Here is a 111,081-nt window from a genome sequence, read left to right on the forward strand (position 1 = left end):
CGCACAGCCCGAAGGCTCGGGCACAGCCCGAAGGCTCGGGCACAGCCCGAAGGCTCGGGCACAGCCCGAAGGCTCGGGCACAGCCCGAAGGCTCGGGCACAGCCCGAAGGCTCGGGTAAGGGTCGGAAGGACGGTTTGGGGCGGGGTGACGCGGGGGCTCGGCCGGATGCGATCCGGATCCCCCGCACCTCGAACGCCTCCGTACCCGGAGGGAGCCGAAGGAGCTGGGAGGGCCCGGCAGAGCCGGAGGCCCCGGCGGAGCCAGAAGACCCGGCGAGGCAGAACGGTCGGCGGAGCCGGAACGGGCCGACGCAGCCCGAAAGGGCCAGCGGAGCCAGAGCGGTCGGCACAGCCGGAAGGCCCGGCAGGGCCAGTGCCGTCGGCGCAGCCGGAAGGCCCGGCAGGGCCAGAGCGGGCGGCGCAGCCGGGGAGCCGGCAGAGCCGGAGCCGTCGGCGAAGCCGGGAGGGGCGGCAGGGCCGGAGCGGGCGGCGCAGCCGGGAGGGGCGGCAGGGCCGGAGCGGGCGGCGCAGCCGGGAGGCCGGCAGGACCGGAGCGGGCGGCGAAGCCGAGAAGCCCGACAGAGCCAGAGCGGGCGGCGCAGCCGGGAGGCCCGGCAGGATCGGAGCCGTCGGCGAAGCCGAGAAGCCTGACAGAGCCAGAGCGGTCGGCGCGGCCGGGAGGCTCGGCAGGGCCGAAGCGGGCGGCGCGGCAGGGCCAGAGCCGTCGGCGAAGCCGAGAGGGGCGTCAGAGCCAGAGCCGTCGGCGAAGCCGGGGAGCCCGACAGAGCCAGAGCGGTCGGCGAAGCCGGGAGACCGGCAGGGCCAGAGCCGGCGGCGCAGCCGGGAGGGCGGAAGAGCCGAAGCGGGCGGCGGAGCCGGGAGGGGCGGCAGAGGTAGGGCGGGTGGGGTGGCCGGGAGGGGCCGGGGGGGAGTGCTGCGGCCCCGCTTCCCAGGGAGAGGGGGGAAGCGGGGCCGGGGTGGGGCGGGGCGGGTCAGGCGTTCACGCCGGTGTTGCCCCAGGCGCCGTTCAGCAGGCCGATCACGTTGACCGTGTTGCCGACCACGTTCACGGGGACGTTTACGGGGACCTGGAGCAGGTTCCCGGAGGCCACGCCGGGCGAGTGCAGGGCCTCGCCCTCCGCGGACGCACCGCCGTGCGCCGAGGAGACACCGGCGCCGGCGGCGACGAGCCCGCCCGCGATCATGGTGACGGCTGCGGCCTTCTTGAAGTTCTTCACGTTCTCGTCCTCCAGTACGTCTGCCGCGACCAGCCGTCGCGGCACGCCATGGAGAACGCCCGCCCGACGGCGGGGATACGCCATGTGGGCGACATACACCCGACCGTATGAATCTCTGTTGAATCAGAGTCCGTAAAGAAGACGGTCCGATTACTCCGCCATACCGTGCCTGACCGCCCACAACGCCGCCTGGGTCCGGTCCGAGAGGTCCAGTTTCATCAGGATGTTCGAGACGTGGGTCTTGACCGTCTTCTCCGACAGCACGAGGGCCCGGGCGATCTCCCGGTTGGACCGGCCGTCGGCGATCAGCCCGAGGACCTCCCGTTCGCGGTCGGTCAGCGAGCCCGGCCGGCCGGCGCCGGCCGGCTGGTCCTCCTGTGCGAGGAGGACCTCCGCGACTTCCGGCTGGAGCAGGACGTGGCCCGCGTGGACGGAGCGGATGGCCCCGGCCAGGGCGTCGGGGTCGATGTCCTTGTAGACGTATCCGGCGGCGCCGGCCCGCAGGGCGGGGACCACCGTGCGCTGCTCGGTGAAGCTGGTGACGATCAGGACCCGGGCCGGGTTGCCCAGGGCGCGCAGCCGCCGCAGGGCCTCGACGCCGTCGGTGCCGGGCATCTTGACGTCCATGAGGATGACGTCGGGCCGCAGCTCCTCGGCGCGGGCGATGCCCTCCTCGCCGTCACCGGCCTCGCCGACCACCTCTATGTCGTCCTGGACCTCCAGGAACGTGCGCAGGCCGCGCCGGACCACCTGGTGGTCGTCGACGAGCAGGACGCGGATGCGGGCGGGGCCGCCGCCCGGGGTGCCGGTCTCAGCCACCGGGGACCTCCATCTCGATCGTGGTGCCCTCGCCGGGCTCCGAGTGGACCTCCAGCCGGCCGCCGGCCCCGCTCGCCCGGTCCCGCATGGACACCAGGCCGAGGTGGCGGCCCGCCTTGCGGACCGTGGAAGGGGAGAAGCCGCGGCCCCAGTCCCGCACGCGCAGGACCGCTCCGCCGGCCGGGGTCCGCACGAGGGCGACCTCGACGCGGTCGGCGCCGGAGTGCCGCAGGGCGTTGTGGAGGGCTTCCTGGGCGACGCGCAGGACGGCTTCCTCCTGGGTCGCGGGCAGGGCCCGTACGCCGTCACAGGTGAAGGTGACGCTCGCGGTGTGGGCGCGGTCCAGGACGCGGACGTGGTTGCGCAGGGTCGCGACGAGCCCGTCCTCGTCCAGCGCGGCGGGGCGGAGCTCGGTCACGGCGGCGCGCAGTTCGTCGGCGGCCTCGGCGGCCAGGACGGCGACCTGGTGGAGCTCCCCCTTGGCCCGGGCGGGGTCGCGGTCCACGAGGGCTGCGGCGGCCTGGGCGGTGAGGCGCAGGGAGAACAGCTTCTGGCTGACGGCGTCGTGCAGCTCGTGGGCGAGGCGGGAGCGTTCCTCGGCGATGGTGAGCTCGCGGCTGCGCTCGTAGAGGCGGGCGTTGGTGAGGGCGATGGCCGCGTGCTGGGCGAGGAGGGAGAGGAGTTCCTCGTCCTCGTCGGTGAAGCCCTCGCCTCCGGATCCGCAGCGCCCGCCGTCGCCACGCCCGTCCTCGCCACGCCCGTCCTCGCCATGCCCGTCGCCGCCGCGCCCGTCGCCGCGCTCGCCGCCGCGCTTGTTGGCGAGGAAGAGGGCGCCGAGGGTCTCCTCGCCGTCCCGGATGGGCATCCCGAGGAAGTCGGACATGTCGGGGTGGGCGGCGGGCCAGCCCCCGAAGCGCGGGTCCTCGCGTACGTCGGCCAGGCGCTCGGGGGTGTCCTCGTGGAGCATCGCGGCGAGGACGCCGTGCTGGCGGGGCAGCGGGCCGATGGCCCGCCACTGCTCCTCGCTGATGCCGTCCACGACGAACTGGGCGAAGCCCCCGTGGTCGTCGGGGACGCCGAGGGCGGCGTACTCGGCGCCGAGCAGCTCGCGGGCCGAGGCGACGATCGTGCGCAGGACGTCCTGGACCTCCAGCCGGCGGCTCATGGCGAGCAGCGCGGTACTGACGGCCGCGAGCCCGGTGCAGGGTCCGTAGTACATGGGGTCACCGTACCGGCGGCCCTGACCTGCGGGATCGGTCCTCGGGCCTAGGCCCGGGGACCGGGGGCGTACGGCGGAGGGAGGGGGCCGGGGGCGCCGGGGTCTGCCTGGGGGACGAGGGTGGCGGGGGGCGGATCATCCTCAGGGAGGAGTTTCGTCACCCTTTGCATTGCTGGTGCAACTCTGGGCGAGACCGTTACGTGGCCGATGTGAGCCCGGGCATAGGACGCACATCACTTACGAAGCCCGATAGTGGACGCATAAAGACGGCATCAGCTCGGTCGCGCCTAGCGGCATGTCCGTCATTGCCGGTTCTGTCGGGCGCCCTGATCCACTAAGCGGGATCGTACGTCACACCTTTGCCATGCGTTTTTGCCACCGCTAAGAATGTCGACGTCGCACAGCGCCGCGGATCCCGGATCCACGCGGCGCTTTCCTGCGGCTCCCGCTATTCGAAGAGGTTGCCCCGCCATGTCTGCTTCCAGCACTCCCGGTCACAGTCGTCTGACGAAGGCACACAAGCTGTCCGTTGCCGGTGTCGCCACGCTCGGTGCCGCCGCGCTCGCCTTCTCCCTCGTCCCGGCCGGTGCCGCGGAGACGGAGGCGGTGACGATCAACGCCGCCCCCGTGGCGTGGACCCCGTCGGTACAGCAGCACCTCGGCGCGCAGCAGGCGGTCGCGAGCAAGGTGGCGAAGGACGCGGCGGCCGCGAAGGCCAAGGCCGAGGCCGACGCCAAGAAGGAGCGCGAGAAGAAGGCGGCCGCGAGCCGGTCCGCCACCCGCACCCCGGTCTTCGCGAACAACCTGGACGGCTGGATCAAGGAAGCGCTCTTCATCATGAAGCGCGAGGGCATCCCCGGCACCTACCAGGGGATCCACAAGAACATCATGCGTGAGTCGAGCGGCAACCCGCTGGCGATCAACAACTGGGACATCAACGCCCAGAACGGCATCCCCAGCAAGGGTCTGCTCCAGGTCATCCTCCCGACCTTCAAGGCGTACCACGTCAAGGGCACCAAGTTCGACCAGTACGACCCGGTCGCGAACATCGTCGCCGCCTGCAACTACGCGGCCGACCGCTACGGCTCGATGGACAACGTCAACAGCGCCTACTGAGAGCGCGGACGTCGGCAGGACCCCCATGCGCCTCGGGGCGGCACCCGGTACTCCGGATGCCGCCCCGAGGCGTTTTCGCGCGTGCGCGGGGTTCCCGCCGCGTGGCGTTCCCGCTACTTGCCGGCCCGCATGACCTCGGGCTCGTGGCGGCGCAGCAGGCGCTGGACCAGGAAGCCGCAGGCGATGCCGAGGAGCAGCAGGACGGTGATGTTCAGGCTCCACTGGCCGACCGTGGCGTCCCAGAGCGGGTCGGTGTTGGTCGGGTTGTCGCGGTCCCACGGCGGCATGAGCTTGCCGAGGTTCAGCGTGGTGCCGGCGGCGGCGACCGCCCAGCGGGACGGCATCAGCCAGGCGAACTGCTCCAGGCCCGGGGAGTCGTAGACCTGGAAGAGGATGCCGGTGAAGACGACCTGGACGATCGCGAACATGACGAGCAGGGGCATGGTCTTCTCGGCGGTCTTCACCAGCGAGGAGATCACCAGGCCGAACATCATCGAGGTGAAGCCCAGCGCGATGACCGACAGGCACAGCTCGACGGCCGGCGGCATCAGCAGGCCCTCGGTGGGCAGGTCGCGCGGGAAGAAGCCGATCGCGCAGATGACGACGCCCTGGATGGCCGTGATGACGCCGAGGACGATCACCTTCGACATGAGGTACGCGGACCGGGACAGGCCAGTCGCGCGTTCACGCTCGTAGATGACGCGTTCCTTGATCAGTTCTCGGACCGAGTTCGCGGCGCCCGAGAAGCACATGCCGACCGCGAGGATCAGCATGATCGTGCCGGCGTCGCCGTTGAACTGGGACGGCGGCTTCGGGGGCGCGAGGCCGAAGGTCGCGGGGATGACCGTGGAGACCACGCCCAGGACCGCGGGCAGGATCAGCATCAGGCCGATGAAGCCCTTGTCGGAGGCGATCACCGAGACGTAGCGGCGGATCAGCGTCCAGAGCTGCGAGCCCCAGCCCTGGGGCTTGGGCGGGCGCATCTGCTGCGGCGACGGCATGGCGACCGACTGCGGGGCGACCGCGTCGATGTCGGCGGCGTAGAGCTGGTAGTGCTGCGAGCCCTTCCAGCGGCCGGCCCAGTCGTAGTCGCGGTAGTTCTCGAAGGCGGAGAACACGTCGGCCCAGGTGGTGTAGCCGAAGAAGTTCAGCGCCTCGTCCGGCGGGCCGAAGTAGGCGACGGAACCGCCGGGGGCCATGACCAGCAGCTTGTCGCAGATGGCCAGCTCGGCGACGGAGTGGGTGACGACCAGGACGGTGCGGCCGTCGTCGGCGAGGCCGCGGAGCAGCTGCATGACGTCGCGGTCCATGCCCGGGTCGAGGCCGGAGGTCGGCTCGTCCAGGAAGATCAGCGAGGGCTTGGTGAGCAGCTCCAGGGCCACGGACACGCGCTTGCGCTGACCACCGGAGAGCGAGGTGATCTTCTTGTCCTTGTGGATGTCGAGCTTGAGCTCGCGCAGCACCTCGTTGATGCGGGCGGCGCGCTCGGACTCGGCGGTGTCGCCGGGGAAGCGGAGCTTGGCCGCGTACTTGAGGGCGGTGCTGACCTTCAGTTCCTTGTGCAGGATGTCGTCCTGCGGGACGAGGCCGATGCGCTGGCGGAGTTCCGCGAACTGCTTGTACAGGTTGCGGTTGTCGTAGAGGACGTCACCCTGGTCGGCGGGCCGGTAGCCGGTGAGCGCCTTGAGGAGGGTCGACTTGCCCGAGCCGGAGGGGCCGATGACGCCGATGAGGGACTTCTCCGGGACGCCGAAGGTGACGTCCTTGAGGATCTGCTTGCCGCCGTCGACGGTCACCGTGAGGTGGCGGGCCGAGAAGGAGACCTCGCCGGTGTCGACGAACTCCTCCAGCCGGTCGCCGACGATGCGGAAGGTCGAGTGGCCGACGCCGACGATGTCGTTGGGGCCGAGCAGCGCGGTACCGGACTTGGCGAGCGGCTGACCGTTGACGTAGGTGCCGTTGTGGCTGCCGAGGTCGTGGATCTCGAAGCGGCCGCCGGGCATCGCGCGGAACTCGGCGTGGTGGCGGGAGACCTGGAGGTCGGAGACGACCAGCTCGTTCTCCAGCGCGCGGCCGATGCGCATGACGTGGCCCAGCGAGAGCTGGTGGAACGTCGTCGGGCTGCGGTGGTCGCTGTAGCCGGGGTTCGGTGCGGCCTGCGCCGGGCCGCCCTGCTGCTGCGGCACGTGCGGCTGCTGGTGCTGCGGCTGCTGGTGCTGCGGCTGGGCCTGGTGCTGCTGTTCCCACTGCTGCTGGACCGGGGCCTGGTACGCCGGGGCCTGCTGGTGCGCCTGTCCCTGCGCGGCCGGGACCTGGTACGCCGGGGCCTGCTGGGCGGCGGCGGCCGGGGCGGCGGCGCTGAGATCCAGCCGCGGACCGTCGGTCGCGTTGCCCAGGTGGACCGGCGTGCCGGGTACGAGTTCCGTCTGCTGGACCCGCGCACCGTGCACGTACGTGCCGTTGGTGCTGCCGTGGTCCTCGATGCCCCAACCGCGGCCGTTCCAGCTGATGGTGGCGTGCCTCCAGGACACCCGGGCGTCGTCGATCACCACGTCTCCCTGGGGATCGCGCCCCAGCGAGTACGACCTGGACGGATCGAGCGTCCAGGTCCTTCCATTCAATTCCAGTACGAGTTCCGGCACTCCAGCCCCACTTAAGTCCCCCGAGAATCCCCCTGACGTCAGGGAGTCTAGGGATGGCGAACATCCGGGGGAACTATTTCAGGCCTGCGGCCACATGTGGAATCGGGGCCTCGCCGGGGTGTCGACGGCTGTCCGCCGACGGGGTCGAAAGTCACCCGGAGAGTGAAATAGGGGACTTCTCGCCCGGGCGTCGCGCCGCCTACCGCTCGGTAGTGACGGGGGACCGGACGCGGGAGCAGACGTGCCGCCGCCCCGCGTCCGGCGTCGCCGCCGCGGGTCGGGCCCCGCCGCCCGGCCGGAGCCCCTGGGGGCGGCGGGGCCGGTTCAGGGAGTGGGACGGATGTCCGCCCCTCGGAGCCGGGAAGATACGGTGAGGACACCATGAGCGCTTCGCAGACCTCCGACGTCCCCACCCTCCTCGTCAAGATCTTCGGCAAGGACCGTCCCGGGATCACCGCCGGGCTGTTCGACACCCTCGCCGCCTACTCCGTCGACGTCGTCGACATCGAGCAGGTCGTCACCCGTGGCCGCATCGTCCTGTGCGCCCTCGTCACCCAACCCGCCGGCGGCGCCGAAGGCGAGCTGCGGGCCACCGTCCACAGCTGGGCCGAGTCGCTCAGGCTGCAGGCCGAGATCCTCTCCGGGACCGGCGACAACCGGCCGCGCGGCAGCGGCCGCTCGCACGTCACGGTCCTCGGACACCCGCTCACCGCCGAGTCCACGGCGGCCATAGCGGCTCGGATCACCGGGACCGGCGGCAACATCGACCGCATCTTCCGCCTCGCGAAGTATCCGGTGACCGCGGTCGAGTTCGCCGTGTCGGGCGTGGAGACGGAGCCGCTGCGCACCGCACTGGCCACGGCTTCCGCGCAGATCGGCGTCGACGTGGCCGTGGTGTCCGCGGGGCTGCACCGCCGGGCCCAGCGGCTGGTCGTCATGGACGTGGACTCGACCCTGATCCAGGACGAGGTCATCGAGCTCTTCGCGGCGCACGCGGGCTGCGAGGCGGAGGTCGCCGAGGTGACCGAGCGGGCGATGCGCGGGGAGCTGGACTTCGAGCAGTCCCTGCACGCCCGGGTCGCGCTGCTGGCGGGGCTGGACGCGTCCGTGGTGGACAAGGTCCGCTCCGAGGTGCGGCTGACCCCGGGCGCCCGGACCCTCATCCGCACGCTGAAGACCCTCGGCTACCAGGTGGGCGTGGTCTCGGGCGGCTTCACCCAGGTGACGGACGACTTGCGGGAGCGGCTGGGGCTGGACTTCGCCTCGGCGAACACTCTCGAAATCCTCGAGGGCAAGCTGACCGGCCGGGTCACGGGCGAGATCGTCGACCGTGCGGGCAAGGCCCGGCTGCTGCGGCGCTTCGCCGCCGAGGCGGGGGTGCCGCTGGCCCAGACGGTGGCGATCGGCGACGGCGCCAACGACCTCGACATGCTGAACGCGGCGGGTCTGGGCGTGGCGTTCAACGCCAAGCCGGTGGTGCGCGAGGCCGCGCACACGGCGGTGAACGTGCCCTTCCTGGACGCGGTCCTGTACCTGCTCGGCATCACCCGCGAGGAAGTCGAGGCCGCTGACCTGGCCTGACGGGTCCGGAGCACACCCACAGCCTTTCCATACCGCCCGGCCGGGTTCTTCCCGGCCGGGCGTTCCTCTATATCCGGCCACTCGAAGGGCGCGCACGATGCGCTCGAACCGGCCATCGGCCCCTCCGGGCGGGGCGCGAACCCTGCGGCGCATCGAAGACATCCGCGCCCGCACAAGAGGCATCTCGGACAACCAGTGCCCGAAGTCGCCCTATTCGCACTCCAGTTGCGAGAAATACTGTGGCCGCGCTGTCGTGAACGCGACAGCAGCCATCGGTCAGTATTGATCGTTCAAGGGGTAACAATGGTGACTCGAAGTGTCCTCATCACGGGAGGCTCGGGCGGTATCGGCCGGGCCTGCGTGGAGAGGTTCGCTCAGGAAGAGGACTGGACGGTCTGGTTCACGTATCGCAACGGCCGGGCCCGGGCCGAGGAGCTGGTGCACGAGCTGGCCCTGACCGGCCACGCCAAGGTGGAGGCCTTCCCCTTCGACCAGGGCAACTGGGACGACCACGAACGGCTCCTGGAATCCCTTCCCGGCCCGGTCGAGATCCTGGTGAACAACGCCGCCGTGGGGTCCAAGACCATCGACCGGTACTCCGACGGCCCCCGGCACGACAAGGCCTCGGAGTTCTTCCGGATCAACGCGGTCGGCCCGCTGTGGCTCACCGAGCAGGTGCTTCCCGGCATGCTGGACAACGGCTACGGCAAGATCATCAACATCTCCAGCGTGGGCGGCGGGATCTTCCAGTTCCCCGGCTTCCATCCCGCCGACGGCATGAGCAAGGCCGCGCTCACCTACCTCACCCGCCATCTCGCCGCCGACCTGGTGCACACCCCGGTGGACGTCTTCGCCGTCTGCCCCGGCGCCGTCGAGACCGCGATGTTCCAGGCCAGCACCCTCGACAAGCTCTCCCCCGAGGAGCTCGCGGCCCTGACCGCCCGGCTGCCCAAGAGCCGCCTGATCCGCTCCGAGGAGATCGCGGAACTGGTCTGGTGGCTGGCGGGCGAGCACTCCACCTCGCTCCACGGCGCCGTCATCGACGCCTCCATGGGCCTCGGGGTCAACCCCGGCCTGCTCACCTCCGCCGGCGTCGACAGCGGGGGGCACTGATGGTCTCCCGCCAGGCCGCCCGGCTCCTCGCCGACACCCCGGCCATCGCCGAGGCCCACTTCCGCGCGGAGGCACAGCCGTACGACGCGCACCTGCGCCCCGACGGCTACATCAACCTCGGCACCGCCGAGAACCGCCTGCTCTGGGACCTCCTCGAAGACCGGCTGGCCGCCCTGCCCCCCATGGCCGAGGCCACCGCCCGCTACGCGCCGCTGCACGGCACCGCGGTACTGCGCGAGCGGATCGCGGCACTGCTCTCCGCGACCTGCCGGACCCCGCTGGACGCCGACGACCTGGTGGTGATCAGCGGGGCGACCGGGGCACTCGACGCGATCGCCTCCGTCCTGTGCGACCCGGGCGAGGCCATCGTGGTGCCCGCCCCCTACTACGGGGCCTTCGACACCGACCTCGGCGGCCGCTCCGGCGCCCGGATCCGGCCGGCGCCGCTGTCCCCCGACGACGGCTTCCGGCTGACGGCCGACGCCGTCGACCGGGCTCTGAAGGAGGCCCGCTCCGAGGGGACGACCGTGCGCGCCGTCGCCCTCTCCTCCCCCTCCAACCCGATCGGCGAGGTGCACCCGCCGGAGGTCCTCGCCGCTGTGCTGCGCGTGGCCCGCGAGCACGACGTGGACCTGATCTCCGACGAGATCTACGCCCACGCCGTCTTCGGCGAGCACGCCTTCACCAGCGCCGCCGACCCGGCCGTCAATCCGCACTGGGCCGGGCGCACCCACGTGGTGTGGGGCTTCGCGAAGGACTTCGGGCTGCCCGGGCTGAAGACCGGCGTCCTGCACACCCGCGATCCCCGCGTCCGGGACGCCGCACGGGCGATGGCCTACTTCGCCCCCGTCTCCACCGCCACCCAGGACACCCTCGCCGGGCTCCTGGCGGACCCTGCGTGGGTGGCGTCCTTCCTCGCGGCGGGCCGCCGCCGCCTGGGTTCCTCGTACGGGCACCTCGTCGCGCTCCTGGACGCGCACGGCATCCCGTACGCCCCGGCCGAGGCGGGCTTCTCTGTGTGGCTGGACCTGCGCCGGTGGCTGCCCGGCACCGGATTCGAGGCCGAACGGCGGCTGTGGCGCGAGCTGTTCGACACCGCGAAGGTCAGCGTCCTGCCCGGCGGGGCCTTCCGCTCCCCGCAGCCGGGCTGGTTCCGGCTGTGCCACACCGTCGACGCGCCCCTGGTGGCCGAGGCGGTCCGGCGGATCGCCGCCCACCTCGACCCGGCCGCCGGTCCGGCCGCAGACCCCGCCCCGCTCCCCCTCCCACTCCCCCTCCCCTCCTCACCGAACGGAAGACGCCCATGACCACGGCCCCAGGTCCCCTCGACCGCTGGTACGAGACCGCGGGCGTACGCGGCGGAGTCCGGCGGATCTTCCACGCCGAGGCCGAGCAGGGCCGGGTGTTCTTCCCCGACGCCCTGGTGCCGCACCTGTCCCATCCCGAGGTGAAGGCCCTGGAGCCGGAGCGGATCCGCGAGGTCTCCGTACGGCACCTCTACCAGTTCCTGCACTCGACCACCCACCTGGAGACCCGCGTGGTCAACGGGGCCGCCGAGCCCGTCGCCAACGGCACCTCCGGACTGCACTTCCCCACCGCGCTGCGGATGGACGCCTTCAAGGTGTACTGCGACGAGGGCTACCACGCCCTGTACAGCCTGGACCTGGCCGACCAGGTGGCCGCCGTCACCGGCATTCCCGTGCCCGACGTGGACTACGGCGGTTTCGTCACGGCCCTCCAGGACACCGGGCGCCGGCTGCTGCCCGACGACCCGGTCCTCGCCGGCCAGTTGCAGGCGGTCGTCTTCGAGACGCTCATCACCGCGGTGCTCAACGAGGTGCCCCAGGACCCGACCGTGGTGAGCACGGTCCGCGAGCTGATGCGCGACCACGCCAAGGACGAGGGACGCCACCACCGCTTCTTCTCCGCCTTCTTCCTCGAACTGTGGGCCCGGCTCGACGAGCGGCGCCGGGTCCTGGCCGCCCGGGCCCTGCCCGCGATGATCCGCGCCGCGCTCGACTGGGACCTGGAGCCGGTGTACGACTCGCTGCGCCGCGCCGGTCTGGACGAGGACCGGACGGAGGCCGTCCTGACGGACGTCTACGGCGGCGACGCGGGCATCGACCGCATCCAGACCATCTCCCGCTCCACGCTGCGGCTGTGCGCCCAGGTCGACGCCTTCGACCTGCCCGGCGTCACCGACGCGTTCGCCCTGTACGGACTGCACGCACCGGAGGACTCCGATGTCTGACACCGTCACCTACGCCGGCTACCTGCGACTGCCCGAGCTGCTGGCGCTCCAGGTCCCCCTGGCGGACGGGGTGCGCGACGAGCGGCTGTTCATCACCGTCCACCAGGTGCAGGAACTGTGGTTCGCGCAGCTGCTCGGTGAGCTGTCCGACGCCCGGGAGCGGATCCTCGACGGCGACCCGCGCACGGCCCGGGCCCGGCTCGTGCGGAGCACGGTGATCACCCGGGCGCTCATCGCCGGGATGCGTCCGCTGCGCGGGATGCCGCCGCGGGAGTTCCACGCGTTCCGCGGGGCGCTGGGCAGCAGCAGCGGCGCCCAGTCGGCGCAGTACGTGGAGATCGCGGCGCTGTCGGGGGCCGACTGGGTGCACGGGGAGTACGGCGCCCGGGTCGTGGCCGGGCTGGGCGCCGCGGAGCGGGAGCGGCTGCGGGCGCGGCTCGCTGAGCCCACGCTGTGGGAGGCCTTCCTCGGGCTGCTGGGCAAGGCCGGTTTCGAGGTGGCGACGGAGGCCGGCCGGCGGGCGGCGTACGGGCGGCTCGGGGACCTTCCCCGGGACGGGGACGCGGCCGAGCTCGCCGAGCTGGCCGAGCTGGCGGAGGCCCTCGTCGACCACGACGAGATCTGGACGGAGTGGCGAGCCTGCCACGCGCTGCTCGTGGAGCGGCAGATCGGCGGGCGTCCGGGCACCGGGGGCAGCAGCGGGGTCGCGCACCTGCGGGCGGCGGTCCACCGGCGGTTCTACCCGGAGCTGTGGGAGGCGCGGGGCGGCGAGGCGGCGGCCCTGCCCGGCCGGTGACACCCCCGGGCCCGGGCCGCTCGCGAGGGCGGCCCGGGTGCCGGTGCGCTCGGTGTTCCGGTGCGCTCAGTGTTCCTTCGGGGTCCAGAAGTCCAGCAGCGTGCCCACCCCGTGCTCCAGGGACTTCCACGAGCCGGTGAAGGAGACGACGGCGAGGGCGGCGGTCGGGAAGCCGGTACGGGTCATCCGGGCCAGGGCGTCGCCCTCGGCGCGCCCGGAGAGGGCGTCGGCCAGGGCGTGCATGCCGGGGTTGTGGCCGATGACGAGCAGGTCCCGGACCTCGTCGGAGGTCTCGTTCAGCAGGGCGATGAGCTCGCCCAGCGAGGCGTCGTAGAGGCGCTCCTCGTACGAGGTCCTCGGCCGGTGCGGAAGCTCCTGGACGGCGAGCTTCCAGGTCTCCCGGGTGCGGGCGGCGGTGGAGCAGAGGGCCAGGTCGAAGGCGATTCCGGTCTCGGCCAGCTTCAGTCCGACGGCCGGCGCGTCCTTGCGGCCGCGTTCCGCCAGCGGGCGTTCGTGGTCGGCCACCTGGGGCCAGTCGGCCTTGGCGTGCCGGAGGAGGGCGATCCTGCGGGGTGTGTCGGCGCTCATGGCTCCCAGCTTCGCACGAAACGGGCCACGGGGCGCAGGGTGTTGGGCGGCCGCCGCAGGGGGGTGGCGCACGTCCCGGCGCCCGGAGTCAGCCGACGGCGCGCAGCAGCTGCTGGGTCACCTGGATCAGTCCGGAGGGCTCCGCGGGGGCCGCGTGGGCCTGGCCGGATCCGGCGAGGAGCAGCAGGAGCAGCCCGAAGGCGAGGGCGGGCAGGGCCAGCGCCCACCAGTGCAGGCGGGCGTTCGCGCCGGCGTGGACGGCGGGGCGTCGGCGCGCGGGGCGCGCGGTGCGGGACGGGGCGTGCGTGGGGGCCGACATGGCCGCCTCCGGGGGTGCTGGGCCGGGACTGGATCGCTGCTTCGAATCTATGGATCCGAGGCGGCGGTTCCCATCCGGGGCACACCCCAGTGGACCCTGAACCTGGCCCCCTAGGGGATGGTGGGGATATCCCCACCGTCCCGGGAGCGGGCCGGGGTTCAGGGGGAGGCGATCGTCGCGATGACGCCGATGATCACGGTGATGGCGAGCATCGCGCCGAGGACGAGGCCGAGCTTCTTGTGGCCGTTCTGGGGGTTCGGTTCGAGTACGGGCGACATGCCGTTCAGTTTCGCATGCCGCATTCGTCCTCGATCGTGCGGTCCCGTCCCGCGAGGACGCCGAGGGCGATCTGCGGGACGAGGAGGCCCGCCATGAGGGCGAGGGGCAGGTCCCAGCCGCCGCTGTGCTGGTAGAGGGTGCCGATGACGAGCGGTCCGGGGATGGAGATGAGGTAGCCGGTGCTCTGGGCGAAGGCGGAGAGCTTGACGACTCCGGCCGGGGACTTGGCGCGCAGCCCGATCATCGTGATGACGAGCGGGAACGCGCAGTTGGAGATGCCGAGGAGCAGGGCCCAGGCCCAGGCTCCGGCGGCGGGGGCGAGGTAGAGCCCGAGGTAGCCGGCGAGGCCGAAGAGGCCGAGGACGACGGCGATGGGGCCCTGGTGGCGCATCCGTCCGGCGAGGCCGGGGATGACGAAGGCGAGGGGGACGCCCATGACCATGGTGACGGCGAGCAGCACGCCGGCGGTGGACGCGGAGACCCCGGCGTCGCGGAAGATCTGCGGGAGCCAGCCCATGGTGACGTAGGCGCCGGTGGCCTGGAGGCCGAAGTAGCAGGCCAGCGCCCAGGCGGTGCGGCTGCGGATCACGGAGGGGCCGGTGTCCTCGCGTACGGCGGCGGGTGCGGCGGCCTTCTCGCGGCGGCCGGCGGCGGCGATGGGCAGCCAGGGCAGTACGGCGGCCGCGGCGAGGACGGCCCAGACGAGCAGGCCGGTGCGCCAGCTGCCGCCGAGGGCGGAGGTCAGCGGGACGGTCGCGGCGGCGGCGAGGGAGGTGCCGGCGGCCAGGGCCATGGAGTACAGGCCCGTCATCGTACCGACGCGGTCGGGGAACCAGCGCTTGACGATCACCGGCAGGAGGACGTTGGTCAGGGCTATGCCGGCCAGGGACAGGGCGCTGGCGGCGAGGAAGCCCGCGGCGTTGGTCGCGAAGGGCCGGATCAGCAGGCCCGTGGCGACGGCGGCCATGCCGGCGCAGACGACGGCGGCCGGGCCGAAGCGGCGGGAGAGCCGGGGCGCGGTGACGCCGAAGACGGCGAAGCAGAGGGCGGGGACGGAGGTGATGAGGCCGGCGACGGTGCCGCTCATGTGGAGGCCGGTGCGGGTCTCCTCGAAGAGGGCGCCGAGGCTGGTGATGGCGGGGCGCAGGTTCAGGGCGGCCAGCACGATTCCGACGATGAGCACCGGACCGAGCCACTTGGGGGCGGCGTGGGGGGCGGCGGGGTGGGTCCGGACGGCGGAGCTCGTGGCGGCCGGCGGGCGGTTCAGGGTCTGGATTTCTTCGTCGGACATTCAACCATCATAGAATCATGGGATGATTCGTTGTCCAGTCGCGCTAGAGAGGACCCCATGCCGCTGACCTCGCCCCGGCGCTCCGCGCTCGTCGACCAGGTGATCACCCAGCTGAGGAACCAGATCACCTCCGGCGAGTGGCCGGTCGGTTCCCGCATCCCCACCGAGCCGGAGCTGGTGGAACTGCTGGGCGTCGCCCGCAACACCGTGCGCGAGGCCGTGCGCGCCCTCGCGCACAACGGGCTGCTGGACATCCGGCAGGGCTCGGGCACGTACGTGATCGCCACCAGCGAGCTCGCGGGGGTGATGCACCGGCGCTTCGCGGGCGCCGACCCGCGGCACGTCGCGGAGCTCCGCTCGACGCTGGAGTCCTCGGCGGCCCGGCTGGCGGCCGAGCGGCGGACCGCGCGGGACCTCGTCCAGCTGGACGCGCTGCTGGCGCGGCGCGAGGAGGCGTGGGAGAGCGGGAACGCGGAACTGTTCGTGGCGGCGGACGTGAGTCTGCACATGGCGGTGGTGACGGCCTCGCACAACGACGTGCTGATCGAGCTGTACGCGGACCTCGGCGACCTGGTGGCCGACTGGCTGCGCACGGACGTCGGCACGGTGCTGGACCCGGCGTCCCACCTGGACCACGCCCGGCTGATCGAGGCGATCCGCCGCGGGGACGGGGACGCGGCCGCTTCGGAGGCGGCGGGCTACCCGTTCGTCTGCCTGGGCCGCGAGTAGCGGCGCCGGAGCCTCAGGCCGCGGGCCGCTGGTGGCTCACCCAGGCGGAGCGGACCTCTTTCCAGCAGCGGCCGGCGAGCTGGACGCGGCCGGCCGGGCCCAGTGGCACGGCCGCGCCGTCGCCGTCCACGTCCCACCAGCGGTCGCACTCCACGTGCAGCCGGATCAGGTCGGTCTCGGGGTAGGCGTTGTGGCAGTTGGCCGTCACCCGCGAGCCGTCGATCTCGGTGTCGCAGTCGGCGCCGAAGAGTTCCCGTCCGGTGGGCGCGGCGGGCTGTGCGGGGGGTTCCACGGGCATCTCGACGAGGTCGACGGCCGCCGGGGCCGCCGCCTCGGGGCCGGGGGCGGGGTCGCGGTCGGCGGGCTGCGCGAAGGCCCCCGGGATCAGGAGTCCGGTGAGTACCACCGAGGTGACCAGCAGGGATACCGCTCGGTTCGGCCTCGTGCGCACGCCGTACCTCCGCCCCGACCACGCCGGGAAGATCCCGACGTGGCCAGTTTGCAGGCATCTGTCCTGGTTTTCGACTCGGAAAGATCCGGTCAGACGACGAACATCCGATCGAACGCGGCCCGTACACCCCGCCCGTACACCCCGCCCGGACGCGAAAACGGCGGTGGCCGCGCCTCCCCCGGGGGGAAGCGCGGCCACCGCCGTACGGACGCGAGGACGCCGGGATCCGGGGATCAGGCACCCATCGCGTGCAGACCGCCGTCCACGTGGACGATCTCGCCCGTGGTCTTCGGGAACCAGTCCGACAGCAGGGCGACGACGCCCTTGCCGGCCGGCTCCGGGTCGCTCATGTCCCACTCCAGCATGGAGCGGGAGTTCCAGACGTCGGCCAGCTCGGAGAAGCCCGGGATGGACTTCGCGGCCATGGAGCCGATCGGACCGGCCGAGACCAGGTTGCAGCGGATGTTCTCCTTGCCCAGGTCGCGGGCGAGGTAACGGCTGGTGGCCTCCAGCGCCGCCTTGGCCGGGCCCATCCAGTCGTACTGCGGCCAGGCGTACTGCGCGTCGAAGGTGAGGCCGACGACGGCCGCGCCCTCCGCCGGGAACAGCGGCTTGCAGGCCATGGTCAGCGACTTCAGCGAGAACGCCGAGACGTGCATGGCGGTGGCGACCGACTCGAACGGGGTGTTCAGGAAGTTGCCGCCGAGGGCGTCCTGCGGCGCGAAGCCGATCGAGTGGACGACACCGTCGAGGCCGCCCAGCTCGTCGCGGACGAGGCCCTCCAGGCGGGCCAGGTGCTCGTCGTTGGTGACGTCGAGCTCCAGCACCTTGACCGGCTTGGGCAGCTTCTTCGCGATGCGCTCGGTCAGCGTCGGGCGCGGGAACGCCGTGAGGATGACCTCGGCGCCCTGCTCCTGGGCCAGCTTGGCGGTGTGGAAGGCGATGGACGACTCCATCAGCACCCCGGTGATGAGGATGCGCTTGCCGTCGAGGATTCCACTCATGTGATCAGTGACCCATGCCCAATCCGCCGTCAACGGGAATGACGGCTCCTGTGATGTACGCGGCGTCGTCGGACGCCAGGAAGCTCACGGCTGCCGCGATCTCCTCGGGCTGCGCGTAGCGGGCCAGCGGCACCTGCGCCACGATGCCCGCGCGCTGCTCGTCGGTGAGCACCTTCGTCATGTCGGTGTCCACGAAGCCCGGGGCGACGACGTTGAAGGTGATGTTGCGGGAGCCGAGCTCTCGGGCGAGCGAGCGGGCGAAGCCCACCAGCGCCGCCTTCGAGGCAGCGTAGTTGGCCTGGCCCGCGGATCCCATCAGCCCCACGACCGAGGAGATCAGGACCACGCGGCCCTTCTTGGCGCGGAGCATGCCGCGGTTGGCCCGCTTGACCACCCGGAAGGTGCCGGTGAGGTTGGTGTCGACGACGGACGCGAAGTCGTCCTCGGACATCCGCATCAGCAGCGTGTCCTTGGTGATGCCGGCGTTGGCCACCAGCACCTCGACCGCGCCGTGCTTGTCCTCGATCTCCTTGTAGGCCTGCTCCACCTGCTCGGAGTCGGTGATGTCGCAACGCACCGCAAGGACACCCAGCGACACGAGCTCCTCCGGCGGCTCGCCCGACCGGTACGTGATCGCGACCTTGTCGCCGGCCTGCGCGAACGCTCGGGCGATGGCGAGGCCGATGCCCCGGTTTCCTCCGGTGACGAGAACCGAGCGGCTCAACGGATCACCCTTTCGCTAGCTGTCTTGATTAGCAAAAACCTATAGGCCCCGCGGGGCATCCGGAGAATCCGGCTCCGACAGGGCCTCGGGACGGGCTCTGTCGAGTCCCTACAGAAAGATGTAGGCACAAGAGCCCCGGGCGCGACATGATCGGGGCGACCGGCCCCGACCTCGGGAGGACTTCCGTGGCCCATTCCATCGACGCGGCTTTCACCGCGCTGCCCTTGCGGGCGCTCGCCGACGCGGCGCTCGCCCGGGCCCGCGCGCTGGGCGCCGACCACGCCGACTTCCGGCTGGAGCGGATCCGCAGCGCCTCCTGGCGGCTGCGCGACGCCAAGCCCTCCGGCGGCTCCGACACCACCGACCTCGGATACGCGGTGCGGGTCGTGCACGGCGGCAGCTGGGGCTTCGCCTCCGGCGTGGACCTGACCATGGACGGCGCCGCGAAGGTGGCCTCGCAGGCCGTGGCCATGGCGAAGCTGTCCGCCCAGGTGATCAAGGCCGCGGGCTCCGACGAGCGGGTCGAGCTCGCCGACGAGCCGGTGCACGCCGACAAGACCTGGATCTCCGCCTACGACGTGAACCCGTTCGAGGTGCCGGACGCCGAGAAGGCGGCCCTCCTCGCCGACTGGAGCACGCGGCTGCTGGCCGCCGACGGGGTCGCGCACGTGGACGCCTCGCTGCTCGCCGTCCACGAGAACAAGTTCTACGCCGACACCGCGGGCACCTCCACCACCCAGCAGCGGGTCCGCGTCCACCCGCAGCTCACCGCCGTCGCCGTGAACGCGGTGACGGGCGAGTTCGACTCCATGCGCACCATCGCCCCGCCCGCCGGGCGCGGCTGGGAGTACCTGACGGGCACCGGCTGGGACTGGAACTCCGAGCTGGAGGAGATCCCCGGCCTGCTCGCCGAGAAGATGCGGGCCCCGAGCGTGGAGGCCGGCCGCTACGACCTCGTCGTGGACCCCTCCAACCTGTGGCTCACCATCCACGAGTCCATCGGCCACGCCACCGAGCTGGACCGGGCGCTGGGCTACGAGGCGGCGTACGCGGGGACCTCCTTCGCCACCTTCGACCAGCTCGGCAAGCTCAAGTACGGCTCCTCGATCATGAACGTGACCGGTGACCGCACGGCGGAGCACGGCCTGGCCACGATCGGCTACGACGACGAGGGCGTGGCGGCGCAGAGCTGGGACCTCGTCAAGGACGGCACCCTGGCCGGCTACCAGACGGACCGGCGGATCGCGAAGCTGACGGACCTCGGACGCTCCAACGGCTGCGCGTACGCGGACTCCCCCGGGCACGTGCCCGTCCAGCGGATGGCGAACGTCTCCCTCCAGCCGGACCCGGGCGGGCTGTCCACGGAGGACCTGATCGGCGGGGTCGAGCGCGGGATCTACGTGGTCGGCGACCGCTCCTGGTCGATCGACATGCAGCGCTACAACTTCCAGTTCACCGGGCAGCGGTTCTTCCGCATCGAGAACGGCCGGCTGGCCGGGCAGCTGCGCGACGTGGCCTACCAGGCAACGACCACCGAGTTCTGGGGATCGATGGAGAAGGTCGGCGGCCCGCAGACCTACGTCCTGGGCGGCGCCTTCAACTGCGGCAAGGCCCAGCCGGGCCAGGTCGCGGCGGTCTCGCACGGCTGCCCGTCCGCGCTGTTCCGCGACGTGAACATCCTCAACACCACGCAGGAGGCCGGACGCTGATGTCGACCCGAACCAAGCCTCACGAGATCGTCGAGCGGGCCCTGGAGCTGTCCACGGCCGACGGCTGCGTCGTCATCGCCGACGAGGAGTCCAGCGCCAACCTGCGCTGGGCCGGCAACGCGCTCACCACCAACGGTGTCACCCGCGGCCGGACCCTGACGGTCATCGCCACCGTCGACGGCAAGGAGGGGACGGCCTCGGGGGTCGTCTCGCGCTCCGCCGTCACCGCCGCCGACCTGGAGCCCCTCGTACGGGCCGCCGAGGCGGCCGCGCGCGGGGCCGGTCCCGCCGAGGACGCCCAGCCGCTGGTCGCCGGGACCCCGGCCTCGCCGGACTTCGCCGACGCCCCGGCGGAGACCTCCTCGGCGGTGTTCGCGGACTTCGCCCCGGCCCTCGGCGAGGCCTTCGCCCGGGCCCGCGCGGGCGGGCGGGAGCTGTACGGCTTCGCCAACCACGAGCTGGTCTCCACGTACGTCGGCACCTCCACGGGCCTGCGGCTGCGCCACGACCAGCCGAACGGCACCCTGGAGCTCAACGCCAAGTCCCCGGACCGGCTGCGCTCGGCCTGGGCCGGCCGCGCGACGCGGGACTTCAAGGACGTGGACCCGACCGTGCTGGACGCGGAGCTCGCCGTGCGCCTGGGCTGGGCCGAGCGGAAGATCGAGCTGCCCGCCGGACGGTACGAGACCCTGCTGCCGCCGACGGCCGTGGCCGACCTGCTGATCTACCAGATGTGGTCGGCGGCGGCCCGGGACGCGGTGGAGGGCCGTACGGTCTTCTCCCAGCCCGGCGGCGGCACCCGGATCGGCGAGCGGCTCTCCGCGCTCCCGCTGACCCTGCGCAGCGACCCGAACGCGCCGGGCCTGGAGTCCGCGCCCTTCGTGATCGCCCACAGCTCCGGCGACGACGCGTCCGTCTTCGACAACGGCCTGCCGGTCCCGCCGACCGACTGGATCAGCGGTGGCGAACTGAAGCGGCTGACGACGACCCGGCACAGCGCCGCCCTGACCGGGCTGGACCTGTCCCCCGGCTTCGGGAACCTGATCCTGGACGGCGGCGGCGAGAAGTCCCTCGACGAGATGGTCGCCGGGACCGAGCGCGGGCTGCTGCTCACCTGCCTCTGGTACATCCGCGAGGTCGACCCGGCCACGCTGCTGCTCACGGGCCTGACCCGCGACGGCGTGTACCTGGTGGAGAACGGGCAGGTCGTGGGCGAGGTGAACAACTTCCGGTTCAACGAGTCCCCCGTGGACCTGCTGTCCCGGGCCTCGGAGGCGGGCCGGACCGAGAAGACGCTGCCGCGCGAGTGGGGCGACTACTTCACCCGGGCTTCGATGCCGGCGCTGCGCATCCCGGACTTCAACATGAGCTCGGTCAGCAAGGGCGTCTGACCCACCTAGACTGACCGAGGCAATTTCAGACACCGAAGGAGTCGAGAGACCGTGACGGACATCGTCGACGAACTGAAGTGGCGCGGGCTCTTCGCCCAGTCCACCGACGAAGAAGCGCTGCGCAAGGCGTTCGCGGACGGTCCGGTCACGTTCTATTGCGGCTACGACCCGACGGCGGCCTCGCTGCACGTGGGTCACCTCGTGCAGGTCCTGACCATGCGCCGGCTCCAGCTGGCGGGCAACCGTCCGCTGGCGCTGGTCGGCGGGGCCACGGGCCAGATCGGCGACCCGCGCCCGACGGCCGAGCGCACCCTGAACGACCCCGCGGTCATCGCCGAGTGGGTGAACCGGCTGCGTTCGCAGATCGAGCCGTTCCTGTCCTTCGAGGGCGAGAACGCGGCGGTCCTGGTGAACAACCTGGACTGGACGGCGGGCATGTCCGCCATCGAGTTCCTCCGGGACATCGGCAAGCACTTCCGCGTCAACAAGATGCTGACGAAGGACTCGGTCGCCAAGCGGCTGGAGTCGGACCAGGGCATCAGCTACACGGAGTTCAGCTACCAGCTGCTCCAGGGCATGGACTTCCTGGAGCTGTACCGGCGCCACGGCTGCGTGCTCCAGCAGGGCGGCTCCGACCAGTGGGGCAACCTGACGGCCGGCCTCGACCTGATCCACCGGGTCGAGCCGGGCGCGCACGTCCACGCCATGGCGACGCCGCTGATGGTCAAGGCGGACGGCACCAAGTTCGGCAAGACCGAGGGCGGGGCCGTCTGGCTGGACCCGGAGATGACCACCCCGTACGCGTTCTACCAGTTCTGGCTGAACGTGGACGACCGGGACATCTCCACCTACATGCGGATCCTGTCGTTCCAGAGCCGTGAGGAGCTGGAGGCGCTGGAGGCGCAGACCGCCGAGCGGCCGCAGGCGCGCGCCGCGCAGCGGGCGCTGGCGCAGGAGCTGACCTCGCTGGTGCACGGCGCGGACCAGTGCGCCGCCGTGATCGCCGCGTCGAAGGCGCTGTTCGGGCAGGGCGAGCTGGCGGAACTGGACGAGGCCACGCTGGCCGCGGCCCTGTCGGAGCTGCCGCACGCGAAGGTTTCCGAGCTGGGCCAGGTCGTGGACCTGCTCGCGGAGACCGGCCTGGTGGCGAGCAAGTCGGCCGGGCGCCGGACCGTGAAGGAGGGCGGCGCCTACGTGAACAACGTGAAGGTCACCGCCGAGGACGCGGTCCCCGTCCCGGAGGACCTGCTGCACGGCCGCTGGCTGGTGCTGCGGCGCGGCAAGAAGAACCTGGCCGCCGTCGAGGTCACCGGCTGAGGCGCACCCCGCCCGTGACGAGGGGCCGGTACGGACGGTGTGTCCGTACCGGCCCCTCGTCGTGCGCTCAGGCCGTCCGCTTGTTGCCCCGCAGCGCCATGTAGGCCATGTCGCCGAGGCCGACGATCAGGACCGCGCCGACCAGTTGCAGCAGGTGGCGGATCCAGTCGATGCCCTTGGTGTCGGCGACGCCGATCCAGCCGGCGACGGCGTTGCCGAGGACGCCGCCGATGATGCCGAAGATCACGGTCAGCCAGAGGGGCTGGTGCTGCTTGCCGGGCAGGATCGCCCGGGCGATCAGGCCCAGCACGAAACCGACGATGATCGCCCACAACCAACTCATGTCCGCCTCCTCGGGCGCGATGTGCGCATGTCAGGCCAGTCTCAACCCCTGCGACGAACGGCGCATTTCGGGCAGAGCCATCCGGGGGACACCCGCTCACCACGGCGGACGGCGGGCGGCGTACCGTGGAAGGGTTCCGGGCCTGGGTGCGTCCGGCGGGTGGATCGGTGGTGGAGCGTGCAGCGGACGAAGCGGAACGGGGCCGAGGTCTTCCGGATCACCGGAGCGCGGATGGGCCTCGCCGAGGACGTGCGGGGACGGCAGCGCCGGTACGTGATCTCGATGACCGTCCGGACCCTTTCGGTCATCGCCACGGTGGTCCTGTGGAACGTGGAGCGCCATGTGGCGATCGTGACGCTCGTCGCGGGCGCCCTGCTGCCGTACGTCGCGGTGGTCATCGCCAACGCGGGCCGGGAGTCGACGCCCTCCCTTCCCTCACACTTCGTTCCCACGCCTGTGCGCCCCGCACTGGAGTCGGAGAACCTCAAGAAGAGCTCAGATCAATCATGAAGTTCCGGTGCACCCGACCGGGTCCTGCGTGACATACTGCCTACGCGCTCCGCATCCCCCGTCGGAGCGACGGACCGACGCCGGGCAGCTCCCCCCGTGGCTGCCCGGCGTCGCCCTTCCGTCGGTGGGCCCGGGGACGTTTGTAGGGTTGAGGCCGTGAACTCCCCTGATCTGAACGCACCCGGCTCCGAGACCGTACCCACCTGCTCCGCCAAGGGCTGCCGTGACGCGGCGGTCTGGGTCCTGGCGTGGAACAACCCGACGCTGCACACGCCCGCGCGGCGCAAGACCTGGCTGGCGTGCGAGGAGCACCGCGAGCACCTGTCCCAGTTCCTGGGGGTCCGGGGCTTCCTGAAGGACGTGGTGAAGCTCGACGAGTGGGTCCAGCCGGAGGGCTCGGAACGCGCCTGAGCCCCCGCGGGGGCTCAGGACGGGGTCGAGGCCGGGCCGGATCCGGGTCCGGCCCCGCTCGTCAGCCGCCGATCGCCGACATCGGGCGGTCGGGCTGGAGGAACGTCGGGTCGTCGAGGCCGGAGCCGGCCTTCTTGCCCCACATCGCCACCTTCCACAGGCGGGCGATCTCCTCGTCCGGGGCGCCCGAGCGCAGGGCGGCCCGCAGGTCGGACTCCTCCGTGGCGAACAGGCACGTACGGACCTGGCCGTCGGCCGTGAGCCGCGTACGGTCGCAGGCGCCGCAGAACGGGCGGGTGACGGAGGCGATGACGCCGACGGTGGCCGGGCCGCCGTCGACCACCCAGCGCTCGGCCGGGGCGGAGCCGCGTTCGTCGGCGCCTTCCTCGGTGAGCGTGAAGCGGGTGCGCAGGGACTGGAGGATGTCCCCGGCGGTGATCATGCCGTCGCGCTTCCAGCCGTGCTGGGCGTCGAGCGGCATCTGCTCGATGAAGCGGAGTTCGTACTCGTTCTCCACGGCCCAGGCGAGCAGGTCGGGGGCCTCGTCGTCGTTGAGCCCGGGCATCAGGACGGCGTTGACCTTGACGGGGGTCAGGCCCGCTTCGCGGGCGGCCGCCATGCCCTCGATGACGTCCTTGTGGCGGTCGCGGCGGGTGAGGGTCTTGAACACCTCGGGGCGCAGGGTGTCGAGCGAAACGTTCACTCGGTCCAGGCCGGCCGCCTTGAGGGCCTGGGCAGTGCGCTTGAGGCCGATGCCGTTGGTGGTCAGCGACATCTGGGGGCGGGGCTCCAGGGCCGCGCACTGCTCGACGATCCCGACGATGCCGGGGCGCAGCAGCGGCTCGCCGCCGGTGAAGCGGACCTCGGTGATCCCGAGCCGGGTGACGGCGATGCGGATCAGCCGGACGATCTCCTCGTCGCTCAGCAGGTCGGACTTGCCGAGCCACTGGAGTCCCTCTTCGGGCATGCAGTAGGTGCAGCGCAGGTTGCACCGGTCGGTGAGTGAGACGCGCAGGTCAGTGGCCACGCGGCCGTACGTGTCGAGAAGCACTGTGGGCCCCCTCCCCTGTCCGGTTCTGTAGAGGTCGACGCCGTCGCGGATACGCGGAAGCGCTGATTCGAGCCTACGGGACGGCAATGGCATGTAGGGATGCCCGAATGAACGAGACGCGACGCGGCCGCGTCGTAGAGAAGTACGACGCGGCCACGCTGTGTGTTCGGTGGATCTCAGTGCGCCCCTGTTCCGGTGAGGGAGCGCACCTCCAGCTCGGCGAACTTCTGGGGGTCGGCCTCCTCCTTGGACAGGACGGTTCCCAGCCACCCGAGGAAGAAGCCGAGGGGGATGGAGATGATCCCGGGGTTCTCCAGCGGGAACCAGTAGAAGTCGGCGTCCTTGAACATCGAGGTGGGCTTGCCGGAGACCACCGGGGAGAAGAGGACGAGGCCGACCGCCGAGATCAGGCCGCCGTAGATCGACCACAGGGCGCCCTGGGTGGTGAAGCGCTTCCAGAAGAGGCTGTAGAGGATCGTCGGCAGGTTGGCGGAGGCGGCCACCGCGAAGGCGAGGGCGACGAGCCCGGCCACGTTCAGGTCACGGGCCAGGGCCCCGAGGCCGATGGCGACGGCGCCGATGACCACGGTGGACCAGCGGGCCGCGCGGACCTCCTCCTTCTCCGTGGCCTTGCCCTTGCGGATGACGTTCACGTACAGGTCGTGCGCGAAGGAGGAGGACGAGGCGAGGGTGAGGCCCGCGACCACCGCGAGGATGGTGGCGAAGGCGACCGCGGAGATCACCGCGAGGAGGATCGCGCCGCCCGTGGAATCCGCGCCGCCGCCGATCTCCTGGGCGAGGAGCGGGGCGGCGGTGTTGCCGGCCTTGTTCGACGCGAGGATGTCGGCCCGCTTCAGGAGGGCCGCGGCGCCGAAGCCGAGGGCGATGGTCATCAGGTAGAAGGCGCCGATGATGCCGATGGCCCAGTTCACGGACTTGCGGGCGGCCTTGGCGGTGGGAACGGTGTAGAAGCGGATCAGGATGTGCGGCAGGCCGGCGGTGCCCAGGACCAGGGCGAGGCCGAGGGAGATGAAGTCCAGCTTGCTGAGCGAGTCCTTGCCGTACTTGAGTCCTGGCTCCAGGAACTTGGTGCCCTGGCCGCTGTTCTCGGCGGCCTGGCCCAGCAGCGTGGAGATGTTGAAGTTGAATTCGAGCAGCACCAGGAAGGTGATCAGCAGGGCGCCCGCGATCAGCAGCACCGCCTTGATCATCTGGACCCAGGTGGTGCCCTTCATCCCGCCGATGGTCACGTAGACGATCATCAGTACGCCGACCAGCGCGACCACGGCCACCTTGCCGCCGTCGCTGGTGATGCCGAGGAGCAGCGAGACGAGCACGCCCGCGCCGGCCATCTGGGCGAGCAGGTAGAAGATCGAGACCACGATGGTGGAGGTGCCGGCCGCGGTCCGCACGGGCCGCTGGCGCATCCGGTACGCGAGGACGTCGCCCATCGTGTAGCGGCCGGAGTTGCGCAGCGGCTCGGCGACGAGCAGCAGGGCCACGAGCCAGGCGACGAGGAAGCCGATGGAGTAGAGGAAGCCGTCGTAGCCGAAGAGGGCGATGGCTCCGGCGATGCCGAGGAAGGACGCGGCGGACATGTAGTCGCCGGAGATGGCCAGGCCGTTCTGGAAGCCGGTGAACTGGCGGCCGCCCGCGTAGAAGTCGGCGGCGTCCTTGGTCTGGCGGCCGGCCCAGATCGTGATGATGAGGGTGGCGACGACGAACAGGCCGAACAGGGTGATGATCAGCGGGCGGTGCTCGCTCGCCCCCGCCGCGAGGGTCAGCTGCGGAACCGTGCTCATTCTCCGGCCTCCATCCGGGCCTTGATGGCCTGGGCCTTGGGGTCGAGCTTGGCGGCGGCGTGCCGGGAGTACAGCCAGGCGATCAGGAAGGTCGTCGCGAACTGGGCGAGGCCGAGGACGAGGGCGACGTTGATGTTGCCGAAGAGCTTGGTCCCCATGAAGCCGCCCGCGTAGCTGGACAGCAGGACGTACAGCAGGTACCAGGCGATGAACGCCACGGTGAGCGGGAAGGCGAAGGAGCGGTACGAGCCGCGCAGTTCGGCGAACTCCGGGCTCTGCTGGACGCGCGTGAAGTCTTCGGCCGTGGGACTCGCAGGGGCCGGTCCCGCGCTGCCGTGGGGCGGCGCTGCTTCGGTGGTCACGGGGGGCTCTCCTTGTGACGCGGGTGCGGTGGGGACGACGGACAAAACAACCTCCGTGTGGGGGGACGGTGGTGCCGATCCCCCCTGTCAACGGCACGGCCGGCGCGTCGGGACGGTTCAACACCCTGAGTTTCTTTGAAAACTGATTCCTCGAACTGATGGCGGAGAGGGGAACACCGGCACTAGGTTCGCGTGTCATGAACCCGTCCTGCGCAAACCGCGTACGGACGGCTTTTTCACGGATGATGTGGAGAACCCATGGCGCATCTGGGGTCGCGTGCCGCCCGGAAGAACAATCGTCTCGCCGTGCCGGTCGGTCTGGCGCTCACCGCCTCCCTCGCCTTCCTGCCCTCGGTCGCCGCCTCCGCCGCGCCGCTCGGCAACACGGCGGCCACGGCGACGGCGGCGAAGCCCGCCGCGGACGGACCGAAGCTGTCGTACGTGGCGAACCTGACCGCGTACGGGACGGCCAAGCAGGCGAAGAAGGCCATCGAGCGGGCCGGCGGAACGGTGGTGAAGGCCTACGAGGAGATCGGGGTCGTCGTCGCACACTCCCAGAACCCCGAGTTCGCCAAGCAGCTGCGGACCCAGCGCAGCCTCTTCGTGTCGGTGGGCGCCACCCGGACGGCCCCCCTCTCCGCGGTGCAGACCACCGAGGAGGGCGCGACGCAGAAGCTGAGCGCGGCTGACGCCGCCAAGGCGGCGGCGCAGGCCACGCCGGGGCAGGAGCCGCTGGAGCCCAACCAGTGGGACCTGCGGACGATCAAGGCCGACCAGGCTCACAAGATCAACGATGGCAGCCAGGACGTCACCGTGGGCGTCATCGACACGGGTGTGGACGACACCCACCCGGATCTCGCCCCGAACTTCTCCAAGGGCCAGTCCGCCAACTGCGTCGGCGGCGTCGCGGACACCTCCGAGGGCGCCTGGCGCCCGTACCCGGACGGCAGCGACCACGGCACGCACGTGGCGGGCACCATCGCGGCCCCCCGCAACGGCGTGGGCGTCAGCGGTGTCGCGCCCGGCGTGAAGGTCGCCGCGATCAAGGTGAGCGAGCCCGCGACCAGCCTCTTCTACACCGAGGCAGTGGTCTGCGGCTTCATGTTCGCCGCCGAGAAGGGGATCGAGGTGACCAACAACAGCTACTACGTCGACCCGTGGAACTACACCTGCAAGAACGACGACGACCAGAAGGCGCTGGTGGAGGCCATCGGCCGGGCGACGAAGTACGCGGAGCGCAAGGGCGTCCTCAGCGTGGCCTCGGCCGGCAACTCGGACCACGACCTGGCGGGCGAGTCGATCCTCGACGACACCAGCCCGAACGACACCACCGCGGTGCCGCGCACCATCGACCCGAAGGTCTGCCTGGACCTGCCGACCCAGCTGCCGGGCGTGGTCACCGTCTCGGCCACCGGTGACCAGGGGCTGCGGTCCTACTACTCCAGCTACGGCCTCGGGGTCGTGGACGTCGCCGCCCCCGGCGGCGACAAGTGGCAGGTGCCGGCCACCCCGGACGCCAACGGCCGGGTCCTGTCGACCGTCCCGGGCGGCGGCTACGGCTACAAGCAGGGCACCTCGATGGCCGCCCCGCACGTGGCCGGCGTCGCGGCGCTGCTGAAGAGCGCGCACCCGTGGGCCTCGCCCTCGCAGCTCCAGACGATGCTGAAGGGCCAGGCGACGAAGGCCGCGTGCCCGGCCAAGATCTACGACGGCACCGGCAACCTGATCGACGCCACCACCTGCAAGACCAAGTGGGGTCAGACGGGCTACTACGGAGCCGGCGTGGTCGACGCGCTCAAGGCCGTCAAGTAGGCGGATGACGGACGGGCCGGGCGGGGGCGTTCCCCGCCCGGCCCGTTCCGCCGCCGGCTCAGGGCTTGATCAGGACCTTGAGGGCGCTGCGGTCGTCCATCGCGCGGTAGCCGTCCGGGACCTCGTCCAGGGACACGGCCCGGTCGAAGACGGGCGCCGGGTCGATCGCGCCGCTCAGCACGTCCGCCAGCAGCTCCGGGATGTACGCCCGGACCGGTGCCACACCGCCGCGCAGGGTGATGTTGCGGTCGAACATCACCCCGAGGTCGAGGCCGGTGCCGCTGCCGTGCGGGACGCCGACGTAGCCGATGGCCCCGCCGTCGCGGGTGATGTTCACGGCCGTGCGCATGGACATCTCGGTGCCGACCGCCTCGATGACGGCGTGCGCGCCCTGGCCGCCGGTGAGCTCGCGGACGGCCGCCTCGGCCGCCTCGCCCCGCTCGGCGACCACGTCGGTGGCCCCGAAGAGCTTGGCGATGTCCGTCCGGACGGAGTGCCGGCCCAGGGCGATGATCCGCTCGGCGCCGAGCCGCTTGGCGGCCAGTACGCCGCACAGGCCGACCGCGCCGTCGCCGACGACGGCGACGGTGGAACCCGCCCGCACGCCGGCGCCCAGGGCCGCGTGGTGTCCGGTGCCCATGACGTCGGAGAGCGCGAGGAGGCCGGTCAGCAGGTGGTCGTCGGAGACGGCCTCGGCCGGCAGCTTCACGAGGGTGCCGTCGGCGTGCGGGACCCGGACGGCCTCGCCCTGGCCGCCGTCGTGGCCGACCGAGCCCCAGAAGCCGCCGTGCACGCAGGACGTGTACAGGCCCTCGGAGCAGTAGTCGCAGGTGCCGTCCGACCACATGAAGGGGGCGACGACGAGGTCCCCGGCGCGCAGGCCCGAGACCGCGGAGCCGGTCTCCTCGACGATGCCGAGGAACTCGTGGCCGATCCGCTGGCCGGGCTGCCGCGCGGCCTCGCCGCGGTAGGCCCAGAGGTCGCTGCCGCAGATGCAGGCGCGCAGCACGCGGACGACGGCGTCCTCGGGACGCCGAATCGCGGCGTCGGGCACCTCCTCCACGCGGATGTCGTGCGGGGCGTGGATGACGGTGGCGCGCATGGTGGTGCAGTCCTCCGGAAGTGCGGTCTTGTATGACCGTCCTACCGTACGCCCGTCCGAGAGCCGGGGCCGCCGAGGACTCCGGTGGCCAGCAGGTACTGGGCCGCCAGGTAGGTGGCCATGATCCAGAAGTCGGGCCGGGGCAGCTGGGGCCACTCGGCGACCCCGGTCGCGATGAGCGTGTCGGAGAGCAGGAACAGCGCCCCGCCCGCGCCCGCGACCCGGCCGAGGGCGCTCGCGCGGTAGGCCATGGCGGTGAGCAGCAGGCTGTAGCCCGCGACCGGGATCCGCAGGTCGGCCGGGAGGTCGCCCCACAGCAGGGCGACGGTCCCGGTCAGGGCCACGGCGTACGCGACGCCGAGGAGGAGGCCGGTGCGGCGGCGGGCGAAGAGGACGAGGTAGCAGACGTGTCCGGCGGCGAAGGAGCCCATGCCGATCAGGAAGGCGGGCTCGGCGTCGAAGAGCAGCGCGAGGTCCCCGCCCCAGCCGAACAGCAGGGCGGCAACCAGCAGCCGGGGGGCGCGGCGGGTGATCACGTGGGCGACGAGCAGCGGCATCAGCAGCGGCTTGAACAGGACGTGCCCGAGGTGCCAGTCGGCGAGCAGGGAGACCAGGTCCGCGGCGGCCGCGGCGGCGAAGGCGGCGAGCAGGATCCGCCCGGCGCGGCCGTTACCGGCCGGGCCGGGGCGGGCAGCCCAGGAGGGCGTACGGGCTTCGGTCGCGCTCACGCGGCACGCTCCGGCTCGGGGGCGGACTGCGGGGCGGGAGCCGGGGGCGCGGACTGCGCCGCGGCGGGCTCCGGCGCTTCCGGCGCGCCGTCCCCGGCGGGGCGGGCGGGCTGCCAGCCGGGGCCGGCGAAGACGCGTCCGGCGCGCTCGCGCCAGCTGCCGGCGGCCCGTACGTCGCGGGCGATGGCGGCGTACTCGTGGGTGGCCACGCGCAGCGGGTTGTGGGTGCCGATGTTCTTGGTGAGCCCGTAGACGGGCCGTTCGGTCTCCCCCACCCAGGAGCCGAACATCCGGTCCCAGACGATCAGGATGCCGCCGAAGTTCCGGTCCAGGTACCCGCCCTGGGAGGCGTGGTGGACGCGGTGGTGGGAGGGCGTGTTGAAGACGTACTCGTAGGCGCGGGGCAGCTTGCCGATGCGCTCGGTGTGGACCCAGAACTGGTAGAGCAGGTTGATCCCGTAGCAGAACGGGATCGCCGCCGGGTGCACGCCGACGGCCACCATCGGCAGGTAGAACCACCAGGTGGTGGCGCTGGTCCAGGGCTGGCGCAGGGCGGTGGTGAGGTTGAACCGCCGACTGCTGTGGTGGACCACGTGGCAGGCCCACAGGATGCGGATGACGTGGTGGAGCCGGTGTTGCCAGTAGTAGAGGAAGTCCTGGACGAGCAGCATCAGCAGGGCGGTCCACCACAGGAACGGCACCCGCAGCGGGGTGAGTTCGTAGACCGCGGTGAACACCGCGACGACCGGGATCTTCCACAGCAGGTCGAAGCCGATGCTGCCGAGTCCCATGGTGACGCTCGTGACGGCGTCCTTGGTGTCGTACCCGGCCGCGTCCTCGTCGGGATGGAGCCGGTAGCTCACCACCTCGATGACGGTGAGCAGCACGAAGGCGGGTATGGACCACAGCACGACATCGGGCAGGTTCGGCATGCCCGCACCATAAAGGCGCCCTCGGGGGCACCGCTAGGGGTTGTTACCGATCGGTATCCGACTGGGTTACCGCGGGTACCCGCAAGCGGATCCCGCCGGGGCGGCCCGGGTTCCCCCAGGGCCCGGGCCGCCCCGGCGGGCGGGGTGTCACCAGACGCGGACCGAGGCGCCGCGGGCGAAGGCGGGGCTGGTGGCGGCCGGGGGGATTTCGGTGAGGGGCTCGGCGATCTCCGAGACCAGGGGGCCGCACTTCGCGGCGACCGCGTCCAGGAGGGCGAGGTCGAAGCCGTAGACGCGGGCCGCGTTGCCGCCCACCATGGCGGCGACCTCCTCGCGGGGCAGGCCCGCGTAGGCGATGCGCAGGCCCTCGCGGGAGTAGGGGGTGGTGCCCTCGTCGTGGGGGAAGTCGCTGCCCCACATGATCTTGTCGAGGCCGATCCGGTCCCGCAGCGGCACCTCGTGGGGGCGCATGAAGCTCGCTCCGACGAAGCAGTTGTCCCGCCAGACCTCGCTCGGGCCCTTGCCCATGGACTCCGCCAGCCCCGCGCCGAACTTGGCCTCGGCGGTGGCGGAGGCGGCCACCAGGCGGCCGTGGTAGTAGTCCAGCATCTCCAGCACGCCCGGGATCCAGCCGGATCCCTGCTCCGTCAGGACCAGTTTCAGGCCCGGGTGGCGGTGGAAGGCACCGCCGAAGATCAGGTGCCACAGAGCGCGGTGCGAGAACCAAGTGGTCTCCACCATGAAGACGGCGCGGGCCGCGGGTTCGTCCCCGAGCGGGGGCGAGGCCGAGCCGCCGTGGTGGTTGACCGGGACGTCCAGTTCCGCGCACACCGCCCAGATCGGGTCGTACGCCGAGGAGTACAGCTCGGGGACGGGCGAGCCCGGCGGGACGCCGGGCAGCAGGATGCCGCCGGTCAGGCCGGCCTCCCGGGTGCGGCGGATCTCCGCGACCGCCGCGTCCACGTCGTTGAGCAGGATCTGGACGACACCCGCCCGCCGGCCCGGCGCGTCGGCGCAGAAGTCCGCGAGCCAGCGGTTGTGGGCCTGGAGGCCGGCCCAGCGCAGTTCGTACTCGGCCGCGGTGGGCGGCTGGGCCATCAGGGAGGCCTTGGGGAAGAACGGGGGGATCGTGTTCGGGAAGAGGACCTCGGCGACGATCCCGTCCGCTTCGAGCTCCGACAGCCGCCGGGCCGAGTTCCAGTTGCGGTCGGCGGTGTCGGCGAGGAGGTCCTCGTACGGGTTGACGTACGCGGCCGCCCAGGCGTCGAAGGCCTCGTGGTGGCGCGCGGCCAGGTACGGCCTGTAGTCGAGGAGGTCGGCGCCGGCGTGGCAGTCCGCCGAGATGACCGTGTAGCGGTCCCCCGTCATGACGAGACCCCCAGGACCGGGAAGTCGCCGCCGGTGAGCCAGTGCCGTCCCGTCTCCCGGGAACGGGCCCAGGACGCCTCGACCGAGGCCTGGTCCGGGGACTGGCCGAGCTCGGCCGGGGTGGGCCCGATACGGCGGGCGAGCGGGGCGAGCTTCGCGGTGTCGAAGCCGAAGACCTCCGCCGCCGCCAGCCCGAGCATCCGGCGGGTCTCGGCGACGGGGATGTCGTGGAAGGTGTTCCGCAGCCAGTTGCGGGTGTCGGGCCAGGTGCCCTCCGGGTGCGGGAAGTCCGAGCCCCAGAGGATGTTGTCCACGCCGATCTCGTAGCGCTGGGCCAGTTCGCGCCGCTTGGTGTTCGTCGCGCAGACGAACACCTGGCGGTCCAGGTACTCGCTCGGCGGGCGCTTCAGCTCCTCGAACGGGGACAGCTTCTTCCCGCCGTGCGCGCCGAGGTAGAGGCGGTCCATGAACCAGAGCTGGTTGGGCAGCCACCAGCAGCCCGACTCCGCGACGCCGAACCGCAGGCCGGGGTGCCGCTCGAAGACCCCCGACCAGAGCAGGAACCACAGCGGGCGGGCCGGCCACCAGGTGACCTCGGAGACGAAGATGCCCAGGTGGTCGCCGTACTCGTGGCGCGGCGAGGACCCGGAGTGGGTCACGATCGGCATGCGCGTCTCGGCCGCCGCCGCCCAGACGGGGTCGTAACGGCGGTCGTGGTAGGGCGCCTTGTCCACCCACATGGCCGGGATCATCAGCGCGCCCAGCCCGGACTCCTTGGCCCGGTATATCTCGGCGACGACCTTGTCCGGTTCGCCGGTGATGGGGAGCAGGGCGACGCCGCAGTGGCGTTCGGGGTGCTGGGACACGAACTCGGCCAGCCAGCGGTTGTGCGCCTGCGCGCCCGCCATGCCCAGTTCGGGGTCCTGGTCGCCGGACAGGCCGAGACCCACCCCGAAGGGGGCCGCGGTCTGGCTGTCGACGGCGTCCGCGTCGGGGAAGACGACCTCGCCGGCCACCCCGTCGCCGTCGAGTTCCTTCAGCCGCTGTCCGGTGTCCCAGCCTCCTCTGAGGCCTTCCTCGTGGTCGTGGAACCACTTCTCGGCGAACGCCTCGTTGCGGACGCCGAGGCGGGTGGCCTCCGCCCGGCGGGCGTCGCGCTGGCCGAGGAACTCGTCGAACTGCGGGTGGAAGCGGGAATCGAGGTAGGGGCGGTACTGCTCGGTCGGCAGCCCCGCGTGGCAGTCGGAGGAGATGATCAGGTACGGGTCTTCGAACGTCTCGTCAGGCACGGCGGGCCCCTCAGTCGAGGATGAAGCTTTCCAGGTAGGCGGGGTTGGCGCGGTCGAGCATCGACCGCGACCGGGCGCGGATCTGCCGGTCGCTGTGCTCGCCGGGCGGGAGCATCCAGAAGCGGTCGGCGCGGATGCCGTCCACGACGTGCCCGGCGACCTCCTCGACGGGGGTGAACCGCACCTCGTGCCCGGCCTGCTTCATCGCGGCCTCGTACTGGTCGAGGCTGCGGTATGGGGATCTGCGCGGCCGCTCCTTCGCGTAGCGGTCGGGCCGGTTGCGGTGCGACTCCCACAGCCCGGTGCGCAGCATGTGCGGTCCGGGGAAGAGGACGGAGGCGCCGACGGCGGCGCCCTCCGCCTTGAGGTGGGCGTACAGCGACTCGGTCATGGTGACGACGGCGGCCTTGGTGACGGCGTAGACGGAGGCGGTGGGCAGCGGGGCGATGCCGCCGTCGCCGGAGGAGGTGTTGACGACGTGCCCGGGGGCGCCGCCCTCGATCATGCGGGGGACGAAGGCCTGGATGCCGTGGAAGACGCCCCAGACGTTGACGGAGAAGGCCCACTTCCAGTCGTTGGGCTCGTGTTCCCACATCCGGCCCTCGGCGCCGGAGCCCACGCCGGCGTTGTTGCAGAGGACGTGCACGGCGCCGAAGGTCTCGTAGACGGCGTCGGCGAGGGAGGTCACGGAGTCGCGGTCGCTGACGTCGACGAGCCGTGCGAGCACCTCGGCGCCCTCCGCCGCGAGTTCCCCGGCGGCCTTGCGCAGGGCGGCCTCCTCCACGTCGGCGAGGACCACCTTCAAGCCCTCGGCGGCGAAGCGGCGGGCCATGGCCAGGCCGATGCCGCCGGCGGCGCCGGTGACGACGGCCACCTGTCCCGGTTCGAGCCGCATGTCACACCGTCCCTTCGGGCGGTCCGTCCAGGATCTGCAGGGGGTCGTCGTAGCGCTGGTGGATGTACGGGAGGAGGGCCTGGGCGCTGACCCGTTCGACGACCCTGCCCTTCTGGTCGGTGGTCTTCTCGCCGATGGTGATCTCCACCAGCCGGCGGACGGGGAGGTCGGCCACCGGGTCGAACATGGACTCGCGCAGGACGACGTCCCCGGTGATGTGCTCCAGCTTGCGGACCTTCTCGTTGCGCGTGCAGTGGACGAGCACCGGGTCGACGTCGAAGCCCGAACCGTCCACCGCCGGCAGGAACTTGAAGTAGAAGTCGGTCTTCCGGGTGGGCTCGGGCAGCGGCAGCGCCCGGTCCACGGCCCCGCGCACCTCCACGAAGGCGATCCCGTGGCGGGCCAGGGCGGCCCGGACGACGAGCCCGTCGCGTTCGACGGTCACCTCGCCCAGCTTCTTCGGTTCGCCGAACACCTCGCGGCCCCCGACGAGGGCGCGCTCGTGGGTCATCGGCATGACCAGCGGATACCAGCCCTCGACCCCGCCGTGTTCGGCGGCGACGGCCACCGATCCGGCGCCGAGCGGGTAGCCGGGCAGGTCGACCTTGCTGATGTTGGCCCGTACGAGGGGCCGTGCGGCGGGCTTGAGCGGCGGGGGCAGGACCGCCGCGATCACGTCCGGGTCGCTCTCCCAGACGGCCACCACCCCGGTGGACCAGATGTCGGGGAGTTTGGAACTCTTCTCGCGCGACGCCGCGATCTCGGCCTCGGTGCGCGCTCCGTACCGTACGCGTGCCATGTCTCGCACCACCCTTCGGTCGGTTCTGTAACACAGTTACACCGCCACCGATGAAGGGTAAAGACCCCTGCACACACGAGAACTGACGGATCGACAGATGGGTGGCCGGCCGATGACGAGGAGCGCGCTGACCCGCGAGGCGGTGCTGGAGACCGCCGCGTCCCTGGTCATGCGGCACGGCCCGGCGGCCCTCACCATGCGGGGGCTCGCCGCCGCCCTGGGCACGGCGGTGACGTCCATCTACTGGCACGTCGGCAACCGCGAGTCCCTCCTCGACGCGCTCGTGGAGCGGACCGTGGAGGAGATGGGCGCCATCGGGCCGGTCGGCCGCACGCCCGCCGAGCGGATCCTGTCGGTGGCCCGGATCCTGCGCCGCGAGCTGCGGACGCGCCCGCACCTGGTCGCGATGGTCCACGAACGCGGTCTCACCGACCGCATGTTCCTGCCCGCCCAGCAGGCCCTGGTCCACGAGGTGCACGCCGCCGGACTGCGCGGCGCGCGGGCCGCCGACGCCGTACGCGCCATCCAGTTCCAGATCGTCGGCTTCCTGCTGGTCGAGCGCAACCGCGAGCGCTCCCCCGCGCAGTCACCCGCCGAGGGCGAGCTGTGGGACCCGGCCGCCGCCCCCGACGACCCGGCCCTGGCCCGCGCCCTGGCCCGCCCGGCCGACCCGGAGCGGCTGTTCCTGCTGTCCGTACGGGCGCTGACCGAGGCCCTGCTCAGACCGCCCGGGTAGTCGACGACCTCGTACCGGACCTTCCCGGGACCGGCCGAAGTACCGGTTGCCCCCGACCGGGTGAGCGCCGGGGACCTGGTCGCGGAGGCGGGCTGAAGGGGCATCGGGCCACGGCTGTCGGTCGGGCCCGATATCCTCTGTGACCATGCTCGCCGACCGTACGACCGCAGAGACGACCTGGCCGACCGCGTACCCACAGGGGTACGCGGTCGTCGACGTGGAGACCACCGGGCTCGCTCGCGACGACCGGATAGTGTCCGCGGCCGTCTACCGGCTCGACGCGCAGGGCAACGTGGAGGACCACTGGTACACGCTCGTCAACCCGCGCCGGGATCCGGGCCCGGTCTGGATCCACGGGCTGACGAGCGACGTGCTCCAGGACGCGCCGCTCTTCGAGGACATCGCCGAGGAGTTCGCCGGCCGGCTCGACGGCCGGGTGCTGGTCGCGCACAACGCCATCTTCGACTGGCAGATGATCGCCCGGGAGTATGCGCGGGCGTCGGCGACCGCGCCGGTCCGTCAGCGGCTGTGCACCATCGCCCTGTCGAAGGAACTGAACCTTCCGCTGCCCAACCACAAGCTGGAGTCCCTCGCCGCGCACTTCGGGGTGGTGCAGCAGCGTGCCCACCACGCGCTGGACGACGCCCGGGTACTGGCCGAGGCCTTCCGCCCGTCGCTGCACGCGGCCGCGCGGGACGGCGTGCGCCTGCCCCTGCTGGAGTGCCGTCCGCTGACGGAGTGGTCGGACTCGCCCGCCGCGCCCCGGGTCGGCTACCAGGCCTCGTACAGCGGGGGCAGCTGGCGCGCCTCCCGCAAGCGGCCGCCGTGCCCGCACCCGAACCCGGGACGCTTCGAGGACGGCAAGCCGCTCAAGCAGGGCATGCGGATCGCCTTCTCGGGTGACACCTCGGTGGACCGGGAGCTGCTGGAGGACCGCGCGGTGGAGGCCGGGCTGCACATCGCGACGAGTGTGTCGCGGCTCACGAGCCTGCTCGTGACGAACGACCCCGACTCGGCGACCTCGAAGACGGTCAAGGCGCGGTCGTTCGGCACCCCGGTCGTGGACGAGGCCGCCTTCACCCAGCTCCTGCGGGACGTGGCGCCGGCCGACTGAGACCGCGGCCGGACGCCCCCGCCCCGCCGGCCCGGGCCCGCTACGCCAGCCGGGTAGAACTTCTCCGACAACACGAGGACCTCCGACCGCCGCGCCGGTCCGAAGCTCCACCATGCCGCCATGGCACGTTGCGAAGTATGCGGAAATGACTACGACCTGGCGTTCTACGTGGAGACCCAGGACGGTGCGCGGCACGTCTTCGACTCGTTCTCCTGCGCGATCCACCGGATGGCGCCGATCTGCGAGCACTGCCGGGTGCAGATCATCGGCCAGGGCGTCGAGGCCGACGGCCACTGGTACTGCGGGGCGCACTGCGCCCGCGCCGAGGGCAAGGCCGGGATCATCGACCGGGTGGGCAGTCCCGCCGGCGCCATGGGGTGACCCGCGGCGCCGTCCCGCGGCCCTCACGACCCGCTCCCCCGCCCCGCTCCTCGCCACGACCCCGGAGGGCCACCCGGCCGCCGGGGTCGTCGCCGCTGGGGGTACCGTCGTGGACGTGTACCGCTTTGTGCTGACCCGGCAGTGGGTGTGCCTCACCCTCGTCGCCCTCGCCCTCATCCCCGCGATGATCAAGCTGGGCTTCTGGCAGTTCCACCGCCATGAGCACCGGGTCGCCCAGAACGAGCTCATCGCGCGGAACCTGTACGGGAAGCCCGTGCCGATGACCGGGATCACCTCGCCGGGCCACACCGTTCCGCGGTCCGACTACTGGCGTGCCGTCACCGTCACCGGCACCTACGACCCCGCGCACGAGGTGGTCGTCCGGATGCGGACCTCGAACGACGACAAGGTCGGCTTCCACGTCGTGACCCCGCTGCTGCTGGGCGACGGCCGAGCCGTCCTGGTCAACCGGGGCTGGGTCGCCGGCGGCGACGACGTACGGGCCTACCCGCCGGTGCCGGCCGCACCCTCGGGCGAGGTCACGGTCACCGGCCGGCTGAAGGCCGACGAGACGAGCGGCGGCAGCGGCATCAAGGAGCGCAAGGGCCTGCCCGACCGCCAGGTGATGCTGATCAACAGCGAGCAGCAGGCCGCGGCCCTGGGCCGGCCCGTCCTCGGCGGCTACCTGGAACTGACCGCGCCGGCGCCCGCCGACGGCAGCCCGGAGCCGGTGGGCGAGCCCGACCACGACTCGATCGGCGCGCACATGGCGTACGCCGTGCAGTGGTGGCTGTTCGCGGCGGCCGTGCCGGTGGGGTGGGTGGTGCTGGTCCGCCGGGAGCGGCGCGACCGCGAACAGGCCGCGGCCGCGGCCGCGGCGAAGACCGTGTCCCCGGAGCCCGCTTCGGCGTAGCGTGGCCCGCATGGATCTTGGACTGAAGGACCGCGTCTACGTCGTCACCGGAGCCACCCGCGGCCTCGGCTTCGCCTCAGCGAGGGAACTGACCGCCGACGGGGCGAAGGTCGTGGTGACGGGCCGCGACGCGAAGCGGGCGGCGGACGCGGCGGCCGAGCTCGGCCCGAACGCGGTGGGCGTGGCGGCGGACAATGCCGACCCGGCGGTGGCGGCACGGCTGGTGGCCACCGCGAAGGAACGCTTCGGCCGCTTCGACGGCGTCCTCATCAGCGTGGGCGGCCCGGCGCCGGGCCTCGCGGCGGACAACACCGACGAGCAGTGGGCGACGGCCTTCGAGTCGGTGTTCCTGGGCGCGGTGCGGCTGGCCCGGGCGGCCGCCGCCGAGCTGGGCGAGGGCGGGGTCATCGGCTTCGTGCTGTCAGGTTCGGTCCACGAACCGATTCCCGGCCTGACCATCTCCAACGGCCTGCGGCCGGGCCTGGCCGGATTCGCCAAGTCCCTGTCGGTGGACCTGGGCCCGCGCGGGATCCGCGTGGTCGGGCTGCTGCCGGCCCGCATCGACACGGACCGGGTGCGGGAGCTGGACGCAATGTCCGGCGACGCGGAGGCCGCCCGGGCGGGCAACGAGTCCCGCATCCCGCTGCGGCGTTACGGCACCCCGGAGGAGTTCGGCCGCACGGCCGCGTTCCTGCTCTCCCCGGCGGCGTCCTACCTGACCGGCGTGATGGTCCCGGTCGACGGCGGCTACCGCCACGGTTTCTGACCCCGGGGCCGCCCTCCCGAGCGGCCGGCGGGCCCGTCCCGGACCCCGGGCCATCCGTGGCCGTCCGGGCGGGCCCCGGTTCCGCGCGGGGTCACGTCACGCGCTGGGCGTGGTGGGAGGCGACGCGGAGGCGGGCTTCGGCGGGGAGTTCGGGGAGTCCCGCCGACGCGCGGGCGTGGGTCAGGACCGGTCCCTCCAGCGCGGCCAGCGCATCGGCCGGGACGGCGTGCGGCTCCAGGTCCAGCGCGATCCGCAGCCCCGGGGCGTCGCGGCGGCCGCGCAGGGCGACCCTGGCCCGGGCGACGCCGTCCAGCGCCTGTGCCTCGGCCGCGACCGCCGATTCCAGTGCCCGGCCCCGCAGCCGCGCGAAGGCCCCGTCGCCGGTGTCCACCTCCAGCGCCGCGAGCCGGGGCCGCCGCAGCTGCGCCAGCAGCCACCACAGCGCCAGCAGCACGCACAGCCCCAGTCCGGCGGCCACCGCCCACCACCACCAGCCGTCGGCGTGCCAGTAGCGGACCCTGCTCCGCGCCGCGAGCAGCGGCGCGTGCCGGCCGCCGAGCGGCCGTGACGCGCTCAGCAGTGCGGCCCCGGCGGCCAGCAGCACGAGGCCGATGACCGCCAGCAGCGTCCGGTTCACCTTCCCGAGCACCGCGCTCACCTCCTCACCCTGATCCTCGGGCGCGGCGGACGCGCCAGGCCCAGTTCCTCGATGCCGACGGCGAGCACCTCGTCCAGGTCGGCCCGTACGTCGTCCAGTTCGCGGAAGTGCGAGGTGGCCCGTACCCCGACGCGGGAACGGCCGACCTTCACCCGGACCGACCGGACGCCGGAGACCTCCATGGCCCGGTCGCGCAGCACCAGCGCGGCCGCCTTCCGCGCGAGCCCGGCCCGTACCGCGTTCCCCTCCCCGTCGGCCGTCCGCATGGTCAGCAGTCCGCGCAGGCCGGGGGTCAGTGCGAGGAGCAGGAGCAGGAGCCCGGCCGCGGCCAGGATCCCGCCGCCGGCCAGCACTTCCGTGTCGGCCGGGGTGTGGCCCTCCAGCCACCGGGCGAGTGCGGGGCGCCACCGCATGCCGGGGCGGTGGGCGCGTACCGCCGCCAGGTCGTAGAGGAAGATCCCGGCAACGGCGATGACGGCCAGCGCGGTGAGCGCCGCCGGGATCCTGCGGGTGGACCGGATGCGGCCCGGTCCCTTCACCGCAGCCGCCGGTCGCGGCCCCCGGGGGCCGGCCGGGTGTGGGTGGAGTGCAGGTGCTCGATGTCGACGTCGACCTCGGGGACGGACATCGCCGCGCACTCCTCGACGCGCCGGGCGACCTGGGTCCGTACGGCCGCGCACTGGGCGGCGAGGTCGGAGGGGTAGCCGAGTTCCAGGCTCACCCTTACCCGGGCGATGTCGTGGTGGACGGTGACGGTCGCGTGCGGGGCCGCGCCGGGCGCGGGGAGCCCGCCGGCGAGGGCCTCGCGGGCGGCCTGGGCGGCGATCTTGGCGACGACCCGGTCGGCGATGCGGGTGGCGCCCCGGTCCGCGGCGGGCACCAGGGCCGGTGTGGTCCGGGCCGGGTCCGCCTGCGGGGACGCGGGGGTGGACGACGGGGTGGGCGGAGGCGGCGGCGGCGTGTTCACGGGCGGCTCACAGGGGCCGGTCGTCGCGGCCGCGCGGCCGGTTGCGGGGGCGGAAGAGGTCTCCGGGGTCGAGGTCCCCGTCGAGGAACCTGCCGACGACGAAGCCGACGGCGCCGAGGGCCGCGACCAGCAGGAAGGCTCCGAATCCGCCGAAGTACCCGGCGAACCCCAGTGCCATGCCGGCCAGCAGGCCGGCTACGGCCATGCTCATTGCGTGGCTCCCTTCGGCTACTGGAGGCGGGATTCCGGTTCCTCGTCTTCCTCGTCGGGCAGTTTGACGTCGCTGACGGCGATGTTGACCTCGACGACTTCGAGGCCGGTCATCCGCTCGACCGAGGCGATGACGTTCTCACGGACCGCCCGGGCCACGTCACGGATCGACACGCCGTAGTCGACGACGATCTCCAGGTCGAGGGCGGTCTGCACCTCGCCGACCTCGGCTTTGACCCCACGGCTGACCGAGGCGCGGGCCCCGCCGGGGACCCGGTCGCGCACGGCGCCGAAGGTACGGGAGAGGCCGCCGCCGCTGCCCATGGCGTGGACGCCGACCACCTCGCGGGCGGCCAGTCCGGCGATCTTCTCGACCACGCCGTCGGCGATGGTGGTGCGGCCCCGTTCGGCGGGGGCCTTGGAGGATCCCCCTGATGCGGATTCGGTCATCGCAGGTCCTTGGGCTGGGGAGACGTCTCGGGAACCGGCAGCCCCCGAAGGGCGGCGGCCGCTCTTCGGGGCCGCCCGCTCCTGTCCACCGTAAGCGCGTACGCCCGTCCGCGCGCCGGAAACCACGCCGGTGGCCCGGATCCGGCGCGGGCCCGCGGCCGCCGGAGCCGGGCCCCGGCCCGGCCGCTCCCCGGCCGGGGCCGGGCCGGGAAGGGGCGGGCGACCGGCCGGGGAAGGCGGCGAACCGGTCCCCTTCGGCGGGGCCGAAGGGGTGACGGGCCGATGGAGGGGCTGGTGAAGGGGTGGCGTGCCGGGGTCAGTCCGACAGGCCCGCCAGGTCGCGCAGCCGGCGTCCCTGCGCGGCGCGCTCGGCGGTGCGCTGCGCGTCGTAGGACCGGGACGTGGCGTCGCGGAGCAGCGCCTTGGTCTCGATGACGGCGTCGCGCGGCGGAGCGAGCAGGGCGGTGGTGAGGTCCTGGACGGCGGCGTCTAGTTCGTCCGCCGGGACCACGAGGTTGGCCAGGCCCACGCGCTCGGCCTCCTCGGCATGCACGAAGCGGCCCGTGGCGCAGATCTCCAGCGCCCGGGCATAGCCGACCAGCGCGGTCAGCGGCTGGGTGCCCCCGAGGTCGGGGACCAGGCCCAGGCTGGTCTCGCGCATGGCGAACTGCACGTCGTCCGCGACCACGCGCAGGTCGCACGCGAGCGCGAGCTGGAAGCCGGCGCCGATCGCATGCCCCTGTACGGCGGCGACGGAGACGATGTCGTTGCGCCGCCACCAGGTGAAAGCCTCCTGGTACTCGGCGATGGTGGAGTCGAGCAGGTCGTCCGCACCACGTGCCAGATCGAGGAAGGACGGCTCACCCTCGAAACCCTCGGGAGTGAACGCCTGCCGGTCGAGACCGGCGGAGAAGGACTTGCCCTCGCCGCGCAGGACCACGACCCGGACGGTGCCCGGCAGTGACTGTCCGGCCTCCGCCAACGCCCGCCAGAGCGCGGGGGACTGAGCGTTTCGCTTGGCCGGATTGGTCAGGGTCACCGTGGCGACCGAGTCGTCGATGGTGAGCCGTACGCCGTCCTTGTCGAGCAGAGCCATCTGGTGCCTCCGGTGTGCAGTCGGCCGCTTGCTCGGCCTAAGTGACTGCACAGTAACCACCCAGTCGGCCACAGGGCCGACCGGGGGTCACCGAAGGAACCGTGCGTGGAACAGAATCGTCGATCCATCAAGCGTGGAGCCGTCGAGCTTCTCCGGCACCACCCCGGGCCTCCCGGCCGGGGGTCAGGCCGCAGCCGCCTTCTTGCCGCGCGTCGCGCCACCGCGACCACGCAGCGTGACTCCGGATTCACTGAGCATCCGGTGGACGAATCCGTAGGACCGGCCGGTCTCATCGGCCAGCGCCCGGATACTCGCACCGGAGTCGTACTTCTTCTTCAGGTCTGCCGCGAGCTTGTCGCGCGCGGCGCCGGTTACCCGGCTGCCCTTCTTCAGAGTCTCGGCCACCCGTGCCTCCTCATGGGAAGTGCGCTCTGGACTTCTCATGATCACCCCTCCCCGGCTTCCTGGCCACCCATTCAGCAAGGTCGGTACGACGGCATTTCTCGAGGAGTGGACGCGCGAGCAGAACGGAATCTTCTCTTCCGCCGCATGACCTCCGTCACACCTCCGCGCCGCCAGGGGGAATCACCAGGTCAGGGGCCGGACGCCGGATACGGGCGACCCCGGTCGCGCATCGCCAGGGATGCGGCCGGGGTCGTCGTTGAGCGCGCAACGGTACGAGACCGGCTCACTCAGATGATGGATCACGCCTGAGCCGAATGATCCATAAGGGACTGGATCACTCCCCCGGGCACCCGTCAGGCGAGGGCGACCAGGTCCCGGTAGTCCGGGCCCCACAGGTCCTCGACCCCGTCCGGGAGCAGGATGATGCGCTCCGGCTCCAGGGCCTCCACCGCGCCCTCGTCGTGGGTGACGAGGATGACCGCGCCCTTGTAGGTGCGCAGCGCGCCCAGGATCTCCTCGCGGCTGGCCGGGTCGAGGTTGTTCGTGGGCTCGTCGAGGAGCAGGACGTTCGCCGAGGAGACGACCAGGGTGGCGAGGGCCAGTCGGGTCTTCTCACCGCCGGACAGCACGCCCGCGGGCTTGTCGACGTCGTCGCCGGAAAACAGGAAGGAGCCGAGGGTCTTGCGGACCGCCACCAGGTCCAGGTCGGGGGCGGAGGAGCGCATGTTCTCCAGCACCGTGCGCTCGGGGTCGAGCGTCTCGTGCTCCTGCGCGTAGTAGCCGAGCTTGAGGCCGTGGCCGGGGACGACCGTGCCGGTGTCGGGCTTCTCCGTACCGGACAACAGGCGCAGGAGGGTGGTCTTGCCGGCGCCGTTGAGGCCGAGGATGACCACGCGCGAGCCCTTGTCGATGGCCAGGTCGACGTCGGTGAAGATCTCCAGCGAGCCGTAGGACTTCGACAGGCCCTCGGCGGTCAGCGGGGTCTTGCCGCAGGGTGCCGGGTCCGGGAAGCGGAGCTTGGCGACCTTGTCGGAGACGCGGACGGCCTCCAGGCCGGCGAGGAGCCGGTCGGCGCGCTTGGCCATGTTCTGCGCGGCGACGGTCTTGGTGGCCTTGGCGCGCATCTTGTCGGCCTGCGAGTTCAGGGCCGCGGCCTTCTTCTCGGCGTTCTGGCGCTCGCGCTTGCGGCGCTTCTCGTCGGCCTCGCGCTGCTGCTGGTAGAGCTTCCAGCCCATGTTGTAGACGTCGATCTGGGCGCGGTTGGCGTCCAGGTAGAAGACCTTGTTGACGACGGTCTCGACCAGGTCGACGTCGTGGGAGATGACGATGAAGCCGCCGCGATAGTTCTTCAGGTAGTCGCGCAGCCAGACGATCGAGTCGGCGTCGAGGTGGTTCGTGGGCTCGTCGAGGAGCAGGGTGTCGGCGTCCGAGAAGAGGATCCGGGCGAGCTCGACGCGGCGGCGCTGACCGCCGGAGAGGGTGTGCAGCGGCTGTCCGAGGACGCGGTCGGGCAGGCCGAGGGCGGCCGAGATGGTGGCGGCCTCCGCCTCGGCGGCGTACCCGCCCTTCGTCAGGAACTCGGTCTCCTGGCGCTCGTACTGCTTCATCGCCTTGTCGCGGGTGCCGCCCGAGCCGGTGGCGATGCGCTCCTCGTTGGCGCGCATCTTCTTGATCAGCACGTCGAGCCCGCGCGCGGAGAGGATCCGGTCGCGGGCGAGGACGTCGAGGTCGCCGGTGCGCGGGTCCTGCGGCAGGTAGCCGACCTCACCGGACCGGGCGATGGCACCGGCGGCGGGCTGGCCCTCGCCGGCGAGGCACTTGGTGAGGGTGGTCTTGCCCGCTCCGTTGCGGCCGACGAGGCCGATGCGGTCGCCCTTGGCGACGCGGAAGGAAGCGGACTCGATGAGGACTCGGGCGCCGGCACGCAGCTCGATGCCGGTTGCGGTGATCACGGAAATACTCCAGGGCGGTGGGGACGGCGGAAGGGGGGCAGGACGCGCGATGCTTCGACGCCGCTAATCCGCAAGGAGATTTGCCATGCGGACCATTCTACCGGGGGTGCGCAACTACTTTTCGGGGCGCCCGGCCCCACGGGCCCGCTCCCCCGGTGCGCCGGTCCGTCCCCCGTTCGGCCCACGGATCACGCGGGAGGGCCGGGGCGCGTATCAGGATGAACGGGTTGATACTCGCCGCAGGGGCGGACACGTGACCCCCCGGCTGCATGAACACAGAGGCGGTGCGGGATGCAGTTCGACGACAACGCCAATCTGGACACGTCCGAGGTCAAGGACGTGCGGGGCAGCCGCATCCCGGGCGGGAGGGCCACGATCGGCGGCGGCCTCGTCGGCATCATCGCCCTGATCATGGGCCTGCTGTTCGGGGTGGGGCCCGAGCAGCTGGGGCTGTCGTCCGGCAACGAGGAACCGGCGCCTTCGTCCTCGTCGGTCAGCCAGGTACAGCAGACCTGCCGGACCGGGCAGGACGCCAACACCCGCGAGGACTGCCGGCTGGTCGCCGTGGTCAACAGCACCCAGGACTTCTGGAAGCAGGAGTTCCAGAGGCGCGGCGGCCAGTACAGCCCGGCGCAGACGGTGTTCTTCACGGGGCGGGTGGGCACCGCCTGCGGGGCGGCCACCTCCGCGGTCGGGCCCTTCTACTGCCCGAACGACCGGAAGGTCTACCTCGACCTGGGCTTCTTCGACGAGCTGCGGTCGAAGTTCGGGGCGAGCGGCGGCCCCTTCGCCCAGGCGTACGTGGTGGCCCACGAGTACGGGCACCACATCCAGAACCTGACCGGCACCCTCCAGCGGGCGCAGGACGGACGGCAGGGCGCGGGCAGCAACGCCGTCAAGGTCGAGCTCCAGGCCGACTGCTACGCCGGGGTGTGGGCGCACAACGCGACGAGGACCCCGGACGAGTCCACCGGGCGGCCGCTGATCACCACGCTGACCGACCAGGACATCCGGGACGGGCTGGACGCGGCGGCGGCGGTCGGCGACGACCGGATCCAGGAGAAGTTCCAGGGGCGGGTCACTCCCGAGTCCTGGACCCACGGATCGGCCGAACAGCGCCAGCAGTGGTTCTACCAGGGCTACCGCACGGGCGACATGGCCCAGTGCAACACCTTCCGCTGACGGTCGGCGGCTCCTGCCATGCTGTGGTGCGGGTCACATGTACGCACCCGCACGTTCACGAGAGGAAGTGATCGCCATGGCAGGCGTTCCGTCCATCGTCCCGACCCTGCTCTACCGCGACGCGAAGGCGGCGATCCAGCAGCTGACGGAGGCCTTCGGATTCACCCAGGTCTCGGTCTACGAGGGTGACGCCGGCGCCGTGACGCACGCGGAGCTGTCGTACGGCAACGGCATGGTGATGCTCGGCAGCAAGGGCACCGGCGGCGCCTTCGACAAGGTCATGGAGGGCGCCGGCCCGGCCGGGGTCTACGTCGTCGTGGACGACGTGGACGCGCACCACCGCCGGGCCGCCGAGCACGGGGTGGAGATCCTCATGGAGCCGACCGACCAGGACTACGGCTCGCGGGACTACATGGCGCGCGACGCCGAGGGCAACGTCTGGAGCTTCGGCACGTACGCGCCGCAGGTCTGATCCGCGGCGCGTACGCCCGTAGGTCAGGCGCCGCCGGTGTGGACCTGGAAGGCTGCCCGGCGGACCGCTTTGGCCAGAGCGGGGTCGGGGTGGGCGGCGGCCAGCGCGACCAGGACCTGCACGGTGCGCGGGTGGCCGACCGCGCGGACCTCGTCCAGCAGCCGGGGGACGGTGGTGCGCACGGCCGAGTCGAGGTGGCGGGCCAGCAGCTCCGCCTCGCCGTGGTCGGCGATGGCGGCCGCCGTGTCCACCCAGAGCCAGGTCGACTCCTCGGCGGTGAGGACCTCCTGGGCCTCGTCCGGGTCGACCCCGTCGTGCTCGGCGAGCCACAGCAGGGCGTAGGGGCGCAGCGCGGGTTCGCGCACGGCGGCGCGGACCTCGGGTTCGGCGGGGGCGCCGACCACGCGCAGGGCCTCGAAGGCCAGGCCGCGCAGGAGGGCGTCCTCGCCGCGCGCGGCGTGCAGCAGCTCGCTGACGGCGTGCCCGACGGGGCGGGCGGCGAGCCAGGCCCGGTACTCGGCACGGGCCGGTCCCGGGGTGAGCCGGGCGCAGCCGTGGAGCATGGCGGCGGCGGACTGCTCGATGTTCCCGGCCGGGCTCTGCGCGGCGACGCAGATCTGCTCCAGTTTGACCCAGACGGCCCAGCTGCCGAGGGGGGTGAGGGTGGCCCGTGCGGGGCCCAGGGTGACGGCGTCGACCGCGGCGAGGCCGCCGAGCGCCCAGCGCAGCAGCCGGGCGAGCGGGAGGGGGCGGGGTTCGGCGGGGGCGGCTTCGCCTGCCGTTTCCCGGGTGCCGGCGGGGTCGCCGGCGTAGGGGACCTCGCAGCGTTCGTCGCGGAGTTCGGTGACGCGCTGACCGAGGAGGTCCAGCAGGTCGGGGACGGTCACGGGGCCGGCCGACAACTGGAGCAGGGAGAGCAGCTGCGGCATCGCCTCGACGACCTCGGCGACGGCCCCGGGGGCGATGTCGGCGGGGGCGGGGTGGACGAGCGACCAGGCGTCGAAGAGGGCGACCCAGCCGCGCAGGACCGCGGTGTCGTCCCGGTCCCAGGCGCGCAGGCGCCAGCCGGGGCGGGCGTGGCCGCCGTGCACCTCGACGAGGCCGGAGAGCCGGGCGCGGTCCCAGCCGACCCGGATCTGGCCGTGTGTCAGGCGCAGTTCCCCGGCGGCCCGTTCCACGTCGGAGGCGGGCAGCGCGCCCGCGGGTGCGGGGCGGCCGCCGTCGCCCGCACCGAGGTTCAGCTCGGCCCAGCGGGCCAGCCGTACCGCGTCGGCGAGGGAGGCGCGGGCCCTGTTCGCCAGGTCTGCCGTAGCGGGGGTGCCCGCCGGCGGCCGGGGGGCCGGCCGGGTTCGCCGGTCGGTCACCGCCTTGCGCGCCGTGGCGACGGAGCGCGGGGAGACGAGTCGGAGTCTGGAGTCGCGAGCCAACTGCTCATCAGGCTTTCGGGACGTCACGGAAGCAGTCTCGCCCGTCACTGGCCGAAAGCCCAAACGGAACCAGGCGTTTCCACAGGTCACGGGGTGGACGAAGCGGGACAAACGTGCCACCCTGCCCCGTCCGCCACATCCCCTTCACCCCGGCACCACACAGCCCGCCCGACAGTCCGTCACATTCCGGACACGGGAGTGCCCCACGGGGCCCCGCGGGGCCCCTACATGAGAGGGGTGAGGAAGCGGCGCAGCGCCTCCTCGTACCCGGCCGGGTCGGCGTTCCACATCGCCCCGTGCGGGGCGGCCGCGACCGTGTGCAGGGTGATCAGGCCGGGCCGGGCGGCGGCCAGCCGCCGGGAGGGCTCCCACGGGGCGAGCACGTCGTCGGGCCCGTGGAAGATCAGCACCGGGACGCGCAGGGCGGCCGGGTCCGCGCCCGGCGGGCGGCGGTCCGCGCGCAGCCCCGCGCGGCCCTCCGCGGCCCGTACCGCGAGCGGGAGCAGGGGGCGCGGGACGTGCCGGGCCGCGGCGAGGGCCCGCAGGGTGGCGTGCCAGTCCAGGACGGGCGAGTCCAGCACCAGTCCGGAGATCCGGTCGGCCAGGGCGGAGCGTTCGACGGCGTGCAGGGCCATCGTGGCCCCGGTGGACCAGCCGTGCAGGATCACCCGCCGGGCTCCGTAGCGCAGGGCGTAGCGGATGGCGGCGTCCAGGTCCCGCCATTCCGATTCGCCGAGGTGGCCGAGGCCGTCCGGGGAGGCGGGGGCGCCGAGGTCGCCCCGGTAGGCGAGGTCGAGGACCGGGAGGTGGTGGCGGTGCAGGAAGGGCATGAGGACCATCGGGTGCTCGCGGCCGGTGCCGAGCCCGTGCACGGTGATCACCCAGGTGTCCCGGGCCGCGGGCACGAACCAGGCGGGCAGGGCCCCGAGCTCGCCGGGGACGTCCACGTCGGCGTGTTCGAGGCCGAGCGCGGAGCGCGGGTTGCCCAGGTACACCTGGGGGGTGAGCGTGACGCGGGTGCCGGGTTCCAGGCTGCCGTGGGTGACGGCGAGCAGGCGGCGCACGACGGTGTCCGGGCCGTGCGGGACGTCGGGGAGGACGGGGCCGACCACCGCGTGCACGCCGGGCGCGGTCAGTCCGTACGTACCGGGGCGCAGGGAGGCCAGCGAACGGGTGAGGGTGATCCGGCCCGGGGCGGTGGAGTGGACGCTCAGCCGGGGCCCGCCGGGCAGGGGGCGCCCGGATTCGGGCCGCAGGGCGGCGTCGGCGGCGTACCGGCCGGCCGCGACAGCGGCTGCTCCGGCACCGATCAGGGTCGTCGTGACGGCCGCTGCCGTCGCTGTGGCGGTACGCACGGCTCCAGTGTCGAGGCGGTGTGGCGCGGGGGCCACCGGAGGTGATCCTTCCGCGCTCGCGGCGCGCACAACCGGAACGGGTGAGCAGGCGAGCCGGCGCGCCTGCCGGGGAGCGGCCGCCCGAGGGGGTCCGGGACGTGATCTGGGTCTCTTCCGGGGCGCCTTCGGCAGGGACACCCGTACCGGAAGACCTTTCGGGAGGGGTGTGTTCACCCGGCCCTGACGTGCATCAATCGCTATATTCACGGTGGAATCGGGGCGAAGGTCCCGATCATGCGCCGCCCGCGGACACCACTCGGCCCGACCCAGTTCACCTTCCGTTCATCCAGGTTGCCTACGGTCGCCGAGCCACTGACGTCAAACAGAAGCCTGGGTAAATGGAGCACATAACGCTTCTCCTCGGGATCGTGATCATCACCGCTCTCGTGTTCGACTTCACGAACGGTTTCCACGACACGGCCAACGCGATGGCCACCACCATCTCGACCGGCGCCCTCAAGCCCAAGACTGCGGTGGCGATGTCCGCCGTGCTGAACCTCGTCGGCGCGTTCATGTCCGTGGAGGTCGCCAAGACGATCTCCAAGGGCCTGGTCAACGAGGAAGGCATCCAGCCAGAGGTGATCTTCGCCGCCCTGGTGGGCGCGATCCTCTGGAACCTCGTCACCTGGCTGGTCGGACTGCCCTCCAGCTCCTCCCACGCCCTCATGGGCGGCCTGATCGGCGCCGCGGTCGCCTCCGCCGGCATCGGCGCGGTCAACGGCAGCGTCGTCGTGACGAAGGTGCTGATCCCCGCGATCGCCGCCCCGATCGTCGCCGGTGTCGCCGCGATGCTGGCCGCGAAGCTCACGTACAAGCTGGGCCACAACGTCGGCGAGAAGACCTCCGCCAAGGGGTACCGCGCCGGCCAGATCGCCTCGGCCGGTCTCGTCTCCCTCGCGCACGGCACCAACGACGCGCAGAAGACGATGGGCATCATCACCCTGGCGCTCGTCGCCGGGAACGCCCTGCCCGCCGGGGCCAACCCGCCGGTCTGGGTCATCGTCTCCGCCGGCCTGGCCATCGCGATGGGCACCTACCTGGGCGGCTGGCGCATCATCCGCACCATGGGCAAGGGCCTCACCGACCTCCAGCCGCAGCAGGGCTTCGCCGCCCAGACCTCGGCCGCGAGCGTCATCCTGGCCTCCTCCACCCTCGGCTTCTCCCTCTCCACCACCCACGCGTGCTCCGGCGCCGTCATGGGTTCCGGCCTGGGACGCAAGGGCGGCGTGGTCCGCTGGTCCACCGCCACCCGCATGTTCATCGCCTGGGGCCTGACCCTGCCCGCCGCGGCCCTCGTCGCCGCCGGCGCCGAGCTGGTCATGCGCACGGGTGACGTCGGCATCGCCGCGGTCACCGTCTTCCTGGTCGCCTCCTGCTTCGCCATCTGGGTCATCTCCCGCCGCCAGGTCGTCGACCACCACAACGTCAACGAGGTGGAGACCGCCACCACGACGGACGAGCCCGGTGTCGTCACCACGGCCATGGCCGCCGTCACCGTCCCGCCGACCACCGCCGCGGCCGGTACCACCGCCGCCGTGACCGACGAGGACCTCAAGGCCACCATCCCGGCCGCGACGGCGACCCCGACGACCCCCGCGGCTCCGGCCGCGGCGGTCTGACCCCGAGAACGACAGAGGTATCAGCGGCATGAACATCGACTGGGCATCGCTCGGCTCCGTCTTCGGAGTCAGCCTCTCCGCCACCGTCGCCCTCGTGGCCCTCTTCACCCTGGGCCTGGTGGGCCTCTCCAAGCACGAGGCCGCCACCGAGCACGGCGGGACCGCGGCCCTGGCGCGCACCGGCGCCTACGCCTGCTTCGCGCTGTGCGCGGCGGCCGTGTCGTACGGGATCTACCTGATCGTCGCCTGACACGACGTGTCCGAAGCTCCCTCCGGGTCCTCCCGGAGGGAGCTTTCGCGTACCCCCGGTGCGCCCCCCGCCCGAACCCGCCGCAGGTCAACGGCAAGTTGACGGGCGTTCGCGGTGCGTGGTGGACTGCCCGAGCCAATACGGCGGCATGGAAGAGGAAGTCCGGTGCGAATCCGGCGCGGTCCCGCCACTGTCACCGGGTCAGCGCACGCGGTGCGCGGCCCCGGGAGCCAGGAACTCTCGCCGCCGGACACGTCGAACCAGGGCGCGGACCCTGAGTGAGGACATACCTGCCACCATGCGTGCCGACCGCGTCTTCGCGTACGGCGCCACGGCGGGCCTGATCGGCGACCGGATCCTCGGGGATCCGCGCCGCGGGCACCCCGTGGCCGCCTTCGGAACCGCCGCCGCCGCCGTCGAACGCGCCCTGTGGCGCGACGACCGCGGCCGTGGCGTCCTCCACGCCCTCGTGTGCGCGGGCGGCGCGGCCGCCGTCGGTGCGCTGGCCGCCCGCGCCGTGCGCTCCCGGCCCGCGGCCGCCCGCGTCGCCCTGACCGCAGCGGCCACGTGGGCCGTCGTCGGCGGCACCTCGCTCGGCCGGGAGGCCCGCGCCATCGGCGGGGCGCTCGCCGCCGGGGACACCGAGGTCGCCCGCGAACGCCTGCCCCACCTGTGCGGGCGCGACCCGGAGTCCCTGGACGGGCAGCAGATGGCCCGGGCCGTCGTCGAGTCCGTCGCGGAGAACACCTCCGACGCGGTCGTGGGGGCCCTGGTGTGGGGGGCCGTCGCCGGGGTGCCCGGGCTGCTGGCCTTCCGCGCCGTGAACACCCTCGACGCCATGGTGGGCCACAAGTCGCCCCGCCACCTGCGCTACGGCTGGGCCTCGGCCCGGCTGGACGACCTGGCCGGCTGGCCCGGGGCCCGGCTGACGGCGCTCGCCGCCGTCGTGGCCGGACCCGACCGGCGGGGAGCCGTACGCGCCTGGCGCGCCGACGCCGCCGCCCACCCGAGCCCCAACGCGGGCCCGGTCGAGGCCTCCTTCGCGGGGGCGCTCGGTGTCCGGCTCGGCGGGACGCTGGCCTACGGCGGACGGACCGAGCACCGTGCCGTGCTGAACGGCGCGGCCGGCCGGCCGGTGGAGGTCGCCGACATCGAGCGGGCCGTCCGGCTGTCGCGGCGGGTGACCTGGCTGGCGCTGGGCGTCTGCGCCCTGGCCCGGACCGCCGCCACCCGGACACTGGTCTCGCGTACGACACGGAGGGGGCGCGCATGAGCGGCGCGAAGCGCGGCGGCGGACTGCTGGTCGCCGGTACGACGTCGGACGCGGGCAAGAGCGTCGTCACGGCGGGCATCTGCCGGTGGCTGGCCCGGCAGGGGGTGAAGGTGGCCCCCTTCAAGGCCCAGAACATGTCCCTGAACTCGTTCGTGACCCGGGAGGGCGCCGAGATCGGCCGGGCCCAGGCCATGCAGGCCCAGGCGGCGCGGGTGGAACCGACCGCCCTGATGAACCCGGTGCTGCTCAAGCCGGGCGGCGACCAGAGCAGCCAGGTGGTGCTGCTGGGCAAGCCGGTCGGCGAGATGAGCGCGCGCGGGTTCTTCGGGACCGCGGGCCCCGGCTCGGCGTCCCCCGGGCCGGCGGAGCCCGGCGGACACCGGGAACGGCTCCTCGGCGTCGTCACGGACTGCCTGGAGCGGCTGCGGGGCACGTATGACGCCGTGATCTGCGAGGGGGCGGGCAGTCCGGCCGAGATCAACCTGCGCCGGACCGACATCGTGAACATGGGCATCGCGCGGGCCGCGCGCTTCCCCGTCGTCGTGGTCGGGGACATCGACCGGGGCGGCGTCTTCGCGTCCTTCTTCGGCACGACCGCGTTGCTGTCCCCCGAGGACCAGTCGCTGATCGCCGGGTACCTCGTCAACAAGTTCCGGGGCGACGTCTCCCTGCTGGAGCCCGGCATGGAGATGCTGCGCGGGCTCACGGGCCGGGCGACGTACGGGGTGCTGCCGTTCCGGCACGGGCTGGGCATCGACGAGGAGGACGGTCTGCGGGTCTCGCTGCGCGGAGCCGTACGGGAGTCCCTGGTGGCACCGCCGCTCGGCGAGGACGTGCTGCGGGTCGCGGTGTGCGCGGTGCCGCTCATGTCGAACTTCACCGACGTCGACGCCCTCGCCGCCGAGCCGGGCGTGGTCGTGCGGTTCGTGGACCGGGCCGAGGAACTCGCCGACGCCGACCTGGTCGTGGTCCCGGGCACGCGCGGCACCGTGAAGGCGCTGGCCTGGCTGCGCGAGCGGGGCCTCGCCGGCGCGCTGGCGCGGCGGGCCGCCGAGGGCCGTCCGGTGCTGGGCATCTGCGGCGGCTTCCAGGTGCTCGGCGAGCACATCGAGGACGAGGTCGAATCCCGGGCCGGCGCGGTGGACGGCCTCGGCCTGCTGCCCGTACGGGTCCGGTTCGCGCGGGAGAAGACCCTGGCGCGGCCTTCCGGATCGGCGCTGGGCGAGCCCGTCGAGGGGTACGAGATCCATCACGGCGTCGCCGAGGTGCTGGGCGGGGAGCCGTTCCTGGACGGCTGCCGGGTCGGGGCCGTGTGGGGGACGCACTGGCACGGCTCGCTGGAGTCGGACGGATTCCGCCGGGCCTTCCTGCGGGAGGTGGCCGCTGCCGCCGGGAGGCGCTTCGTCCCGGCCCCTGACACCTCGTTCGGTCTGCTGCGCGAGGAACAGCTCGACCTGCTGGGCGCCCTGATCGAGGAGCACGCCGACACCGGGGCGCTGCTGCGGCTGATCGAGTCGGGCGCACCGGACGGGCTGCCGTTCCTGCCGCCGGGTGCGCCGTGACGCACCGCCGCGTCCCCGGGGACGCGTACCCGAACACCCATAGGACCGAGGGCCGCCGCCGCTCTACGAGCGGCCGGCGCAGTCCACTCGAAGGAGTGATCAGCGGATGAGCAGCACCCACTTCCCGTTCACGGCGGTGGTCGGCCAGGACGACCTGCGGCTGGCGCTGCTGCTGAACGCCGTCAGCCCCGCGGTCGGCGGTGTGCTCGTGCGCGGCGAGAAGGGGACCGCCAAGTCCACCGCCGTGCGCGCGCTGTCCTCGCTGCTGCCGCAGGTGGACGTGGTGGCCGGCTGCCGGTTCTCCTGCGCGCCCGCCGCGCCCGACCCGGACTGCCCGGACGGCCCCCACGGGCCCGGACCCGGTGCCGCGCGCCCCGCGCGGATGGTGGAGCTGCCGGTCGGCGCCTCGGAGGACCGCCTCGTCGGCGCCCTCGACATCGAGCGGGCCCTCGCCGAGGGCGTGAAGGCCTTCGAGCCCGGTCTGCTCGCCGACGCGCACCGCGGGATCCTGTACGTCGACGAGGTCAACCTCCTGCACGACCACCTGGTGGACGTCCTCCTCGACGCCGCCGCGATGGGCGCCTCGTACGTGGAGCGCGAGGGTGTCTCCGTGCGGCACGACGCCCGCTTCCTGCTCGTCGGCACCATGAACCCCGAGGAGGGCGAGCTCCGGCCGCAGCTCCTGGACCGGTTCGGGCTGACGGTGGAGGTCGCGGCCTCCCGCGAACCCGCCCTGCGCGTCGAGGTGGTGCGCCGGCGGCTCGCCTACGAGGACGACCCCGCGGGCTTCGCCGGCCGCTGGGCCGGGGACGAGCACGAGGTGCGGGCCCGGGTCGTGGCCGCGCGGGCCCTGCTCCCGAAGGTGGTGCTCGACGACACGGCGCTGCTCCGGATCGCCGCCACCTGCGCCGGGTTCGAGGTCGACGGCATGCGCGCCGACATCGTGATGGCCCGTACGGCGACCGCCCTGGCGGCGTGGGCCGGGCGGACCGCCGTCCGCAAGGAGGACGTGCGGCAGGCGGCGCTGCTGGCGCTCCCGCACCGGCGCCGGCGCAACCCGTTCGACGCCCCCGGCCTCGACGAGGACAAGCTCGACGAGATCCTGGACGGCTTCCCCGACGACGAGCCGGAACCCGAGCCCGACCCGGAGCCCGAGGGTCCGGACGACGACGGCCCCGAGGGCGGCCCGGACGGCGGTCCCGACGGCGGCGGCGCGCCCCCGCACGGCGAGGGCTCCGAGCAGCCGGAGCGCCACACGGAGCCGCCGGTGTCCGAGGACGACACGGCCGACGCGCCCGACGCGGAAGCCCCGCAGTCCCCCGAACCGCAGCACGCCCAGGGCGAAGCGGGGGCCGACGGGCCCGAACAGGCCGCGGTACGGGCCTCCGAACCGTTCCGGACCCGGATGCTCAGCGTGCCCGGCCTCGGCGAGGGCGGCGCGGCCGGCCGGCGCTCGCGGGCCCGTACCGCGCACGGGCAGACGACCGGCGCCCGGCGCCCCCGGGGCCAGCTGACGAAGCTGCACCTGGCGGCGACCGTCCAGGCCGCCGCCCCGCACCAGCGGGCGCGCGGGCGCAGCGGACCGGGCCTCGTCGTGCGCAAGGACGACCTGCGGCAGGCGACCCGCGAGGGCCGCGAGGGCAACCTGGTGCTGTTCGTCGTCGACGCCTCGGGCTCGATGGCCGCCCGGCAGCGGATGAGCGCGGTCAAGGGCGCCGTCCTGTCCCTGCTGCTGGACGCCTACCAGCGCCGGGACAAGGTCGGCCTGGTCACCTTCCGGGGTGGCGCGGCGGAGCTGGCGCTGCCGCCGACCTCGTCCGTGGACGCCGCCGCGGCGCGGCTGGAGCGGCTGCCCACCGGCGGCCGCACCCCGCTGGCCGCCGGACTGCTGAAGGCCCGCGAGGTCCTGCGGATCGAGCGGCTGCGCGATCCCTCGCGGCGGCCGCTGCTCGTCGTCGTCACCGACGGCCGGGCCACGTCGGCCGGCGGTGTGGGCGGTTCGGCGGCCGGGACGCCCCGCGAGCTGTCCGAGCGCGCCGCCCGGCTGCTCGGGTCGGAGGGGGTCACCTCGGTGGTCGTCGACTGCGAGAGCGGCCCGGTCCGGCTGGGGCTGGCCGGGGTGCTGGCCGCGGACCTCGGCGGTCCCTCCGTCACGCTCGACGGGCTGCGGGCCGACTCGCTGGCCGGGCTCGTGAAGAACGTCCGCACCTCAGTGACTTCCCCCGCTTCCCACAGCAGCAACAGGAGGGCCGCGTAATGCCTCAGGGACAGCCGTCCGTCGTTCCGGACGACGGACTCACGACGCGTCAGCGCCGCAACCGTCCGCTCGTCTTCGTCCACACCGGCCCGGGCAAGGGCAAGTCGACGGCCGCCTTCGGGCTGGCGCTGCGCGCCTGGAACCAGGGCTGGCCGATCGGGGTGTTCCAGTTCGTCAAGTCGGCGAAGTGGAAGGTCGGCGAGGAGAACGCGCTCAAGGCGCTCGGGGAGACCGGCAAGGGCGGCAGCGTCGTCTGGCACAAGATGGGCGAGGGCTGGTCCTGGGTCCAGCGCGACGCGCAGCTCGACAACGAGCAGGCCGCCAAGGAGGGCTGGGAGCAGGTCAAGCGCGACCTGGCCGCCGAGACGCACAAGCTGTACGTCCTCGACGAGTTCGCGTACCCGATGCACTGGGGCTGGATCGACGTGGACGAGGTCATCGAGGTGCTGCGGAACCGTCCCGGCACCCAGCACGTGGTCATCACGGGCCGCAACGCGCCGGAGAAGCTGGTGGAGTTCGCCGACCTGGTCACGGAGATGACCAAGGTCAAGCACCCGATGGACACCGGCCAGAAGGGCCAGAGAGGCATCGAGTGGTGACGTCCGTGAACGTGCCCCGGCTGGTGATCGCCGCGCCGTCCTCCGGCAGCGGCAAGACCACCGTGGCGACGGGCCTGATGGCGGCCTTCGCGGAGCGCGGCCTCGCCGTGTCCCCGCACAAGGCCGGGCCCGACTACATCGACCCGGGCTACCACGCGCTGGCCACCGGCCGCCCGGGCCGCAACCTCGACGCCTTCATGTGCGGGCCGGAACTGGTCGCCCCGCTGTTCGCGCACGGCTCCGCCGGGTGCGACCTCGCCGTGGTCGAGGGCGTGATGGGCCTGTACGACGGGGCCGCGGGGCGGGGTGAGCTGGCCTCGACGGCCCAGGTCGCGAAGCTGCTGCGGGCGCCGGTGGTGCTGGTCGTGGACGCTTCCTCGCAGTCGCGTTCGGTGGCGGCGCTGGTCCACGGCTTCGCCTCGTTCGACCCGCAGGTCCGCCTCGGCGGGGTGATCCTCAACAAGGTGGGTTCCGACCGGCACGAGGTGATGCTCCGGGAGGCGCTGGAGGAGGCCGGGATGCCGGTCCTCGGCGTGCTGAGGCGGGCTCCCCAGGTGGCGACCCCGTCCCGGCACCTGGGCCTGGTCCCAGTCGCCGAGCGGCGTACGGACGCGGTGGACGCCGTGGCGGCGCTGGCCGAACAGGTCCGGGCCGGCTGTGACCTGGAGGCGCTGCTGGCGCTGGCCCGGACGGCGCCGGCCCTGGAGTGCGAGCCCTGGTCGCCGGGGGCGGCCCTGGCACAGGACGCGCCGCCGGGTGCGGAAGGCGTCCGGGGGCGGCCCGTCGTCGCCGTCGCGGGCGGGGCCGCGTTCACGTTCTCGTACGCCGAGCACGCGGAGCTGCTCACCGCCGCGGGGGCGCGCGTCGTCACCTTCGACCCGCTGCGGGACGAGGCGCTGCCCGAGGGCACGGCCGGCCTGGTGATCGGGGGCGGGTTCCCCGAGGTGTACGCGCCGGAGCTGTCCGCCAACGAGCCGCTGCGCGGGGCCGTCGCCGCGTTCGCCGCGGCGGGCGGGCCGGTCGCCGCCGAGTGCGCCGGGCTGCTGTACCTGGCCCGGACCCTGGACGGGAAGCCGATGTGCGGGGTGCTCGACGCGGACGCCCGGATGTCGGAGCGGCTGACGCTGGGCTACCGGGAGGCGGTCGCGGTGTCGGACAGCGCCCTCGCCGCCGCCGGTACCCGGCTGCGCGGGCACGAGTTCCACCGGACGGTGATCGAGCCGGGCGCCGGCTCCGCGCCGGCCTGGGGGTTCACCCGTCCGGAACGCCGGGTCGAGGGCTTCGTACGGGACGGGGTGCACGCCAGCTACCTGCACACCCACTGGGCGGCCCGGCCGTCCGTGGCCCGCCGGTTCGCGGAAGCCGCGGCGCGGCACCGGTGACCGGCCGGTGAGTTCACTCCGCCAGGCCGACGACGAGCCAGATCCCGGCCACCCCGCCCACCGTGCACATCAGCGTGGACAGGGCGGGGTGTTCGTGGTGCGCCTCGGGCAGGATCTCGGCGGCCGCCAGGTACAGCAGGACCCCGCCGAAGAAGCCGAGGTACGCCCCCAGAGGTTCCTCCGGAAGGGTGAACAGCAAGGTGGACGCGGCGCCGACGACCGGCGCGGCGGCGTCCGCGAACAGCATCATCAGGGCCTTGCGGCGGTCGTTCCCGTACAGCCGGGTGAGCGTGTACGTGTTGAACCCGTCGGCGAAGTCGTGAGTGACGACGGCCAGGGCGACGGCGAGGCCCATGCCGCCGCCGACCTGGAAGGCGGCGCCCAGCGCGACCCCGTCGGCGAGGCTGTGGCCGACCATCGCGGCGGCCGCCGTGAGCCCGACCTGCGGGACCCGGGTCCCGTCCTCGGCGCCGTGCGCGGCCTGGCGCACGGCCAGCAGGCGCTCCACGACGTGGGCGACGAGGAAGCCGGCCACGAACAGCAGCAGGGCGAGCGGCACGCCGAACACCTCGCTGCCCGCCGCGTGCATCGCCTCGGGGAGCAGGTCGAGGCCGACGACGCCGAGCATCAGCCCTCCGGCCAGGCCCAGCACGAGGTGGCGGCGGTCGGTGACGCGTTGCGCCGTCCATCCGCCCGCCAGCGTCATCAGGAACGCGCCCAACGCCACGATCACCGCCATGTGCCCCTGAATACCGACTGCGGGACGTACGCGCACTTCCGTGCGCGGGTGGCGGGCGACACCGTGTTGACGAAGGACCGCGGCCGCCGGCGGGCGGCGGAAAGCGGACGACAGAGGACGGGTGCCGGGCGGGAGACCGCGACCGGATCCGTGACGAAGGAGGGAGGACCCCGGTGGGCGAGTACGTGACACGGCTGGTGGTCGGGGTCGGCGGACGCGCGGGGGTGTCCGTGGCGGAGGTCTGCGCGCTGGTCGAGGAGACCCTGCGCGGGGCCGGGCTGACCGCGGAGGCGGTGACGGCGCTGGCCACGGTGGAGACGAAGGCATCGGAGCCGGGCATCACGGGTGCGGCGGAACGTTTCGGCGTGCCGTTGATCGGCTATCCCGCCGAGGAACTCGCGCGGATCTCCGTACCTCACCCCTCGGCCGCCGTGCGCGAGGCCGCCGGTACCGCCTCCGTCGCGGAGGCGGCGGCGCTGGCGGGCGGCGGGGAACTGCTGGTGCCCAAGCGCCGTTCGGTGGCGGCGACCTGCGCCGTGGCCACCGTCCAGCCGCACGACCTGCGCCACCACGGGGACGCGGAAGTGCTGGACGCGGGCGGCGCACTGGTCGACCTGGCCGTCAACGTACGGGCGGAGACCCCGCCGGAGTGGCTCAGGGAACGGATCGCGGCCTGCCTCGGGGACCTCGCCGCCTACCCGGACGGCCGGGCGGCCCGCGCGGCCGTCGCGGCACGGCACGGGCTGCCGGCCGAGCGGGTGCTGCTGACGGCGGGGGCGGCGGAGGCGTTCGTGCTGATCGCGCGGGCCCTGGACGCCGTACGTCCCGTGGTGGTGCACCCGCAGTTCACCGAACCGGAGGCGGCCCTGAGGGACGCCGGCCGGCGGGTGGAGCGGGTGGTCCTGCGGGCGGCGGACGGCTTCCGGCTGGATCCGGCGGACGTGCCGGAGGAGGCGGACCTGGTGGTGGTCGGCAACCCCACCAACCCGACGTCCGTCCTGCACCCGGCCGCCACCTTGGCCGCGCTGGCCCGGCCGGGCCGGATCCTCGTCGTCGACGAGGCGTTCATGGACGCCGTCCCGGGCGAGCGGGAGGCCCTCGCCGGCCGGCTCGACGTGCCGGGCCTGGTGGTGCTGCGCAGCCTGACCAAGACGTGGGGGCTGGCCGGGCTGCGGATCGGCTACGTCCTGGCGGAGCCGGAGGTGATCGCGAAGCTGGCCGCCGCGCAGCCGCTGTGGCCCGTGTCGACCCCGGCGCTGGTCGCGGCCGAGGCCTGCCTCGCACCGCCCGCGCTGGCCGAGGCGGAGGCCGCCGCACGGCGGGTCGCCGTGGACCGGGCGCACCTGCTGGCCGGGCTCGCGGAGTTCGACGAGGTCACGGTGGTGGGGGAAGCGGAGGGGCCGTTCGTCCTGATCCGGGTGGAGGGGGCGGGGGAGGTCCGGACCCGGCTGCGCGCGCTCGGCTTCGCGGTCCGGCGGGGGGACACCTTCCCGGGCCTCGACGACTCCTGGCTCCGCCTCGCCGTCCGCGACCGCGCCACGACGGGCCGCCTGCTCCAGGCCCTGGACCACGCGCTCGCCCTGTCCGCGCGCTGACCCCGCCCGGCCCTGGCGCGAGCGGAACCGGGGCGGGCGCGAGAACCCGGCGAGGCCGGGTCCGGCGGGCGGGTGCCGGGCCCGGGGGCGGCCGGCGCGGGGCGCGCCTACGATGGGCGCGTTCGGCGGTGACGACGGGGGGCGGCCATGAAGGCATCGGCGCGGATGGGGGCGGCCCTGGCCGGGCTCGTGGTGGTGGGGGGCGCGGCCGTCTACGCCGTACCGGTCCTGCTGGACGGGGGCGGCGGGAGCGCCGCCGACCAGCGCTTCGGCGGCAGGCCCGGCACGACCGAACCCGGCCCGGCGGCGAGCGGCGGCGGCGCCGTGTCCGGGAAGCCGTTCACCCTGGTGGCGACGGGCGACATCATCCCGTACCCGTCGATCGTCCAGCGGTCGGCGGACGACGCGGGCAAGGCGGGCGAGTACGACTTCCGGAAGATACTCGCCGGGGTCAAACCCCTGGTGTCCGCCGCCGACCTGGCGATATGCCACCACGAGATACCGTACGGGCGGCCCGGCGGCCCCTACACCGGGTACCCCACCTTCAAGGCCCCCCACCAGCTGGCCGACGCCCTCAAGGACGCCGGGTACGACAGCTGCTCGACCGCCTCGAACCACACCCTGGACGACGGCTACGACGGCCTCGTCCGCACCCTCGACCACCTCGACCGGGTCGGGATCCCCCACGTCGGTTCCGCCCGCAGCGCCGAGGAGGCCAAGGCCCCCGCCCTGCTCTCGGCGGGCGGCGCGAAGGTCGCCCAGTTGTCGTACACCTACGGCACCAACGGCATCCCGCTCCCCGCGGGCAAGCCGTGGGCGGTCAACCTCATCGACCAGGACCGCATCGTCGCCGACGCCCGGGCGGCCCGGGCCGCCGGCGCGAACGTGGTGGTGCTCAGCGTCCACTGGGGCACCGAGTGGCAGACCGCCCCCGACCAGCAGCAGCGCGAACTGGCGCAGGCCCTGACCGCCTCGCGTTCGGCGGACGGCCTCCCCGACATCGATCTCGTCATCGGCACGCACAACCACGTGCCCCAGCCCTACGAGAAGATCAACGGCACCTGGGTGGTCTTCGGCATGGGCGACCAGGTCGCCAGCTTCGTTCCGGCCGACAAACTGCGCGGCAACCAGTCCTCGGTCCCCCGGTTCACCTTCTCGCCGTCGGCGGAGCGTCCGGGACGCTGGGAGGTGGTGAAGGCCGAGTACCTCACGCAGTACTCGGACATGGGGCCCCCGTTCCGGGTGGTCTGCGCCTCCTGCGCGGCCTCCGACACCGCCCTCCCGGCGGCGAAGCGCACCGAGTACGGGCGCGTCGACCGGCAGGTCACCGAGGCCGTGACCTCGCGCGGTGCGACCGCGCAGGGTCTGGAGCACGCCACCCGCTGAGGGCCCCGGCCGCGGCTCAGGGCCTTCGGACCGGCCGGCGTCACGCGTCCTGTGCGGACTTGCCGCGCCGGGTCACGACGAGCGCGCCGCCGCCGATGCCGAGCAGGAGCAGCGCGCCGCCCGCCACGTACGGGGTCACCGAACCGGCCCCGGTCTCGGCGAGGTTGGCCTGTGTGACGGCCGGCTTGGTGCCCGTCCCGGTCTGCTGCTTGACGTCCGGCTTCACCGCCGCGGGTGTGGCCGAGGGGCTGGGGGCCGGGCCGGCCGGGGAGGTGCAGTGCGCCTCGGCGAGCACGATCTCGCCCTCGACCTCCGCGACGTTCAGCTTCAGCGGGTTCACCGACACCTTGAGCCTCAGTGCGGCCGCGGCGGCCGTGGTGGAGGTGGTCTCGGTCCCGGACAGCTCCAGGGTGACCACGCCCACGCCGGGGACCTCCAGGCGGGTGGGGCCACCGGCGGACAGGGTGACCTTCTTGCCGAGGGCGGTCACCGTCCCGAGGACGTTCGAGGTGGCCACGGGCTTCTTGCCCGCCTCGCAGACGGCCTTCGAGGTGACCTTCTCCACCTCGACGAGGGAGAGCTTGGGCAGGCCCGGCACGTGTACCCGGGCCTTGGCGAGGTTCGCCTCCGCCTCGGCCCGCTTCTTGTCGGCGGTCGCCTTGGAGGTGGCGACCTCGGCCTGGAGGACGCTGACCGGCTGCCCCTGGTCGACCCCGTCGAGGGTCACGGTGAGGGCGGTCTTCTGGGCCGTCTCCGGGGCGCTGACCTCGTTGAGGGTGGTCTTCAGCGGTACGTTGACGGCCTTGTTGAGCAGGCTCACGTCCAGTCCGGTCCGCAGGACGACGGCGCCGGAGCTGCCTTCGCTCCCGCCGCCGGTGCCGCCCGTGGCGAGGGCGGGCGGAGCGGTGAGGAGGGCGACCGCCCCCGCGGCGAGCAGGGCGGCCGCGGGCATGCGGAAGGTGTTGCTGTTCAAGGTGGTGGAACCCCCGGGGAGATGGGTGCCGTCGCGCCGCCAATGGGGGACATTGCGCGCGCCGACGGCTTCGACCCTGGGAATTTTTACGCACTGTGAGTGAACGGGCGGCGACCTGGCGTGAGTTCACTCCAACGGGTGGTTTCCACGCACATATTCGATTCATCGCGCCCCACGCGGCACGCGGATGCTCCCCCGTCCCGCCGAAAGGGCGCCTCCCTGCCCTGACGAGGCACTTTCAACGACGCGACGGGCCGCGACGTCACGGCCCGTCAACACCGCGCTCACGCCGCCGGACGGACGGGACTTCGACGACGGGCGACCGGCGACCGGCGCCGGTGCCGTGACCGGAAAGGTCCACCGGATCGCGACGCCCGGCACGGCACTAGGGCCTGTCGTCAAACTCCCGTCTGCCCCGCGACGCCTGGCACGCGCTCTCGCCGCACCGGGCGAAAGCCAAGTACGTCCAGTACGCGGGCTTCCGCCCGGCGCACCGAGAGCACGCACCAGACGCCGCAGGGCCGCCCTCCGGGCGACGACGGGAGTTTGACGACAGGCCCTAGGCGCGGACCCTGCCGTTCACGATCACCCGGTCCGGCTGCGCCAGCGCCCGCACGTCGGCCCGCGGATCGGCGCCGTAGACGACGAGGTCCGCCGGCGCGCCCTCGGACAGACCGGGTCTGCCGAGCCACTCGCGTGCCGCCCAGGCCGTCGCCGAGAGGGCGTCCAGCGGCGGGATCCCGGCCTTGACGAGTTCCATGACCTCGGCGGCGACCAACCCGTGGGGCAGGGAACCCCCCGCGTCGGTGCCGACGTACACGGGAACGCCCGCGTCCCAGGCCGCCCGGACGGTGTCGTACCGCCTCTCGTGCAGCCGCCGCATGTGCGCCGACCAGCGGGGGAACTTGGCCTCGCCGCCCGCCGCCATCTTCGGGAACGTGGCGATGTTGACGAGGGTCGGCACGATCGCGACCCCCCGTTCCGCGAACAGCGGGATGGTGTCCTCGGTGAGCCCGGTGGCGTGCTCCACGCAGTCGATGCCCGCCTCGACCAGGTCCCGCAGGGAGTCCTCGGCGAAGCAGTGCGCGGTGACCTTCGCGCCCAGCCGGTGCGCCTCGGCGATGGCGGCCTCGACCTCGGCGCGCGGCCAGCAGGCCGTCAGGTCGCCGGCCTCGCGGTCGATCCAGTCCCCGACCAGCTTCACCCAGCCGTCGCCCCGCCGGGCCTCGCGGCCGACGTACTCGACGAGGTCGGCCGGTTCGATCTCGTGGGCGTAGTTGCGGATGTAGCGGCGGGTCCGGGCGATGTGCCGGCCCGCCCTGATGATCTTCGGGAGGTCCTCGCGGTCGTCGATCCAGCGGGTGTCCGAGGGGGATCCGGCATCGCGGATGAGGAGCGTTCCGGCGTCCCGGTCGGTGAGCGCCTGCCGTTCGGCGGTCTCCGCGTCGACCGGGCCGTGGGAGTCCAGGCCCACGTGGCAGTGTGCGTCGACGAGGCCGGGCAGCGCCCAGCCGGTGACCGTGGTGATCTCGCGTGCGGTGCGCGGCCGCTCGTAGGAGATCCGGCCGCCGACGATCCAGAGTTCGTCGCGCACCTCGTGGGGCCCGACGAGCACCCGCCCCTTCACATGCATGACTGCGCCGTCATCCATGGCCATTGCATCGGTCATGTCGGCACTGTACGTGCGTGCTGGGTACGCTCGACCGGTAACCCCGGACGAAGAGAGCAGCCCCGTGACCCACCCCCTCCTGGACCTTCCGCCGCTCACCGCCGAGCACTTCGCGTCGATCGAGCGGGGGGTCGCCCGGCTCCTCGGCACCCGGCAGGACGTGGTGATCACGCAGGGCGAGGCGCTGCTGCCGCTGGAGGGCTGCATCCGCTCGGGGGCGCGGCCGGGCTCGACGGCGCTGAACGTCGTCACCGGCCCCTACGGAACCACCTTCGGGAACTGGCTGCGCGACTGCGGGGCGAGCGTGGTGGACCTGGCGGTCCCCTTCGACACGGCGGTTTCGGGCGAACAGGTGGCGCGCGCGCTGGCCGAACACCCGGAGATCGACTTCGTGTCGCTCGTGCACGCGGAGGCGGCCACCGGCAACACCAACCCGGTCGCGGAGATCGGCGAGGCCGTACGGGCCCACGGGGCGCTGTTCATGCTGGACGCGGTCGCCTCGGTGGGCGCCGAACCGCTGCTGCCGGACGCGTGGGGCGTCGACCTGTGCGTGATCGGCGCGCAGAAGGCGATGGGCGGCCCGGCGGGCGTCTCGGCGGTGTCGGTGTCGGAGCGCGCGTGGGCGCGGTTCGCCGAGAACCCGGCGGCTCCGCGCCGGTCGTACCTCTCCCTGCTCGACTGGAAGGAGCGCTGGATCGACGGCGGCCGCACGGCGCTGCTGCACGCGCCCGCGCAGCTGGAGATGCTGGCGCTGGAGGCCTGCCTGGAGCGGATCGGGGCGGAGGGCCTGGACGGGGTCCTGGCCCGGCACGCGGGCGCGGCCCGGGCCACGCGGGCCGGCGCCGCCGCGCTGGGCCTCGCCCCCTGGGTGCGCGATCCGGCGCAGGCCGCGCCCGTCGCGACGACGCTGCGGGTCGCGGACGCCTCCGTCGTCGTGGCGAAGGCCCTGTCGGCGGACCCGGCTGCCCCGCTCGCGGCGGGCGGCGGGGCGCTGGCCGGGGAGATGGTCCGGGTCAACCACTACGGTCCGGCGGCCTCGCCGGAGGCGGTCGCGGCCGCGCTGAAGGCCCTGGCCTCCGCCCTGTCCGCCGACCCGGCTCCGGCCCTCGCGGCGGCGTCGGCGGCCTGGCGGTGACGGGCCGGCGGTGACGGGCGGGGACTGACGGGCGGGGACTGACGGCCCGGCGGCGCCGGGCGTGGGCAACGGCCCCCGCCGGGCGCCGTGTCAGTCCGCGAGGACGTCCAGCAGCCGGTCGACGTCCGCCTCGGTGTTGTAGAGGTGGAAGGAGGCCCGCAGGGCGCCCGCGCGGGCGGCGGTGGACACACCGGCCGCGAGCAGTCCGGGCTGCCGGTGGGCCAGGCCGGGGACGGAGACGATGGGGGCCCCGCCCGGCACCGGTTCGTGGCCGAGGCGGGCCAGGCCGGCCCGGTAGCGGGCGGCGAGGGCGGTGTCGTGGGCGTGGACGGCCTCGATGCCGACCCGCTCCAGCAGGGCCAGGGCGGGTTCGGCGGCGTGGTAGGCGAGGAAGGCCGGGGACTCGTCGAAGCGGCGTGCGTCGTGGGCGAGTTCGGGCATCGGACCGTAGGTCGCGTCCCACATGGACTCCGCCGCCACCCACCCCGCGTGGAGCGGGGTCAGGTCCTGCTGGGCCTCCTCGGACACCGTCAGGTACGAGGCCCCGCGCGTGCCGAGCAGCCATTTGTAGCCGGCGGTCACGGTGTACTCGTAGGGCGCGGCGTCGAAGGGCAGCCAGCCCGCGGCCTGGGTGGCGTCGACGAGCATCCGCGCGCCGTGGGCGCGCGTCGCCGCGCGGACGGCGGGGAGGTCGGCCGTACGTCCGTCCGCGGACTGTACGGCGCTCAGTGCCACCAGAGTCGTGTCGGGGCCGACGGACTCGGCCATCGACTCCAGGGGGGCGAAGCGGACCTTGAGGTCGCCGCGCACCACGAAGGGGTTCATGACGGAGGCGAAGTCGTTCTCGGGGCACAGGACTTCGGCGCCGGCCGGGAGGGAGGCCGCGACGAGCCCGACGTGGGTGGCGACGGACGAGCCGACGGCCACGCGGCCCGGGGCGACCCCGACCAGCCGCGCGAAGGCGGCCCGTACCCGGTTGACCCGGTCGAAGTCGCCGAAGCCGGCGGGGTCCGCGACCCCGGCCGCGTCGGCCAGGGCCCGTACCTCGGCGACGGCCGCGCGCGGGAGGATCCCGCAGGTGGCGGTGTTCAGGTAGGTGGTGGAGTGCGCGAACTCGGCGCGGGACACGTCAGAGAGCGGAAGACCCATGCCGTCAACTCTGCGCCAGGAACGACCCAAAGTCCATTGCCGAGTTCTACTCATTCACCCCAAGGATGCCTTATATGCGACCGGGGACCCTTCCGGTCACGGCACTAGCCCTGCTGCGGGACGGCGCAGGCCCCGTCGGGCTCGCACGCGTCGGCGGCGGCGGGTTCGGCGACCTCGCGGCCCGCCCAGGCCTGCTCCAGCGCCCGGGTGAACACCTCGGCCGGCTGTCCGCCGGAGATGCCGTAGCGGCGGTCGAGGACGAAGAACGGCACGGCGTTGGCGCCCAGTTCGGCCGCCTCCCGCTCGTCGGCCCGCACCTCTTCGGCGTAGGCGGAGTCGTCGGCGAGGACCGCGCGGGCCTCCGCGCCGTCCAGCCCGGCCTCCACGGCGAGGGTCACCAGCACCTCGGGCTCGAAGACGGAGCGCTCCTCGCCGAAGTTGGCGCGGTAGGCCAGGTCGAGCAGCTCCTCCTGGCGGCCGCGGGCGGCGGCCAGGTGCAGCAGCCGGTGGATGTCGAAGGTGTTCCCGTGGTCGCGCCCCTCCGTCCGGTACGTCAGCCCCTCGGCGCGGGCACTGGCCGCGACGTGCTCCTCCATGCCGCGGGCCTCTTCGAGGGTGCGGCCGTACTTCTTGGCGAGCATCTCGACGACGGGAGCGGTGACGCCCTTGGCGCCGGCCGGGTCGAGCTCGAAGGACCGGAAGACGACCTCCACCTCGTCGCGGTGCGCGAACTCCGCCAGGCCCTTGGTGAAACGGGCCTTGCCGATGTAGCACCACGGGCAGGCGATGTCGCTCCAGATCTCGACGCGCATGTTCCTTCTTCTCTCCGGTTCCGGGGGTGGGGATCGGGGTTCGGGGGTTCGGGGGTTCTCGGGTTCTCGGGCTCGACGGCGAACGGTTTCGGGTTCAACCGTTTTGGGTTTGAACCATGCGCCGTCCCGTCTCATTCCCCGGACGCGGGAGGGACGCACAGCCAGAGGGTGAGGTGGGAGCCGGAGCGGGCGGCGGACGGCTCCGGGCTCCAGCCGTGGGCGGCGTAGAAGGCCTGGGCACGGTGGTTGTGCTCGAAGACCTCCAGGCGGACCCGTTCGATCCCGGCCCGGCGCCAGGCGTCGAGGCAGGCCGCGTGCAGGGCGGCGCCGGTTCCCCGGCGCCAGTGGCCCGGGTCGACGTGGAGCTGGGTGAGGGTGGTCTCGCCGTCGGCGGTGCGGAAGGCGGCGACACCGGTGACCTCGCCGTCCCGCTCGGCGCACAGCACCTCGCCCTCCGCCGCGACCCGGGCGACGGCGCGGGACCAGGCCTCGCGGGCCCGCTCGACCGCACGGTCGCCCCTGTAGGTCTCCTCGGGGACCCGGCCCTCGTAGTAGGTGGCCCGGGCCCGCACGTGCAGGGCGGCTATGGCGTTGACGTCGGCGGCGAGCGCGGTCCTGATCATGGACAGGGAAACGCGCCGGGAACCCGCTCCGGTTCCCGGCGCGCCGGTCCTGCCCCCGCGGCGGCTACTTCTTCAGCCAGGCCGCCATCATCTTCTGGGCGATGGGCGCGGCCAGCTTGCCGCCGCCGATCTCGGTGCGGTCGGTGTCGGAGTTCTCGATCATCACGGCCACCGCGATCTGCTTGTCGCCCGCCTTCGCGTACGAGGTGAACCAGGCGAGCGGCGGGATGCTGTTGTTCACGCCGCGCTGCGCGGTACCGGTCTTGCCGCCGACCTCGGCGCCCGGCACCTGGGCGGGCTTGCCGCCGCCCTCGGTGGCGACCGTGCGCATCGCGTCGGCGAGCATCGAGGCCGTCTTCTGGCTCATGACCTGGTCGGACTTCGGGCTGGTGAAGCTCTCCAGGACGTTGCCGTCGGCGTCGGTCACCTCGGAGACCATGTGCGGGGCGACCAGCTTGCCGCCGTTCTGGATCGCGGCGGTCACCATGGCCATCTGGAGCGGGGTGGCCTGCACGTCGAACTGGCCGATACCGGTCTGCGCGACCTGGTCGACCGACATCTTCTTCGACGGGTACTTGCTGGGCGGGTTGGTCCGCACCGGGGTGTCGATCTGGACGTTGAAGCCGAGCTTCTCGGCCATCGCGCGCATCTTGTCCTGGCCGAGCTTGGAGGCCAGCTCGGCGAAGACGTTGTTGCAGGACAGCTTGAGGGCGGTGCGGGCCGAAACGTTGTTGCAGGCCGCGTCGCCCGCCTCGCTGGGCAGGTTCGTACGGGTGCCGGGGATCGTGTACGGGGCGGCGATGCCGGTCGGCTGGTCGATGCCGGCGACGAGCCCGTTCTCGATCGCCGCGGCGAGGGTGACCAGCTTGAAGGTGGAGCCGGGGGCCTGCGGCTTGCGCAGCGCGACGTTCTCCATCGCCTTGCCCTTGTCGGCGGAGAGCTCCTGCCAGGCGGCGGAGTCATTGGCGCCCGTGATGCGGCCCGGGTCGTACGACGGGTTGTTCACGACGGCCAGGATCGCGCCGGTCGCCGGGTCGATGGCCACGGCGCTGCCCTGCTTGCCGTTCAGCGCGTCGTAGGCGGCCTTCTGGACGCCCTTGTCGATGGTCGTCAGGACGTTGCCCGGGTCGGCCCGCTTGTTGGTGAGCATGTCCATCACCGTCTTGAGCCGGGTGTCGGAGCCGTTCAGGACGCTCTTGTAGACGCCTTCCAGCATGCTCGTGCCGTAGGCCTGGGAGCTGTATCCGGTGATCGGCGCGTAGAGCGGTCCGTCCACGTACGTCCGCTTGTATCCGAAGTCCTTGCCGGCCGTCTTCTCCGAGCCGGTGATCGCCTCCCCGCCCACGATGATGTTCCCCAGCGGGTTCTCGTACTGCCCGATGAGGTTGCGCCGGTTGTGTTCGTCGTCTGCGAGGGCCTGGCCTTGGTACGCCTGCACCCAGGTGACCCGCACCAAGAGGGCCAGCACGAGAAGCAGACAGAAGACCGACGCACGCCTGATCGTTTTGTTCATCCCCCAGAAGGACGCGCGAGCGGCCCCGGGCGTTCCGCTCTGCCCCGATTGTGGCGGGGTTCTCAGCCTTTCCTCATGATGAAGCCCCCCTCGTACGCCGCGATGACCGCCTGGGTGCGGTCGCGGGAGCCGGTCTTGGCGAGGACCGACGCCACGTGCGTCTTGACGGTCTGCGGTCCGACGCCGAGCCGCCGGCTCAGCTCGTGGTTGGACAGTCCGGTGGCCATCAGGCGCAGGACGTCGGCCTCCCGGCCCGTCAGCCGGGCCCCCGGGCCCACCGCCGTGAGGACCGTCTGGACCGGGAAGGCGACCACGATCGGGGCGAGGAGACCGGTGGCGACGAAGACCGGGACGGTCAGCAGCCAGGCCGGTATCCTCAGGCCCCAGGGCCGGGTGAACGCGAACACGAGCAGGATCACGCAGGCGTCCATGGCCAGCGTCATGCCGTTCGCCACGACGATGACCGGCCCGCGCTCCAGCAGCACGCTGCCGTCCGGTATCCCGATCCGGCTCCCCGCCACCCAGGCGGCTTTGAGGGTCAGGTAAGGAACCGTCGCGGCCAGGGCCGCCGCCCGAAAGATCCGCCGCCCGGTCCCCGGAGCGGGGGCCGGCGCCGGGGAAGGCGGCCGCGTCGCGTGCGTCGTGTGCGGGGCTCGTGTGGTCATGTCCCCACGGTCCCGTGCGCGCCGCCCCGCCACCTCCCCCACGAAGGTGAACCGCCTCCCCCACGTGGGGGAGGTACACCCGCCTCCGCCGCGCCCCGTGCGCGGCCCGCGCCCACCGGCGCCGCGCCCCGCCGCCTCACCGCCCCCGCCCCCCGCCGCCTCACATGCGCCGCGTCACCACCGACAGCCGGTCCCGGGCCTCGAACAGAGCCGCCTTGATCACCTGCTCGTGCCCCGCCGTCAGCCGGGCCACCGGCACCGAGCAGCTCACCGCGTCCCGCGCCGGCGTGCGGTACGGCACCGCCACCCCGAAGCAGCGCAGCCCGAGCGTGTTCTCCTCCCGGTCCAGGGCGTACCCCTGCTCCCGCACCAGCGCCAGTTCCTCCACCAGCTGCTCCCGGTCGGTGATGGTGTGCTCGGTGACCGCCTCCAGCCGCCGCGGCAGCAGCCTGCGCACCTCCTCGTCGGTGTGCGTGGCGAGCAGCGCCTTGCCGAGCGCCGTCGAGTGGACGGGCAGCCGCCGCCCGACGCGGGTGAAGGGCCGCAGGTAGTGCTGCGACTGCCGGGTGGCGAGGTAGACGACGCTGGTCCCGTCCATCCGCGCCAGGTGGATGGTCTCGGTGGTGTCGTCGGAGAGCCGGTCCAGGGTGGGCCGGGCCGCGGCGACGACCTCGTCCCCGTCGATGTACGAGCTGCCGACCAGCAGGGCCCGTACACCGATCCCGTACCGGGTGCCCGTGGCGTCGGTCTCCACCCACCCCAGGCCCACCAGGGTCCGCAGCAGCATGTAGAGGCTGGACTTGGGCAGCAAGAGGTCGTTCTGGATGTCGGCGAGGCTGTGCAGGCCCGGCCGCGCCGCGAAGTGCTCCAGGAGCAGGACGGTGCGCACCGCCGACTTCACCGGCGCCGCCGTGGCGTGGCCCTCCGACTCGGCTGTCGTCATACGCCTACTTCCCCTCTGGTCGGCTCTGATCGCCTCTTGTCACGCGGTGGACGCGGAAATAGAGTCCGCAGCAGAAGTGATCATTCATCCACCGGAACGGCGTTCAGAATACTGAACGATCCAGGAGGTAGCGGGCGATGGCAGCGACACCAGTCTGGAGTGTGGACCCCCGCACCGGGAAGCAACGCGAACGGGTTGCGGTGGAAGCCACACCCCACGAGGTGGACGGGGCCGTACGCGCGGCGCACACGGCCCGCGCCGCACTCGCCGACGCCACCACCCGCGCCGCCTTCCTGCGCGGAGCGGCCGAGCTGCTCGACGGGGCCGCCGACCTGGTCGTCGCGACCGCCGACGCCGAGACCGCGCTGGGCCCGGGCCGGCTCACCGGCGAACTCGCCCGCACCACCGGCCAGCTGCGGGCCTTCGCCGACGCCGTCGACGAGGGGTCCTACCTCGACGTCCGCATCGACCGGGCCGATCCGTCGCTCACCCCGCCGCGCCCCGAGCTGCGCCGCTACAAGGTGCCGCTGGGGGTGGTCGCCGTGTACGCCGCCTCCAACTTCCCCCTGGCCTTCTCGGTGCCGGGCGGGGACACCGCGAGCGGCCTGGCCGCCGGCTGCCCGGTCGTCGTCAAGGCCCACCCCGACCACCCGGCCACCTCCGAGCTGTGCGCCTCCCTGCTGCGCCGGGCGGCCGTGGCGGCCGGGCTGCCGGCCGAAGTGGTGGGCCTGGTGCACGGCTTCGACGCCGGCCTGGAGCTGATCCGCCACCCGCTGGTCTCCGCCGCCGGGTTCACCGGCTCCATCCGGGGCGGGCGGGCCCTGTTCGACGCGGCCGCGGCCCGCCCCGTACCGATCCCCTTCCACGGGGAACTGGGCTCCCTCAATCCCGTCGTGGTCACCGATGCGGCCGCCGCCGAGCGGGCCGAGGAGATCGGCACCGGGCTCGCGGGGGCCGTCACCCTGGGCGCGGGCCAGTTCTGCGTCAAGCCCGGCCTGGTCCTGGTGCCGGACGGCCCGGACGGCGACCGGCTCGCCGACGCGCTCGCCAAGTCCCTCGCGGAGACCGGACCGGGCGTGCTGCTCGACCACCGGATGCGGGAGAACTTCCTGGCGGGGGTCCGCGAGCGCGCCGCCCTGCCCGGAGTCACCGCCCCCGTCGCCCCGGGCCCCGGCGGGGACCACGCGGTCGCTGCGGGCTTCCTGAGCGTCGGCGCCCGCGACCTGCTGGAGGGCGGCGCGCACGAGCCGCTGCTGGAGGAGTGCTTCGGCCCGGTCACCGTCGTCGTCCGGTACTCCGGGCAGCGCGAGGCGGCCGACGTGCTGGGCCGCCTCGGCGGGAACCTCAGCGCCACGCTCCAGCTGTCCCGCGCCGAGGGCGAGGGCGCACCGGGTCCGGCCGGCGAGCTGATCCGGCAGGTCACGGAGCTCGCGGGCCGGATCGTGGTCAACGGCTGGCCCACCGGGGTGGCCGTGGCCCCGGCCCAGCACCACGGCGGCCCCTACCCGGCCGCCACCTCCCACTCCACCTCCGTCGGCGGCACCGCGATCGAGCGCTGGCTGCGACCGGTGGCCTACCAGTCGGTGCCGGACGCCCTGCTCCCGGCGGAACTGCGGGAGGCCAACCCCCTGGGCCTGCCGCGCCGCGTGACGGGCGGCTGACACGGGACGCGGGCGTCGGCCCCCGGACCGGGCCGACGGCGCACGCGCGCTCCGGTGCCCCGCGCGGGGTGCCGGGCGGCGGCCGGACGCCGGGGCCCGCGCGGGGGCGGCCGACGGGCAGGGACTCCGGTAATTGCGTTGCCGCCCCGCACCCGGCGCGGCAGGCTGCTGCCCATGCCGAAGCCGCAGGGATTCACGTACGAGAAGCACGGCGACGGCACCGTCGTCATCACGCACCGGGGTCGCGCCGCGGGCACCCTGCGCGGGGGCCGGGCCGACAAGTTCCTGGCCGAGGTGGAGTCCGGCGACGCGCAGCTGGTGATGGCCCGCTGGACCGGCGCCTACAAGTTCGGCAACGAGCGCATGGCCAGGAACCACCCGCGCAACCGGCGCTGAAATATCCCGCGAGGGTAAGGGAACGGCAAAGCCCCTCCGGTCGTTCTCCCGGCATGACCGCTATGACCCCTGGTTCCAACCTGCCGCTCAACACCGCCCGCGTGACGGTGGACGTGGCCGCCCCGGTGCGGCTCGACGTGTCGGGGCTCCTGCTCGCGGCGGACGGCAAGGTGCGTTCCGACGCCGATTTCATCTTCTACAACCAGCCCTCGGGCCCGGGCGTCAGCTACCGGTCCGGCGGCGGGTCGGCGCCGGACTCCATCACGGTGGACACCTCGGCGCTGCCGCCGGGCATCGAGCGGATCGTGGTCACGGCCAGCCCCGACGCCGCCGGGCAGACCTTCCAGGGCGTCGAGCCCACCGCCACCGTGCGGGACGCGGCCGGCGGCTCGGTGATCGCCACCTTCACCCCGCCGCAGCTCGGTTCCGAGACCGCGCTCGTGGTCGTCGAGGTCTACCAGCGCGCGGGCGCGTGGAAGGTCCGCGCGGTCGGCCAGGGTTACTCCAACGGCCTCGCCGGGATCGCCACCGACTTCGGGGTCTCCGTGGAGGACGAGCCCGCCCCGGCGGCGCCGCCCGCCCCGCCGGCCGCTCCCCCGGCGCCGCCGGTCTCGCACCCCGCGTCCCCCTGGCTCGGCGGTCCCTCGACCCCCGCGACCGCGCCCGTGCCCCCGTCCGCCCCGCCGGCGGCCGCGCCCGCCGCCGCTCCGGGCGCCGGGAAGATCAACCTCGACAAGGGCCGGGTCAACCTCCAGAAGAACCAGACCGTCTCCCTCGTCAAGGGCGGCCGCCCGCTGCTGTCGCAGGTCAAGATGGGTCTGGGCTGGGAGCCGGCCTTCCGCGGCCGGGACATCGACCTCGACGCGTCCGTGATCGCCTACGGCCCGCAGCGCAACCACATCGACAGCTGCTACTTCGGCAAGCTGTCCATCCTGAACGGCGCCATCAAGCACTCCGGGGACAACCTGACCGGTGAGGGCGCCGGGGACGACGAGGTGATCGTCGTGGACCTGGGCCGGCTGCCCGCGGACGCGACCGGCCTGGTCTTCACCGTCAACTCCTTCTCCGGCCAGAAGTTCAGCGAGGTGGCCAAGGCCTACTGCCGGCTCATCGACGCGGCGAGCGGCGAGGAGCTGGTGCGCTTCGACCTCACCGGCGCCGAGCCGCAGACCGGCGTCATGATGGCCAAGCTGATCAAGCAGTTCACGGGCGAATGGGAGATGACGGCCATGGGCGACTTTGTGAAGTCCCGCACAGTGCGCGGCATGGTGAAGCCCGCTTCCCAGGCACTCTGAGCAGGTGGGCGGGCACATGGCGCTACGGGCGGCCGTACCGGGTGATTGATTCCACCCCTCATACGGAAGTCTGCGCCGGTGCCCGCCCGTAGCCTTGGATCCATGCAGAACACACTCCAGCCCGCGGGTCCCGCGCGCCCGTCCGCCGCAGAGGCGAACGAGGCGATACGGCACCTCGTCGAGTCCAGGGTGGACGGCGAGTGGCCCTCGGAGGCGTACGAGTTCCTGCTGGAGGAGTGGGCCACGGCCGCCCGCGCCGAGACCCGGTAGCCTCCCGGCGGCCGCTCCCCCTGGCCGGCGGGGTCAGCGCCCGCGCCGCCACGGGCCGGTGATCGCCAGCATGATGCCCGGGTCCTGGATGTTCGCGTACAGGGTCCGGCCGTCCGGGGAGAAGCACACCCCGGTGAACTCCGAGTACTCCGGCTCCTCGGCCGAGCCGATGTTCAGTTCGTTGCGCGCCAGCGGGTAGGTGCGGCCCGACTCGGTCGCGCCGAACAGGTGCTGGAGGCCGCTGCCGTCCTCGGCGATGACCAGCCCGCCGTACGGCGACACCGTGATGTTGTCGGGGCCGTCGTAGCCGCCGTCGGCGGACGGGTCGGCGTTCACTCCGATGAGGACGGTCAGCCGGACCGTGCGCCGCTTGGGGTCGTAGAACCACACCTGGCCGTCGTGCGCGGCGCCCGGGCTCTCCTCGCGCGCGTAGGAGGAGACGAAGTAGGCGCCGCCGTCGGCCCACCACATGCCCTCCAGCTTGCGCCCCCGGGTCACGGCGCCGTCCGCGAACTGCTTGCGCACCGGCACCGTCCGCGCGTCGCGGTCGGCCACCGTCACCCAGTCCACCCCGTACACCGTGCCGATCCGGGTCGCGCGCGAGAGGTCGTCGACGAAGCGGCCCGAGCTGTCGAAGCACTTGGCGGCCGCGAGGACACCGGCATCGGGGGCGAGCGTGCGCAGCTTGCCGCGGCCGTGCCGGAACCCGCGCGGCGGGGTCCAGCGGTAGAGCAGCCCGTTGGGGCCCGAGGCGTCCTCGGTGAGGTAGGCGTGGCCCTGGCGCGGGTCGATGACCACGGCCTCGTGGTCGTACCGTCCGAAGGCCTTGACCGGACGCGGGTCGCGGTTGGCGCGGCGGTCGTGCGGGTCGACCTCGAAGACGTATCCGTGGTCCTTGGTCATGCCGTTCTTGCCGGCCAGGTCCGAGTTCTCCTCGCAGGTCAGCCAGGTGTCCCAGGGGGTGGCGCCGCCCGCGCAGTTGGTGGAGGTGCCGGCGATGCCCACCCATTCGGCGACCTCGCCGCCCCGCCGGACCTCGACGACCGTGCAGCCGCCCGCGGCGGCCGGGTCGTAGACGAGGCCCTCGGCGAGCGGCACGGGGCGCGGCCAGCCGGTGCGCGGGCCCTTCAGCTCGTGGTTGTTGACGAGGAGGGTGACGCCGCGGTGGCCTGCGAAGGCGGCCGTCCCGTCGTGGTTGGAGGGGGTGCTCTCACCGGACTCCAGGGTGGTGACCCCGCTGTGGGTGATCACCCGGTAGGCGAAGCCGGCGGGGAGCGCGAGCAGTCCCGCCGGGTCCGGGACGAGCGGGCCGTAGCCCGGGCCGTGCGGGCGGCCCTGCCCGTCGTGCCGCGCGCCGTCGTCGGCCGCCAGTGCCCCCGGGGCGGTGGCGAGCGCGCCGACCGTTCCGGTGAGGGCGACCCCCGCCCCGGCGAGGACGGTACGGGCGGTGAAGTCTCTGCGGGTGAGGGGCATCGGGTCTCCAGGGGTGGGGAGGTGGCGCGCCTGACGTACGGTCGTCGGCGCACACGCTCCCGCCCGTACGTGAACGGCCGCTGAACTACCCGGAAATGCGGCCCGTCCCCTTGAGAGAGGGCGGAATGGCGAACTCCGCCCCGGGGAAAGGCTTGTTGCGCACCCCCGGGGCGCTCGTCACCCCTCGGGCGAAGGCCGGTCGGAGACCCGGCCCGGCGCCCGCGTCAGGACTGCCGGGCCCGCGTCAGGACTGCCGGGCCCGGGTCAGGGCTGCCGGGAGCGGGCCTTGAACGCGGCCTTGCGGGCCTCCTTCGAGGCCTTCTTGTCCGGGTGCAGCCGGCCCATCGCCTCCAGGACGTACGCCGTGGCGGGGTGTTCCACGCGCCAGGCCTGCTCGAAGAACCCGGTGTGGTGCTCCGTCAGGGACCGCATCAGCAGCGGGAGTTCGTCGGTCTCCCCGTCCGCGGCGAGCTGGGCCGCGATCGTGTCGACCGTCAGCCAGAACACCATCGTGCCGTCCGGAGCCGGTACGTCGGCCACCCCGTGCTCGGCCAGCCAGACCCGGGCGAGCCCGCCGAGCTCCGGGTCGTCCAGCACGGCCCGGACGGCCGGCTCCGCCTCCCGCCCGGCGGGCGCGAGCGCCTGCTGGCAGCGCAGCCGGCGCAGCGGGCCGCCCTCGTCCGCGCCGCGGGCCGCGGCCAGCAGTTCGGCGACCGCCCCGGGCAGGTCGCGGCCGTCCAGCCACTGCTCGATCTCGGCCTGGGCGGCGCTCTCGGGGTAGAAGGAGACCGCGTCGAGGAGGGTGTCCGCGCCCTTGTCGGCCAGTTCTCCGATCGCCGGTGCCTCCACCCCGGCCTCCAGCATGCGGGCCCGCACGCCGTACAGGCCGAGCGGCGTCAGCCGGACCATCCCGTAGCGGGACACGTCCTCGTCGTCGTCCGCGTCCGCCGCCCCGGGGTCGTCCGCGGCCTCCGCGCCGGGAAGGTCGTCCTCCTCCGCCATGAGCGCCTCGTCGACGGGGCGGAACTCGACCAGCCCGATCGGCTCCAGCTGCCGGAACTGGTCGTCGAGGCGCATCATCGCGTCCGACACCTGCTCCAGCACGGCGTCGGTGGGTTCGCCCATGTCGTCGGGCACGACCATCGACGCGGCGAGCACGGGCAGCGGCACGGGCGCTTCGCCCGCCCCGCCCTCGGAGACGGTGAGGAGGTAGAGGTTGGCGAGGACCCCGTCGAGGAAGTCCGCCTCGCGCTGGGGGTTCCAGTCCAGCCGGTCGAAGTCGATCTCGCCGCCCGCGTCCATGGCGTCGACGAGGTCGTCCAGGTCGGGGACGGCCGCGTCCGCGAGGACGGTGTCCAGCGCCGCCAGCCACAGGTCGAGCACGTCGCCGGGTGCCCCGCCGGTGAGCAGGGCGAGGTCCTCGCCCGGGGCGGCGGTGCCGTACTCCGGCTCGCCGCCCTCGGCGCCGTCGCCGCTGTCCTCCTCGGGCTCGGTCACGTCGACCAGGCCGGTGTCCACGGCCACCCGCCAGGCCTGGCTCGCGTGGGCCGGGGCGTCCTCGTCGGCGGCGTCGAGGCCGAGCGCGCTCGCGGCCTGCGGCAGCTGGTCGGCGACGAGTTCACCGCCGACGTCGACGCGGGTCTCGGGCCCGGCCCAGCGGGCGAGCCGGACGGCGCGGGCGAACAGCGGGGCGACGAGGGCGTCGCGGGCCAGCTCCGCATCGGAGTGCAGCCGTACCGGCGGCAGCGTGGGGTGCGGCTCTGCGGACATGGGGTGGTTCTCCTCGGACACGATGGGGCGGTGGGGCGGTGGAACAGCCGGACAGCGGGACAGCGGGACAGCGGTGCGACGACGGGGCGCTGACGGGACGGGGCGGCCGGAGCGGGCGCCCGGGAGGGGCGGCTCCGGGGGGCCGGTGCCGGGCCGTCAGGCCTCGTACGGCGACCCAGCGTAGACGCAATTCGGGCAGGCCCGGGGGGCCATCGCCTTTGGTTCATCCCACAGTCAGCTTCCGTATGCCCTGGAGGCCTTGACAACTTCCCTGGTCACCCAGGAAATTGACGCGCGTAGATGTATCGGGACCCTCAGGGTTCACCCTCCTCCACACACCGGAGTTCCCGCCCATGCGCTCCTCGCATCCCCGTTCCGCCGCCGTCGCGGCCCTCGTCGCCACCGCGCTGGCCACCGGCCTGCTCGCCGGTACCGCCGACGCGGCCGAAGGCGCCGTGTCCGCCGATCCGATACGCATTCACGACATCCAGGGCACGACCCGGATATCCCCGCTCAACGGCAAGGCGGTCGCCGACGTCGAGGGCATCGTCACGGGGGTGCGCACGTACGGTTCGCGCGGCTTCTGGATCCAGGACCCGGACGCCGACGACGACGCCGCGACCAGCGAGGGCGTCTTCGTCTTCACCAGCTCGGTCCCGACCGTCGCGGTCGGCGACGCGGTCAAGGTCTCCGGCACGGTCGGCGAGTACGTCCCCGGCGGCGTCAACTCCGGCAACCAGTCGGTCACCCAGATCTCCAAGCCCACGGTGACCGTGGTCTCCTCCGGCAACGCGCTGCCCCAGGCCGCCGCCGTCAACGAGTACACGGTTCCCGCCGCGTACGCCCCGAACGGCGACACCGCCGCCGGCGGCAGCATCAACGGCCTGACCCTGGACCCCTCGCGGTACGCCCTGGACTTCTACGAGTCCCTGGAGGGCATGAACGTCAAGATCGGCACCTCCCGCGTGGTCGGTGCCACCGACCCGTACTCGGAGCTGTGGGTCACGGTCAAGGGCTGGGAGAACACCGCGAAGCGCGGCGGTACGGTCTACGGCTCGTACGAGTCCCAGAACACCGGCCGCCTCCAGATCCAGCAGCTCGCGCCCGTCGCGCAGCAGCCCTTCCCGGTCGCCAACGTCGGCGACAAGCTGACCGGCACCACCGAGGGCCCCCTGGACTTCAACCAGTTCGGCGGCTACACGCTGGTGGCCCGCACCCTGGGCACCGTCAAGGCGGGCACCATCGCCCCGGAGAAGACCAAGGCGCAGGCGGCGGGCGAGCTCGCGGTGGCCACGTACAACGTCGAGAACCTCGACCCGACCGACCCGCAGGAGAAGTTCGACGCGCTCGCGAAGGCGGTCGTGGAGAACCTCGCCTCCCCGGACATCCTGGCCCTGGAGGAGATCCAGGACGACAACGGCGCCAAGAACGACGGCGTCGTCTCGGCCGGGCAGACGCTGACGAAGTTCACGGCGGCGATCGCGGCGGCCGGCGGCCCGGCCTACCAGTGGAAGACCGTCGACCCGGAGAACAACAAGGACGGCGGCGAGCCCGGCGGCAACATCCGCCAGGTGTTCCTCTACAACCCGGCGCGGGTCTCCTTCACCGAGCGCGCCCCGGGCGACGCGGCGACGGCGACCGGTGTGACCTCGGTGAACGGCAAGGCCGCGCTGACCCACTCCCCCGGCCGGATCGACCCGGCGAACCCGGCGTGGGCCGACAGCCGCAAGCCGCTGGCCGGCGAGTTCGTCTTCAAGGGCAAGACGGTCTTCGTGATCGCCAACCACTTCGGCTCCAAGGGCGGCGACGAGGGCCTGACCTCGCACCACCAGCCGCCGGTGCGCTCCTCGGAGGCCAAGCGGCTGCTCCAGGCCCAGGCGGTGAACGGTTTCGTCAAGAACGTCCTGGCGGCCGACAAGAACGCGAACGTCCTCGTCCTCGGTGACATCAACGACTTCGAGTTCTCGGCGACGACGGAGGCCCTCGCGGACGGCGGCGCCCTGTACCCGGCGATCAAGTCCCTGCCGAAGGCGGAACGGTACTCCTACGTGTACCAGGGCAACGCGCAGGTGCTGGACCAGATCCTGACGAGCCCGGCGATCAAGAACTTCACGTACGACAGCGTGCACATCAACGCCGAGTTCGCGGCGCAGAACAGCGACCACGACCCGCAGGTGCTGCGCTTCCGCCCGTAGCGCGCGGGACCCACGGACCGCAGGGGGCCCGGGCGCCGTCCCGCCCGGGCCCCCTGCCCGTGTCCGCGTACGGCGGGTTCACGCGGGCCCGCGGGCGTGACGGGCGCCCTTGCCGGACAAGTGGGGACTTTCGGCCCTGGCGTGAGCCTCGCCACATCTCTCCCGAATGGGCCGGTTGTGGTGGTTGAGTATCGGCACGCCCGATCTTCCACCCGTATCCGTACCGGCTCGTACCGGCACGTACCGTTCGCACTCCGCGGAGGTCCGCGTGTTCCCCTCGATCTCGCTCGCCCAGGAAATCGGCCTCGCCGTCCTGTTCGTGGCCGCCCTCGTCTGGATCGTGGGCCTCGGCCACATGCTGTGGGACAGCCGCTTCCACCACCCGGAGCCGGCCGCCGCCCTCGAGGGCCTGCCGGTCATCCCGGCCCAGCGCGGCCCGGCCTCGCACCCGATGGAGTCGGTGGAGCTGACCGAGGCGGAGCAGGAGGCCTTCGCCGGCCTGATCCGCAGGATCCCGCTGCGCTGAGCGGCCCGCCCGGGCCGGCCCCACCGAGCCCGGCCCCGGTCCCGACCCGCGCACCACGCACGCGGCGCCCCTCACCCCCGGCGGGGTGAGGGGCGCCGTACGTACCGGCCCGTGCGGGTCAGCCGCGCCCGTGCGGGTCAGTTGTGGCTGCGCGCATCAGGTTGTGGCTGTGCGCATCAGTTGTGGCCGTGCGCATCAGTTGTGGCTGTGCAGGACCTCGTTGAGGCCGCCCCAGGCCGCCTTGTACGGGCGGGCCTCGACGGCGCCGGTGACCGAGTTGCGGCGGAAGAGGATGTTGCTGGCGCCGGAGAGCTCCAGGGCCTTGACGATCTGGCCGTCCGGCAGGGTCACCCGGGTGCCCGCGGTCACGTACAGGCCCGCCTCGACGACGCACTCGTCACCCAGGGCGATGCCGACGCCCGCCTCGGCGCCGATCAGGGTGCGCTCGCCGATCGAGATGATCTGCTTGCCGCCGCCCGAGAGGGTGCCCATGGTGGACGCGCCGCCGCCGATGTCGGAGCCGTCGCCGACCACGACGCCCGCGGAGATGCGGCCCTCGACCATGGAGGTGCCGAGGGTGCCGGCGTTGAAGTTGACGAAGCCCTCGTGCATGACGGTGGTGCCCTCGGCGAGGTGCGCGCCGAGGCGGACGCGGTCCGCGTCGGCGATGCGCACGCCCTTGGGGGCGACGTAGTCGGTCATGCGGGGGAACTTGTCGATCGAGGTGACCTGGAGGTGCAGGCCCTCGGCGCGGGCGTTCAGGCGGACGGTCTCGACCTGGTCGACGGCGACCGGGCCCAGGGAGGTCCAGGCGACGTTGGCCAGCAGGCCGAAGACGCCGTCCAGGTTCTGGCCGTGCGGCTTGACCAGGCGGTGGCTCAGCAGGTGCAGGCGCAGGTACGCGTCGTGGGCGTCCAGCGGCTTGTCCTCCAGGGAGGCGATGACCGTGCGGACGGCTACGACCTCGACCCCGCGGACCGCGTCCGAGCGGACGGCCTTGGCCGCGGCGGCGCCGAGGAGCTCCACGGCCTGCTCGGCGGTGAGGCGCTCGGTTCCGGCCGGGCCGGGCTCGGCGACCAGCTCGGGGGCGGGGAACCAGGTGTCGAGGACGGTGCCGTCGGCGGTGAGGGTGGCAAGTCCGGCGGCGACGGCGCCGGTGGTACGCGTAGCAGTCATGCCCGAAACCTAACCGGCGACGGCCCGCGGTCGCGAACCGGTCTCATGTGCCGGGCGTCCGGCGTGTCCTTCCGGCCCGGTTCCGGCCGCTTCCCGGGCCGTACCCTCCGCCTTCTGCTCCCCGCTGCCGCCGGCGGCCCGGGCGGCCCGGTCCCGGCGCAGCGAGAGCCCGATGACGACCGCGCCCGCCCCGGCCGTCAGGGCCGCGCACAGCGGCCACAGCAGCCCCGGCGCGGCCGCGTAGAGCGCGCCGCCCGCGGAGGGCCCGACGACGACGCCGACGACGGACACCCCCGCGTACAGGCTCTGGAACCGGCCGACGGCGTGCTCGGGGGCCTGGTCGGCGACGTAGGCGGTGGCGGTGGTCTTGTAGAGGATCTCCCCCAGGCTCAGCAGCACCATCATCGTGACGGCGGTGGCCCATCCGGCGCCGAGGATCAGGGCCGCGTACCCGGCGCCGACGAGGACGAATCCGGTCCCGATGACGGCCAGCGGCGGCCGGTCGCGCAGGGCGACGGCGGCGGGCAGTTCCAGGAGCAGGATGACGGCCCCGTTCAGGGCGATGACGAGCCCGAAGGCGCGTACGTCGAGGCCGTGGTCGGCGAGGAAGACGGGGAAGGTGAAGTACTGCTGCCGGTAGACGACGTCCACGAGGAGGATCGCGGCGAGCAGCACCAGGACCGCGGGCCGGGCCCTGAGCTCGGCGAGCACGCCGCGGCCCTGACCCCCGTCCGGGGCCGCGGCGTGCTCGCGGGCCGCGCCGCGGGCGGGTACGGCCCGGGCCGTCCACAGGGCGAAGAAGAGCGTGCCGAGGCCGTCGCCGACGAAGAGCCACTCGTACGAGAGGCCGCTCGCGACCAGGGCCCCCAGTGGCGGGCCGAGGGTGAAGCCGCCGTTGGCGACACACCGTACGACGGCGAAGGCCTGGCGGCGGTTCCCCTCGGGGACGGTGACGGCGACCAGGGCCGCGTTGGCGGCGCGGACGACGCCGGAGGCGTACTGGGCGAGCGGCAGGGCCGCGTACAGCAGCGGGGTGGGCAGCAGCGGGAAGGCCATCAGGGTCAGACCGCCCAGGGTGGAGGCGGCGAGCAGCACCCGGCGGTGGCCGAAGCGGTCGCCGTACCAGCCGCCGGTGAAGTTGCCGGCGACCAGGCCGACGCCCCCGATGCCGGTGACCACGCCCGCCTCGGCGGCGCCGAGGCCGCGCGGGCCGGTCAGGTAGAGGAAGACGAAGACGAAGGTGAAGCTGACGACGGCATTGACGAACACCCCCGCGGCCAGCAGCCACACGACCTTGGGCAGATCCCTGAACCCCTGCAGCACACCGTTCCCCCGTATCCCCGACCGAGTCAGTTCCCTTTAGGAACGGACTATGTCAGCATGACAGCCTGGGGTCAACGGACGAAGGAGTGCCCATGGCCCAGCGCACGCACCTCGGCGACGAGGACTGCTCCATCGCCCAGGCCCTCGACGTCGTGGGTGACTGGTGGACGCTGCTGATCGTGCGCGACACCGCGCGCGGCCTGCACCGCTTCGAGGAACTCCAGCGGGAGCTCGGCATGTCCCGCAAGGTGCTCGCCGAGCGGCTGAAGATGCTCGTCGAGGCCGGGGTGCTGACGCGCGAGCCGTACCAGGAACGCCCGGTGCGGCACGAGTACCGGCTGACCCCGCGCGGGCGGGGGCTGCTGCCGGTCCTGGTGGCCCTCCAGGACTGGGGCGACACCTGGGTCCTGGGAGAGGGAGAGATGACGGCGACGACGGAGGAGTCCTCGAAGGAGGCGGTACGGGTCCACGCGCTGCGCGGCACCCGGCTGCCCGGGCTGCTGCTGCCGGACCGGTTCGGCGAGCTCCGCGACCCGGTGGCGGACACCCCCTTCACGGTCCTGTACTGCTTCCCGGGCGCGTACGCCCGGGCCGGCTCCTACCCGCCCGGCTGGGCGGGGATCCCGGGCGCCAAGGGCTGCACCCTGGAGTCCTGCACCTTCCGCGACCAGCTCGCGGAGTTCACCGCGGCCGGCGCCACCGTGCACGGGGTCTCGACCCAGCGCCCCGACGAGCAGCGGGAGTTCGCGGAGCAGGAGCGGCTCCGGTTCCCGCTGCTCTCGGACGCGGACCTGGACCTGGTGACGGCGCTGCGGCTGCCGACCTTCCGCGCGGCGGGCGTGAGCCGGATCAAGCGGCTGACGCTGGTGGTGGACCGGGACCGGACGGTGCGCGAGGTGTTCTACCCGATCACGGACGTCGAGGCGAGCGTGACGGCCGCCCTGGCGGCGGTCCGCGCGGCGGGCTGAGGCCGGGAGCGCGGACCGGGCGCCTCAGCGGCCGCCCAGCACCCGGGCCAGGATCTCGCGGGCGTACGCCTCGTCGTAGGGGGCGCCGGTCAGCAGGACCTGGAGGCTGATCCCGTCCATCACCGCCACCAGGGCCCGCGCCGTCACCGGATCGGTGTGTTCCGCCAGGGAGGCCGCCACCGCCTCGCACCACTCGGCCGCGACCGGCCGCAGCACGGGCCGGCGCAGGGCGGCCAGGTAGAGCTCGTACTCCAGCTCCACCCGCCCCCGGTCGGCCGCGAGCAGCTCGCCCAGCAGCCGCGCGAGCGCGCCGGCCACGTCCCCGTCACGGACGGCCGGCGCGGGGGCGAACTCGGCGTTGGCCTGCCGCAGGGCGGCGACGAGCAGGTCGTCCAGGGTCTTGAAGTGATAGGTGGTCGAGCCCAGCGGCACGTCCGCCTCGGCCGCCACGCTGCGGTGGCTCAGTCCGGCGATCCCCCGGGCCGCCACGACCCGGATCGCGGCGTCGATGATCCGCTGCCGCCGGCCGGGGTCGTACCGGCGCGCCCCGGCGGCCATCAGTGGGCCGCCCCGCCCAGGTTCAGCAGGACCACTCCGGCGATGATCAGCGCGATCCCGGCGATCTTGGCGGCGGTGGCCGCCTCGCCCATGAACACCATGCCGATCGCGGCGATGGCGGCGGTGCCGACGCCGGCCCAGATCGCGTACGCGGTGCCCACCGACATCGACTTCAGCGTCTGGGCCAGCAGCGTGAAGGCGATGAGGTAGCCCAGCACCGTGCCCAGCGACGGCCAGAGCCGGGTGAAGCCGTCGCTGTACTTCATGGCGGTGGTTCCGGCGACCTCGGCGGCGATCGCCGCGGCGAGCAGTACGTAGGGCATGCGTACAACAGTACACAGCGATGCGTACGCCCGTACACAAGTCGGTACGGGGACGGGCGTACGCGTGCGCGCCGCCGCCGGGATCAGCGCAGCGTGAACCAGGCGGACCGGGACTTCTTCCACTCCGGGTGCGGCAGGTCCTTGGCCTCGGTGCCGTCCACGTACAGGTCGGCGGAGCCGCTGTCGGTGATCAGCTGGACGCGCGCCCCGCGCACCCGCAGGTCGGGTACGTTCACCACGGCCTCCCAGCCCCCGGGGTCGCCGGTCGGCAGGTCGGCCCGCTTCCTGGGGGCGTGGCCGGGGATCCCGTCCCACTGGTAGAGGGCGTACGGGTCGGAGTTGTCGTCGGCCGCCCAGGAGCCGGCGAGGATCAGGTACTGGTCCGCCGCGTTCTTGCGGATGTCGCGGACCGCGAGCCCGCCGAGGTCCAGCTCGACCGGCGTCCCGAAGACCGCCCTGGCCCCGTTCGCCACCACCCGGTCGATGTTGGTGACGGGCACGACCAGCGCCTTGCCGCCCGGCACGGCCGGCGCCAGCGGGGCCCGGAAGCCCAGGTAGGCGGTGGTCGTGGAGCCCGGAGCGAACTCCAGGCCCTCCACGTTGAACCCGTCGATCTGCTTGGGCACCTCACCGGCCGCCGTGCCCGCCGCGAAGCCGTAGCGGTTCCCGTTGGCCGCGTCCCAGGCGACGAGGTCCTCGCGCAGGCCCTTGTAGGCGGCGGTGAAGGCGACCTCGGTCGCCGCGCCCGAGCCGGTGATCCGCGTGGTGAAGACGGTGTTGCGTTCGGCCTTGTACTTGCCGTCCTTGTTGTTGCCGAGCGATCCGGTCCAGTAGACGGTGTCGCCGACCCGCGCGGCGCCCTCGATGTCGGACTCCTTCTTCCAGCCCAGGGCGGGGCCGAGGTCCCAGGTCTTCACGGGCGCGCCCGAGCGGGAACGGTCGTACAGCCGCAGCACGTTGGACTCGTCGTCGGCGACCAGGACGTGGCCGCCGCCCACGTCCACCGCGGCCGAGGCGTCCGAGGAACCGGTCAGGTAGCGGGTCCCCGCCGCGTCGGCGGTCCGCGCCGAAGCCGCGTAGGAGAGGGTGGCGGTCGCGGTCTTCCCGCCGCGGCCGGTCACCTCCAGGGTCAGGTCGGTGTAGCCCTGCGCGCGGGGGGTCACCGTCAGCCTGCGGTTCCCGTCCGGGGTGCGCACCTGCCGTACGTCGCGGGCGCCGGCCACGGCGGGGTTGCTGGAGGAGAGCACCCGCAGCCGCAGGAAGCCCGCCGGGATCCCCGGCTGCTCCACGTCCACCGTCACCGCCGGGTCACCGGAGGCGCCCACCGCACCGCTCAGGTGCGTCGCGGACAGCGTGATCGTCGGGGCGGCGAGGCCCTGCCCGGGACCGCTCGCGGCCTGGGCGGACGCCGGGGCGGTGATCCCGGCGAGCAGCAGGGCCGCGGTCCCCGCGGCGCCCGCGGCACCCCGGCGGCGTGCCGGTGAAAGGCGAAGGGTCACAGGTGTTCCTCTCGTGTGCTGCGTCACTGCTGTGCGGCGTCACTGCTGTGCTGCATCACTGCGTGACGGCCGTCGAGAAGGTTCGGCCACGGTGGCGAACTCCCGGTGCACTTCGCCCGTCCGTCCGGAGAACAGGAAGGGCCCCCGGCACGGTCGTGCCGGGGGCCCTTCCTGGTGTCCGTCGCTCAGACGTTGAAGCCGAGCGCGCGCAGCTGCTCACGGCCGTCGTCCGTGATCTTGTCCGGGCCCCACGGGGGCATCCAGACCCAGTTGATGCGGAGTTCGTTGACGATGCCCTCCGTCGCCGACTTCGCCTGGTCCTCGATGACGTCGGTCAGCGGGCAGGCCGCCGAGGTCAGCGTCATGTCGAGGGTGGCGATGTTCGCGTCGTCGACGTGGATGCCGTAGATCAGGCCCAGGTTGACGACGTCGATGCCCAGCTCGGGGTCGACCACGTCGTAGAGGGCCTCGCGGACCTCTTCCTCGCTGGCCGGCTTGATCGACGCCTCGGGCGTCGCGTTCTCGGTCATGCCGTCTTCCTCTCCGCGTCGCCCAGTGCCTGGGCGGTCGCGTCCTTCCACGCCATCCAGCTCAGCAGAGCACACTTCACGCGCGCCGGATACTTGGAGACGCCGACGAACGCGACCGCGTCCTCCAGCACCTCCTCCATCGCCTCGTCGGGCTCGATCTTGCCCTTGGACTGCATCAGCTCCAGGAAGACTTCCTGGATCTTCTGCGCGTCCGCCAGCTCCTTGCCGACGAGCAGCTCGTTCAGTACGGAGGCGCTGGCCTGGCTGATGGAGCAGCCCTGCCCCTCGTAGGAGACGTCGGTGAGCGTCTTCCCGTCGTACTTCACGCGCAGCGTGATCTCGTCACCGCACGTCGGATTGACGTGGTGCACCTCGGCGTCGCCGTCGCGCAGGCCACGCCCGTGCGGGTGCTTGTAGTGGTCCAGGATCAGTTCCTGGTACATCGAATCCAGCTTCACAGCCTCGTCCTCGTCGCCCTCGTCAGCCGAAGAAGTTCCGTACGTGCTCCAGCCCGTCGACCAGTGCGTCGACCTCGGCCGGAGAGGAGTACAGGTAGAACGACGCACGGGTCGTCGCGGGAATTCCGTACCGCAGGCAGACCGGGCGCGCGCAGTGGTGTCCCACGCGGACGGCGATGCCCTGCTCGTCGAGCACCTGGCCGACGTCGTGCGGGTGGATGTCCCCGAGCGTGAAGGAGATCGCGGCGCCGCGGTCCTCGGCCGTCGTCGGGCCGATGATCCGCAGGTCGGGCACCTCCAGGAGGCGCTTGACCGCGTACTCGGTGATCGCGTGCTCGTGCGCGGCGATCTTGTCCATGCCGATCGCGGTCAGGTAGTCCACGGCCGCGCCGAGGCCGACGGCCTGGGCGATCGGGGGCGTGCCCGCCTCGAACTTGTGGGGCGCGGGGGCGTACGTCGACGAGTGCATCGACACGGTCTCGATCATCTCGCCGCCGCCGAGGAACGGAGGCAGGTCCTCCAGCAGCTCCTGGCGGCCCCAGAGGACGCCGATGCCGGTCGGGCCGCACATCTTGTGGCCGGTGAAGGCCACGAAGTCGGCGCCGAGCGCCTGTACGTCCAGCGGCATGTGCGGAGCGGCCTGCGAGGCGTCGACCAGCACCAGCGCGCCGACCTCCTGGGCGCGGCGGACGATCGCCTCGACCGGGTTGATCGTGCCCATGATGTTGGAGACCAGCGTGAAGGAGACGATCTTCGTCTTCTCCGTGATGACCTCGTCGATATTGGACAGGTCGAGCCGGCCGTCGTCGGTGAGGCCGAACCACTTCAGCTTCGCGCCGGTGCGCTGCGAGAGCAGCTGCCACGGGACGATGTTGGAGTGGTGCTCCATCTCCGTGATGGCGATCTCGGTCTCGTGGTCGACCCGGTAGGGCTCGTCCGCCCAGCCGAGCATGTTCGCGACCAGGTTGAGCGACTCCGAGGCGTTCTTGGTGAAGATCACCTCGTTGCGGCTCGGAGCGTTGACGAAGGCGGCGACCTTGTCGCGGGCGCCCTCGTACAGCGCCGTGGCCTCCTCGGCGAGCACGTGCACGCCGCGGTGGACGTTGGCGTTGTGCCGCTCGTAGTACTCGTTCAGCGCGTCGAGCACCTGGCGCGGCTTCTGGGAGGTCGCCGCGTTGTCCAGGTAAACGATCTTCTTCCCGTCGTGGACCACACGATCCAGCAGGGGGAAGTCCTTGCGGATCGCCTCGATGTCGAGGAGGCCAGGCAGCTGTGTCACGCGGTCGCGCCACCCTTCACGTACTTGTCGTAGCCCTCGGCCTCCAGCTGGTCGGCGAGCTCGGCGCCGCCGGACTCGGCGATGCGGCCGTTCGCGAACACGTGGACGAAGTCGGGCTTGATGTAGCGCAGGATGCGCGTGTAGTGCGTGATCAGCAGGGTGCCGACCTCACCGGTCTCGCGGACGCGGTTGACGCCTTCCGAGACGATGCGCAGCGCGTCGACGTCGAGGCCGGAGTCGGTCTCGTCGAGGATCGCGATCTTCGGCTTGAGGAGCTCCAGCTGGAGGATCTCGTGGCGCTTCTTCTCACCGCCGGAGAAGCCCTCGTTGACGTTGCGCTCGGCGAAGGCCGGGTCCATCTGGAGCTGCTCCATGGCGGACTTGACCTCCTTCACCCAGGTGCGCAGCTTCGGGGCCTCGCCGCGCATGGCGGTGGCGGAGGTCCGCAGGAAGTTGGAGACCGAGACGCCGGGGACCTCGACCGGGTACTGCATGGCGAGGAAGACGCCGGCGCGGGCGCGCTCGTCGACGGACATCTCCAGGACGTCTTCGCCGTCGAGGGTCACGGTGCCACCGGTGATGGTGTACTTCGGGTGTCCGGCCAGCGAGTACGCCAGCGTGGACTTGCCGGAGCCGTTCGGACCCATGATGGCGTGCGTCTCACCCTGCTTGACGGTGAGGTCGACGCCCTTGAGGATCTCGCGGGCACCGTTTTCCGCCTCGACGGAGACGTGCAGGTCGTGGATTTCAAGCGTTGCCATGGATACCTCAGGACTCCTGGGTGAGGGAGACGAGCACGTCGTCCCCTTCGATCTTTACGGGGTATACGGGTACGGGGCGCGTCGCGGGCAGACCGGACGGCTTGCCGGTGCGCAGGTCGAAGGCCGAGCCGTGCAGCCAGCACTCGATCATGCAGTCCTCGACCTCGCCCTCCGAGAGCGAGACGTTCGCGTGCGAGCAGATGTCGTTGATCGCGAACACCTCCCCCTCGGTGGAGACGATGGACACCGGCGTGCCGTCGAGTTCCACCCGCTTCGGGGTGTCCTCTTCCAGCTCGCTCAGCGCACAGGCCTTGACGTAATTCATCAGACGGAACCCTGGAGCTCGGTCTCGATCTTGGAGAGGAGGCGCTCCTCGATGTCGTCGACACCGATCTGCTGGACGAGCTCCGCGAAGAAGCCGCGGACGACCAGGCGGCGGGCCTCGTCGGCCGGAATGCCTCGGGCCTGGAGGTAGAACAGCTGCTCGTCGTCGAAGCGGCCGGTCGCGGAGGCGTGGCCGGCGCCGACGATCTCGCCGGTCTCGATCTCCAGGTTCGGGACCGAGTCGACCCGCGCGCCGTCCGTGAGGACCAGGTTGCGGTTCATCTCGTAGGTGTCGGTGCCCTCGGCGGTCTTCTCGATGAGGACGTCACCGATCCAGACCGCGTGGGCGTCCTGGCCCTGGAGCGCGCCCTTGTAGACCACGTTCGACTTGCAGTGCGGGGCGCTGTGGTCGACCAGGAGGCGGTGCTCCTGGTGCTGGCCGGCGTCCGTGAAGTACAGGCCGAAGAGCTCGGCCTCGCCGCCGGGGCCCGCGTAGGTCACGCGGGGGTGCAGGCGTACGAGGTCGCCGCCGAAGGTGACCACGATCGACTTGAAGGTGGCGTCGCGGCCGACCAGCGCGTTGTGCTGGGAGACGTGGACGGCGGTGTCGTCCCAGTCCTGCACGGACACGACGGTGAGCTTGGCGCCGTCGCCGACGAGGAAGTCGACGTTGGCGGCGCGCACGCCGTCACCGGTGTGGTCGATGACGATGACGGCCTCGGCGAAGGCCTGGACGTCGAAGACGGTGTGGCCGAAGGTGGTGCCGCCCTCGCCGTGCAGCGCGACGCGCACGGGCTCGGTCAGCACGGCCTCCTTGGGCACGGTCACGACCGTGGCCTTGGCGAAGGACGAGAACGCCTGCGCCGCGACCCGGTCCACGGGGGTGCCGGCCTTGCCGATGCGGGCGTCGCCGCGCTCGACGGACTCGATCGTCACGCCCTCGGGCGCGTCGATCTGGGCCTTCATGGTGCCGTTGGCGACCGCGGTGCCGTCGTGCAGGCCCTTGAGGCGGGCGAGCGGGGTGAACCGCCACTCCTCCTCGCGTCCGTGCGGGACCGGGAAGTCGGCCACGTCGAAGGACGGGGGCGCGCTCATCCGGGTGGCGACGGTGGACTCGGCGGCCACCGCGATCGCGCCGGCGGTGGTGGAACCCGCCGGAATGTTCTGAGCCTCAGCCATGGCTGTCTTCGTGCTCTCTTCCTACGTCAAAGAATGTCTGCGGGACGGTGGGACGGCCGGGACTATCCGACCGAGCCCTCCATCTGCAGCTCGATCAGCCGGTTCAGCTCCAGCGCGTACTCCATGGGCAGCTCGCGCGCGATCGGCTCGACGAAGCCGCGCACGATCATGGCCATGGCCTCGAACTCGGTCAGACCTCGGCTCATCAGGTAGAAGAGCTGGTCGTCGGAGACCTTGGAGACGGTCGCCTCGTGGCCCATGGACACGTCGTCCTCGCGGACGTCCACGTAGGGGTACGTGTCGGAGCGGGAGATCGTGTCGACCAGGAGCGCGTCGCAGAGCACGTTCGACTTGGAGCCGTGGGCGCCCTCGCCGATCTCGACGAGGCCCCGGTAGGAGGTGCGGCCGCCGCCTCGCGCCACCGACTTGGAGACGATGTTGGAGGAGGTGTACGGCGCCATGTGGACCATCTTGGAGCCGGCGTCCTGGTGCTGGCCCTCGCCCGCGAAGGCGATGGACAGGGTCTCGCCCTTGGCGTGCTCGCCCATCAGGTAGACGGCCGGGTACTTCATGGTGACCTTGGAACCGATGTTGCCGTCGATCCACTCCATGGTCGCGCCCTCGTACGCCACGGCGCGCTTGGTGACCAGGTTGTAGACGTTGTTCGACCAGTTCTGGATCGTCGTGTAGCGGCAGCGGCCGCCCTTCTTCACGATGATCTCGACGACGGCGCTGTGCAGCGAGTCCGAGGAGTAGATCGGGGCGGTGCAGCCCTCGACGTAGTGGACGTAGGCGTCCTCGTCGACGATGATCAGCGTCCGCTCGAACTGGCCCATGTTCTCCGTGTTGATGCGGAAGTAGGCCTGGAGCGGGATGTCGACCTTCACGCCCTTGGGGACGTAGATGAAGGAGCCGCCCGACCACACGGCGGTGTTCAGGGAGGCGAACTTGTTGTCGCCGACCGGGATGACCGTGCCGAAGTACTCCTGGAAGAGCTCCGGGTGCTCCTTGAGCGCGGTGTCCGTGTCGAGGAAGATGACGCCCTGCTCCTCCAGGTCCTCGCGGATCTGGTGGTAGACGACCTCGGACTCGTACTGGGCCGCGACACCGGCGACGAGGCGCTGCTTCTCCGCCTCCGGGATGCCGAGCTTGTCGTACGTGTTCTTGATGTCCTCCGGCAGGTCCTCCCAGGAAGCGGCCTGCTTCTCGGTGGAGCGCACGAAGTACTTGATGTTGTCGAAGTCGATGCCCGAGAGGTCGGAACCCCAGTTGGGCATGGGCTTCTTTCCGAACAGCTTGAGGCCCTTGAGGCGGAGGTTCAGCATCCACTCCGGCTCGGACTTCTTGGCCGAGATGTCGCGGACGACATCCTCGGACAGACCCCGCTTGGCAGCGGCGCCGGCCGCGTCGGAGTCGGCCCAGCCGTATTCGTAGGTGCCCAGGCCATCGAGCTCAGGGTGAGCAGTCTCCGTGGTCATGCGGGGTTCCTCCCGGCCGTACTTGCAGATACTGATGTGTCGGTCTGTGTGGCGCTTCGCGGAATGAACGTGGTGCACACCCCGTCGCCGTGGGCGATCGTGGCGAGGCGCTGCACATGCGTCCCGAGCAGGCGGGAGAAGACCTCGGTCTCCGCCTCGCAGAGCTGCGGGAACTGCTCGGCGACGTGCGCGACCGGGCAGTGGTGCTGACAGAGCTGTTCACCGCTGTGCGGACCGGGAGCGCTCTTCGCCGTAGCAGCGTACCCGTCCGCGGTCAACGCCTTGGCAAGGGCCTCGGCGCGGTCCGCGGGTGCGGCGGCCTCGACGGCTTCCCGGTAGGACTCCGCCTGTGCTTCCATCCGCGCCCTGGCGAAGGCGGCGACGGCCGCCTCCCCCTGCTCCCCACCGCCGACGGACTGCGCGATCCAGCGCAGGGCGTCCACGGCGAGCTTGTCGTAGGACTGGTCGAAGGCGTCCCGGCCGCAGTCGGTGAGCGCGAAGACCTTGGCGGGCCGGCCCCGGGTGCGGGCGCCGTACACCCGCTGCTCGCGGGCTTCGACCACGTCGTCGGCGACGAGCGCGTCGAGGTGGCGGCGGACGGCCGCCTGGGTGAGGCCCAGCCGCTGCGCGAGGTCGGCGACGGTGGACGGACCGTGGTCCAGGATGGAGCGCGCGACCCGGTTGCGGGTTGACCGCTCCCCGGTCACGAGTTCCCCCTGGGGGGTCTCGATCGTCCGTTCGCCGTATTTCACAACGCCATTGTTGCGTAATTAACCGAGCCGCGACAAGCCGTGATGGACGCCACTCCTGGTGGTTTCCATCACTAAGGGTTACCTAATCTATCGACGGAGAGTTATTCGGACCCCATGATTCCGCGCTCTCGGTGAGCCCCTCCGGTGAACCGGTAAACGGCTCCCACCAGCAAGCCTCCGCCCACGGCGTTCCCCGGCACGGTAAACACCGGGTTCCGGAAAAGATCACTGAAACCGACTGGGCCATCCAGGATCGCCAGGCCGAAAAGAGCTGTGTTCGCGACACGGTGTTCGAATCCGACGGCGACGAAAACCGCCACGGGCAGCCACAGGTGACCCCGCCACCCCCAGGACAAAGGCCCCCCTCCGGCGCTCCGTAGACTCGACCCCCATGAGCAACGACCCCGCCGTGGAGATCCGCGGACTGGTGAAGCGGTACGGACCCAAAACAGCGGTGGACGGCCTGGACCTCACCGTCCCCGGCGCCTCGGTCACCGCGGTCCTCGGTCCCAACGGCGCGGGCAAGACGACCACCGTCGAGACCTGCGAGGGCTACGTCCGCCCCGACGCCGGCACCGTCCGCGTCCTCGGCCTCGACCCCGTCGCCCGGGCCGAGGCCCTGCGCCCCCGCGTCGGCGTCATGCTCCAGTCCGGCGGCGTCTACTCCGGCGCCCGCGCCGTCGAGATGCTCCGCCACATGTCCAAGCTGTACGCGAACCCCCTCGACGTGGACGTCCTGGTGGAGCGCCTGGGCCTCGGCGGCTGCGGCCGCACCCCCTACCGGCGCCTCTCCGGCGGCCAGCAGCAGCGCCTCGCCCTCGCCATGGCCGTCGTGGGCCGCCCGGAGCTGGTCTTCCTCGACGAGCCGACCGCCGGCCTCGACCCCCAGGCCCGCCGCGCGACCTGGGACCTCGTACGGGAACTGCGGGCCGACGGGGTCACCGTCGTCCTCACCACCCACCACATGGACGAGGCCGAGCAGCTCGCCGACGAGGTCGCCATCGTGGACGCCGGCCGGGTCATCGCCCACGGCAGCCCCGAGCGGCTGTGCCGGGGCGGCGCCGAGAACACCCTGCGCTTCACCGGCCGCCCCTCCCTCGACCTCGCCTCGCTCCTCAAGGCCCTGCCCGACGGCACCCAGGCCGCCGAGCTCACCCCCGGCGCCTACCGGGTCACCGGCGACGTGGACCCCCAGCTGCTCGCCACCGTCACCTCCTGGTGCGCCCAGCACGGAGTGATGCCGAGCAGCCTCTCGGTGGAACGGCACACCCTCGAAGACGTCTTTCTGGAACTGACCGGCAAGGAGCTGCGCGCATGAGCGTCGGTACGTTCACCCCCCGGCCGGGGGCCGCGCCCGTGTCCCGGATGATCCTGGCGCAGACCGCGCTGGAGACCCGGATACTGCTGCGCAACGGGGAGCAGCTGCTGCTGACCGTGATCATCCCGGCGCTGCTGCTGACCCTGTTCTCCTCCGTCGACATCATCGAGACCGGCGCCGAGGAGTCCGTCGACTTCCTGGCCCCCGGCATCCTCGCCCTCGCCGTGATGTCCACCGCCTTCACCGGCCAGGCCATCGCCACCGGCTTCGACCGCCGCTACGGCATCCTCAAGCGGCTCGGCGCCTCCCCGCTGCCCCGCTGGGCCCTGATGGCCGCCAAGACCCTGTCGGTGCTCGTCACCGAGGTGCTCCAGATCGCCCTGCTCACCGCGATCGCCTTCGCCCTGGGCTGGTCCCCGCACGGCAGCCCGCTCGCGGTCGCCGCCCTGGTCCTGCTCGGCACGGCCGCCTTCTCCGGCCTCGGGCTGCTGATGGCCGGCACCCTCAAGGCGGAGGCGACCCTGGCCGCCGCGAACCTGGTGTTCCTGCTGCTGCTCGTCGGCGGCGGGGTGATCGTCCCGCTGGACAAGTTCCCCGGAGCGGTCCAGTCCGTCCTCGGGCTGCTGCCCATCTCCGCGCTCTCCGACGGGCTGCGCGAGGTGCTCCAGCACGGGGCCGCGCTGCCCTGGGCCGACGCGGCGGTCCTGGCCGGCTGGGCCGTCCTCGGGCTCGGCGCGGCGGCCCGCACCTTCCGCTGGGAGTGAATCCCTTCCGCTGAACGTTGGCCTGGCGGGAGGATGAGCGCCTCCACACACCAGCGCCGCGCGACACGGCGACGCACGACCGGGACGCCGGGGGGCGGGCATGGCGCAGCGGGAAGCCGTTCTGCGGCTGGACGAACAGTGGGCCCGGATCCGGTCGGGAGCCGCCCAGGCGGGCCCCGCCGAGAGCGAGCGGCTGCTGGGCGAGCTGATCGGCGCGCTCCGTGAGCCCGCCCGGACCGACGCCGAGTGCGCCGCCCGGCTCGGGCTGCGCCTGGGCGACCTCGCGGCCCGCCGGTTCGCGGGAGGGGACCGGGCCGGGGCGCTGGCCGCCATCGAGGAGGGCCTGCACCACGCCCAGCAGGCCGCCGGGCACGACCCGGAGTACGCCCGCTGGTACGCCCGGGGCCTGATCAACCAGGGCGTCTGGCTCGCCTGGCCGCTGAGCGACGGGGACCGGCTGCCCCGGCACCCGCTCGGCGCGGCCTCCGAGAACGGCCCCGGCGCCATGGAGCGGGCGGCCGGCGAGCGCGCCCGCGACCTGACCCGGGCCGCCGTCGAGGTGTGGGCGGGCCTGGACCAGCACGACCCGGTCAACCGGCGCGGGCTCGCCCAGGCCAAGGTCTTCCTCGGCGACCGGCTCGCGGAGCTGGGCAACGCTGCGGACGCGGTGGCCTGGGCCGTGGACGCCGAGGCCGGGTTCCGCCGGCTGCTGCGCGCCGCGCCCGGCCCCGAGGAGGCCCAGGAGGCCGAGGATGCCCTGGACCACATCGGCCGGCAGCTGGAACTGCGGCTGCGCTACCTCTCGTTCGACTCCCTCGTCGGGCTGCGCGCCGACGGGCTGCTGCCCGAACGGCTGCTGCCCCAGGCCGTGGTGGCCGCGCGGATCCAGGGCGTGCCGGGTCCCGCGATCGCGGCCCGGCTGGGCCTGGAGGCCGAGCAGGTCGCCACGATGCTGGAGGTCACGCCCTGGCGCGCGGTGTGGCGCGTGGACGTGCGCGGCGCCGACGGACTGTGGAACGTACAGGGACATCCCTGGCATGGCGGGGCAGAGGTGAGGAACCGGACGTCGGAGGACGTAGCGCACGAACTCGTGCGGGGCTTCAGGGAGTCCCCGGACTACCCGGGTGACGGCGGCCTTTGGCGGGTGCGCGTCTGGTGGCACACCGAGGGGGATCCGGCCGGAGCCAGGTTCCGCCTGGTCATCGGCCCCGGCGCACCAGCGGGCACCCCCTCGTGAAACTTTGCACAAGGCGCGGCCTACGATAGGGGCGTGTTTAACCCCTTCGCCTACCTCGCCGCCCGCTGGAGTCCGTCACCCCGGATCGTCCAGCGGGCCGCACTCGCCGCGCTCGTCATGACCGTCGTCATCGTCATCACCGGTGGGGCGGTGCGGCTGACCGGATCCGGTCTCGGCTGCGACACCTGGCCGAAGTGCACCGACGACAGCCTGATCACCACTCAGGCCCAGGGCATCCACGGCGCCATCGAATTCGGCAACCGCATGCTGACGTACGTCGTCAGCGCGGCCGTCGGCTGGTGCATCCTGGCCGCCCGGTGCGCCAAGCCGTGGCGCCGTTCGCTGACGAAGCTCGGCTGGGTGCAGTTCTGGGTCGTGTGCGGCAACGCCGTGCTCGGCGGGATCACCGTGCACACCAAGCTCAACCCGTGGAGCGTGGCCGGGCACTTCCTGCTCGCCACCGCGCTGATCACCGTGACCACCCTCACCTGGCAGCGCGCCCGCGAGGGCGACGGCGCCCCCAAGCCCCGGGTGCCCGGTCCGGTGCGCAAGCTCTCCTGGGCACTGGTCGCCACCACCCTCGTCCTGATCGCGGCGGGCACCGTGGTGACCGGCTCCGGCCCGCACGCCGGCGACAGCAGCGAAGTGCCGCGCATGCCCTTCGACTGGGCGACCACCGCCCACGTCCACGCCATCGCCGCCTGGCTGGTCTGCGCGCTCGGTGTCGCGATGTGGCTGGTGCTGCGCGTCGTCGACGCCCCCGTCGACACCCGGGCCCGCGCCCGCGACCTGCTGGTGGTCCTGCTCGCGCAGGGCGCCATCGGGTACGTGCAGTTCTTCACGGAGCTGCCCGAGGTGCTGGTCGCCGCCCACATGTTCGGCTCCTGCCTGGTGTGGATCGCGGTGCTGCGCGTGGCCCTCAGCCTGCGCGAGCGCTCCGCCGAGCGGGACGAGGTCCCCGCGCCGGCCGACGCGCAGCTGTCCGCCGTCTGACGGTCCGCCGCCTGACGGTCCGCCGCGGGGCGGGCGGCGGCGTTCAGCTCCGCTCGTCCAGCCGGTAGACCCGCCGGGCGTTGCCCGCCGCGAGCATCCCCGCCACCCGGTCCGCGTCCCGCCGGGACCAGGCCCCCTCGGTGACCCAGCCGCCCAGTACCCGGCCCAGCGCCTCGCGGAACACCAGGGCGCCGACCGCGTGGAGTTCGGGCAGCGCCCGGCCTCCGCTGGAGAACAGCAGCTTCCCGAACGGCGCGAGCTCCAGCAGCTCGGCCAGTACGGCGGCCGCCCGGACCCCCGTCCGCGCCGGGTCCGGGCCCAGGTCGGCGTACACGTGCGGGTGGGCCGCCGCCAGCCGGGCCGCCTGCCGTTGGTACGGGTACGTGCCGAGCAGCACGAGGCGCGTCCCGAGGCCCGCGGTGGCCCGTACGAATCCGGTCAGCGGCTCGGGGCCGGCCCCGCCGGTGTGCAGCTGGAGCGGCAGCCCCGAGGCCACCGCGCTCCACAGCAGGTGCCGCAGCAGGACCGGGTCCCGCAGCGCGCCGCCCCTGGCCCGGCCCGCGAGCCACCGCCCGGCCGCCCCGCGCACCTCGCCGGGTCCGGGCGGCTCCGCCTCGCGGGCGGCCCGGGCGGCGGCGGCCCCGCAGCCGAGGGCGACGGCCGCGGCGGCGGCGTGGTGGACGGCCCCGGAGAGGTTGGCCAGGAAGGCGGCGACGGTCCCCGACGTGTCGGCGGCCTGCTCGGCGAGCAGCTCCAGCCGGACCACCTCGAAGGCCCGCGCGTCCCCGGCCCGCGCCAGCTCCTCGGGCCGGGTGAGGTCCTCCGGAACCCCCGTGTCCACGAGGTACGCCCCGACCCCCGCGCCGCGCAGCAGCCTGCGGCCGGTCTCGACGACGCCGAGTTCCCGCCGCCGGGCCAGGTAGCGGGCGGGCGCGCAGTGCGGTTCGAGCCCCAGCAGCGGCGGGCACCAGCGGCGCACGGCGAAACCCGTCTGGGTGTCGAAGAGGGTGGTGCCCGCGGCGGGCGGACCGGCCGAACGGACCAGCTGGGCCTCGAAGGTGCCGAGGCCCAGCTCCGTACGGAGCACTCCGTGGCAGTACTGGTCCACCAGGGGCGGCGTTTCGATCATCCGGGCATCCCGTTGCGGACGTGAGGAAGGGGCTTCCACACGTCCTAACGGGTGAGCGGGGTCCGAGGTGTTGCCCCGGCCGGTATTTCGGGAACCGGTCCGGGGGGTGTCAGGCCTTCGGGTTGGCGGGGCCGCCGAGCTGGATGCCCGCCATGCGGGTCCACTCGTACGGGCCCGTCACGACGCGGGCGGCCATCTCCCCGTCGAACTCGTCCAGGAACGTCAGGCCGGACTTCTCCGCCGCCAGGCGGGCCACGTCGTACGTCGGGGCGACCAGGTCGCCCCAGCCGCCGTCGGTGCCCACGAGGAGGATCCGGGTACCGGCCTGGCCGATGTGCGCGAGCTGGCCCTCGGCGCCGCCGTGCTCCTTGGCGAACGCGCCGATCTGGCGGGCCAGCTTCGCCGCCGTACGGTCCTGCTTCTTGTCTGCGGTGTCTGCGGTCTCTGCCATGTACCACATGCTACCGGCGAGTAATCAACGGAGGAAGGGATCCACGGCCACGGCCACGAACAGCAGCGACACGTAGGTGATCGACCAGTGGAAGAGCCGCATCTCCTTGAGCTTCGCGCCCGTCACCCCGGCCTTGGCCCGGGCGTGCAGCGCGTGCGCCTCCCACAGCCACCAGCCGCCGGCCACCAGCGCGACCGCCGTGTAGAACCAGCCGGTGTAGTGCAGCGGGGTGAGCAGCAGCGAGACGGCGACCATCACCCAGCTGTAGATGACGATCTGGCGGGCGACCACCTTGTTGCCGGCCACGACCGGCAGCATCGGCACGCCGACCCGCGCGTAGTCGTCCTTGACCTTCATCGACAGCGGCCAGTAGTGCGGCGGCGTCCAGAAGAAGATGACCAGGAAGAGGATGACCGCGGCCCACGAGACCTCGTTCTTCACCGCCGACCAGCCGATGAGCACCGGCATGCAGCCGGCGATGCCGCCCCAGACGATGTTCTGCGCGGTGCGCCGCTTCAGCAGCATCGTGTAGACCACGACGTAGAAGAGGAGCGCGCCGAGCGCGAGGGCGGCCGACAGCCAGTTGACGAGCAGACCGAAGAACAAGGTGGAGATCACCGCGAGGGAGATGCCGAAGACCAGGCACTCCCGCGGGCTCACCATGCCGGTCACCAGCGGCCGCTGCGACGTGCGGTCCATCAGCGCGTCGATGTCGCGGTCGATGTACATGTTCAGCGCGTTCGCGCCACCGGCCGACAGGTAGCCGCCGAAGCAGGTCGCGAGGACCAGCCACAACGACGGAACACCCTGTTCCGCGAGGAACATGACCGGCACGGTCGTGATGAGCAGCAGCTCGATGATCCGAGGCTTGGTCAGTGCCACGAATGCCATGACCCGGGCCCCGAACGGCCGGTGACCGGGGCTCGTCCCGAGCACCCCCGCTGGACGGGATTCGACGGCCGTCACGCACACCCCTGAGAGAGAATCCAGCAAGCTCCGACGCGGACCCTTCAGAAGATGAAGGTCCGGTAAAGGCTTGCGCGTACCACGCCACTGTAGACGTTGCCCTTGCGTCGCCCTGCGCGGGGGTCACCTCGTGTTGGGCCGATCGGACCGGGGTCACGGGGATCCCAGATGAGCGGTGGTGAGCCCAGGTGAACACCGGGCAGCGACCCGGCGACGCACTACCGGCACTCGAATAGCCGCACGCCCTGGCGGGGGTAGGCTCGGAATCGCGCCGGTGGCACCGTTCGTCACCGGGAAAACAACATGTGGAGAGGAGCCCTGACCAACGGTGAGCACCAAGCCGACCACCACAGAGCTCGAGTGGACCGAACTGGACCAGCGGGCCGTCGACACCGCCCGCATCCTGGCCGCCGACGCGGTCCAGAAGGTCGGGAACGGCCACCCCGGTACGGCGATGAGCCTGGCCCCCGCCGCTTACACGCTGTTCCAGAAGGTCATGCGGCACGACCCGGCAGACCCCCAGTGGGTCGGCCGTGACCGTTTCGTGCTCTCCGCAGGGCACTCGTCCCTGACCCTCTACACCCAGCTCTACCTCGGCGGCTTCGGCCTGGAGCTGGATGACCTCAAGGCGTTCCGCACGTGGGGTTCCAAGACCCCGGGTCACCCGGAGTACGGCCACACGGCCGCCGTCGAGACCACGACCGGTCCGCTGGGCCAGGGCATCGCGAACGCGGTGGGCATGGCCATGGCCGCCCGCTACGAGCGCGGCCTCTTCGACCCCGAAGCCCCCGCGGGCACGTCCCCGTTCGACCACATGATCTACGCGATCGCGGGCGACGGCTGCCTCCAGGAGGGCATCTCCCACGAGGCGTCCGCGCTGGCCGGCCACCAGAAGCTCGGCAACCTGGTCCTGCTGTGGGACGACAACCACATCTCCATCGAGGGCGACACGGAGACGGCCGTCTCCGAGGACACCCTCAAGCGCTACGAGGCCTACGGCTGGCACGTCCAGCGCGTCGCCGCGCAGGAGAACGGCGACCTCGACCCGAAGGCGCTCTACGCCGCCTTCCAGGCCGCCAAGGCCGAGACGGACCGCCCCTCCTTCATCGCGGCCCGCTCGATCATCGCCTGGCCGGCCCCGCACGCCCAGGGCACCGAGGCCGCGCACGGCTCGGCCCTCGGCAACGACGAGGTCGCCGCGACCAAGCGCGTGCTCGGCTTCGACCCGGAGCAGACCTTCGAGGTCTCCGACGAGGTCATCGCCCACACCCGCAAGGCGCTGGACCGCGGCCGCGAGGCCAAGGCCGCCTGGGAGAAGGACTTCTCCGCCTGGCGCACCGCCAACCCGGAGCGCGCCGCCTCCTTCGACCGCATCGAGGCCAACGAGCTGCCCGCCGGCTGGGAGGACGAGCTCCCCACCTTCGAGCCCGGCAAGGGCGTCGCCACCCGCGCCGCCTCCGGCAAGGTCCTCGAAGCGCTCGGCGCGGTCATCCCGGAGCTGTGGGGCGGCTCGGCCGACCTGGCCGGCTCCAACAACACCACCATCGACAAGAACTCCTCGTTCCTGCCGGTGGGCAACCCGCTGCCGGAGGCCGACCCGTACGGCCGCACCATCCACTTCGGCATCCGCGAGCACGCCATGGCCGCGGCCATGAACGGCATCGCCCTGCACGGCCACACCCGCATCTACGGCGGCACCTTCCTGGTGTTCTCCGACTACATGCGCAACGCCGTCCGCCTGTCGTCGCTGATGCACCTTCCGGTGACGTACGTGTGGACGCACGACTCCATCGGCCTGGGCGAGGACGGCCCGACCCACCAGCCGGTCGAGCACGTCGCCGCGCTGCGCGCCATCCCGGGCCTGAACGTGGTCCGTCCGGCCGACGCGAACGAGACCGCCATCGCCTGGCGCGAGATCCTCAAGCGTCACACCAAGGTGTACGGCAAGGGCGCCCCGCACGGCCTCGCCCTCACCCGACAGGGTGTACCGACGTACCCGGCGCACGAGGACACGGTCAAGGGCGGCTACGTCCTGTTCGAGGCCGAGGGCGGCCCGGCGCAGGTCGTGCTGATCGGCACCGGCTCCGAGGTCCAGCTCGCCGTCGCCGCGCGCGAGGCGCTGCAGGCCGAGGGCGTGCCGACCCGCGTCGTCTCGATGCCGTGCGTCGAGTGGTTCGAGGAGCAGGACCAGGAGTACAAGGACAGCGTCCTGCCCCCGTCCGTCAAGGCGCGAGTCGCAGTCGAGGCGGGCATCGGCCTGACCTGGCACCGTTACGTCGGCGACGCGGGCCGGATCGTGTCGCTGGAGCACTTCGGCGCGTCGGCCGACGGCGCCGTGCTGTTCCGCGAGTTCGGCCTGACCGCCGAGGCCGTGACCGCAGCCGCAAAGGCCTCCCTGAGCGAAACGGGCGGCCTGAACGCCGCTGACGCGCGCTGACACCGGTACAAGAACCAGTAGGAGATGCAATTCCCATGACAGACGCACTCAAGCGCCTCTCCGACGAGGGCGTGGCGATCTGGCTGGACGACCTGTCCCGCAAGCGCATCACGTCCGGCAACCTCGCCGAGCTGATCGACCAGCAGCACGTGGTCGGTGTCACCACCAACCCGTCGATCTTCCAGAAGGCCATCAGCAGCGGTGACGGCTACGAGCAGCAGCTCGCGGACCTCGCCGCCCGCAAGGTCACCGTCGACGAGGCCATCCGCATGATCACCACGGCGGACGTCCGCGACGCCGCCGACATCCTGCGCCCGGTCTACGACACGACCGACGGCCAGGACGGCCGCGTGTCGATCGAGGTCGACCCGCGCCTGGCGCACAACACCACGGCGACCATCGCCGAGGCCAAGCAGCTCGCCTGGCTGGTGGACCGCCCGAACACGCTCATCAAGATCCCGGCGACCGAGGCCGGCCTGCCGGCGATCACCGAGGTCATCGGCAAGGGCATCAGCGTCAACGTGACGCTGATCTTCTCGCTGGAGCGCTACCGCGCGGTCATGGACGCGTACCTGGCGGGCCTGGAGAAGGCGAAGGCCGCCGGCCTGGACCTCTCCAAGATCCACTCGGTCGCCTCGTTCTTCGTGTCCCGCGTGGACAGCGAGATCGACAAGCGCCTCGACGGCGTCGGCACCGACGAGGCGAAGGCCCTGAAGGGCAAGGCGGCCCTCGCGAACGCCCGCCTGGCCTACGAGGCCTTCGAGGAGGTGTTCGCCGGCGAGCGCTGGGCGGCCCTGGACAAGGCCCAGGCCAACAAGCAGCGCCCGCTGTGGGCCTCGACCGGCGTCAAGGACCCGGCGTACAAGGACACCCTGTACGTGGTGGACCTGGTCGCGCCCGGCACCGTGAACACCATGCCCGAGGGCACCCTGGAGGCCACCGCCGACCACGGCGAGGTCTCCGGCGACACCATTCGCGGCACCTACGAGCAGTCCCGCGCCGAGCTCGACGCGGTCGCGAAGCTCGGCATCTCGTACGACGATGTGGTGCAGCTGCTCGAAGACGAAGGCGTCGAGAAGTTCGAGGCGTCCTGGAACGACCTGCTGAAGTCGACCGAGGCGGAGCTCAAGCGCCTCGCCCCCGCGGAGGACTGAGTATTTTGTCAGCAAACGGAGCGAACCCGCTTCGTGACGCACAGGACCGACGGCTCCCGCGCATCGCGGGGCCGTCCGGCCTGGTCATTTTCGGCGTTACGGGTGACCTGTCGCGCAAGAAGCTCATGCCCGCCGTCTACGACCTCGCGAACCGCGGCCTGCTGCCTCCGGGCTTCTCGCTGATCGGATTCGCCCGTCGCGAGTGGCAGGACGAGGACTTCGCCCAGGTGGTGCACGACGCGGTCAAGGAGCACTCGCGCACCCCCTTCCGTGAAGAGGTCTGGCAGCAGCTGGTGCAGGGCTGCCGCTTCGTCCAGGGCGACTTCGACGACGACGCGGCCTTCGAGACGCTCAAGTCGACCATCGAGGAACTGGACAAGGCCCAGGGGACGGGCGGCAACTTCGCCTTCTACCTCTCGGTGCCCCCGAAGTTCTTCCCCAAGGTCGTCCAGCAGCTCAAGGACCACGGTCTGGCGCAGAAGGAGGGTTCCTGGCGGCGTGCCGTCATCGAGAAGCCCTTCGGCCACGACCTCAAGAGCGCGGAAGAACTCAACAAGGTCGTCCACGAGGTCTTCCCCCGTGACGAGGTCTTCCGGATCGACCACTACCTCGGCAAGGAGACCGTCCAGAACATCCTGGCGCTCCGCTTCGCCAACACGATGTTCGAGCCGATCTGGAACCGGTCGTACGTCGACCACGTGCAGATCACGATGGCCGAGGACATCGGCATCGGCGGCCGGGCCGGCTACTACGACGGCATCGGCGCGGCCCGTGACGTCATCCAGAACCACCTGCTCCAGCTGCTGGCGCTGACCGCGATGGAGGAGCCCGGCTCCTTCCACCCCAAGGCGCTGGTGGCCGAGAAGCTCAAGGTCCTGACCGCCGTGGAGCTGCCCGAGGACCTGGGCAAGCACACCGTGCGCGGCCAGTACTCGGCCGCCTGGCAGGGCGGCGAGAAGGTCGTCGGGTACCTCGAAGAGGACGGCATCGACCCCAAGTCGAAGACCGACACCTACGCGGCCATCCGCCTGGAGATCAACAACCGCCGCTGGGCGGGCGTCCCGTTCTACCTGCGGACGGGCAAGCGCCTCGGCCGCCGGGTGACCGAGATCGCGGTCGTCTTCAAGCGGGCCCCCTACCTGCCGTTCGAGTCGGGCGCGACCGAGGAGCTGGGGCAGAACGCCCTGGTCATCCGGGTCCAGCCGGACGAGGGCGTGACGGTCCGCTTCGGCTCCAAGGTGCCGGGCACCTCCATGGAGGTCCGGGACGTCACGATGGACTTCGCGTACGGCGAGTCCTTCACCGAGTCCAGCCCCGAGGCGTACGAGCGGCTGATCCTCGATGTCCTGCTGGGTGACGCGAACCTCTTCCCGCGCCACCAGGAGGTCGAGCTGTCCTGGAACATCCTCGACCCGATCGAGGAGTACTGGGACAAGCACGGCAAGCCCGCGCAGTACCCGGCGGGTACCTGGGGGCCGGTCGAGGCGGACGAGATGCTCGCACGAGACGGACGGAGCTGGCGCCGGCCATGAAGATCGACCTCACGGAGACCACCTCCAGCAGGATCAACGCCGCGTTGGTGCAGGCGCGCCGGGACATCGGCACGCCGGCCATCGGCATGGTCCTCACGCTGGTGATCGTGACCGACGAGGAGAACGCGTACGACGCGCTCAAGTCGGCGAACGACGCTTCCCACGAACACCCCTCGCGGATCATCGTCGTCGTCAAGCGGATCAGCCGATCGCCGCGCAGCCGCCGCGAAGCCCGGCTCGACGCGGAGATCCGCGTCGGGGCGGACTCCGGCACCGGCGAGACGATCGTGCTCCGCCTGCACGGTGAACTGGTCGACCACGCCCAGTCGGTGGTTCTCCCGCTCCTGCTGCCCGACGCCCCCGTGGTCGTCTGGTGGCCGGAGGGCGCTCCGGCGGACCTGGCGGGCGACCCGCTGGGCGCGCTGGGGCAGCGCCGGATCACGGACACGTACTCGTGCGAGGACCCGGTCGCGGCCCTCGGCAGCCGGGCGGCGGCCTACGCCCCCGGTGACACGGACCTGTCCTGGACCCGGATCACCCCGTGGCGTTCGATGCTGGCGGCCGCGCTGGACCAGCAGCAGAACCTGGCGGTCGTCTCGGCGACCGTCGAGGGCGAGAACGACAACCCGAGCTGCGAGCTGCTGGCCATGTGGCTCGCGGACCGCCTCGGGGTCCCGGTCAACCGCACCCTTTCGGGCGGCCCGGGTCTGACCGCCGTCCGCATGGAGACCAAGGACGGCGTGATCGTCCTGGACCGCGCGGACGGCGCCCTGGCGACGCTGTGCATGCCGGGGCAGCCCGACCGCTCCGTGGCGCTCCAGCGCCGCGACACGGCCGAGCTGCTGGCGGAGGAGCTGCGCCGGCTGGACCCGGACAACACCTACGAGGCCTCGCTGAAGTTCGGCGTGGCCCGGCTGGAGGCCACCGCCCCGGCGGCGCCCGCGGCCGGGACGAAGCCGGCCGAGGCGAAGTCCGAGACCCCGCCCTCGAAGCCGGCTCCCAAGCCGGCGAAGAAGGCCGCGGCCAAGTAACCGCAGGGCGGGGCCCTTTCCCGGGCCCCGCCCCGCGGCACCTTCCCCGGAACCACCGCGCCCCGGAACCACCGCACCCCGAACTACCAAGAAGGCGGCAGCACATGGGTATGACGACTCCCCAGGTCGTCGTCCACCGGGACAAGGAGCTGATGGCCCAGGCCGCGGCGGCCCGGCTCATCACGAAGATCGTGGACGCGCAGGCCGCCCGCGGCAGCGCCTCCGTGGTCCTGACCGGCGGCCGCAACGGCAACGGCCTCCTGGCGGCCCTGGCCGCCGCCCCCGCCCGGGACGCGATCGACTGGGCCCGCCTCGACCTGTGGTGGGGGGACGAGCGGTACCTCCCCGCGGACGACCCCGAGCGCAACCACACCCAGGCCCGCGAGGCCCTCCTGGACTCCGTCCCGGTGGACCCGGCCCGCGTGCACGTGATGCCCGCCTCCGACGGCCCGTACGGCGCCGACGTGGACGCGGCCGCCGCCTCGTACGCGGCCGAACTGGCCAAGGCGGCCGGCCCGGAGGACCACGGCCCGGTCCCCCGCTTCGACGTACTGATGCTGGGCGTCGGCCCCGACACCCACGTGGCGTCGCTGTTCCCCGAGCACCCCGCCGCGCGCGAGACGGAGCGTACGGTCGTCGGCGTCCACGGCGCCCCGAAGCCGCCGCCCACCCGGGTCTCCCTCACCCTCCCGGCGATCCGGGCGGCCCGTGAGGTCTGGCTGCTCGCGGCCGGCGAGGACAAGGCCGGCGCGGTCGCCATCGCCCTCGGCGGCGCGGGCGAGGTCCAGGCCCCGGCCGCGGCCGCCTACGGCCGCAGCCGCACCCTGTGGCTCCTGGACCGCGCGGCCGCTGCCGAACTGCCGTCGGACATGTACCCGCCGGCCTCCGCCTGACCGGTCCCGGAAACGTACGGAGGGCCCGGCCCGCACACCGGAAACGGTGCGCGGGACGGGCCCTTCGCCGTGGGTCAGGCCCGGCCGCGCAGCTCGCGGTAGGCGGCCACCAGGGTCCGCGTCGACGGGTCGAGGGACTCGGTGCCCGTGCCCTCCGTCAGGGCCGGCTCCACCCGCTTGGCGAGGACCTTGCCCAGCTCGACGCCCCACTGGTCGAAGGAGTCGATGTTCCACACCGCGCCCTGGACGAACACCTTGTGCTCGTAGAGGGCGATGAGCTGGCCCAGGACCGCCGGGGTCAGGTCGCCGGCGAGGATCGTCGTCGTCGGGTGGTTGCCCTGGAAGGTCTTGTGCGGGACGAGTTCCTCGGCCACGCCCTCGGCCCGTACCTCGTCGGCGGTCTTGCCGAAGGCCAGCGCCTGCGTCTGCGCGAAGAAGTTCGCCATCAGCAGGTCGTGCTGGGCGACCAGCCCGGGCAGCAGGTCGGCCACCGGCCGGGCGAAGCCGATGAAGTCGGCGGGGATCACCCGGGTGCCCTGGTGGATCAGCTGGTAGTACGCGTGCTGGCCGTTGGTTCCGGGCGTGCCCCAGACCACCGGACCCGTCTGCCAGTCCACCCGGTTGCCCTCGCGGTCGACGGACTTGCCGTTGGACTCCATGTCCAGCTGCTGCAAGTAGGCGGTGAAGCGCGACAGGTAGTGGCTGTAGGGCAGTACCGCGTGCGACTGCGCGTCGAAGAAGGCCCCGTACCAGACGCCCAACAGGCCCATCAGGAAGGGGGCGTTCTGCTCGGGCGGCGCCGTGCGGAAGTGCTCGTCCATCGCGTGGAAGCCGCGCAGCATCTCGCGGAAGGCGTCCGGGCCGATGGCGATCATCAGCGAGAGGCCGATGGCCGAGTCGAAGGAGTAGCGCCCGCCGACCCAGTCCCAGAAACCGAACATGTTGGCCGTGTCGATGCCGAACGCGGAGACCTTCTCCTCGTTGGTGGACAGCGCCACGAAGTGCCGGGCCACGGCCTCGTCGCCGGCGCCCAGTTCCGCGAGCAGCCAGTTCCGTGCCGAGGTGGCGTTGGTGATGGTCTCGATGGTCGTGAAGGTCTTCGAGGCGATGATGAACAGCGTCTCGGCCGCGTCCAGGTCCCGGACGGCCTCGTGCAGGTCGGCGCCGTCCACGTTGGACACGAAGCGCACGGTCAGCGAGCGGTCGGTGAAGGCGCGCAGCGCCTCGTACGCCATCGCCGGACCGAGGTCGGAGCCGCCGATGCCGATGTTGACGACGTTCTTGATCGGCTTGCCGGTGTGGCCCTTCCACTCCCCCGACCGCACCCGGTCGGAGAAGGCGGCCATCTTGTCGAGGACCGCGTGCACGCCGGGTACGACGTTCTCGCCGTCCACCTCGACGACGGCGTCCGCGGGGGCGCGCAGGGCGGTGTGCAGGACCGCCCGGTCCTCGGTGGTGTTGATCTTCTCGCCGCGGAACATGGCGTCCCGCAGCGCGGCCACGCCGGTCGCCGACGCGAGTTCGCGGAGCAGCGCGAGCGTCTCGTCCGTCACGAGGTGCTTCGAATAGTCGATGTACAGGTCCCCGACCCGCAGCGTGTAGTTGGTGCCCCGGTCGGGGTCCGTCTCGAACAGCTCCCGCAGATGCGTGTGCCCCAGCTCTTCGCGGTGCTTGCCGAGCGCGTTCCACTCGGGCGTCCGGTCGAGCCTCGTACGGCTGTCTGCGTTCATCTCGGACATCAACCCACTTCTTCCTGTCCTGTTGTGCCCCGCCACCTCCAACCTAAGGGATCCGAAGGGGGACAACGCACACAAAGGGGCCCGGCCCGCGGGATTCCTCATCCCACGGGCCGGGCCCCCGGTCACTCTTGAGTGCGGCTCAGGTCGCCGCCGAGCCTCAGATCTCGCCGCGGAGCTTCGCGAGCGCCTCGGCGAGGATCGCCTCGCCGTCGGCGTCGGTGCGGCGCTCCCGCACGTACGCCAGGTGCGTCTTGTACGGCTCCGTGCGCGGCGGGGCGGGCGGGTTGTCCCGGTCCTGGCCGGCCGGGAATCCGCAGCGCGGGCAGTCCCAGGTGTCCGGCACCTGCGCGTCACTGGCGAAGCTCGGCTGCGTCTCGTGCCCGTTCGAGCACCAGAAGGAGATGCGCAGACGGGGCGCGGACTCACCGCGCTCGGCCTCGCCCATCGGCCCGGCTCCGACCCGACTTCCACGAATCGCGTTGCCACTTGCCACGGTCGTAACTCCCTGCGTGATGGTGCCGCGGAGCGTGAGGGATGTCCGCTGCGGGCGCCCCAGTCTACGTAAGGCCCAACGCACGTCCAGCAACCGGAGTTACTCGCTCCAGGCTGTGGCCGCCGGGTCCCATGATAGGCCGGGGGGCGCCGGCCGGACGGCCGGAACGGCGAGAACGGTCAGCTGCTCGACTTCATGATCAGGCCGAGCGCGACGATGCACGCGAACCACAGGAGGCCGACCACGACGGTGATGCGGTCCAGGTTGCGCTCCGCCACGGAGGAACCGCCGACCGACGACTGCATGCCGCCGCCGAACATGTCGGAGAGGCCGCCGCCCTTGCCCTTGTGCATCAGCACGAGCAGCATCAGCAGGGCGCTGAAAACGACCAGGGCGATCGAGAACCCCATAATCACGGCTGATTCCTACTTTCTGGGCATTCTGGGCTTTCAGGTTTCACCGGACCTGCGACGGGCGCGGGGGCCAGCGGCTGTCTGTGCAG

108 protein-coding genes, 1 pseudogene and 1 riboswitch are annotated in these 111,081 nt (G+C 72.6%); of the genes and pseudogenes, 46 read left to right on the forward strand and 63 right to left on the reverse strand.

Annotated elements, in window-relative coordinates; genetic code table 11:
- Positions 1-992: 992 nt before the first annotated feature.
- The 3 genes from AC07B0_RS24950 to AC07B0_RS24960 form a co-directional block, all read right to left on the reverse strand.
- On the reverse strand, positions 993-1,238 hold the full coding sequence (locus AC07B0_RS24950) for a chaplin (RefSeq protein WP_356879667.1): 246 nt from the start codon (positions 1,236-1,238) through the stop codon (positions 993-995).
- 150 nt (positions 1,239-1,388) lie between these two features.
- On the reverse strand, positions 1,389-2,057 hold the full coding sequence (locus tag AC07B0_RS24955; RefSeq protein WP_469383577.1) for a response regulator: 669 nt from the start codon (positions 2,055-2,057) through the stop codon (positions 1,389-1,391).
- Positions 2,050-3,276, reverse strand: coding sequence for a GAF domain-containing sensor histidine kinase (locus AC07B0_RS24960; RefSeq protein ID WP_478898971.1), 1,227 nt, complete (start codon positions 3,274-3,276; stop codon positions 2,050-2,052). The genes AC07B0_RS24955 and AC07B0_RS24960 overlap by 8 nt, the downstream gene beginning before the upstream one ends.
- Before the next feature lie 471 nt (positions 3,277-3,747).
- Here AC07B0_RS24960 and AC07B0_RS24965 point away from each other — a divergent pair, with 471 nt between their 5' ends.
- The gene (locus AC07B0_RS24965) at positions 3,748-4,392 is read left to right on the forward strand and encodes a transglycosylase SLT domain-containing protein (protein WP_356879554.1); all 645 of its coding nucleotides are present in this window, start codon (positions 3,748-3,750) and stop codon (positions 4,390-4,392) included.
- A gap of 113 nt (positions 4,393-4,505) precedes the next feature.
- Here the strand turns inward: AC07B0_RS24965 and AC07B0_RS24970 are convergent, their stop codons facing one another.
- Complete coding sequence (locus AC07B0_RS24970) at positions 4,506-7,034, reverse strand: ABC transporter ATP-binding protein/permease (protein WP_356879557.1); 2,529 nt, start codon at positions 7,032-7,034, stop codon at positions 4,506-4,508.
- A gap of 381 nt (positions 7,035-7,415) precedes the next feature.
- Between AC07B0_RS24970 and serB the strand changes: the two genes are divergently transcribed.
- The 5 genes from serB (at position 7,416) to AC07B0_RS24995 (ending at position 12,775) form a co-directional block, all read left to right on the forward strand.
- On the forward strand, positions 7,416-8,615 hold the full coding sequence (gene serB / locus AC07B0_RS24975; RefSeq protein ID WP_356879559.1) for a phosphoserine phosphatase SerB: 1,200 nt from the start codon (positions 7,416-7,418) through the stop codon (positions 8,613-8,615).
- A gap of 303 nt (positions 8,616-8,918) precedes the next feature.
- Positions 8,919-9,728 (forward strand): SDR family NAD(P)-dependent oxidoreductase, encoded by an 810-nt coding sequence (locus AC07B0_RS24980; protein WP_356879561.1) that lies wholly within the window; start codon positions 8,919-8,921, stop codon positions 9,726-9,728.
- Entirely contained in the window at positions 9,728-11,035 is a 1,308-nt protein-coding gene (locus AC07B0_RS24985) for an aminotransferase class I/II-fold pyridoxal phosphate-dependent enzyme (RefSeq protein ID WP_478898972.1), read from the forward strand. The genes AC07B0_RS24980 and AC07B0_RS24985 overlap by 1 nt, the downstream gene beginning before the upstream one ends.
- Complete coding sequence (locus tag AC07B0_RS24990; RefSeq protein WP_356879565.1) at positions 11,032-11,979, forward strand: diiron oxygenase; 948 nt, start codon at positions 11,032-11,034, stop codon at positions 11,977-11,979. The genes AC07B0_RS24985 and AC07B0_RS24990 overlap by 4 nt, the downstream gene beginning before the upstream one ends.
- Positions 11,972-12,775 (forward strand): tryptophan 2,3-dioxygenase family protein, encoded by an 804-nt coding sequence (locus AC07B0_RS24995; RefSeq protein ID WP_478898973.1) that lies wholly within the window; start codon positions 11,972-11,974, stop codon positions 12,773-12,775. Before AC07B0_RS24990 ends, AC07B0_RS24995 begins: the two co-directional genes overlap by 8 nt.
- Before the next feature lie 66 nt (positions 12,776-12,841).
- Here the strand turns inward: AC07B0_RS24995 and AC07B0_RS25000 are convergent, their stop codons facing one another.
- The 4 genes from AC07B0_RS25000 to AC07B0_RS25015 all read right to left on the reverse strand — a co-directional run bounded on the left by AC07B0_RS25000 (position 12,842) and on the right by AC07B0_RS25015 (position 15,252).
- Positions 12,842-13,363 carry a SixA phosphatase family protein gene (locus AC07B0_RS25000; RefSeq protein WP_356879569.1) on the reverse strand — a complete coding sequence of 174 codons (522 nt, stop codon included), beginning with the start codon at positions 13,361-13,363 and terminating at the stop codon, positions 12,842-12,844.
- Between the two features lie 88 nt (positions 13,364-13,451).
- Positions 13,452-13,682 carry a hypothetical protein gene (locus AC07B0_RS25005; RefSeq protein ID WP_356879571.1) on the reverse strand — a complete coding sequence of 77 codons (231 nt, stop codon included), beginning with the start codon at positions 13,680-13,682 and terminating at the stop codon, positions 13,452-13,454.
- Between the two features lie 158 nt (positions 13,683-13,840).
- Positions 13,841-13,960 carry an SGM_5486 family transporter-associated protein gene (locus AC07B0_RS25010; RefSeq protein ID WP_467291456.1) on the reverse strand — a complete coding sequence of 40 codons (120 nt, stop codon included), beginning with the start codon at positions 13,958-13,960 and terminating at the stop codon, positions 13,841-13,843.
- A gap of 5 nt (positions 13,961-13,965) precedes the next feature.
- The gene (locus AC07B0_RS25015; RefSeq protein ID WP_478898974.1) at positions 13,966-15,252 is read right to left on the reverse strand and encodes a CynX/NimT family MFS transporter; all 1,287 of its coding nucleotides are present in this window, start codon (positions 15,250-15,252) and stop codon (positions 13,966-13,968) included.
- A gap of 57 nt (positions 15,253-15,309) precedes the next feature.
- Between AC07B0_RS25015 and AC07B0_RS25020 the strand changes: the two genes are divergently transcribed.
- Positions 15,310-15,981 (forward strand): FadR/GntR family transcriptional regulator, encoded by a 672-nt coding sequence (locus AC07B0_RS25020; protein ID WP_356879577.1) that lies wholly within the window; start codon positions 15,310-15,312, stop codon positions 15,979-15,981.
- Positions 15,982-15,994: 13 nt separating this feature from the next.
- On the opposite strand, the gene AC07B0_RS25025 is transcribed toward AC07B0_RS25020, so the two are convergent.
- The 3 genes from AC07B0_RS25025 to fabG form a co-directional block, all read right to left on the reverse strand.
- Positions 15,995-16,432, reverse strand: coding sequence for a hypothetical protein (locus AC07B0_RS25025; protein ID WP_356879579.1), 438 nt, complete (start codon positions 16,430-16,432; stop codon positions 15,995-15,997).
- Between the two features lie 233 nt (positions 16,433-16,665).
- Positions 16,666-17,436 carry an enoyl-ACP reductase FabI gene (fabI, locus tag AC07B0_RS25030; protein ID WP_356879581.1) on the reverse strand — a complete coding sequence of 257 codons (771 nt, stop codon included), beginning with the start codon at positions 17,434-17,436 and terminating at the stop codon, positions 16,666-16,668.
- A gap of 4 nt (positions 17,437-17,440) precedes the next feature.
- Complete coding sequence (gene fabG / locus AC07B0_RS25035) at positions 17,441-18,160, reverse strand: 3-oxoacyl-[acyl-carrier-protein] reductase (protein WP_356879583.1); 720 nt, start codon at positions 18,158-18,160, stop codon at positions 17,441-17,443.
- A 146-nt stretch (positions 18,161-18,306) separates the two neighbouring features.
- On the opposite strand from fabG, the gene AC07B0_RS25040 reads away from it, so the two are divergent.
- Genes AC07B0_RS25040 through tyrS form a run of 3 tightly spaced genes read left to right on the forward strand, consistent with a single transcriptional unit; the run spans position 18,307 to position 22,577 of the window.
- The gene (locus tag AC07B0_RS25040) at positions 18,307-19,869 is read left to right on the forward strand and encodes a TldD/PmbA family protein (RefSeq protein ID WP_478898975.1); all 1,563 of its coding nucleotides are present in this window, start codon (positions 18,307-18,309) and stop codon (positions 19,867-19,869) included.
- Positions 19,869-21,260, forward strand: a complete 1,392-nt coding sequence (locus AC07B0_RS25045; protein ID WP_469383594.1) for a metallopeptidase TldD-related protein — start codon at positions 19,869-19,871, stop codon at positions 21,258-21,260. Before AC07B0_RS25040 ends, AC07B0_RS25045 begins: the two co-directional genes overlap by 1 nt.
- 51 nt (positions 21,261-21,311) lie before the next feature.
- Entirely contained in the window at positions 21,312-22,577 is a 1,266-nt protein-coding gene (gene tyrS / locus AC07B0_RS25050; protein ID WP_356879589.1) for a tyrosine--tRNA ligase, read from the forward strand.
- A gap of 67 nt (positions 22,578-22,644) precedes the next feature.
- On the opposite strand, the gene AC07B0_RS25055 is transcribed toward tyrS, so the two are convergent.
- Positions 22,645-22,920, reverse strand: coding sequence for a GlsB/YeaQ/YmgE family stress response membrane protein (locus tag AC07B0_RS25055; RefSeq protein WP_356879591.1), 276 nt, complete (start codon positions 22,918-22,920; stop codon positions 22,645-22,647).
- A 177-nt stretch (positions 22,921-23,097) separates the two neighbouring features.
- Between AC07B0_RS25055 and AC07B0_RS25060 the strand changes: the two genes are divergently transcribed.
- Together AC07B0_RS25060 and AC07B0_RS25065 are read left to right on the forward strand one after the other, a co-directional pair.
- Positions 23,098-23,430 (forward strand): DUF3099 domain-containing protein, encoded by a 333-nt coding sequence (locus tag AC07B0_RS25060; protein WP_467291444.1) that lies wholly within the window; start codon positions 23,098-23,100, stop codon positions 23,428-23,430.
- Between the two features lie 156 nt (positions 23,431-23,586).
- Complete coding sequence (locus AC07B0_RS25065) at positions 23,587-23,841, forward strand: hypothetical protein (RefSeq protein WP_478865976.1); 255 nt, start codon at positions 23,587-23,589, stop codon at positions 23,839-23,841.
- A 61-nt stretch (positions 23,842-23,902) separates the two neighbouring features.
- Here AC07B0_RS25065 and moaA read toward each other — a convergent pair whose 3' ends face one another.
- The 3 genes from moaA to AC07B0_RS25080 form a co-directional block, all read right to left on the reverse strand.
- Entirely contained in the window at positions 23,903-24,892 is a 990-nt protein-coding gene (gene moaA, locus AC07B0_RS25070) for a GTP 3',8-cyclase MoaA (protein WP_356879597.1), read from the reverse strand.
- Between the two features lie 176 nt (positions 24,893-25,068).
- Positions 25,069-26,694: a solute symporter family protein gene (locus AC07B0_RS25075; protein ID WP_469383600.1), complete on the reverse strand. Its 1,626-nt coding sequence runs from the start codon at positions 26,692-26,694 to the stop codon at positions 25,069-25,071.
- Positions 26,691-27,056 carry a DUF485 domain-containing protein gene (locus AC07B0_RS25080; protein ID WP_356879601.1) on the reverse strand — a complete coding sequence of 122 codons (366 nt, stop codon included), beginning with the start codon at positions 27,054-27,056 and terminating at the stop codon, positions 26,691-26,693. Before AC07B0_RS25080 ends, AC07B0_RS25075 begins: the two co-directional genes overlap by 4 nt.
- 258 nt (positions 27,057-27,314) lie before the next feature.
- Here AC07B0_RS25080 and AC07B0_RS25085 point away from each other — a divergent pair, with 258 nt between their 5' ends.
- Positions 27,315-28,868 carry a S8 family peptidase gene (locus AC07B0_RS25085; protein ID WP_356879603.1) on the forward strand — a complete coding sequence of 518 codons (1,554 nt, stop codon included), beginning with the start codon at positions 27,315-27,317 and terminating at the stop codon, positions 28,866-28,868.
- 58 nt (positions 28,869-28,926) lie between these two features.
- On the opposite strand, the gene AC07B0_RS25090 is transcribed toward AC07B0_RS25085, so the two are convergent.
- The 7 genes from AC07B0_RS25090 to AC07B0_RS25120 all read right to left on the reverse strand — a co-directional run bounded on the left by AC07B0_RS25090 (position 28,927) and on the right by AC07B0_RS25120 (position 35,981).
- A complete protein-coding gene (locus AC07B0_RS25090; protein WP_356879605.1) occupies positions 28,927-29,970 on the reverse strand; it encodes a zinc-dependent alcohol dehydrogenase family protein in 1,044 nt (347 codons plus the stop codon).
- A 41-nt stretch (positions 29,971-30,011) separates the two neighbouring features.
- Positions 30,012-30,698, reverse strand: a complete 687-nt coding sequence (locus AC07B0_RS25095) for a lysoplasmalogenase (protein ID WP_478865979.1) — start codon at positions 30,696-30,698, stop codon at positions 30,012-30,014.
- Positions 30,695-31,630 carry a sterol desaturase family protein gene (locus AC07B0_RS25100; RefSeq protein ID WP_478898976.1) on the reverse strand — a complete coding sequence of 312 codons (936 nt, stop codon included), beginning with the start codon at positions 31,628-31,630 and terminating at the stop codon, positions 30,695-30,697. The genes AC07B0_RS25095 and AC07B0_RS25100 overlap by 4 nt, the downstream gene beginning before the upstream one ends.
- A gap of 147 nt (positions 31,631-31,777) precedes the next feature.
- Positions 31,778-32,998, reverse strand: a complete 1,221-nt coding sequence (locus AC07B0_RS25105; RefSeq protein WP_478865980.1) for an amidohydrolase family protein — start codon at positions 32,996-32,998, stop codon at positions 31,778-31,780.
- Positions 32,995-34,287: an amidohydrolase family protein gene (locus AC07B0_RS25110; protein ID WP_478898977.1), complete on the reverse strand. Its 1,293-nt coding sequence runs from the start codon at positions 34,285-34,287 to the stop codon at positions 32,995-32,997. Before AC07B0_RS25110 ends, AC07B0_RS25105 begins: the two co-directional genes overlap by 4 nt.
- A 10-nt stretch (positions 34,288-34,297) precedes the next feature.
- The gene (locus AC07B0_RS25115) at positions 34,298-35,182 is read right to left on the reverse strand and encodes an SDR family NAD(P)-dependent oxidoreductase (protein ID WP_356879615.1); all 885 of its coding nucleotides are present in this window, start codon (positions 35,180-35,182) and stop codon (positions 34,298-34,300) included.
- A 1-nt stretch (position 35,183) separates the two neighbouring features.
- Complete coding sequence (locus AC07B0_RS25120) at positions 35,184-35,981, reverse strand: acetoacetate decarboxylase family protein (protein ID WP_356879617.1); 798 nt, start codon at positions 35,979-35,981, stop codon at positions 35,184-35,186.
- A 112-nt stretch (positions 35,982-36,093) separates the two neighbouring features.
- Here AC07B0_RS25120 and AC07B0_RS25125 point away from each other — a divergent pair, with 112 nt between their 5' ends.
- From AC07B0_RS25125 to AC07B0_RS25145, 5 genes are all read left to right on the forward strand, one after another.
- Positions 36,094-36,717 (forward strand): TetR/AcrR family transcriptional regulator, encoded by a 624-nt coding sequence (locus AC07B0_RS25125; RefSeq protein ID WP_356879619.1) that lies wholly within the window; start codon positions 36,094-36,096, stop codon positions 36,715-36,717.
- A 145-nt stretch (positions 36,718-36,862) separates the two neighbouring features.
- Entirely contained in the window at positions 36,863-37,831 is a 969-nt protein-coding gene (locus AC07B0_RS25130; protein WP_356879621.1) for a DEDDh family exonuclease, read from the forward strand.
- 120 nt (positions 37,832-37,951) lie between these two features.
- Positions 37,952-38,212: a hypothetical protein gene (locus AC07B0_RS25135; RefSeq protein ID WP_356879623.1), complete on the forward strand. Its 261-nt coding sequence runs from the start codon at positions 37,952-37,954 to the stop codon at positions 38,210-38,212.
- A 115-nt stretch (positions 38,213-38,327) separates the two neighbouring features.
- Positions 38,328-39,125, forward strand: a complete 798-nt coding sequence (locus AC07B0_RS25140) for an SURF1 family cytochrome oxidase biogenesis protein (protein WP_356879625.1) — start codon at positions 38,328-38,330, stop codon at positions 39,123-39,125.
- Between the two features lie 10 nt (positions 39,126-39,135).
- Positions 39,136-39,891 carry an SDR family oxidoreductase gene (locus AC07B0_RS25145; protein WP_478865985.1) on the forward strand — a complete coding sequence of 252 codons (756 nt, stop codon included), beginning with the start codon at positions 39,136-39,138 and terminating at the stop codon, positions 39,889-39,891.
- A 91-nt stretch (positions 39,892-39,982) separates the two neighbouring features.
- On the opposite strand, the gene amaP is transcribed toward AC07B0_RS25145, so the two are convergent.
- From amaP to AC07B0_RS25185, 8 genes are all read right to left on the reverse strand, one after another.
- On the reverse strand, positions 39,983-40,549 hold the full coding sequence (gene amaP / locus AC07B0_RS25150) for an alkaline shock response membrane anchor protein AmaP (protein WP_356879629.1): 567 nt from the start codon (positions 40,547-40,549) through the stop codon (positions 39,983-39,985).
- Positions 40,546-41,088: a DUF6286 domain-containing protein gene (locus AC07B0_RS25155; protein WP_356879631.1), complete on the reverse strand. Its 543-nt coding sequence runs from the start codon at positions 41,086-41,088 to the stop codon at positions 40,546-40,548. The genes amaP and AC07B0_RS25155 overlap by 4 nt, the downstream gene beginning before the upstream one ends.
- On the reverse strand, positions 41,085-41,432 hold the full coding sequence (locus AC07B0_RS25160) for an Asp23/Gls24 family envelope stress response protein (protein ID WP_356879669.1): 348 nt from the start codon (positions 41,430-41,432) through the stop codon (positions 41,085-41,087). Before AC07B0_RS25160 ends, AC07B0_RS25155 begins: the two co-directional genes overlap by 4 nt.
- Before the next feature lie 91 nt (positions 41,433-41,523).
- Positions 41,524-41,727 carry a hypothetical protein gene (locus AC07B0_RS25165; protein ID WP_356879633.1) on the reverse strand — a complete coding sequence of 68 codons (204 nt, stop codon included), beginning with the start codon at positions 41,725-41,727 and terminating at the stop codon, positions 41,524-41,526.
- A 17-nt stretch (positions 41,728-41,744) separates the two neighbouring features.
- The gene (locus AC07B0_RS25170) at positions 41,745-42,176 is read right to left on the reverse strand and encodes an Asp23/Gls24 family envelope stress response protein (protein WP_356879635.1); all 432 of its coding nucleotides are present in this window, start codon (positions 42,174-42,176) and stop codon (positions 41,745-41,747) included.
- Between the two features lie 316 nt (positions 42,177-42,492).
- On the reverse strand, positions 42,493-43,272 hold the full coding sequence (locus tag AC07B0_RS25175; protein WP_356879637.1) for an enoyl-CoA hydratase/isomerase family protein: 780 nt from the start codon (positions 43,270-43,272) through the stop codon (positions 42,493-42,495).
- Positions 43,273-43,455: 183 nt separating this feature from the next.
- The gene (locus AC07B0_RS25180) at positions 43,456-43,677 is read right to left on the reverse strand and encodes a helix-turn-helix domain-containing protein (protein ID WP_356879639.1); all 222 of its coding nucleotides are present in this window, start codon (positions 43,675-43,677) and stop codon (positions 43,456-43,458) included.
- A 353-nt stretch (positions 43,678-44,030) separates the two neighbouring features.
- A complete protein-coding gene (locus AC07B0_RS25185) occupies positions 44,031-45,629 on the reverse strand; it encodes an ABC-F family ATP-binding cassette domain-containing protein (RefSeq protein ID WP_356879641.1) in 1,599 nt (532 codons plus the stop codon).
- A 291-nt stretch (positions 45,630-45,920) separates the two neighbouring features.
- Here AC07B0_RS25185 and ypfJ point away from each other — a divergent pair, with 291 nt between their 5' ends.
- A complete protein-coding gene (gene ypfJ / locus AC07B0_RS25190) occupies positions 45,921-46,811 on the forward strand; it encodes a KPN_02809 family neutral zinc metallopeptidase (RefSeq protein WP_356879643.1) in 891 nt (296 codons plus the stop codon).
- Positions 46,812-46,887: 76 nt separating this feature from the next.
- A complete protein-coding gene (locus AC07B0_RS25195; protein WP_356879645.1) occupies positions 46,888-47,283 on the forward strand; it encodes a VOC family protein in 396 nt (131 codons plus the stop codon).
- 23 nt (positions 47,284-47,306) lie between these two features.
- Here the strand turns inward: AC07B0_RS25195 and AC07B0_RS25200 are convergent, their stop codons facing one another.
- Together AC07B0_RS25200 and AC07B0_RS25205 are read right to left on the reverse strand one after the other, a co-directional pair.
- Positions 47,307-48,737 (reverse strand): hypothetical protein, encoded by a 1,431-nt coding sequence (locus AC07B0_RS25200; RefSeq protein WP_467291411.1) that lies wholly within the window; start codon positions 48,735-48,737, stop codon positions 47,307-47,309.
- Between the two features lie 197 nt (positions 48,738-48,934).
- A complete protein-coding gene (locus AC07B0_RS25205; RefSeq protein ID WP_478898978.1) occupies positions 48,935-50,065 on the reverse strand; it encodes an alpha/beta hydrolase family protein in 1,131 nt (376 codons plus the stop codon).
- Positions 50,066-50,442: 377 nt separating this feature from the next.
- On the opposite strand from AC07B0_RS25205, the gene AC07B0_RS25210 reads away from it, so the two are divergent.
- The 7 genes from AC07B0_RS25210 to AC07B0_RS25240 all read left to right on the forward strand — a co-directional run bounded on the left by AC07B0_RS25210 (position 50,443) and on the right by AC07B0_RS25240 (position 59,046).
- Positions 50,443-51,723, forward strand: a complete 1,281-nt coding sequence (locus AC07B0_RS25210) for an inorganic phosphate transporter (protein WP_478898979.1) — start codon at positions 50,443-50,445, stop codon at positions 51,721-51,723.
- Between the two features lie 28 nt (positions 51,724-51,751).
- Positions 51,752-51,973: a hypothetical protein gene (locus AC07B0_RS25215; protein ID WP_356879651.1), complete on the forward strand. Its 222-nt coding sequence runs from the start codon at positions 51,752-51,754 to the stop codon at positions 51,971-51,973.
- 105 nt (positions 51,974-52,078) lie between these two features.
- A riboswitch (cobalamin riboswitch) is annotated at positions 52,079-52,235 on the forward strand.
- A gap of 36 nt (positions 52,236-52,271) precedes the next feature.
- The gene (locus AC07B0_RS25220) at positions 52,272-53,246 is read left to right on the forward strand and encodes a cobalamin biosynthesis protein (protein WP_467291405.1); all 975 of its coding nucleotides are present in this window, start codon (positions 52,272-52,274) and stop codon (positions 53,244-53,246) included.
- A complete protein-coding gene (locus tag AC07B0_RS25225) occupies positions 53,243-54,808 on the forward strand; it encodes a cobyric acid synthase (protein WP_478898980.1) in 1,566 nt (521 codons plus the stop codon). Before AC07B0_RS25220 ends, AC07B0_RS25225 begins: the two co-directional genes overlap by 4 nt.
- Positions 54,809-54,914: 106 nt before the next feature.
- Entirely contained in the window at positions 54,915-57,065 is a 2,151-nt protein-coding gene (locus AC07B0_RS25230) for a putative cobaltochelatase (protein ID WP_478898981.1), read from the forward strand.
- Positions 57,065-57,664 (forward strand): cob(I)yrinic acid a,c-diamide adenosyltransferase, encoded by a 600-nt coding sequence (gene cobO / locus AC07B0_RS25235; protein WP_281206645.1) that lies wholly within the window; start codon positions 57,065-57,067, stop codon positions 57,662-57,664. Before AC07B0_RS25230 ends, cobO begins: the two co-directional genes overlap by 1 nt.
- A 5-nt stretch (positions 57,665-57,669) precedes the next feature.
- Positions 57,670-59,046, forward strand: a complete 1,377-nt coding sequence (locus AC07B0_RS25240) for a cobyrinic acid a,c-diamide synthase CobB (protein WP_467291399.1) — start codon at positions 57,670-57,672, stop codon at positions 59,044-59,046.
- A 13-nt stretch (positions 59,047-59,059) separates the two neighbouring features.
- On the opposite strand, the gene AC07B0_RS25245 is transcribed toward AC07B0_RS25240, so the two are convergent.
- Positions 59,060-59,785 (reverse strand): ZIP family metal transporter, encoded by a 726-nt coding sequence (locus AC07B0_RS25245; RefSeq protein ID WP_356879661.1) that lies wholly within the window; start codon positions 59,783-59,785, stop codon positions 59,060-59,062.
- A gap of 185 nt (positions 59,786-59,970) precedes the next feature.
- On the opposite strand from AC07B0_RS25245, the gene cobC reads away from it, so the two are divergent.
- Together cobC and AC07B0_RS25255 are read left to right on the forward strand one after the other, a co-directional pair.
- Positions 59,971-61,380, forward strand: coding sequence for an Rv2231c family pyridoxal phosphate-dependent protein CobC (gene cobC / locus AC07B0_RS25250; protein ID WP_478899036.1), 1,410 nt, complete (start codon positions 59,971-59,973; stop codon positions 61,378-61,380).
- Between the two features lie 147 nt (positions 61,381-61,527).
- A complete protein-coding gene (locus AC07B0_RS25255; protein ID WP_469383629.1) occupies positions 61,528-62,766 on the forward strand; it encodes a CapA family protein in 1,239 nt (412 codons plus the stop codon).
- A gap of 40 nt (positions 62,767-62,806) precedes the next feature.
- Here AC07B0_RS25255 and AC07B0_RS25260 read toward each other — a convergent pair whose 3' ends face one another.
- Together AC07B0_RS25260 and AC07B0_RS25265 are read right to left on the reverse strand one after the other, a co-directional pair.
- Positions 62,807-63,739 carry an SCO1860 family LAETG-anchored protein gene (locus AC07B0_RS25260; protein ID WP_469383632.1) on the reverse strand — a complete coding sequence of 311 codons (933 nt, stop codon included), beginning with the start codon at positions 63,737-63,739 and terminating at the stop codon, positions 62,807-62,809.
- Positions 63,740-64,298: 559 nt separating this feature from the next.
- Positions 64,299-65,390 carry an amidohydrolase family protein gene (locus tag AC07B0_RS25265; RefSeq protein ID WP_469380312.1) on the reverse strand — a complete coding sequence of 364 codons (1,092 nt, stop codon included), beginning with the start codon at positions 65,388-65,390 and terminating at the stop codon, positions 64,299-64,301.
- Positions 65,391-65,472: 82 nt separating this feature from the next.
- Here AC07B0_RS25265 and AC07B0_RS25270 point away from each other — a divergent pair, with 82 nt between their 5' ends.
- Complete coding sequence (locus AC07B0_RS25270; RefSeq protein ID WP_469380288.1) at positions 65,473-66,543, forward strand: pyridoxal-phosphate-dependent aminotransferase family protein; 1,071 nt, start codon at positions 65,473-65,475, stop codon at positions 66,541-66,543.
- A gap of 90 nt (positions 66,544-66,633) precedes the next feature.
- Here AC07B0_RS25270 and AC07B0_RS25275 read toward each other — a convergent pair whose 3' ends face one another.
- The 6 genes from AC07B0_RS25275 to AC07B0_RS25300 form a co-directional block, all read right to left on the reverse strand.
- A complete protein-coding gene (locus tag AC07B0_RS25275; RefSeq protein WP_356884053.1) occupies positions 66,634-67,692 on the reverse strand; it encodes an aminotransferase class V-fold PLP-dependent enzyme in 1,059 nt (352 codons plus the stop codon).
- Positions 67,693-67,796: 104 nt separating this feature from the next.
- Positions 67,797-68,504, reverse strand: coding sequence for a DsbA family oxidoreductase (locus AC07B0_RS25280; RefSeq protein WP_478898982.1), 708 nt, complete (start codon positions 68,502-68,504; stop codon positions 67,797-67,799).
- A 131-nt stretch (positions 68,505-68,635) separates the two neighbouring features.
- Positions 68,636-69,127: an N-acetyltransferase family protein gene (locus tag AC07B0_RS25285; protein ID WP_478898983.1), complete on the reverse strand. Its 492-nt coding sequence runs from the start codon at positions 69,125-69,127 to the stop codon at positions 68,636-68,638.
- Between the two features lie 64 nt (positions 69,128-69,191).
- Positions 69,192-70,640 (reverse strand): peptidoglycan D,D-transpeptidase FtsI family protein, encoded by a 1,449-nt coding sequence (locus tag AC07B0_RS25290; protein WP_478898984.1) that lies wholly within the window; start codon positions 70,638-70,640, stop codon positions 69,192-69,194.
- Positions 70,641-70,702: 62 nt separating this feature from the next.
- A complete protein-coding gene (locus AC07B0_RS25295; protein WP_478898985.1) occupies positions 70,703-71,305 on the reverse strand; it encodes a helix-turn-helix transcriptional regulator in 603 nt (200 codons plus the stop codon).
- A gap of 160 nt (positions 71,306-71,465) precedes the next feature.
- Positions 71,466-72,248, reverse strand: a complete 783-nt coding sequence (locus AC07B0_RS25300) for an IclR family transcriptional regulator (RefSeq protein WP_478898986.1) — start codon at positions 72,246-72,248, stop codon at positions 71,466-71,468.
- Between the two features lie 137 nt (positions 72,249-72,385).
- Between AC07B0_RS25300 and AC07B0_RS25305 the strand changes: the two genes are divergently transcribed.
- The 4 genes from AC07B0_RS25305 (at position 72,386) to AC07B0_RS25320 (ending at position 75,870) form a co-directional block, all read left to right on the forward strand.
- The gene (locus AC07B0_RS25305; RefSeq protein WP_478898987.1) at positions 72,386-73,909 is read left to right on the forward strand and encodes an aldehyde dehydrogenase (NADP(+)); all 1,524 of its coding nucleotides are present in this window, start codon (positions 72,386-72,388) and stop codon (positions 73,907-73,909) included.
- A gap of 174 nt (positions 73,910-74,083) precedes the next feature.
- The gene (locus tag AC07B0_RS25310; RefSeq protein ID WP_356884067.1) at positions 74,084-74,305 is read left to right on the forward strand and encodes a hypothetical protein; all 222 of its coding nucleotides are present in this window, start codon (positions 74,084-74,086) and stop codon (positions 74,303-74,305) included.
- Between the two features lie 62 nt (positions 74,306-74,367).
- Positions 74,368-75,600 carry a TerD family protein gene (locus AC07B0_RS25315; protein WP_478898988.1) on the forward strand — a complete coding sequence of 411 codons (1,233 nt, stop codon included), beginning with the start codon at positions 74,368-74,370 and terminating at the stop codon, positions 75,598-75,600.
- A 102-nt stretch (positions 75,601-75,702) separates the two neighbouring features.
- A complete protein-coding gene (locus tag AC07B0_RS25320) occupies positions 75,703-75,870 on the forward strand; it encodes a hypothetical protein (protein WP_356879677.1) in 168 nt (55 codons plus the stop codon).
- A 33-nt stretch (positions 75,871-75,903) separates the two neighbouring features.
- On the opposite strand, the gene AC07B0_RS25325 is transcribed toward AC07B0_RS25320, so the two are convergent.
- Entirely contained in the window at positions 75,904-77,343 is a 1,440-nt protein-coding gene (locus AC07B0_RS25325; RefSeq protein WP_469380268.1) for an alkaline phosphatase PhoX, read from the reverse strand.
- Between the two features lie 264 nt (positions 77,344-77,607).
- A complete protein-coding gene (locus AC07B0_RS25330; RefSeq protein WP_478898989.1) occupies positions 77,608-79,113 on the reverse strand; it encodes a hypothetical protein in 1,506 nt (501 codons plus the stop codon).
- A gap of 353 nt (positions 79,114-79,466) precedes the next feature.
- Between AC07B0_RS25330 and AC07B0_RS25335 the strand changes: the two genes are divergently transcribed.
- On the forward strand, positions 79,467-81,308 hold the full coding sequence (locus AC07B0_RS25335) for an endonuclease/exonuclease/phosphatase family protein (protein WP_469380264.1): 1,842 nt from the start codon (positions 79,467-79,469) through the stop codon (positions 81,306-81,308).
- A gap of 268 nt (positions 81,309-81,576) precedes the next feature.
- Positions 81,577-81,834: a hypothetical protein gene (locus AC07B0_RS25340; protein ID WP_478898990.1), complete on the forward strand. Its 258-nt coding sequence runs from the start codon at positions 81,577-81,579 to the stop codon at positions 81,832-81,834.
- Positions 81,835-82,029: 195 nt separating this feature from the next.
- On the opposite strand, the gene dapD is transcribed toward AC07B0_RS25340, so the two are convergent.
- Positions 82,030-83,010 carry a 2,3,4,5-tetrahydropyridine-2,6-dicarboxylate N-succinyltransferase gene (gene dapD / locus AC07B0_RS25345; RefSeq protein ID WP_356879689.1) on the reverse strand — a complete coding sequence of 327 codons (981 nt, stop codon included), beginning with the start codon at positions 83,008-83,010 and terminating at the stop codon, positions 82,030-82,032.
- Between the two features lie 9 nt (positions 83,011-83,019).
- The gene (locus AC07B0_RS25350; protein WP_356879778.1) at positions 83,020-84,330 is read right to left on the reverse strand and encodes an MFS transporter; all 1,311 of its coding nucleotides are present in this window, start codon (positions 84,328-84,330) and stop codon (positions 83,020-83,022) included.
- A 95-nt stretch (positions 84,331-84,425) separates the two neighbouring features.
- Here AC07B0_RS25350 and AC07B0_RS25355 point away from each other — a divergent pair, with 95 nt between their 5' ends.
- The gene (locus AC07B0_RS25355) at positions 84,426-85,301 is read left to right on the forward strand and encodes a winged helix-turn-helix transcriptional regulator (RefSeq protein WP_478898991.1); all 876 of its coding nucleotides are present in this window, start codon (positions 84,426-84,428) and stop codon (positions 85,299-85,301) included.
- Positions 85,302-85,325: 24 nt separating this feature from the next.
- Here AC07B0_RS25355 and AC07B0_RS25360 read toward each other — a convergent pair whose 3' ends face one another.
- The 12 genes from AC07B0_RS25360 to AC07B0_RS25415 all read right to left on the reverse strand — a co-directional run bounded on the left by AC07B0_RS25360 (position 85,326) and on the right by AC07B0_RS25415 (position 94,762).
- Positions 85,326-85,859 carry a TetR/AcrR family transcriptional regulator gene (locus AC07B0_RS25360; RefSeq protein ID WP_356879693.1) on the reverse strand — a complete coding sequence of 178 codons (534 nt, stop codon included), beginning with the start codon at positions 85,857-85,859 and terminating at the stop codon, positions 85,326-85,328.
- Positions 85,859-86,182 carry a DMT family transporter gene (locus tag AC07B0_RS25365; protein ID WP_281206621.1) on the reverse strand — a complete coding sequence of 108 codons (324 nt, stop codon included), beginning with the start codon at positions 86,180-86,182 and terminating at the stop codon, positions 85,859-85,861. Before AC07B0_RS25365 ends, AC07B0_RS25360 begins: the two co-directional genes overlap by 1 nt.
- An 83-nt stretch (positions 86,183-86,265) precedes the next feature.
- Positions 86,266-87,681 (reverse strand): DUF3616 domain-containing protein, encoded by a 1,416-nt coding sequence (locus tag AC07B0_RS25370; RefSeq protein ID WP_478898992.1) that lies wholly within the window; start codon positions 87,679-87,681, stop codon positions 86,266-86,268.
- Between the two features lie 185 nt (positions 87,682-87,866).
- On the reverse strand, positions 87,867-88,211 hold the full coding sequence (locus tag AC07B0_RS25375; protein ID WP_053681645.1) for a metal-sulfur cluster assembly factor: 345 nt from the start codon (positions 88,209-88,211) through the stop codon (positions 87,867-87,869).
- Entirely contained in the window at positions 88,208-88,669 is a 462-nt protein-coding gene (gene sufU, locus AC07B0_RS25380) for a Fe-S cluster assembly sulfur transfer protein SufU (protein ID WP_356879695.1), read from the reverse strand. Before sufU ends, AC07B0_RS25375 begins: the two co-directional genes overlap by 4 nt.
- Positions 88,670-88,691: 22 nt before the next feature.
- Positions 88,692-89,948 (reverse strand): cysteine desulfurase, encoded by a 1,257-nt coding sequence (locus AC07B0_RS25385; RefSeq protein WP_356879697.1) that lies wholly within the window; start codon positions 89,946-89,948, stop codon positions 88,692-88,694.
- Positions 89,945-90,709, reverse strand: a complete 765-nt coding sequence (gene sufC, locus AC07B0_RS25390) for a Fe-S cluster assembly ATPase SufC (protein ID WP_356879699.1) — start codon at positions 90,707-90,709, stop codon at positions 89,945-89,947. The genes AC07B0_RS25385 and sufC overlap by 4 nt, the downstream gene beginning before the upstream one ends.
- 7 nt (positions 90,710-90,716) lie before the next feature.
- Complete coding sequence (locus AC07B0_RS25395; protein ID WP_030388907.1) at positions 90,717-91,034, reverse strand: bifunctional 3-phenylpropionate/cinnamic acid dioxygenase ferredoxin subunit; 318 nt, start codon at positions 91,032-91,034, stop codon at positions 90,717-90,719.
- Positions 91,034-92,212, reverse strand: coding sequence for a Fe-S cluster assembly protein SufD (sufD, locus tag AC07B0_RS25400; RefSeq protein WP_356879701.1), 1,179 nt, complete (start codon positions 92,210-92,212; stop codon positions 91,034-91,036). The genes AC07B0_RS25395 and sufD overlap by 1 nt, the downstream gene beginning before the upstream one ends.
- Positions 92,213-92,274: 62 nt before the next feature.
- Positions 92,275-93,690, reverse strand: a complete 1,416-nt coding sequence (gene sufB / locus AC07B0_RS25405; RefSeq protein WP_281206614.1) for a Fe-S cluster assembly protein SufB — start codon at positions 93,688-93,690, stop codon at positions 92,275-92,277.
- Positions 93,687-94,442 carry a helix-turn-helix transcriptional regulator gene (locus AC07B0_RS25410; protein WP_356879703.1) on the reverse strand — a complete coding sequence of 252 codons (756 nt, stop codon included), beginning with the start codon at positions 94,440-94,442 and terminating at the stop codon, positions 93,687-93,689. Before AC07B0_RS25410 ends, sufB begins: the two co-directional genes overlap by 4 nt.
- 101 nt (positions 94,443-94,543) lie before the next feature.
- A complete protein-coding gene (locus tag AC07B0_RS25415; protein ID WP_478898993.1) occupies positions 94,544-94,762 on the reverse strand; it encodes a formate/nitrite transporter family protein in 219 nt (72 codons plus the stop codon).
- 71 nt (positions 94,763-94,833) lie between these two features.
- Between AC07B0_RS25415 and AC07B0_RS25420 the strand changes: the two genes are divergently transcribed.
- The 4 genes and pseudogenes from AC07B0_RS25420 to AC07B0_RS25435 all read left to right on the forward strand — a co-directional run bounded on the left by AC07B0_RS25420 (position 94,834) and on the right by AC07B0_RS25435 (position 98,754).
- Complete coding sequence (locus AC07B0_RS25420) at positions 94,834-95,760, forward strand: ABC transporter ATP-binding protein (RefSeq protein ID WP_356879707.1); 927 nt, start codon at positions 94,834-94,836, stop codon at positions 95,758-95,760.
- Positions 95,757-96,524: an ABC transporter permease gene (locus tag AC07B0_RS25425; RefSeq protein ID WP_478898994.1), complete on the forward strand. Its 768-nt coding sequence runs from the start codon at positions 95,757-95,759 to the stop codon at positions 96,522-96,524. The genes AC07B0_RS25420 and AC07B0_RS25425 overlap by 4 nt, the downstream gene beginning before the upstream one ends.
- A 100-nt stretch (positions 96,525-96,624) precedes the next feature.
- Positions 96,625-97,761, forward strand: a complete 1,137-nt coding sequence (locus tag AC07B0_RS25430) for a hypothetical protein (RefSeq protein ID WP_478898995.1) — start codon at positions 96,625-96,627, stop codon at positions 97,759-97,761.
- A 4-nt stretch (positions 97,762-97,765) separates the two neighbouring features.
- Positions 97,766-98,754 (forward strand): annotated as a pseudogene (locus tag AC07B0_RS25435) (COX15/CtaA family protein).
- A 43-nt stretch (positions 98,755-98,797) separates the two neighbouring features.
- On the opposite strand, the gene AC07B0_RS25440 reads toward AC07B0_RS25435, so the two are convergent.
- The 3 genes from AC07B0_RS25440 to AC07B0_RS25450 all read right to left on the reverse strand — a co-directional run bounded on the left by AC07B0_RS25440 (position 98,798) and on the right by AC07B0_RS25450 (position 101,300).
- Positions 98,798-99,883: an amidohydrolase family protein gene (locus AC07B0_RS25440; protein WP_478866014.1), complete on the reverse strand. Its 1,086-nt coding sequence runs from the start codon at positions 99,881-99,883 to the stop codon at positions 98,798-98,800.
- Positions 99,884-99,992: 109 nt separating this feature from the next.
- Positions 99,993-100,334: a hypothetical protein gene (locus tag AC07B0_RS25445; protein ID WP_356879716.1), complete on the reverse strand. Its 342-nt coding sequence runs from the start codon at positions 100,332-100,334 to the stop codon at positions 99,993-99,995.
- Positions 100,335-100,358: 24 nt separating this feature from the next.
- On the reverse strand, positions 100,359-101,300 hold the full coding sequence (locus AC07B0_RS25450; RefSeq protein WP_356879718.1) for a heme o synthase: 942 nt from the start codon (positions 101,298-101,300) through the stop codon (positions 100,359-100,361).
- Positions 101,301-101,628: 328 nt separating this feature from the next.
- On the opposite strand from AC07B0_RS25450, the gene tkt reads away from it, so the two are divergent.
- The 5 genes from tkt to pgl all read left to right on the forward strand — a co-directional run bounded on the left by tkt (position 101,629) and on the right by pgl (position 108,347).
- A complete protein-coding gene (gene tkt, locus AC07B0_RS25455; RefSeq protein ID WP_356879720.1) occupies positions 101,629-103,737 on the forward strand; it encodes a transketolase in 2,109 nt (702 codons plus the stop codon).
- Between the two features lie 35 nt (positions 103,738-103,772).
- On the forward strand, positions 103,773-104,891 hold the full coding sequence (gene tal, locus AC07B0_RS25460) for a transaldolase (protein ID WP_356879722.1): 1,119 nt from the start codon (positions 103,773-103,775) through the stop codon (positions 104,889-104,891).
- 2 nt (positions 104,892-104,893) lie between these two features.
- Positions 104,894-106,423: a glucose-6-phosphate dehydrogenase gene (gene zwf, locus AC07B0_RS25465; protein ID WP_356879782.1), complete on the forward strand. Its 1,530-nt coding sequence runs from the start codon at positions 104,894-104,896 to the stop codon at positions 106,421-106,423.
- Positions 106,420-107,454 (forward strand): glucose-6-phosphate dehydrogenase assembly protein OpcA, encoded by a 1,035-nt coding sequence (gene opcA / locus AC07B0_RS25470; protein WP_356879724.1) that lies wholly within the window; start codon positions 106,420-106,422, stop codon positions 107,452-107,454. The genes zwf and opcA overlap by 4 nt, the downstream gene beginning before the upstream one ends.
- A gap of 110 nt (positions 107,455-107,564) precedes the next feature.
- Positions 107,565-108,347 (forward strand): 6-phosphogluconolactonase, encoded by a 783-nt coding sequence (gene pgl / locus AC07B0_RS25475; RefSeq protein ID WP_478898996.1) that lies wholly within the window; start codon positions 107,565-107,567, stop codon positions 108,345-108,347.
- 74 nt (positions 108,348-108,421) lie between these two features.
- On the opposite strand, the gene pgi is transcribed toward pgl, so the two are convergent.
- The 3 genes from pgi to secG form a co-directional block, all read right to left on the reverse strand.
- Entirely contained in the window at positions 108,422-110,077 is a 1,656-nt protein-coding gene (gene pgi / locus AC07B0_RS25480) for a glucose-6-phosphate isomerase (protein ID WP_356879784.1), read from the reverse strand.
- Positions 110,078-110,243: 166 nt separating this feature from the next.
- The gene (locus AC07B0_RS25485; protein WP_007263454.1) at positions 110,244-110,579 is read right to left on the reverse strand and encodes an RNA polymerase-binding protein RbpA; all 336 of its coding nucleotides are present in this window, start codon (positions 110,577-110,579) and stop codon (positions 110,244-110,246) included.
- 179 nt (positions 110,580-110,758) lie between these two features.
- Positions 110,759-110,989 carry a preprotein translocase subunit SecG gene (gene secG / locus AC07B0_RS25490; protein ID WP_356879786.1) on the reverse strand — a complete coding sequence of 77 codons (231 nt, stop codon included), beginning with the start codon at positions 110,987-110,989 and terminating at the stop codon, positions 110,759-110,761.
- Positions 110,990-111,081 lie beyond the last annotated feature (92 nt).

It is taken from the genome of Streptomyces sp. NPDC044704 (assembly GCF_056433525.1).

What these genes read in the sequence shown, in the direction of transcription:
- AC07B0_RS24960 (WP_478898971.1), bottom strand. Translation starts at nt 3,276, where the DNA reads ATGTACTACGGACCCTGCACCGGGCTCGCGGCCGTCAGTACCGCGCTG.
- AC07B0_RS24965 (WP_356879554.1), top strand. Translation starts at nt 3,748, where the DNA reads ATGTCTGCTTCCAGCACTCCCGGTCACAGTCGTCTGACGAAGGCACAC.
- serB (WP_356879559.1), top strand. Translation starts at nt 7,416, where the DNA reads ATGAGCGCTTCGCAGACCTCCGACGTCCCCACCCTCCTCGTCAAGATC.
- AC07B0_RS24980 (WP_356879561.1), top strand. Translation starts at nt 8,919, where the DNA reads ATGGTGACTCGAAGTGTCCTCATCACGGGAGGCTCGGGCGGTATCGGC.
- AC07B0_RS24985 (WP_478898972.1), top strand. Translation starts at nt 9,728, where the DNA reads ATGGTCTCCCGCCAGGCCGCCCGGCTCCTCGCCGACACCCCGGCCATC.
- AC07B0_RS24990 (WP_356879565.1), top strand. Translation starts at nt 11,032, where the DNA reads ATGACCACGGCCCCAGGTCCCCTCGACCGCTGGTACGAGACCGCGGGC.
- AC07B0_RS24995 (WP_478898973.1), top strand. Translation starts at nt 11,972, where the DNA reads ATGTCTGACACCGTCACCTACGCCGGCTACCTGCGACTGCCCGAGCTG.
- AC07B0_RS25000 (WP_356879569.1), bottom strand. Translation starts at nt 13,363, where the DNA reads ATGAGCGCCGACACACCCCGCAGGATCGCCCTCCTCCGGCACGCCAAG.
- AC07B0_RS25005 (WP_356879571.1), bottom strand. Translation starts at nt 13,682, where the DNA reads ATGTCGGCCCCCACGCACGCCCCGTCCCGCACCGCGCGCCCCGCGCGC.
- AC07B0_RS25010 (WP_467291456.1), bottom strand. Translation starts at nt 13,960, where the DNA reads ATGTCGCCCGTACTCGAACCGAACCCCCAGAACGGCCACAAGAAGCTC.
- AC07B0_RS25015 (WP_478898974.1), bottom strand. Translation starts at nt 15,252, where the DNA reads ATGTCCGACGAAGAAATCCAGACCCTGAACCGCCCGCCGGCCGCCACG.
- AC07B0_RS25020 (WP_356879577.1), top strand. Translation starts at nt 15,310, where the DNA reads ATGCCGCTGACCTCGCCCCGGCGCTCCGCGCTCGTCGACCAGGTGATC.
- fabI (WP_356879581.1), bottom strand. Translation starts at nt 17,436, where the DNA reads ATGAGTGGAATCCTCGACGGCAAGCGCATCCTCATCACCGGGGTGCTG.
- AC07B0_RS25040 (WP_478898975.1), top strand. Translation starts at nt 18,307, where the DNA reads ATGATCGGGGCGACCGGCCCCGACCTCGGGAGGACTTCCGTGGCCCAT.
- AC07B0_RS25045 (WP_469383594.1), top strand. Translation starts at nt 19,869, where the DNA reads ATGTCGACCCGAACCAAGCCTCACGAGATCGTCGAGCGGGCCCTGGAG.
- AC07B0_RS25055 (WP_356879591.1), bottom strand. Translation starts at nt 22,920, where the DNA reads ATGAGTTGGTTGTGGGCGATCATCGTCGGTTTCGTGCTGGGCCTGATC.
- AC07B0_RS25075 (WP_469383600.1), bottom strand. Translation starts at nt 26,694, where the DNA reads ATGAGCACGGTTCCGCAGCTGACCCTCGCGGCGGGGGCGAGCGAGCAC.
- AC07B0_RS25085 (WP_356879603.1), top strand. Translation starts at nt 27,315, where the DNA reads ATGGCGCATCTGGGGTCGCGTGCCGCCCGGAAGAACAATCGTCTCGCC.
- AC07B0_RS25090 (WP_356879605.1), bottom strand. Translation starts at nt 29,970, where the DNA reads ATGCGCGCCACCGTCATCCACGCCCCGCACGACATCCGCGTGGAGGAG.
- AC07B0_RS25100 (WP_478898976.1), bottom strand. Translation starts at nt 31,630, where the DNA reads ATGCCGAACCTGCCCGATGTCGTGCTGTGGTCCATACCCGCCTTCGTG.
- AC07B0_RS25105 (WP_478865980.1), bottom strand. Translation starts at nt 32,998, where the DNA reads ATGACGGGGGACCGCTACACGGTCATCTCGGCGGACTGCCACGCCGGC.
- AC07B0_RS25115 (WP_356879615.1), bottom strand. Translation starts at nt 35,182, where the DNA reads ATGCGGCTCGAACCGGGACAGGTGGCCGTCGTCACCGGCGCCGCCGGC.
- AC07B0_RS25120 (WP_356879617.1), bottom strand. Translation starts at nt 35,981, where the DNA reads ATGGCACGCGTACGGTACGGAGCGCGCACCGAGGCCGAGATCGCGGCG.
- AC07B0_RS25125 (WP_356879619.1), top strand. Translation starts at nt 36,094, where the DNA reads ATGACGAGGAGCGCGCTGACCCGCGAGGCGGTGCTGGAGACCGCCGCG.
- AC07B0_RS25130 (WP_356879621.1), top strand. Translation starts at nt 36,863, where the DNA reads ATGCTCGCCGACCGTACGACCGCAGAGACGACCTGGCCGACCGCGTAC.
- AC07B0_RS25135 (WP_356879623.1), top strand. Translation starts at nt 37,952, where the DNA reads ATGGCACGTTGCGAAGTATGCGGAAATGACTACGACCTGGCGTTCTAC.
- AC07B0_RS25145 (WP_478865985.1), top strand. Translation starts at nt 39,136, where the DNA reads ATGGATCTTGGACTGAAGGACCGCGTCTACGTCGTCACCGGAGCCACC.
- AC07B0_RS25165 (WP_356879633.1), bottom strand. Translation starts at nt 41,727, where the DNA reads ATGAGCATGGCCGTAGCCGGCCTGCTGGCCGGCATGGCACTGGGGTTC.
- AC07B0_RS25170 (WP_356879635.1), bottom strand. Translation starts at nt 42,176, where the DNA reads ATGACCGAATCCGCATCAGGGGGATCCTCCAAGGCCCCCGCCGAACGG.
- AC07B0_RS25175 (WP_356879637.1), bottom strand. Translation starts at nt 43,272, where the DNA reads ATGGCTCTGCTCGACAAGGACGGCGTACGGCTCACCATCGACGACTCG.
- ypfJ (WP_356879643.1), top strand. Translation starts at nt 45,921, where the DNA reads ATGCAGTTCGACGACAACGCCAATCTGGACACGTCCGAGGTCAAGGAC.
- AC07B0_RS25195 (WP_356879645.1), top strand. Translation starts at nt 46,888, where the DNA reads ATGGCAGGCGTTCCGTCCATCGTCCCGACCCTGCTCTACCGCGACGCG.
- AC07B0_RS25210 (WP_478898979.1), top strand. Translation starts at nt 50,443, where the DNA reads ATGGAGCACATAACGCTTCTCCTCGGGATCGTGATCATCACCGCTCTC.
- AC07B0_RS25215 (WP_356879651.1), top strand. Translation starts at nt 51,752, where the DNA reads ATGAACATCGACTGGGCATCGCTCGGCTCCGTCTTCGGAGTCAGCCTC.
- AC07B0_RS25220 (WP_467291405.1), top strand. Translation starts at nt 52,272, where the DNA reads ATGCGTGCCGACCGCGTCTTCGCGTACGGCGCCACGGCGGGCCTGATC.
- AC07B0_RS25225 (WP_478898980.1), top strand. Translation starts at nt 53,243, where the DNA reads ATGAGCGGCGCGAAGCGCGGCGGCGGACTGCTGGTCGCCGGTACGACG.
- AC07B0_RS25230 (WP_478898981.1), top strand. Translation starts at nt 54,915, where the DNA reads ATGAGCAGCACCCACTTCCCGTTCACGGCGGTGGTCGGCCAGGACGAC.
- cobO (WP_281206645.1), top strand. Translation starts at nt 57,065, where the DNA reads ATGCCTCAGGGACAGCCGTCCGTCGTTCCGGACGACGGACTCACGACG.
- AC07B0_RS25245 (WP_356879661.1), bottom strand. Translation starts at nt 59,785, where the DNA reads ATGGCGGTGATCGTGGCGTTGGGCGCGTTCCTGATGACGCTGGCGGGC.
- AC07B0_RS25255 (WP_469383629.1), top strand. Translation starts at nt 61,528, where the DNA reads ATGAAGGCATCGGCGCGGATGGGGGCGGCCCTGGCCGGGCTCGTGGTG.
- AC07B0_RS25265 (WP_469380312.1), bottom strand. Translation starts at nt 65,390, where the DNA reads ATGGATGACGGCGCAGTCATGCATGTGAAGGGGCGGGTGCTCGTCGGG.
- AC07B0_RS25275 (WP_356884053.1), bottom strand. Translation starts at nt 67,692, where the DNA reads ATGGGTCTTCCGCTCTCTGACGTGTCCCGCGCCGAGTTCGCGCACTCC.
- AC07B0_RS25280 (WP_478898982.1), bottom strand. Translation starts at nt 68,504, where the DNA reads ATGCGCGTCGAGATCTGGAGCGACATCGCCTGCCCGTGGTGCTACATC.
- AC07B0_RS25285 (WP_478898983.1), bottom strand. Translation starts at nt 69,127, where the DNA reads ATGATCAGGACCGCGCTCGCCGCCGACGTCAACGCCATAGCCGCCCTG.
- AC07B0_RS25290 (WP_478898984.1), bottom strand. Translation starts at nt 70,640, where the DNA reads ATGAACAAAACGATCAGGCGTGCGTCGGTCTTCTGTCTGCTTCTCGTG.
- AC07B0_RS25295 (WP_478898985.1), bottom strand. Translation starts at nt 71,305, where the DNA reads ATGACCACACGAGCCCCGCACACGACGCACGCGACGCGGCCGCCTTCC.
- AC07B0_RS25300 (WP_478898986.1), bottom strand. Translation starts at nt 72,248, where the DNA reads ATGACGACAGCCGAGTCGGAGGGCCACGCCACGGCGGCGCCGGTGAAG.
- AC07B0_RS25305 (WP_478898987.1), top strand. Translation starts at nt 72,386, where the DNA reads ATGGCAGCGACACCAGTCTGGAGTGTGGACCCCCGCACCGGGAAGCAA.
- AC07B0_RS25310 (WP_356884067.1), top strand. Translation starts at nt 74,084, where the DNA reads ATGCCGAAGCCGCAGGGATTCACGTACGAGAAGCACGGCGACGGCACC.
- AC07B0_RS25315 (WP_478898988.1), top strand. Translation starts at nt 74,368, where the DNA reads ATGACCCCTGGTTCCAACCTGCCGCTCAACACCGCCCGCGTGACGGTG.
- AC07B0_RS25320 (WP_356879677.1), top strand. Translation starts at nt 75,703, where the DNA reads ATGCAGAACACACTCCAGCCCGCGGGTCCCGCGCGCCCGTCCGCCGCA.
- AC07B0_RS25325 (WP_469380268.1), bottom strand. Translation starts at nt 77,343, where the DNA reads ATGCCCCTCACCCGCAGAGACTTCACCGCCCGTACCGTCCTCGCCGGG.
- AC07B0_RS25330 (WP_478898989.1), bottom strand. Translation starts at nt 79,113, where the DNA reads ATGTCCGCAGAGCCGCACCCCACGCTGCCGCCGGTACGGCTGCACTCC.
- AC07B0_RS25335 (WP_469380264.1), top strand. Translation starts at nt 79,467, where the DNA reads ATGCGCTCCTCGCATCCCCGTTCCGCCGCCGTCGCGGCCCTCGTCGCC.
- dapD (WP_356879689.1), bottom strand. Translation starts at nt 83,010, where the DNA reads ATGACTGCTACGCGTACCACCGGCGCCGTCGCCGCCGGACTTGCCACC.
- AC07B0_RS25355 (WP_478898991.1), top strand. Translation starts at nt 84,426, where the DNA reads ATGGCCCAGCGCACGCACCTCGGCGACGAGGACTGCTCCATCGCCCAG.
- AC07B0_RS25360 (WP_356879693.1), bottom strand. Translation starts at nt 85,859, where the DNA reads ATGGCCGCCGGGGCGCGCCGGTACGACCCCGGCCGGCGGCAGCGGATC.
- AC07B0_RS25365 (WP_281206621.1), bottom strand. Translation starts at nt 86,182, where the DNA reads ATGCCCTACGTACTGCTCGCCGCGGCGATCGCCGCCGAGGTCGCCGGA.
- AC07B0_RS25375 (WP_053681645.1), bottom strand. Translation starts at nt 88,211, where the DNA reads ATGACCGAGAACGCGACGCCCGAGGCGTCGATCAAGCCGGCCAGCGAG.
- sufC (WP_356879699.1), bottom strand. Translation starts at nt 90,709, where the DNA reads ATGGCAACGCTTGAAATCCACGACCTGCACGTCTCCGTCGAGGCGGAA.
- AC07B0_RS25395 (WP_030388907.1), bottom strand. Translation starts at nt 91,034, where the DNA reads ATGAATTACGTCAAGGCCTGTGCGCTGAGCGAGCTGGAAGAGGACACC.
- sufD (WP_356879701.1), bottom strand. Translation starts at nt 92,212, where the DNA reads ATGGCTGAGGCTCAGAACATTCCGGCGGGTTCCACCACCGCCGGCGCG.
- sufB (WP_281206614.1), bottom strand. Translation starts at nt 93,690, where the DNA reads ATGACCACGGAGACTGCTCACCCTGAGCTCGATGGCCTGGGCACCTAC.
- AC07B0_RS25420 (WP_356879707.1), top strand. Translation starts at nt 94,834, where the DNA reads ATGAGCAACGACCCCGCCGTGGAGATCCGCGGACTGGTGAAGCGGTAC.
- AC07B0_RS25425 (WP_478898994.1), top strand. Translation starts at nt 95,757, where the DNA reads ATGAGCGTCGGTACGTTCACCCCCCGGCCGGGGGCCGCGCCCGTGTCC.
- AC07B0_RS25430 (WP_478898995.1), top strand. Translation starts at nt 96,625, where the DNA reads ATGGCGCAGCGGGAAGCCGTTCTGCGGCTGGACGAACAGTGGGCCCGG.
- AC07B0_RS25440 (WP_478866014.1), bottom strand. Translation starts at nt 99,883, where the DNA reads ATGATCGAAACGCCGCCCCTGGTGGACCAGTACTGCCACGGAGTGCTC.
- AC07B0_RS25445 (WP_356879716.1), bottom strand. Translation starts at nt 100,334, where the DNA reads ATGGCAGAGACCGCAGACACCGCAGACAAGAAGCAGGACCGTACGGCG.
- tal (WP_356879722.1), top strand. Translation starts at nt 103,773, where the DNA reads ATGACAGACGCACTCAAGCGCCTCTCCGACGAGGGCGTGGCGATCTGG.
- opcA (WP_356879724.1), top strand. Translation starts at nt 106,420, where the DNA reads ATGAAGATCGACCTCACGGAGACCACCTCCAGCAGGATCAACGCCGCG.
- pgl (WP_478898996.1), top strand. Translation starts at nt 107,565, where the DNA reads ATGACGACTCCCCAGGTCGTCGTCCACCGGGACAAGGAGCTGATGGCC.
- pgi (WP_356879784.1), bottom strand. Translation starts at nt 110,077, where the DNA reads ATGAACGCAGACAGCCGTACGAGGCTCGACCGGACGCCCGAGTGGAAC.
- secG (WP_356879786.1), bottom strand. Translation starts at nt 110,989, where the DNA reads ATGGGGTTCTCGATCGCCCTGGTCGTTTTCAGCGCCCTGCTGATGCTG.